Source organism: Paenibacillus sp. YAE3, assembly GCF_057546105.1.
The window spans coordinates 1-113,889 of the sequence record NZ_BAAIYF010000018.1; the positions used below are offsets into that span (position 1 = coordinate 1).

Genomic DNA, 113,889 nt, shown 5'->3' on the forward strand with positions numbered 1-113,889 from the left:
ATAAAGGAGAAGTCGATATACTTGTCCACTTTCCGCAGCAAATGATCCTGCGGAACCAACTCTTCAATCGAAACGAATTCATAGCTTTGTTGTTTTTCCCGGTTAGATCTAAGCATCCAAAACACCGCCCGTTCATAAGTAGTTATTTATATTATACAACATTAACGCGGTGTCGTTATAAATTAAATGAACATAAAGAAGGCTGTCGAGACTTTCTCGACAGCCTGGCCTTGGCTTTAGGCCAAGGCTTTTCTCCTGCTCCTTACGCATGATCGATAGCTGTATCCGCACCCGTCTTTGCCTCCAGTTACCCAGACTGAGCGAGAGCGTACTATCAGTGACACGGTTACTGCGTTTCAGGATAATATATCGTCATGCTTGCCCGTACCAAGGAATCCCCGGTATTACGGTAAGAATGGGATCGGTTCGCTTTGAATCTGATCGAATCGCCGCGTTTGATCGTAAACTTCGATTGGTTGACTTCGATGGTCATTTCGCCGTCAAAAACGGTGACGTATTCTTCCGTGCCTTCAATATGCGGATCGGCGTGATGGTATCCGTCTGGTTCGATTTCGATAAAATAAAGCTCAAACCGCTGATCCTCATGATAAGGAAAGCAGGGGTACACTCTATATTTTCCGTCGTCTTCCGACAATACGTTGATTTCATCCCGGAGGACGATTTTGGTTTCAGGCTGAGGCTCATGGATCAATGAAGTAAAAGATACCTTCAAACCCGTCGCTATTTTCCAAATGGTCGTGATGGTCGGGCTCGATTCCCCTCTTTCGATTTGTCCGATCATCGTTTTGCTGACTCCCGTTAATTCGGATACTTTATCCAGGCTTAGTTTTTTGCGATCACGGATGTCCTTTAAGTTCTTGGCGATGACGAGATGAATTTCTTCGGCCATAGAAATACGCTCCTCGAGGGTTGTTTTAAGAAAAGTATAACATACGATCCAAAAACAAATGGAGGAGAAAGGGGAGCATCCTGTTCCAAGCTACATTTCCAATATAGCGTTCATCTTGCCTACACGATTCTTAAATATTAAAAAAACACAGAAATAGGACGGTTCCTCTGCGGCGAAACGCTGCAAGAACCGTCCTTTAACCGCTCATGCCAATTTAGCTTTCAGGCACGAATCCAGCCTATTCGAGATACATTTTTTTCAGCTTGGCCTGCTCGGCTGCGCTCAGACCGATTCCCTTTTCCAAGAAGCCTTGGATGGAGCCGTATTTTTTGGCCATTTCGTCGAAAGCGGCGTTCATGTATTCCGGGCGAACGTCCATCAGCGCCTGGATGATCCCGATGGCGTTGTCGTCCTTCAGTTGGAACTGTTTCACCATGGCATCGACGGCTGCTTTGTTGTACGCTGCGCGGTATTGGTTGCTGAGCAGAAAATCCTGCATGACCGTTTCCTTCGGAACGCCAAGCGCGAGGAGCATAAGCGCCGAGCCGAGTCCGGTGCGGTCTTTGCCGGCGGTGCAATGCTGAACGAAAGCGGTCGTGGCAGGGTCCAGCATCATGTCAAAAAGCTTCGCGTAAGCTTCAGGGTGGTCCACCATGTCCCGGTTTGCCGCGATCAGCACGTCGCCTGGTTTGCCCATTTTGTCAAATTCGCCTGCGGCCATATAAGCGAAAATATCGGTTCCGCTGCCGGATTGCCCAAAAACCGGATTCCGGACATATGTAGCGCCTTGGATGGCGGGATCCGGTTTTTGTTTCACTTCATCGTCGGTACGGTAATCGATGATTGTTTTCAGCCCGCTTTTCCGAAGAAAAGAAATGTCGGCCTTGGTCAAGCCGGCCAGCTCGTCCGAACGGAACAGCTTGCCCCATTTGACGGTTTTGCCGTCCGTCGTTCGGTAACCGCCAAGATCGCGGAAATTGGTCGCGCCTTGAAGGGGGAGCAGACGTTCAGCGGTTTTGATCTCGGAGCCGTTGCCGCCTTTGATTTTAAAATATACCCGGCTTCCCGGATTCGGGTCGGGCGTATGCAGTCCGCCATAGGAAGAATAGGTGCGCGCGAGTTCTTTCCAGCCTCCGTCGGGTTTGGTGCTCCAATACACTTTGACCGGGCCAAGGTCGGCCGACGTCTTCCAATGAATCGTAAGGGCTCCGTTTTTTGCTCTCTCGACGGTCGCTCCCGTAAAAGCACCCTGCTTCGCTGGATGCTGGACAGCCGCCGTATTTTTATGGGGAACCGCGCCCTCGGCCATGGCAGCGCCCAGCGGCGATACGGTCAAAAAGAATGCAGCGCCCAGAAGCGCCGTTTTTTTCATCATTGCCATCATGTCTCCCTTTATTTAAATGAACTCCAAGATGTCCTTTCTATCATGAGGGATGCGTGTTTGTCCTTCGTCAAGCCTGCGTAAACCGAACGTAAAAGTTTGCTTGATTCCATGCTGATTAGGCGGGAAGCAAGACTTTCATCACATGGTTAAACCTTGATACTATTATTTTTCCTATTTGTCCAAGAGTTGCCATATGACTTCCGATTTGGATATGATTTTATAAATTCGGAAAAAGGGGAGGAAAAAACCAATGGATCTGCAATTAGCCGAACAACGGGTTAGGGAATGGGCAAGGGAATATTCGCATCGGCTTGGGCTGAAAGGGTCGACCATCGAGGCGAAATATATTTGGAACCCCGGAGGATTCGTCAACCAGTCCTACCGGTTATCCGATGGGGAAACATGGAGGCATGTCAAATTCGCCCGGGAGGATCGCACCTCGCATCTTCAACAATGGGCAAAAATCAGCGAACACCTGACGGAACATTACAATGCGCCCCGGCTTGTCCAAGAGGTGACGGAACCGGTTTTGCCCGGATTCAGCTATGGTTTGGCATTCGAATACATTGCTGGAAAACCGCTGAGCTCCGCTTCCGATCCTTTGCCTGTCGTCGGAAAGGTGCTGCGGGCATTAAAGGAATTGCACCAGGATGAGCAGCTCCAAACGATGCTCGCGGATGGGCAGGCCGCCCTTACATATGCCGAAGCATTTGCAGAGGAATACATTACAAGGTTCGAGGAAGATTTGGAAGGGATTGTCGCGGAGAGGCATCTGCTGGATTTTGTCGAAGATCGCACGTTGGATTGGTTTCGCGCTGAGATTGAGACATTAAGGGAAATGGCGCTTCAGATGCCTTGTTTCCAACGCCAGGCGGCGGATGTCGTGCATAATGACCTGAATTGGCAAAATATTTTGTCAAACGATCAGCATCGCTTCTGGATGATTGACTGGGATGACCTGACGGTAACAGGGGATGCAGCTATGGACTATTCGGTATTTTTATGGCCGTTGTATCGACAGGAAAAAGAGAAGCCGATCTGGAAGGAGCGCATCATTCGCGAAGCGGGGGCGGATATGTTTGAGCGGATGGAGCTTTATTTTAGGGCAAAGCTTTTTGATGATGTCATTGACGTCCTTGCCGATTACGTCGAAGCGGAAGGCATGCCGGAGGTGAAGGAAGAAACCCGGCGACGAGCCAGGGACATCCATCTTCGGGCATACCCGGAATATGTAAGGCTTTATGGTTGAAAGGGCCGGTCCAAACACATTTGTTCTGAAATTGGGCTGAACCTATTCACTGAATAAGAGGCGATGTATGCAGTGCATCCCTTGGAATTGACATCGGAACGTTTTAACCGATCCGTTCCAGGGGGGCACTTAATAATTACGTAATTTCAGCCGTCATATTGACTTCTATTACTCAACTAAGTTATTGTAATTTTGTATAAATATTGAAAATATAATGTAATAAATTACATAATGTTCCAGGGACGTATTTGCAGCACCCAAGAAAGGGGGGGGATTTGGAGCACGCATATATAAAGAGAATGCTCATTACAGCAACGATTAGCTTCAATGATTACTGAGCTGAATTTCCTGTTCTTCGTCATTTTTTTATTTGAATAGCATAACCTCACTTCCGACGATGATTCCAAGGTAAGACCACTTCATAAAAGGAGTGAAACGATGCCGCACATTCTGGAAATTAAAAACATAAGAAAATCATTTGGTCATAAAGTTGTTTTAAAAGATGTCACGTTCAATGTGCCGTCCGGATCAATTGTTGCCTTCATTGGGGATAATGGGGCAGGTAAATCGACAACATTCAAGGCGATACTAGGATTAATTGCTAAAGATAGCGGTACGGTTAAAATATTCGGCGAAGAAAATATAGATAAGCATGCCAAGTTAAAGGAAAAAATCGGAGTCGTATTTGATGCTATGAATCTACCGGCTCATCTTACAATAAAGCAACTGAACAAAGTTTTTGAAAAACTGTTTAAATCTTGGGATCAAGCCCATTTTTATCGGCTGGTTCATGCATTCTCTTTACCGACAGATCTGAAAGTAAATAAACTCTCGCGCGGGATGTCAATGAAGCTGTCCGTAGCTGTGGCGTTGTCGCATCATGCACAATTATTAATTCTAGATGAAGCGACGGGAGGGCTTGATCCCTCATCAAGGGAAGAATTATTGGATGAATTAAAGAATTTTGTGAGTACAAGTAATGGGGGGATATTGCTTTCTTCTCATATTATGAGCGATGTCGAGAAAATAGCCAGTCATGTTGTCTTCATAAAAGATGGCGAAATTTTATTAAACGAAGAGAAGGATAAAATTTTTGAAAGTTACGCTATTGTAGATATTGACGAGCAAAAACTAACCTTGCTCAACAAAGATATAGTTGTAGCGAAAAAGAACAGTGGTTCTTATTTCAGTGTACTGATATCGGATAAACAGGCCTTGCCAAAAGAAATTCCAGCTAAAACCATCTCAATGGAGGAAATGAGTGTTTTATTAACAAGGAGTGAAAAATAATTGACAGGTCTATTACTGACAAATTATTACCTTGTTTATCGAAGTTTTTTTGCTTACGCAGGAATAGCGGTATTGGTGTCTGGACTCATGTTTTATTTTGGAGATGCTTCGATGCACCGTTTTGTTGCTATGTTAATTATCTTGCTTACGGCGATGCCTGCACTTGAAATTATAAAATATGAAAGCAAGTCTGGTTATGATAAGTACGTGCTTACTCTACCGGTTACTAGAAACAATATTGTACAAAGCCACTACCTTTTCTATTTTTTTGTGGCAATGGTCGGAGCTTTGTTATCGTATGGCATCTTTTATATATATGATCTGATCTCAGATACGCCAATGGATAATATATTCAAAATAGTTTCTTTGGGGACTTTTATCGTTCTCTTTGCCGGTGCGATAGCTTATCCGCTCCTCTATATGATTGGCCCGGAAAAATCGGATGCTATTGTCATTGGAGGTGCAATTGGGGGGCTTTTTGCTGCAATTGGATTACAAGGAGTGGTTGGATATCTGATAGAACAATGGCCACTGCCATATTTTCGTATTGATCCATCTTTATCTGCTCCGGTTATATACATCATATTTGGTGTTATCATGTACATCCTTTCCTTTTTCATTTCTGTTTTTATATACCTCAGAAAAGAATTTTAGTAGACACACAATCACTCCTAACGTTGAGTTTTTAAATAAAACTGCACTCCTAATATGTTAGATATTGTAGGGGCGCAATTCACCTTCGGTGTGTTTTGCTTAGTAGATTAACTTTGCCCGCCGTGGGTTTCTACTGCCTTTTTGTCCTTGGAGTCTTTGCCGTTGCCGCGGCAAAGGCTCTTTTCAGTGTATGTCGAAAAGGTGTTTCTCTATCACTTGTAATAATGGGCATTTTGTATGATTTTATACAAAAAGCTAGAAATAACCAATATTTAGGTGTTATAATTAAATAAATGAAATTAAAGAAATAAAAAGTATATTTATGCTAATTTATTATCGGATTGCATGACATTAGAGCATAGTACATAGTGAGTTCATTCAGATGATGATAAGCTGGCCAGCTGTCATATATAAATTCCTAAAATATTGAACCATGTAAAATATTTCAGGGAGGATGAATACGATGGTAAAACATTCAAAAAAAGTTTATTGCAGCCACTTCTTTTTGTGCTCTCCTCTTGGGAGGAGTAGCGCATGCCGCTTCTAATCAGTTTGCAGATGCAACGTTACAAACCGGTGCGTCCACAGCTTCAAGTAGTTATATTAATGGGAATGACCAAGGGGAATATGGAGGCTACCTTACTGTACAGAGAGGAAGAATGAAAATTGCGGCAAAAAGAGTTGTAGCCTATTGGCCGGACCCTTCCATATCTTATTTTACAACGAATACAACATCACTCCAAAGCGCCAGTATTGGTATGACTCCCGACACCGATTTATACTATGTCGAACTGAGCCCGGAATTAAATGCACCAACGGGTTGGGGATATATACAAAATTATTAATTTTTATAGTGAAGAGGCTGTCAACATCCCATTGGCAGCCTCTTCACTAAAATTTTCGGTCAGATCGATTTGATTACATAACGACATACCAAGTGGTGATTCATAATGCGGACTTTATTTGCGATGATGAACATGGAATTTAAACAATACCGAAGAGGGTTATTGATATGGATTGCAATAGCTTTATTAACGGTTTATTTGCCTATCGGATATTATCACTTTCTAAGCGATTTGATGCAGGCAGGGCAATTTCTGCAATCCTCAGGGTATATTGGCATGGCCTCCGCGCTGTTCGGTCTTTTCTTTGGCATACTCATCTCCAGACGAGAACAAGAGGCCGGCATGGCCGAGTGTTTAGCATCGGCACCGGGCAGCGCACTTAGAAATCTATCGAAATTGCTGGCCTGGGGCGCGATCTGTTTTATTCTGATGGCCATAGCGTCGATTGAAGTCATGCTTATGATCTGGTTCAGCGGTAGCGAATACTTGAATTTTGCTTATAAAGTGATCCTATACATCTTTCTGTACTGGGGGCTGACCCTATTTTCATGTGGAGTCTTGGGATTTGCCATAGGGGAACTGCTGGGTCAATCCTGGTGGAAGCTCCCGCTTGTTCTTCTCATCTGGTTTGCCATTAGCCCGTTTAATATGCTAATCAGCCAATATATTCCGGTAAATGTATTGTCATGGTTAAATCAAGGGGAACAGGATCTTGGAAGCGCCTATAACGGGGTTGAAGGACTATATTTAGCCTATTCGTTTATAGCGAAAAAAACCGCATTTCTAGCGGTTTGTCTTACTCTGGCATTCGCCTCGGTTTTTATTAGGCAAGAACGAGAGCCTTCACTAAAAGAAAAAAGAACGTTGGCTGCAGCCATTGCAGGGTGTCTTATTATCTTTGCTATATTCGTTTCTGAGCCGAAAAGTCCGCTGAGTGCATACAAAGCGCCATTAAACAACTATATGGACTTGTATTTGAGCCAAGATGGGGAATATTATTCGGCCAATGAACGCAGCAAAACAGAATTCAGTCCTCCTGCTTTCGAAGTCGACCGCTACGATTTAGATCTAAAGCATACGCTCAACCTCATTAATTATAACGCCCAAATGCGGGTAAGTCATGTCGCCCCAAGCCTTACAAGCCTAAGTTTTACTTTATATCATAACTTAGAGGTTAAACAGGCCGAAGTTGATGGGAAGCCTGCCCACTGGAAAAGAGATGGCGACTGGTTGTACGTGGATTGGCCTGAAGGGAAGGTAGAAGGAGAGGTATCTTTCCACATCAAGGGATCGGCAGGAGCCAACAATCCCATCAGCGAAACTTCCTTTTTCATGAGTTCCACCTTTCCTTGGTACCCGGTGCCTGGAACATGGATCGTTGCTGAAAAATTCAATTTATTTTATGAACCGCAATATAATCATATTGCGCTGTCCAAACCAGCCTCTTTCCATATATCCATACATGCTAACGAGCGTACCTATAGCAATTTGCCCAAACAAGCGGACGGAACATTTGCCGGGCAATCATCCGGAGCGACGGTTTTGTCGGGGATGCTAATGGACAAAAACGTCGGCGGCTATCAGATTGTTGGCCCGCCTGATCGTATAGATGAAGTGGGTTCAGCCATTGAGAAAGTAGAGCAGACCAAAAATCATCTTTCAAGCCTGCTTGGGATCAAGGCGCCGGATATGCCGAAACAAATCATGGTCGTGCCTTCATTTTCCTTTTTCCCGAATTACTATATGCAACTTGGCGAGGATGAACTGTTTGTGAATGAATTAATAACGAGAAATCCCTATATGGTTGAAAATATAGCAAGGATGGAGTCGGTGTTTCAGGCATTTTTCTGGTCTAATCGTTATCGGATCAACGACGAGCAGAATTCGTATATTTTCCGCATGATTCTTGAATATATGGAGAGTCCGAATAAAAAAGGCACGACGCTGTCACATCAGGTCCGGGAAATCGAGCGGCAAGGCGATCGAGCGCCGGCCACGGCTTATTTGGCTCGTGATATCCTTCAATTTTATAATCATCAAGGCGAGAAAGGACTGAAAGGATTGGTAAGAGCTGCTTACCAACTGTCGGATGCCCGAACATTAGACTTCAGCGACTGGAAAACATTAATGGATCGTTCGTATTAGGAGGGGCAACATGGACCGATTAGTGATAGATCATGTATCCAAGCATTTTGGCAAGACGGCAGCGCTGCAATCGGTATCCTTGCAAATAGGTCATGGGTTATTTGGATTGCTGGGTCCTAACGGTGCAGGAAAGACGACTTTCATGAGAGTGCTGGCGACTCTGCTCGCACCTGATTCCGGCAGCATGAGGTATAAAGATATCCAATGGGGGAAGCAACCGGAACGGGTTAGAAATATACTTGGCTATCTCCCGCAAAATTTTAATGTGTTTAAAAATATTTCAGGATATGAATGTTTAGATTATATAGGTGTCCTGAAAGGGCTTCGCGACAAAAAACAGCGCCGTGCCCAGATCGAAACGTTGCTGGAAAGGGTTAATCTTACAGCGGAAGCCCATAAAAAGACAGGCCATTATTCAGGGGGCATGAAGCGGAGACTGGGCATTGCCCAAGCGCTGTTGGGTAACCCGGAAATCATCATTGTGGACGAGCCTACAGCGGGGCTGGATCCGGAAGAAAGGATCCGATTCCGCAATGTATTAAGGGAGGTTGCTGCTGGACGTATTATCGTCTTGTCTACTCACATCGTGGAAGATATCGAAGCTACATGCTCTTCTGTCGCCGTAATCAAAAAAGGCATAGCAACGCAGTTCGACTCTTTGAGCAAGCTGGCTCAAGAGGCAGCGGGTCATGTATGGCTTTGGAAAGTCCGTCCTGAACAGGCTATCGACCTGCAGTCCAAGGTTAATGTCATCAGCTCGACGACGACGGAGGACCATGTGGAATTAAGGGTATTAGCGAAGGAGTCCCCCAGCAGAGAAGCAATTCCTGTAAGCCCCACATTAGAGGAAGGATATTTGATATGGAATCAAAGGTAAAAATGCCGTCCTTACGTCTGGATATCCGCAATATGGGCGGGTTATTTTATTTACCATTCATCATGATGCTCATATCAGCTGCATACGTAACAATCCATTACTCTGGATATAGTGATAACCAAAACATGCTGAAGTACATCCGTCATGATTATGGCGTACTGTCGATTCCATTGGTAAGCGTCTGGATCATCGGTCTGTTTCAAGACTTTGTGGAGACGAAAGGGAAGGAAGCGATTCTGGCACTTCCCTATAGCTCCACTCATAGCGGAATCATGAGAGTTTTACGAATGAGCTTGTTGTATGTAGTTATTTTCTTCATATTGTTTGTATTTCTTGTGATTCGGTTGCTTCCCGGTCATCAGCTAATTTTACTTAGCGATATATGTTTGCCGGTTCTGTCGGTGCTATACTTCGCAGCACTTTCTTTTTTGCTCATGATGATCGTCAAAAACTCGATTGTTTGTTATATCATCATCGGAGTATATTCCATTTTCCTTTATATGACGCGCGGGGCTTTTACTTTCGGACTGTATCCGTTTCAGTGGTGTTTTCCCCAACCCAACTTTGACGAATTGCGCTGTACCGTGATCCTATTGATTGCTTCGGTTATCGGTTTGTATATTTCCCAAAGGATTTTTCAGAATAAGGAGTTTCTATTGAAGTAATCCTTCGTATGTACTTGCCATGCACGGGTTCAGCTAATAGAGATCCATCTTTTCTGCTTGTCCTGCTCGGGTGCATTCAGGCCAAATCTAAAAAAACCTCCAGGCAAAAAGCCTGGAGGTTTTTCGTGCATAAGCATTCAGTTTTTGCACCAAGTCTGGGATTACATAATGATCAGGGTTACCTTGCCGTTCAGGAAGGAAACGAAATCGTAGCTTGCATAACCCCAGGTTTCAATGGTGCTGCCTTGTACCTTTTGGATATCTTTGGCGATCGGCGCTCCCCACGAAAGGAGAACTTGCTCCTTGGTCATGCCCAGCGCCACGTTTCCTGCTTTGATCTGCTTCCAGACGGAGGCGGACCATTTGTATTTTTTGTATGGATCGTAATTCAAAAAGTAACTGGAATCGGTCATCGTCTTGATGACTTCGGAAGAACTCATGGAATCGCTTTTGAGCGTTTTTCCCGCAGGCGTTTTGAAGACGATGACGAAGCTTCCGGTATCGGTAGGAAGAACGTCGGCGACGGTCACCTTCGAGAATCGCTCCCAGCCTTCGAAGTCGTTCACCCAGTAGGATTTTCCGATGAATTTGGCCAAGCTGCCCTGCATCGCTTTTTTGATCAGGCCCGCGGTTTCCGTTGAAACGACGGTCATCTTGGCGCTGCCGAAGCTGATGTCCGCCTGTTTCCATTTCGAGTCCCAGCCTACCTTCGCTCCCAGCGTATCGGCCAACAAGGAAGCGGGGATGTACGTTTCTCCTTTTTCGGTAAACGGAGCGGCTTTAAGCTGGACGTCCTTGCCTCCGAATTCCGCTGCTAAACTGCCGACTTTGAATGACAGGGAAGCATCCCCGAACGCCACGTTCCATCCGTCGCCCGAAGGAGTTGCGGTTCCGCCCAAGGCTTTGGATACGGTCTTTACCGGAAGGAAGACGGTGCCGTTCACCTGCTTGGCGAATTTCAACGAATCGCGGAGACTGGCGGATACGGTCACGCTCGCGGACACGCCGCCCGATGTCACCGTCAGTTTCGTTTGGCCCACGCCCGCCGTTTTGAGCTTGCCGTCGGCCTGCTGCTTGAGCAGGTACGGCTTGTCCATCTCGAGCTTGGCTTCGCTCACCGGGACTTTGATTTTGGCCCCGTTCGTATACGTTTCCTGGATATGAACTTCGACGGCATCGCCGACGAAAGGCTCCCGGTCGGAAAGCGAGACGGAGACCGCCTTGACCGTCGGTACATCGATCGGTTTGATTTCGTCATCCTTGCTGAACACCCATGTTCCGTCGCTGCGTTGGGCGTAAATGCCCTCGGAAAGCTTGTCCGCATAGGCGTCCACCGCGGTTTTTACGACATTGCTCAAGCCTTGAACCTGATGCGTAAGTTTCCAGCGGTTGGAATATTCCCCCGTTAACCAAACGGATCCGTCTTTCCGGGTGACGATAAGCACGTCGGTGGGATCGGCAGATACATACGTGATGTGGACCGCATCCTGCGCGACGGTGACCGGAATGATTTTTCCGTTGTCGTCAAAATTCGAGCCTTCGTACAGGACGACTTCGCCGCTGTTGAACAGCAGGGCGACGCGGTCGTCGTGCACCGCCATGGACTTGACCGAGGAAGGATCGGCGACGGTACCGAATTTTTTGTAAGTATCCTGCTTGCGCGAATCTTCGAATAATAGGTCCCCGTTTTGGGCCAGCGCCGCGAAATCTTTTTCCCCATAAGCGATTTGCACGATGCGGCTGAGGTTTTTCAGCTTCGTTTTGCCGATCCAAACCGTTCCGTCCGACTTCAGCCAGTAGGAGCCGGATACCTGCTTGACTCCCGCCGCGCCTTCCACCGGATGGGGGGCCAGCCCCATGTCCCATTCCACCAGGCGCCCGTCCTTCGTGATTCCCAGTCCGTCGTATAGATCCCCGGAAATGGTCTCAATGTTTCCTTTGGTATGAAGGACACGCGTTCCTTCAATCTGCGTGACGGTCGTCCACATGGAACCGTCGCTCATCAAATACGTGTTTTTGCCCGCGATGTCTTTGATTTGAAGCTGTTCTTCGCCGGCGGCAGAGGCTTCATGGGCCCCGAAGGCCGGGCTTAAGCCGAGCGCGAAGGCGCCTAAAGCCATGACCAATAATGACTTTTTCCAGTTCAAGTTCATAACCCCTCTTTTGCATTCGATTTTGTTTTACAAATCCTTATTCCATTCGACATGATGGGGAAATTATCCTCCAAAGGAGACGTAAAAAAATACGCCGTTTAACGGCGTGTTTTGGCATAACCTCGAGTCTGGTTTGTTCATGACGGCCGGCAGCAACGGCCCGGCTGTTTTCGAACCCGTCCCGAAACGACGGGCTGAGGGAGGATGACGCGATAGTCGATGATATTGCCGTAACGGTCGGTTTGGATCTCGCAGCAGCTGTTCATCAATTCCCGGACCATGTCCCTGCCGCGTTGGACTCTGGATTTGGCGCCCGAATAAGAAAGGCCGAGGCGCTCGCTGAGCTCCTTTTGGGACATTCCCTTCAGTTCGGATAACTCCACGGCTTCCCGGTATTTATCGGGCAAATAACAAAATACGCCCTTCATGCCGGCAATGGCTTCTTCCGAATAATCCTCGGGAGCTGCCAACTCTGAACCGGGCATATGTTCAGGCAATTCGTCGGTCGGCTTTTCCTTGCGGAAATGGTCCGCGATCGCGTTGCGCGCAATTTGGAACAGCCAAGCCCGGAGTTTGGTTTCGTCCTGAAGCTGCGGCAAATGGCGATAGGCTTTCATAAACACCGTTTGCACAATATCTTCAGCATCCGGATGTCGATTCGTTTTTTGTTTGACGTAGCCGGAAATCGGGCCGTGATATTGTTCCCACAGCAGTTCCGGCGTGATTGATTCTGCCGTGCCGGCCGGGCTTTTGGTTTCCATGCGATGGGTCATATGTTCACCCCTTTATCCATCGGAAAATTTTTTTTGTATGAATCGCTTATTTTTTTGCGTCTTTTGATTTTGGCCTCCGTCTCCATCAATATAAAACAAATTTTGGAGGGAATAAAGATGAAATACAACTTGCTTGGCAATACGGGCGTTCTGGTTTCGGAGATCGGGCTGGGGGCCATGACATTCGGCGGCGGGGAGCAATGGGGCGTCTTCGGCTCGCTCGGCGAAAAGGAGGCTTCCGTGCTCGTCGGGCAGGCGCTGGAAGCGGGCGTCAATTTTTTTGATACGTCGAATATTTATGCCGGCGGACGATCCGAAGAGATCCTCGGCAAAGCGCTCGGCAAAAAACGCCAGGACGTGATTATCGCCACCAAGGTGAGGGGACGTACGGGAAGCGGCCCGAACGATATCGGCCTATCCCGCCTTCATATCATGCGCCAAGTGGAGGAGAGCCTGAAACGCCTCGGGACCGATTATATCGACCTGTATCAAATCCACAATCCGGACCAGTTGACCGATTGGGAGGATACGCTGCGGGCCTTGGACGATTTGGTGCGCAGCGGCAAAGTGCGCTACATCGGCGCTTCCAATATGACGGGGTGGGAGACGATGAAAACGCGCGGCATTTCCCGGCAGCTTGGCCTTCATGAATTCAAGAGCAGCCAATTGTACTACTCGCTGGCCGGCCGGGAAATCGAAAGGGAAATCATTCCCGTCCTGAAGGATCAGAACATGGGGCTATTGGTCTGGAGTCCGCTCGCGGGCGGATTCCTGTCGGGCAAATACTCCCGCAGCCGCCAGGGGAGCGGAGACGATCGGCATACCAAAATGATGTTTCCGCCGGTTGACCTGGACAAATCCTATCGCATCATCGACGTGCTGGAGGAAATGGCGAAAGAGCGGGAATCTACCGTTGCCCGGATCGCTTTGGCCTGGGTGCTCCATCAGCCTGCGGTGACCAGCGTCATCGTCGGCGCGAAGCGGCCGGATCAGCTTCAAGACAATCTTGCGGCCAGCGACATCGAGTTGACGCCGGACGAATTGGCCCGCCTCGACGAGGTCAGCAAGCTGCCTGCCGAATATTTGACTTGGCCGTTTATGGAAGAGGATGAATCGATTATTCGGAAGCATCCATGAAGAATAAGGCTGATCGGAAGCAGGCCATGCCATTTTTGATTTGCGATACGAATTATGACGCGATAAGGTTTTTCCAATGTGATCGTTCCCGTAACTTTTGTTTGAAAATACAGCGCCCGCACCACCCGACTTTATAAATTCTTTAGAAGCGCCCGTTACGATGATGGAGTGAACGAAAACATTGTAAGGGAGGAAAAACAATGAAAACATTCAAGCGATTGACGGGCATGGTCGCAGCGGGGCTGGCCATTGCCGTGGCGCTTTCGCCGGTTGGCACGTCCGCGGCCGCTGGTCATGGTGCGGGAACGAAGGCGAACATTCGGGAGATCAAATCCCTGACCTCGGAGGACTATAAAGATTTGGCTTTTCTAAAGCCGATATTAAAGGATAAAACCGTCGTCAGCCTGGGCGAGAACTTTCACCGGGTCGCGGAATACAGCAGCATGAAAACGAGGCTGATCAAATATTTGCACGAAGAGCTCGGTTTTGACGTCATTGCCTTTGAGTCGGGGCTTGGCGATTCTTTTATGACCTATGAAAACGCAGGGACGCTTTCGTCCAAAGAAATGATGGAGCGCTCGATTTTTCCGGTCTGGCATTCCAAAGAAACGCTGGCGTTGTTCGATTACATCAAACAGCAGCGCAGCAAGGGCAAACCGCTGTACCTTGCCGGTTACGACATGCAGTTCACGTCCGCCTATTTGACGCAGTGGATCGCGGAATGGATTGCCGAGGTGGATCCGCAGCGGGGCCGGGATTATTTCCAATTCGAGCTGCAGGCGATGACCGATTATTATAAAGTCATAAACGAATATAACCTCGATAACGGCAACAACCCGAAAGCCAAGCAGGAAATTCAAAAGGTAAAGGATCAGTACGAACCCCAATACAAGGCATTGATCCAGTTCATCAAAGAGAACAAAACACAGCTTGCGGCCGCCTATCCGAAAAATCCGCGAATCGTCGACGTCGCCGTCAAAACGCTGGAAGACCGCATCAAGTTCATCGAAATGGGATTGTACGACACGAAAGAAAGCTACGAATTCAGGGACCGGATCATGGCTGACAACGTCGAGTGGTTAACGAAAGTGATGTACCCCGGGAAAAAAGTGATTTTGTGGGCGCATAACGACCATCTTGCGAAAAACACGTCGAAAATGAGCGTCAAAGAGCAGGGGGAATGGATCAACAGCTTTACGAGCATGGGAGAGCTGCTTCACAAAAAGCTGAAGGACAAGGAATACGTCATCGGCCTGTACATGAACAGCGGCAGGGCCAGCACGATTACGACGCAGAAGATTTTCCAGATCAAGCCGATGCCGAAGGGAAGCTTGGAGCAGCTGATGATGGGAAGCGGGTATAAGATCGCCTTCGCCGATCTATCCAAGCACCAAACGCCGAACAAAAACAATGCCTGGATGTTCAAGCCCATCTATGCCGCGGAGGACGGCATGACGTCCGAAATCATCGAACCGATGGCGATGAGGTTTGTGCCGAAGGAGCAATACGACGGCATTATCGTCTTCGATAAAGTCAAGGAACCGACGACGAAGTATTAAGCCGATCGATGCCCGAATCAAGGTGCGAAAAAAATGCTGCGCATCAAAAAACGCAAAGCGGCAGCAGGATGCTTCGCCGAGAGGAACAGCAAAAACCAGTCTCCATCCCGAACGGATGGGGGACTGGTTTTTCGTGTATCGTTTGCCGCGCGGTTCCTTATTCGGTTGGTGCCGCGCCTTGCCTTCCCGCGTAATGCGGCTCGCCCGGATTCAGGTCAATGACGACGCGGTGCGGGGCGGCCAGCGCGTATTGGTGCTCGCAGCGCCAGCGCATGTCCTCGGTGAACCCGATTGTTTCCCCGTCGCTGATGACGTCTCCCTGGTTAAACAGGTAATAGCCGATGTTCATCAAAATCCCGGCGACTTCATCGGGGTTCAGGTCGTAAAAATGGCACTGCACGTCCGGTATGCCGAGCGCCGCCAGCCCGACGGTATCCATCAAGGCTTCATGCCGCCCGCTTCCCGAACCTTCCACGTTGTAAAAACGGACGTTCATCGCACCGTACAAGCCTTCCCCCTCTTCAATGGAGGCCAGATACGCACGGGGTTCGACCAGCTTATCGCTTGCCCGGAAATAGACCGCGTCGCATGGAGCGGTTTCGAGCACCGCCCGCAGCGCTCCGGTAAACAGCTCAAGCCGGGATTTCGGCTCCAAGCCGGATGCCATCATGTCGACGAGCAGCAGCGAGTGCTTGCATTCCTGCACCGTTGGTTCCGCTTCATGCCAATGCCAGGCCTGCTGGACCGCCGCGGCGTAATCGGCAGCCGGACGGCTTTCGATCTCCATCAGGCTCGTTTGGGCGGGCATTTCTCCTTCCGCATAGGGAACCATGTAGTTCAAATGGAAAAAGTGAAGGTGTTCCTTCTCGGCTGTTTCATTGGCCTCCCATACGGCCAGCCCCGCCTGTTTTTCCGATTCCGGGCGGTCCAATTTCCCGGTATGCCGTTCCATGTTGGCATAAAGCAGGTCCCGATCGAGCTTCGGCTGCTCCTTATACATGAGTTCAACCGAATACACCCGCGCAAACCCGAAGTCTTGCTCTTGTTGAAGCATTTCTTTAGTGTCCAGTGTTCTCTCCCCCATTCCTGCGTTAAACGTCAGCTTGAAAGATTCCGATCATTCAAATGCATCATCTTTCCCCAACCCATGACGTTTAAGCTTCGCCCATTAAACCTGAATATCCGGTATATCCAATTCCGTGTTAGCTGACATCAGGCGACAAGCAATAAGCTTATCATACTATGTATCCTTAAGACGGTTCCATAGTACCATGTGCCCATAGCGAAACGATGTTCGGCCATGAAACGCATAAACCGCCTCCCGTGACGGGAAGCGGTTGTTCTTGTTCACCCAAGCATGCCCACCAGCAAAATGCCGCAAAAAACGACGATCGACGTGGCAATCCGTTTTAGTCCTTGCTGCTCCTTCAAAATCAGGATGCCGAGGAAGGTCGCGAAGACGGTGCCGATCTCCCGCAGCGGACTGATATGCGCCATCGGCGCCTGCTGCATCGCAAATAGGAAAAGCAGGTACGAGCCGGGGTTCAGAATAGCGCCGAGCAAAATCGTGGAACGGTTCTTGCGCCATTCCTGCCGGAGCTGGCGGGAGGCCAGGACGAGCGGCGTGAGCCCCAGGACGAAGCCGATATTGGTCGCTTCGGACAAAGCCAGCGGGGACAGGTTCTCCAGGTTCAATTTATCCACGAACACGTAGCTGGTCGTACACAAGCCGACGCACAGCGCGAGGGCAAAAGGTTTTAAGCCGTGCGGCCGGGCTTCGGCGCGTTTGCCGCCGAGTCCGCTGAGCAGGAAAAAGCCGCCGAGCATGCAGACGATACCGATCCAACCGTACACCGAAAGCGATTCATGGAGAAAAAGGACGCCGATGATCGGAATCAGCAGCGTGCTTGTGCCCCGCATAATCGGATAGATTTGGGACAAATCGCCAAGCTCGTAGGTTTTGGATAACAGCCAGGAATACAGGGCTTGCAGTGCAACGGATAGCAGCAGCAGGCCGTAACCGCCCCAAGTCAGCGGATTCCGCCACAGCTCGGCGACCAAAACCGGGAGCAAAATGACGGAGGGGATCATCATGATCGACCAAAGGAAAACGCCTTTGTTCAGGCTCCGTTTCGTAAACATGCTCCACACGGCATGGGCCATGCCGGAAGCGAGAACGAGCAAAATCGAAAATACCATGGATGATAAGACCCCTTATGCTTTAATTTGTTCCTGATCCGGATGGTGGACCGGCTGCTCGGCGACGACCGATCCGTCGTCGAGGCGGAGCCACGTGGCAAAATCCGATTCTCCGGCCGTCAGGCGGATCACGCGCGCGCCGCGCGGGAAACCTTCCCTGCCGTAGGTGTTGTATCCGCTCGCCCGTCCGTAACAAAGGCGAATGCCATGCAGCGTGCCGTTATAATCGTTGACGTGGTCATGGCCGCAAAACGTTCCGATGACGTCGCCCATTTCAAGAAAAGCCGTAAACAATCCCGAATTGACGGGAGCGCAGCAGACCGGCTCGTATTTATGCCCGTAACACGTCTGCGTGTCCCACACTTCCTGGTATTCCGGAACCGGGATGTGGAAGAAGGCGAGCGCGGGCACTTTGCCTGCCTTTGCCTCAGGATTCAGCCGCCGGGATTCCTGTACCAGCCAGTTGATCTGGTCCCGTCTCACCCAATTGTAGTAAGGAACGTGCGGCAGGGGGGAAACATCGCCGGAATCGAGGAAATAAAGGTTAGCCGCCGGTTTTCCGTGCGCATCCAGCAGTTCGACGGTATAGTTGCCTTCGCCGGCAATCTCTTTCGGACCGGCCTCCGCGACGGAATGCTTATGCTGCATGGCAAGCCGAATCAGCTCTTCCCGGGTAATGCGTTGTTCGGTGTCATGATTGCCGAAAACGACGGCCCACGGGATGCCCCGCTCTTCCACGGCGCTGACGGCTTCCCGGAAAGCCTGCTCCGGGTTTTCGCATTCGGTATATCCGGGAGAAACGGGGCCGGTATAGATGACATCGCCGGTAAAGACGACGAGATCCGGCTTTTCAGCGTCCAACGTCAGCTCCATGAGGGCACGGGTGCGGTGATCCTCGGGTTCCCCGTTTTTCCAATGAAGATCCGTGAATTGAACGATCGTAAAGGTTCCGTCCGGCCGGAAGGATAATTGGCGGCTCATCGATTTGTTTCCTCCTTGTAAAAAATACGCATTGTATTGTTGTTGTTTTATGCGTAAATCTGTTGTTTTCGTGTTGATTGTATGCCTCGCGTAAAATGTTGTCAATTCTTTTTTTCATTGTACGGCATTTTCCATAAAAATAGGGGAGTTCGTGGTTCGGAAAACCGTGGAACTTTTCCCCGCTCTTGCAGACCAAGGTTCTTTTGTCGTTTGACAACGTTCGAGCGGACCGAATAAACTGAGGAAAACAACATCAAAACACATAAAAGCAATTGGGATTGCTCTGGTAAGGAGGAACGGATATGTCCCTAACCTATGAGGAGCGGCGCGAAACCATTCTTGCCGAGCTTGGCGCAAAAGGCAAAGTTCAGGTGCATGCGCTTGCCGGCATATTCAACGTTTCCACCGAAACGATCCGGCGCGACCTGGACCGGCTGGAAAAGGAAGGACGGCTGCGGAAAGTGTACGGGGGAGCGGTTCAAACCCGTTCGGAACGGATCGAACCGACGTATCTTAAAAGATCCCAGATGCACAGCAGCGAAAAACGCGCGATCGGAAAGCTTGCGGCTTCTTTGGTGGGAGAAGGGGAGACCGTTCTGCTCGACAACGGAACGACGACGATCGAAATCATGCGGGAGCTGAAGGACCGGGCCGACGTCACCGTCATTACGAGCTCGGTCACGATATTGACCTGTGCGCTGGACGGGTTCCAAGGGAAAGTCATTTTTGCCGGCGGCGAGGTGAACATGGGCTGCCAAGCGTCGACGGGGGCCATTGCCCACCAGCTGCTGGATCAATTTAAAGTGAATAAAGCCTTCATATCGGCCGGCGGCATTTCGCTGGCGGACGGCATCACCGAATACAACTTGGAAGAAGCGTTGTTGTCGCGCAAAATGATGCAGCGGACCGAAGAGGCCATTTTGGTGGCGGATCATTCCAAATTCGGGGTGACGACCTTTGCGCAAATTGCCCCGATCGAGCAATTTTCGATGATCGTTACGGACCCCGGCTGCTCCCGGGAATGGATCGATGCGCTGAACAAGCTCGATATCGAAGTGTTGATCAGCGGCAACGGCAGCTAGGGAAACGGATTTTCAGGAAATGATTGTATTTCATCCACGATTATGTTAGGATAAAGGCAATTCAAACGAACGGAGGGATACGTGTGTTGATTTTTTTTCCGGTTTCACTTTAAGCGAATAAGTATCTGCTTGAAGTCTGTGCTTTTTGGCGCAGTCATCGGAAAAGGATCAACATGCGAAAGGCCGGGTCTTGGACGACCGGATCTATTTCGACGGGCAAGGATGGGTTATAACGAATATCCTGTTTATTATGGGTATAAGGAATGAGGAACCGAGCGTTTAACGTCCTCTATACCGAGCGTGCTTCTTGCGCATGAACAGGCAATGTTTGTTTATGCCTTTGGAAGTGCCCGGATCCCGTGTTTCATTCCGTTTTCCGATGACTGCAAACCGACACAGGCGAAAGCCTGTGTTTTTTATTTCGTTCAAATACGGAAACGGAGGAATATGAAATGACGGAACGATTAATACAGACGCGCGGCGTCGACATTTGCACGGAAAGCTTCGGAAACCCGAAAGACCCTGCCGTGCTGTTGATTATGGGAGCTACCGTATCGATGATTTGGTGGGAGGATGCGTTTTGCCGAAACATCGCGGATCAAGGGAGGTTCGTCATCCGCTACGACAACCGGGACACGGGCCGCTCGGTGACCTATGAGCCGGGAAATCCCGGGTATACGTTCGAGGATCTGGCAGACGATGCGATGGGAGTCCTGGATGCGTACGGCATCGAAAAAGCCCACATCGTCGGCATGTCGATGGGCGGCCTGCTGACGCAAATCATTGCGCTGCGGCATCGGGAGCGGGTGCTTAGCGTGACGCTGCTGGCGACATCCAATTTCGCGCCGGGGCTGCCTCCGATGGAGGAGAAGGTGGAGCGGTTTTTCGCCGAGCAAGGAAACGTCGATTGGTCCGACGCGCAAGCGGCCGCCGCTTTTTCCCTGGCAAGATGGAGGGTGCTCAGCGGTCCCGGCCGAGTGCTCGACGAACAAAAAATAGCGTTTTTATCGGAATTGGAAGTGAAACGCGCCGTCAACCCGGCAAGCATGTCGAACCATGCATTTGTGACCGGCGGGGAAACGTACCTGCAAAGAACGCAGGAAATCGATGCGCCTGCGCTCGTCATCCATGGCACGGACGATCCGATCATTCCGTATGCCCACGGGGTGCATTTATCCGAAACGATCCCGAATGCGAAGCTGCTGACGCTTACCGGTGCCGGGCATGAGCTTCACCCCGACGATTGGGACGCCATGATTCAGGCGATCGTTCACCATACGTCCGGTTAACGGACCATCTGCAGACGGCCTTACCTTAGACGAACCCTCTCGGAATGAAAATCCCCTTGCGAGCGAACAATGTAGCAGGGGGATTTTTGCGTGATGAATTTGACAAGACCGGCCAATCATAGGATAATTGATTAGTCAACTGTTGCTATATCAACTAATGAGGTGATTCGGTGGGTTCCCACGTGTTCGACAACATCGGGGTTTTGATTCATACCGTGGATTTGGAAATCTCCCAATATTTAAAAAAACAGCTGGCACCTTACCGGCTGGCGCCGGAACAGTATCTGGTCCTTGCGCTTCTTCGGGAGGAGGAAGGGCTGTCCCAGAACCAAATCGCCGAACAGCTTGGGAAGGACAAATCCGGGATCGCCCGGATGATTGCCAGTCTTGAAAACAAAGGATTTATTCGCAGGAGCGGCGGTTCCCAGGACCGGAGATCGGTTGAAGTCTACCTGACGGACCAAGGCAGGGAGCTTGGCCAAACGCTCGAATCCATCCATATCGCGGCGCGGGAGATATTAAGCAAAGGGTTGACGGAAGAGGAAACCTCGGAGCTCAGGCGGCTGCTCGGAATTGTGCGCAACAACGTGCGGCGGGTATAGCGGCCCGGGCTTGTGAAGCATACTAACGACACACAAATTGGAGGAATGAAGCATGAAAGTGATCGCGCTCGTAGGCAGCATCCGCAAGGACTCGTACAACCGTAAGCTTGCAGAGTATGTAAAAAACACATTCAAGGAACAAATGGACGTTGAAATTTTGAACCTCCGCGACATTCCTTTTTATGACCAGGATATCGAAAACGATCCGCCTGCTCCCGTTCAAGAACTGAGACAAAAAGTGGCCGCTGCCGACGCGGTTCTGTGGGTAACCCCGGAATACAACTACTCCATCCCGGGCGTGCTGAAAAACGTCATCGACTGGCTTTCCCGCGGCGACCGCGCTCTGAACGGCAAACCATCCTTCATCATGGGCGCTTCGATGGGGCTGCTCGGCACGGTTCGCGCGCAGCAGCATTTGCGTGATATTTTGTTTTCGCCGGGCGTCAACTCGCCTTTGCTCCCGGGCAACGAAGTGTATGTGGGCGTCGTGCACGAGAAAATGGACGATAACGGAAACCTCAAAGACGAAGCGACCGTTATTTTCATCGAATCCGTCATCAACAATTTCGTGAAGTGGTTTGAGCGGCAGGCTGCGGCCGCAGCTTCGAAATAATCGTTTTGCGATTCAAAAAAATAAGGAAAAAGACCCTCTGCGGCAAAACCGCCGGGGGTCTTTTTGACGTTTCCGCAAATTTTGGGGCATAAAAGCGGCGCCTGCAAATATGGTATTAAAGGTTAGGCAGAAAAAGACATCAGTCCCGGGAAGTATTTTTATGTCGAAATTGAGGATTTTTTAGAAGGATTTTCAAAATGAATCGCGAATTAGGAGAGGTGCATTTTTAACTAAGGATTTCGGCAAATCCTGAACTTGGAAATTTTATATATTTATTTAGGGGGTATTTTTAGTACATGGCAGCTTTTATGGTCTTGATTTATTTGGTAATTTATTTTGCCGTTTGCGGTGCATTCTTTCAGCTCGCGAAAAAGGCCGGAAGGGACGACATCGCCTGGTTTGCGTTCATTCCGATTTTAAACAGCATCTTGCAATTGAAGCTGATCAAGCAAAGCGCTTGGTGGGTTTTGATCCTGCTGGTGCCGATTGCGAACGTCGTGTTTGCGATCATCTGGCAGGTCAAGCTGCTTAACGCCTTCGGCAAAAACGGGGCTTATGTGCTGTTCGCCATTTTCCTGGCGCCGGTATACTTGATCCTGTGGATGGTTTGGGGCTACTCCAGCAGCACCGTTTATTATCTGAATAACACGCCTCCGGCGCACAACGGACCAACGGCTTCTTTCTAAGGGGATAACAACTAAAACGAAGTAAGAACAGGGCCGCGGGAGGCCGAACATGAATCCCTGCACATGCATGCGCTGCAGCGGAAGCGCGGACGGATTCATTCCGCCAGAGCCTTGGTTCTGAGCGGATTTCTCCCGAATGAACAAGAGTTAAGAATGCACCGTATTCACGGCCGCTTCCAGCGATGGAGGCGGTTTTTTCTGTTCTGCGGCATCTGCTTGGCGGTTTGAAAAACTGGCTCCCTTTCGAATCATGTAGTATATTGAAATCAAATCGGGAAACCGGAGGGAAACAGCATGGCATTTGCGAACAGTTTCAGGGAAGGCTCCGCGCAAAGTTCGTATGGCAGGATACGGCGGCGGTGATTTGCAGCGGAGCGTCATCGGTTCAAAACCGCCCATTTTTTTGCATTAGGCTTAGAAGCCGTAGGTCATAGGGACTTTGCTGCTTATATCGAATTTGGATATAAAAGGAGCAGAGGCAACGTGAAATATATCAATGCCGAATCGGTTTTTCCCCGACGGTTGCTGGAAGAACTGCAGCAATATGTCCAAGGCGGCTGGGTGTACGTCCCGACCTTGAAACATTCGCGCACCGCGTGGGGAGAACGGAGCGGAAGCAGGGAAGCCTTGCGGAGGAGAAACGCCGAAATGAAGTCCCGGTTCTCCGGAGGGGAATCCATTGAACGGCTGTCATCCGAATACGGATTGGCCTACGACACGGTGAAAAAAATCGTATATTCCAAAATGTAACGTCACGGCCCGCCGACTTGTCCGCGGGTCTTTTTGTGCCGAAAACGAATTGCAGTGTTCTCGGTCTATTTTTTTTCGTCCTTCGCCCGTAAAATGGGCTTCATAAAGGAGGGGCCGCGATGAACGTGACCGTGGAGTTATGCGCTCCGGAAAACAAAGGAATCATTTATAATCTATATCCGCTATACTTGCATGATTTGGCCGAAATCCGGCAGGAGCTGCCGAATGCGTTCGGCGTTTTTGAAGATACCGATGAATACCGAACGCTGCAGTCGCAGCAGCCGCTTTTTGATATTTGGTGGCAAAAGGAGCACGTCCTGTTTCCGTTTCTGATCCGTGCGGACGGCTTGCCGGCCGGGTTCGGGCTCGTCGCCACGCCTCCCTATCTGGTGGACGACAGCGAATTCATGCTCAATGAATTTTTTATCCTGAGGCCGTTTCGCAATCAGGGAGTGGGAGAACGGGCGGCGGCAGCCATGTTCGACCGTTTTGCCGGTCAATGGATGCTGTTTACGACGGAGGGGGAATGCAATCTTCATACCCAGCATTTTTGGAGAAAGGCGCTGGGAAAGTACACTTCTGGCAATTTTGTCGAAACGGACGAGATTTTGCCGCATTACGGCAGCGTTAAGACCTTCCGTTTTCGCAGCAGAGGAAAATAAATAAAAAAAATTAGATCTTTTTGCCCATTTGGGAAAAATTGCCCTTCATATATGCCCACCAAAATGACGATATAACAATCATCACAGTGCTGGTTGCTCAGACGACGCAATTTTGTGTAGAGACGATCGAGAACAGAATGGCGCGCCCTGAAAGACGGCAATGAAACTTCAAACATTAGGTGGGGTTGTGTACATGAAAAGAAGAAGCAGTCTCGTGTTCAAATCGATCATTGTCCTGTCGGTACTATTTTTTCTTATGGAAAGCATTCTTTCGACATTAAACAATTTTCGACTCCGCGACGAGCAAATGACCGGCCTGAACAATATTCAGTGGACGTTGAAAAACGTGATCGCCGAGGAAATTCCGTACATTGAAAAAGCCAAAACGCTTCTCGGTTCCGACGAGTTGATGAAGGACGAGCACATCCTGCTGATGCAGAAGCAGCTGGACAGCATGAAAAACAACGAAAAAGTGACGAACAGCTACATTTATATGCCGGACGTGGAAGCAGCGGGAGACACCGGCAAAATGACGCTTATTCTGGGCAACAGCGAAATGTATCAAAAGGGACTCCGGCCCGGTAGCGTCTATGAAGCCAAAGGGGAATTCAAAGAGACCCTGGATGAAATGAACAAAAAAGGCTTTGCGATTTCGGACGTTTATACGGACGAGTTGGGCGAATGGGTCAGCATCATCAGCGAAATTAAAGATGCCAGCGGGAAGAGAGTCGCCGTCTTCGGCGTCGACTTCGATTATGACGTGATTGCGAAAATGGAGCGCGACCGGACGATCCAAACGACGGTAATCGGTACGGCGCTTGCCGCTGTGTTCATCGTAATCGTGATCTTTATGGTTAGGGCAATACTGCGCCCGATCTCCCAGCTGTCCAAGCTCAGCATTCAGGCGGCGGAAGGCGACTTAACCGTCGTGGCCAACGTTAAGAGCAAAGACGAAGTCGGCGTGCTGGCGGCCAATTTCAATACGATGATCGGCAATATCCGCCATTTGATCGAAAACGTGCAGCAGACGTCCGAAAAGGTCACGCAGTCGTCCAAAGCGCTGTCCGCAAGCGCGGAACAGACCTCCAAAGCGACGGAGGAAATCACCCGCGCGATTCAAGAGGTTGCCCAGGGCTCCGAAACGCAAATGCAGTCCGCGCTCGAAAGCCAGATTGCGATGGAAGAGATGGCGGTCGGCATTCAGCGCATTGCGGAATACTCCTCGCGCCTGTCCGAGCATGCCCAGGAGGTCGCGCAAAACGCCGAGGCAGGCAACCATGTCGTGCGGCAGTCGGTTGACGAGATGCAAAGCATTAAAACGTCCGTGGCGGACACGATGACCATTCTGAAGGAATTGGAACAGCGCTCCCTTGAAATCGAAGAGATCGTCTCCATCATTTCGAACATTGCCGGCCAGACGAATCTGCTTGCGCTGAACGCCTCGATCGAGGCAGCCAGAGTCGGCGAACACGGCAAGGGCTTTGCGGTCGTCGCCCAGGAAGTCCGGAAGCTCGCCGAGCTGTCGGGATCGTCTTCCGAGCAGATTTCCGGCATGTTGAGCGAGATTAGCGCGTATATCAGCCGGGCTTCCGCGGCCATGAATGCGAGCATCGGTCAGGTCGAGCAGGGCTCGCAGTCGGTGCAAAAAGCAGGAGAGGCGTTTGGCGGGATCGTCGTTTCCCTGCAGAACGTCACCGAGCAGGTGCACGAGGTGTCCGCTTCCGCCCAGGAAATGTCCGCGGGCAGCGAGCAGGTGGCCGCATCGCTTGAAGAGCTGGCCCGGATCGGGAAAAACGCCTCGGGTCATTCGCAAAGCGTGGCCGCTTCGTCCGAGGAGCAGATGGCCTCGATGCAGGAAATCGCAGGTTCGGCCGCGATGCTGCAGGGCATGGCGGACGATCTGGAAAAAGAGGTTCGCGTATTTAAATTGAAATAACGATGGGAAAAGGGTCCTCTTTCGGGAGGGTCCTTTTTGCTGTTCGAGTTCAGCGGCGGCTGCGGCCGAAGCGTAACATTTGACGTTTCCGCCATAAGACGGTAAAAGCAGGAGATCGGCCGGAGATTGGCGTATCATTATTTAGAAGAGACAGATTTGAGTTTGCCCGGACCCGACAAGGGGTCCGAATTTTGGCATTGAAAGCGGGGAACCAAAGTGAGCCAACAAGCCTGCAACATGGAAAAAGAAATCACAAAGAAGGTCACCTTGAACTATTTGCTGCATGTACCGCAAGAGTATGATCCGAACGCGGACCGAAAGTGGCCCGTCATCCTGTTTCTTCATGGCGCCGGAGAACGCGGCAGCGACATCGAGAAGGTCAAAGTCCACGGCATTCCTCACATTGCGGAACAGGATCCGTCCTTTCCGTTTATCGCCATCTCCCCCCAATGCCCGGAAAATTCCGATTGGGCGCGGGAAAAGGATGCCGTCATCGCCGCGCTGGACGAAGTGATGGCTGCTTACAACACGGATGCCTCCCGCGTATATTTAACGGGGTTAAGCATGGGCGGTTACGGCACTTGGCTGCTGTCCGCGGATCTTCCGGAACGGTTTGCGGCAGCCGCTCCGATTTGCGGCGGCGGCAGCTGGATGGATGCGTTCCGGCTGACGGACATGCCGATTTGGGCTTTCCACGGGGCGAAAGACGACGTGGTGCCGTTATCGGAATCGGAGAACATGGTCCAGGCGGTTCAAAATGCCGGCGGCAGCCCGAAACTGACCGTGTATCCGGAAGCCAACCATGATTCATGGACAAAAACCTACGACAATCCCGAACTTTATGAATGGTTTTTGAAGCATTCGCGGTAATATAAGGAACGGGCCCTGATTCTGGCCTCTCGGCACGTTTGGGCTCGTTCGAAGATTCGCAAGCCATCCGTGAGGCGCTTGGAATTTCGAAGCAAGAAAGGCCGCGGCACTTTTGAATTTGCATTTCCGTATGAGAACCCTGCCGTCCACAAGGCGTGCAAAGGGTTCTCTTTTTTATGAGAGCGGCATGCGAAGGCTTACGGTTTTAAGGCGGAATCGGATATGATAGAGTAGATGCACATCTATTAAAACTCCGCTAGGAGACGATAGTCCAAATGAATACGAATCATATGATCAACGATATGGAATGGCAGAAGCTCATTGCGGACGTCGGCGAGCAGTTCAGCGACGTTACGATCAAACGGGGCTTTCAATATTATAAGCAGGGTTTTGTCCGCGAGACCCGTCCCGAAGGGGCCGGGGGAATCGCAGCCGTTGTCGGGGGCAGCGAACCTTTGGAGGTTGTTGTCCAAACGGAGGCTTTATCCGCCAGCCGCTGTTCTTGTCCGGAGGGGAGCGGGTGCAAGCATATCATCGCCGTGCTTCTGGATTACGCAAGCCGGCAAGGGCGTTCCGTCCATGCGATCGTCAATGCCCATGCTACGCTTAGGCTGCAGAAGCCTTACGTGGCGCTGCCGGAAGAGGGCGAAGCTCCGGCGCGGACGGGAACGCGCGGAGGTAGCGCGTCGCTCAAGGAAAGGGCGCTGCGAATTCCCGAAATCAGCATCGCCGAGTGGCATGTTTTGTTCAAACAATGCATTACACCGCTGGAATTCGGGAGCCCGAATGCCGGGTACGCCCGAAGCGCGATAGCCGCCATCGAGTCGATGAAACCGCCGCTTTCGCCCGGGATGGAGCAGCTGTACGATCTTCATGCGCATTTGTTTATGCTCATCAAACTGGTGAAGCCAGCACATTCATCGCTGCCGGCCGCCGGCCACTTGGGCTACCACGTGCAGGTGGCTGCGGATGATTTGCTGAAGGCGATGCGGGAGATTTTTGAATGGGGCATCCCGCTTGCGACGGAACCGGAGCTGTGGCCGCGGGTGACGAAAACGCTGACGTATATGCGCAGACAGATGCTGACGGAAGCCAAAAGCCATCAGTATTTATTCGAGGCCTACGACCGGCTGTGGCTGAAGTGGCTTCGGCCGCATCTCGGGGACGACCGGATGTACCGGGAAGAGCTCGAAAAGCTGAAAATCGCCGAAGAGGATTTGGGAGACGGTTTGTCCCGTCTTTCCTGGATGCTGGCGCACAGCCGGGTGTATTTTCTTATGGGAGAGGACCGGCAAGCATGGACGTGGCTGCATGGCGCAAGCAAAGCTTTTATCGTCCCGCACGGATTTTTATTTTCGTTTTTGGGAGAAATCGCCGAAGCAGGGGAATGGACGCGGCTGTCGGATTGGCTTGTAGTGATCGGACCGCTGCTTAGCGGCCACCGGAAAGAGCAGGCTTCCGATTACATGCGCTATTGGGGCATGGCCGTTCGGCATGCTCCGGAATCGGAGGAACGAATGTGGCAGACATTGGCCGGAATGCTTCCCCAATCCAAAGAGATGTACGAGGAAGCGCTGCTGGATTACGGCAAGTGGCAGCCGTGGATGGACATGCAGCTGAGCGCGGGAACCGAACCGCTGGAGCTCCGCGTCAGCGTCCTGCAACCGCTGGAGAAGGAGGCGCCCGAACTGCTGCTTCCTTTTTACCATCAGGCGGTCGAACGTTATATTTTGCTGAAAAACCGGTCGGGCTACAAGGACGCGGTCAAGCTGCTCAAGCGTCTCGGCAAGCTGTACAAAAAAATGAAGCGGGAAGAGCGGTGGGAACAGTTCCTGGATGCCTTCGTCGACCGCCATGGGCGGCTGCGGGCCTTGCAGGAGGAGCTTCGGAAAGGAAACCTGATATCATGAGTTCTTATTTGACGTACGCGGAAACCATCACGGTGCACCTTCGCTTGAGCGCGCACGGGGATGCGCTGATTTTCGGGACGAACCCAGCCCGCCGGTACGTGCCCGGGCTTCAATTGAAACAGCGTTTGTTTGCCTGGCATGAAGCGTCTTTCTATGGCACGGATTTAGAACTCCGCAACGTGAAGGACGCAGAGCTGGTGGTTTTGCCCGCCGAGCAGGTCATCCCTTTTTTCGGGGAATTGAAGCTGCTGGAGCATGTCGCATGGGAATGGGATGAGCAAGCGGAGCTTTTGCTCCGGCTTGCACCGCCGCTCTATAAGCTTCTGCGGGAGCGGCGCTTCCACCCGAGCCTGGCCGCTGTTTTGGCGGGAAGGCTCGGGTGGACGTGGGACGAGGCTTATTTGAGCGCCTCGGCCCGCCAGGACATCGGCCGCAGCAGCGGGGAATTTGCCGAGGGACTGCGGGCTGCGTTTTCGGCCGCGGCGTTTCAGCAGCATTTCGGGACGGAGACCGCCGCCGCCGATTTGCGGCGGGAGTACCCGATGCTGTTTGCGCGGAGCGGCGCGATGGAGGGGCTCGACGAGGAAACGTGGCTCGTTTCCATCGGGTGGAAGGCCGATACGTCGCCGTTTCGGCCGCTGCTGCAATTGCTGGAGCCCGATGAGCAGCATCTCGCATGGCGCCTTCGGCTGGTGCTGCAGGACAAGCAGGACCTGTCCATGCTTGTTCCGGTTCGCCTTCGTACCGACGGCGGCATAACCGGCGAATGGCCGGCGGCATGGGCGGGCCATGTCCGGGACCGTGCCGCAGGTTGGGCGCAGAACTTGCGGGCCGTTCTGCCCGGATTGGCGCAAGGCGCGCAGGGCGACCTGTTCGCTAGCCCGCTCAACGATGCGGCGGCCTGGCGGTTTTTGACGGTCGACAGCCGTCGCCTCCTCGAAGCCGGATGGCAGGTGCTGCTGCCCGCCTGGTGGGAGGCCGCCAGCCGCCGCAAACCGAAGCTCCGCGCCAAAGTCCGTTCGGGCGAAGGAGAGGAGGCTGCCCAAGGAGGCAGCTCGTTGTTTGGCCTGGGTTCGATCATTCAATTCGACTGGCGGATCGCGATCGGCGAAACCCAGCTGACGGAAGGCGAGTTTCAGGAGCTGGTCGAACGCAACGAACGGCTCGTCCGGTTCCGGGGAGAATGGATCATGCTGGATCCTGTCTTGGTCAAGCAGATCGGTCAAATGATGCAGGGGATCGATCGCAGGCAAGGCATGTCTTTGCAGGACGTGCTTCAGCTGCATCTGCAAAGAAGGGACGAGAATCGGAAAACCGACGGGGAGACAGGCGAACCGGAAGAGGAAGCTTTGTCCCGCGTGGAGCTGGAGGTCGAGCTGAACGACCATCTCGAGCGGCTGTTCGGCCAGCTCGGGCAGCAGTCCGGATGGCCGAAGCCCCCTATTCCCGAGGGGCTGAAAGCCGAGCTGCGTTCCTATCAGTACGACGGGTATTCCTGGCTCGCGTTTTTGCGGAAATTCGGTCTGGGCGCTTGCCTTGCGGATGACATGGGTCTCGGAAAAACGGTGCAGTTCATTACGTATTTGCTCCATTTGCAGGAGACCGCCGCGGATCCGGGCGGCAGAAATCCGTCGCTGCTGATCTGTCCGACGTCGGTCTTGGGGAATTGGCAAAAGGAAATCGGCCGATTTGCCCCTTCCTTGAAGGTGATGCTGCATTATGGAAGCCGGCGTGCCGACGAGCGGGGCTTTCGCGAGGCCGTCCGGCAGGCGGACGTCGTTCTGACCTCTTATGCGACGGCGACGCTCGATCAGGAGCTGCTCCAGGAAATGACGTGGGAGTCGCTTTGCCTCGACGAGGCCCAGAACATCAAAAACGCCCAGACCAAACAATCCGCCGCCGTCCGCAGTTTTCCTGCCCGGCATCGGATCGCGCTTACGGGGACGCCGATCGAAAACCGCCTATCCGAGCTTTGGTCGCTTTACGATTTCATGAATCCGGGATATTTGGGCAGCCTGAAGGCTTTTAACGTCCGGTTCATCCAGCCGATCGAAAAGGAGCGGGACGAGCAGCGGACGGCCCAATTGCAGAAGCTGGTCAAGCCGTTTATGCTGCGGCGCAAAAAGAAGGACCCGGCCATCCAGCTTGCCCTGCCGGACAAAAACGAGATGAAAACCTATATTCATCTGACCGCCGAGCAGGGGGCCCTGTACGACCAGACCGTCAACGACCTGATGAACCGGGTGCAGAAGCTTGAAGGCATGGCCCGGAAAGGAGCGATTCTTTCGGCGCTTACCCAACTGAAACAGATATGCGATCATCCGGTGCTGCTGACGGGGGAATCCTGGAAAAATGCCGACGAGGACGGCGACGAAATCGATACGCCAACGCTGATCGGCCGTTCGGCGAAACTCGAACGGCTGCTGGAAATGGTGAAGGAACTGCGCGAAGACGGGGAACGCTGCCTGATCTTCACCCAATATATCGGCATGGGCGAGATGCTGCAGCGCGTTCTGGGCCAAGAGCTGCAGGAGCCGGTGCTGTATTTGCACGGCGGCACCTCGAAAACCGCCCGCGACCGGATGATCGAGCAATTCCAGTCCCGCACGCTGCCGTCCGAAGCGCAGCCGAACGTGTTCATATTGTCCATCAAGGCAGGGGGCGTCGGTCTGAACCTGACCGCGGCCAATCATGTGTTTCACTTCGACCGCTGGTGGAATCCCGCCGTGGAGAATCAGGCCACCGACCGCGCCTACCGGATGGGGCAAACGAAAGACGTGCAGGTGCACAAGTTTATCTCCATCGGGACGCTCGAGGAACGCATCGACGAAATGCTCGAAAGCAAGCAGCAGCTTAGCGACAACGTCATCTCCAGCACGGAAAGCTGGATCACCGAGCTGTCGACCGAAGCGCTTAAGGAGCTGTTTACGCTGCGGAGCGATTGGAGCGGCAATTGACAGGAAAAAACACCCCCATAGTCAGGGCCGGGCAGTTTTGCGACTGCAGAGGCCCCGACATGGGGGTGTTGTTATATGAGACGTATTTCTTAATCGATCAGGTTGGTCTTAATCAACAGCTGATGCAGTGCGGCAGCAACTGTTTCGCGCGTCGTGGCGGCCTTCGGATTGAAGTTGCCCGCTTCGCCGCTAACGATTCCTGCAGCGGTAAGCGACTTCACGGCATCTTTGGCATAAGGGGCTACTTTTGCATCATCTCCATACGCGTTAAAGGATGGGTTCGATGCTTTCGCTTCCACGCCGGTCAGCTTCAAGGCTCTGTCCAAGATGACGGCCATTTCTTGGCGGGTAACGTTGGCGCCCGGAGCAAACTTGTTATTGCCGATCCCTTGAATCAATCCGGCTTGATAAGCTGCAGCAACATCGCTTGCATACCAGTCGGATGATTTGACGTCCGAGAACCCGGAGGCGGCATTGGACCGAAGACCGAGCGAGCGTACGAGCAGGGCCGTAAACTCGGCGCGGGTCAGATTGCTTTTCGGCGCAAAAATGCCTTCGGATTTGCCATCAATGATCAATTTATTCGCAAGCGCGGTAATATCGGATGCCGCAAACGAAGCCGCGATATCGTTGAATTTCACTGTACGGCTTAATGCCGCATAGGTCGAAAATCCGGGGCGGCTGACGGTAACGATCGTCGAGCCGTCTTTTTGGGCTTTGAAGACGGATGCTACCGGAGTAATCTTTCCGTCTTCCTCGAACAATACGCCGGCCGTGTTCGGTTCTATGCTGCCCGGAACGGTAAACGCCCTTTTAATAAATGTTTGGTCGGGCACTTGCACCGGAACGCGAACGGTTCCCGCCACCCAGAAAGCATCGAATGAAACAGGAGAGCCGATCACTTTGGCACCCGGGATCGTCGCTTCGAATTTGGACTTTTGATCATCCGTTGGTTTGATGGACAAATCGAATCCGGAACCTGCTGGAGCTTTGCTCAGTACGGATACCGGGATCGAGACGGCCGATCCGGATGCATTCACGACAACGGTGCTGTCGGAAGAAAGAGCGCTTAGTTGCTTCACTTGGTCCGCGGTGAAAGCAACCACGGCATTGGAGCCGGACACGTTAAGGATAATCGCGGATGCGCTGTTCGCTGCGGAAGCAATGGCGGATTTCAGGTCGTTGTCGGTTACCGTAGCCGTTGTCACGCCGTTTTCCGATTTGGTTATAGGAGCCACGTTCACTTGCTTTTGGCCTTGTTCAACGACGGCATTCACCGAACCGCTGACGGTCGGCTGAGATGTCGAAGGTGCGGAAGGCGCAGATGGCGAACTTGACGATCCGCCGCCGGATCCGCCGCCAGATCCGCCGCCATTATTGTTCTCAACGGAGCTGTCCACGCGGAAGGACGTGACGCCGGAATAAATGACATTCGAACCGTCAGGTCTAGTGGCGACTCCGCCGGAAGCGGTCAATTTTGCTGCAATGACATTGATTTTATAAATTCCGTCTTTCAGGTATGCCGTGACAGGTTCATTGTTTTTGTCAAGCACGGGACTGCCGTTTGCATCGTAAGGATGGTAGGCGTTCGTAATATTTTTTAACGTGTAGGTTTGCGGTTTGAAAAATGCATTGGCGTCATCGGTGGATTGAATATCCAGGAACCCGATGGTTTCGTCATCCAGATTGACGATGTCGATTTCATAATAGTTTGCGTCCTCGGCGGTCAAACGGAAGGACAAATCCGTTGAAGCTTGCGACGGACGGTTCGGATAAATGATCGAGTTCGTCACATTCAGCTCTTGCACCCCGAAGGTATTCGCCGGTTGCTCGGAGCCGACATAAACCACGAACGGTAAATGCAGCTCGGGTTGCCCCGGACTGGAAAGCACGATCCGTCCTTCATAATAATGGTTTGGCGCCGTAGACGAACCGACGTTCAAGGTTAACTGGAACGGCGTGGTGCTGTTCGCGGCAGCACTTACCTCGTTGCGGTCAAGGGTAGCCGTGATGCCGGCATTCTTGTCATTCAGCTCTACGGAAGCTGCATAAGTCAATGCCTGACCGCCCGTGTTTTTCAGCTGCAGGCTTTTCACCTGATCCGGCGAACCCGGAGCGACGACGCCAAAGCTCGCCGAAGAGTTGTAGTTAATAATGTTTTTAGGATTATAGTTTTTGTCGAGAATCGTGATCGGCTCTACCGCTTGAAGCAGGGCGTTCGTATGAATCGCGTTGATGACGTTCACCCGTCCTGCGCCTTGCTGATATACGTCATAATCAGGCAAAATATCGGCGGTGTTCGCCAATGCGGCGCGAATATCGAACGGATTCCAGGATGGATGGGCTTCCTTGATCAGCAGGGCCAAACCCGCTACATGCGGCGTCGCCATGCTGGTGCCGCTGATACGGTTATAGGCTTTGTCGTAGGAAACATCCGGTTTTCCTTTGCCGTAAGCCGGCCAGGTGGACAGGATATTCACCCCGGGTGCTGTAACGTCCGGTTTAATGCTCAGCTTGCTGTCCGCATTCGGGCCCCAGGAGGTGAAGTCGGCTAGCTCGTCGCCCGGAATGGTTTCGACCGGGAAGTCCGGATCGAACTCAAATTGAAGCTTGAAGCCCGGATTCTCTTGCAAAGCTCTTGCCAGGGCACGGCCTTCGGATCCTTTCATGTCGAACGCCGGGATAAAGTCAAAGCTGTCCCCGACGGATACGTCGGCAAAGCCGTCCCGTCCCGGAATGCTTTCACTTAAATCGGCGGCAGTTCCTTTGTTAATGCCGTTAAATATAACGATGGCTTTTGCGCCGTGTTTTTTGGCGTTCGTGATTTTATCAACGAAGGCGAGACTCCCTCTTGAAGCGAGGACGACTTTGTTCGTGACATCGAGTCCGACATAATCGTTTTCATCGCCGAGACCAACGTAGACGACATCCTGGGCGTCCGGGCCAATAATATCGGCGAAGTTTTCATGAGCGGTTTCCCAGCCCATCATCTGAAGATCGCCGTAGGTTGAATAGGTAACGCTTGTTACGGAATCGGCAAGGCTCGGCGTCGCTTTTCCTTCGTAATGCTTACTTTCGCTCGTGACGGCGCCAACGGCGATGCCAAGCTGCGAAGTGGCGGGCGAGCCCATCGTGAAGTAGCCTGGGCCGGCGTTGCCGTTGGCGATAACCGCAACGACGCCGGACAGAACGGCATTGTTGATGGCGATGGCGTCCGGCGAGTTGACGTCTTTCTCGGAATCGGAACCGAGCGACAGGTTGATGACGTCCATGCCGTCTTTTACGGCGCGTTCAATGCCGTCGATGACCTGAGCGGAGCTTCCTGAAGATTTGCTTGGATCGTCGAGGTTTCGTCCGAGCACCTTATAGGCGTACAGCTCTGCACCGTATGCGACCCCTTTTTGGGCGACGTCGCTTGTTTGGTTTGCGTATTGCCCGATAATGGTTCCGGCTACGTGCGTCCCGTGATAGGTTCCCGCATAACCGGTATGGTACTGAACGTCTTCGTCGACGGTAAGCGGAACCTCTTCGTAAGGGTCGTCATCCTGATAGAAGGAGTCGTATCCGCCTTTGTACACCGGCGCAATATCAGGGTGGGTATAGTCCACGCCGGTATCGATCACGCCGATCTTCAGCCCTTTGCCGGTATAGCCTTCCGCCCACGCTTCCGTGGCGCCGATTTGTTTCAACGGGTTGATGTCGTAGCGGACGTCGCTATTGGCCGACGATTCTTCAATCGGAATCGGATACCAGATGCTGTTTTCCTGAATGGATTTTACGCCGGGAATTTTCGCCAGCTCGGGAATTTCGTTGGCCGGCACGCTGACCTCGAATCCGTTCAGGACCGTATCGTATTGATAATTGATTTCCATGTCGATGCCTTGATCGGAGACTTCGTCCAAAAATTGGTCCTGCTGGCTCTGTACGGCCGCTTCGGATGCGGATTTTGCGAGAGAACTGATGCCTTGTCTGGTCGCATATTTGCCGACGGCAGCCGGTTGACCGTTAAGCTGCACGATAACCCGGACTTTTTTGGAAGAATGGGTATTGATTTGCGGCGAGACGTAGGCAGGTTGCGACGACTCAAGGACGGATTGTAGCTCTTGATTCGAAATCTTGAAGCTTGAAGAGGATGAGGCAAGGGAGACTCCGGGAACGGCGCCAACGGTCATTCCGAGAACCAGGGTGATGATCGGAAGCTTTCGGGAAAATAAGCCTTTCTTCAAACAAATCCCTCCATGGATATAAAATCAAGCATGCTATTCTCTCGCTACTTAAGGGGGATGGTTGTCCAAATCTCTTAAATGATCCTCCTTTCTATCAATACAAAAATAAAACCCCCTTGAAATAGTCGGAAAAATATTAAGAAGATTCTACCACCGGTTTAATAGAATATCTATACAAAATTTAGATATTTTTTCCTATGATTTTACATTGGTTTTACACAACATGATCTTGATGCTGCAGATTCGGAATTGACATTCAATCTTGGCGTAAGATCATGGGGGATAGGGGGGAGAATCGTAGGTTATATACGTTTTGTCGCAAAAAAAGGGCCCGGGTCTGTCGACCAGGGCCAAAGCGGTTTTCAGCATGCCTCCGCATGCTCTTTCATTTTGCCATTCGTGCGCTTTCTTTTTTTCGCCAGATTGACGCCCGTCACCCCGGCGACGATCATGGCCGCTCCTACCCAGTGGTACCAGCCGAGCTGCTCGTTCAGCAGCAGCACCCCGCCGGCGATGGTGACGACGGTCGACAAGCCCGCAAACACGCTGACGGTGGAGGCTTCGAGAACCGACAGCGCGTAGTTGGACAGAAAGGACGTGACAAGGAAGGACAACACGCCCAAATAAACCATGTCGACGATAAACCCGGTTTCCTTTAGCGGCACGAAATAGGACGAGACCGTTCCTTCGACGCCATGTTTGATCATGGCGATCGCGTTAAACACGACAAAACCGAAAAGGATCATCATGTAGGTCAGGTCTTTCGGGCGCATCGTCCGCGTCAGTTTGCGCGCCAGCGTCGTATATCCGGCCTGGGACAACGCCGACAGCAGGATGAGCGTGACGCCGAGCAGGCTGGCGGAAGAAGAGCCGACGCCGGGCACCGCAAAAACGAGAATGACGCCGGCTACCGACAGCAGCGTGCAGAGCCGCTCAACCGATCCGGTGCGTTCCTTGAGGAAAATCGCGGCCAGGATCATCGTGAATATCGGAACCGTCGCCTGCACGATGCCGGCCACCGCCGACGAAGCATGCTGCAACCCGAAAGCCTGCAGGGCGAAAAACAGCGACGGATTAAGCAGCGCCAGCGGAACGACGGTAAGGAACGTTTTTTTCATCGCCTTCAATCGGGCCCAGCCAGGAAAGGCCAACAAGGAGGCGGCGACGAACGAAATCGTGAAGCGATGGGCCAGCCCGTCGAGCGGATCGGCAAAACCAAGCGAATGTTTGACGAATATGGGCGAAAAACCAACGATGACGGCGTTGATGATCACCGCCAAAACGGCTTTTTGTTGTTGAGTCATGTTCATGTAAGCAACCCCCTGAGTATAACGCGCGGCGGTAGGAATATCCGCAAGAAAAGCGGGCGTCTTATTCCTCCGGACGTCGACGTTTTTTATTCTAAGCGTTCGGCCCCTCTGCTACAATACAATTAATTCGGATCTGTACCGGTACAGATCGGCGGCGGAAGGCAAAAACATGGCGCGGATAACCGGCCGCTTTCTCCGCATTCCATTTTGGAGTTCTGATTGCATTGCCCTAACCGTATATTTATCAGGGAATGGCCGGCCGGCTGTCTCCCGCTAGGATGACGTTCAAAAGTTAAAGCGATTTAATTTTTGAGGTGGATAGGGAAAGGGGATGCGCATGGGTACGTTATTTTCGTGGAAAAGGTGTCAAAAGGTTTTATCACTGCTGTTAGCCGTGTTCGTGCTGGCATTGCCGATACAGGGAACATCGCATGCCGACGGCAAAGCGGCTCCGGTTCCGCTGGCGGAATGGAAATTCGCCTCCAATCCGACGGATTTGGGCGTGTTCCCGGCAACGGGCGGGGTGCACCAACAAGCCTCGAATCTTCAGCCTGTCCCGCCAAGGCTGTATTACGATTGGGACAATGATCTCAAAGCCATCCGTTATCAGGGATGGCATCCGGAAGCAGGGAAGGAAAAATATTGGCTTGCTTCCCTGTCGACCAAGGGTTATCACAATATTGCGATTTCTTCCGTGCAGCAAGGGAGAGGGACGACCGGCCCGCGCGATTTCAGGGTGCAGTTCAGCACGGACCGGGAAAACTGGACGAATATAACGGGAAGCGGAACGAATGTGCCCGATCTGGTCCTGAGTCCGGATACGCCTTCCGTATTGAACGAGATCCCGCTGCCGCCGGCGGCCTATGACCAGGCGCAGCTGTATATCCGCTGGGTCGTCGTCACGGATACCAGCACGAGCGGCTCGACCATCGGGGACCGGGGTTCGAGCCAGTTGATCTCGATTACGGTGACAGGAGAACCGAAAGAAACGACTCCCGGTTCCGACCAGGAAGCTCCCGGCGTTCCGGGAAGCTTGGCGGCCGGCGAAGTGACGTCCGGCAGCGTGAAACTGACCTGGTCCGCATCGACGGACAACGTCGCCGTCACGGGCTACAACGTTTATCGGGACGGCACCAAAGCAGGCAGCACGAACGGCGTATCCTATACCGATTCCGGGCTTGCGGCAAACACGGCATACAAGTACACCGTGACGGCCTTCGATGCGGCAGGGAACGAATCGGGCCCGAGCGCTGCGGTAAACGTGAAAACGTTGGGCGCAACTCCGCCGCAGGAGCAGGCCGTGCTGGCCGAGTGGACGTTTGCGAATTCCGGGACCGGAGGCGTGTTCCCGGCAACGGGCGGCGTAAATCAGGGCTCTTCGAGCTTCCGCAACGTCGGCGGTTATTTCGAGGATTACGACGCCGGCCAGCATTCGATCAGCTATCAGGGGTGGGATAACGGCAGCGGCAAAAAATACTGGCTCGCCACCCTTTCCACCAAAGGCTACGAGCAAATCGCGGTGTCCTCGCAGCAAACCTCGTCGGGGACGGGGCCGCGCGATTTTAAGGTGCAGATCAGCAGCGACAACCAGAACTGGACGGATGTGCCCGGCACGGCGCTGAAAATGTCGCTGTCCAGCTTCAACTGCGCCAATGACGCTTGCAAGCTGAAGGAGGCCGCCCTGCCGGCAGCAGCCAATGACCGGGACCTGCTGTATATCCGCTGGGTCGTCAGCTCGAATACGAACACCAAAGGCAGCCAAGGCATCGGCAGCACGGGCTCCAGCCTGATCAAGGACATTCGCGTGACGGGAAAAACGCAAGGAAACGGACCGGGAGAAACGCCGACGACCGTCCTGAGCCAATCGCCGAAACCGGGCGAAAGCAGCGTGCTTCCATCCGCTCCGGTAACGGTCACGTTCAACAAGGCGATTTCCTTGAACGCGGGTTCTGGCGTCAGCATCACGGACAAAAACAATAACCCGCTCGGATCCGTAACCGCGGAGGTCGTCAACGGCAATACGTTGAACATTAAACACCCGGCCTTTGCTTACGGTCAAACCTATACGGTCAAAGTGCCGAAGGAATTGGTAAGGGGCAGGGATGACCAGGTTCCGTTGTCCCAGGATCTGTCGTGGAGCTTTACGATCCAAAATACGCAAGGCACGGCGGTCGTGCCGAAGCTGATCAACATGACTTTGACCGGGGACGCCAAAACCAGCCGTTCCTTTGCCTGGTATACCGATGTGACGACGCCGTCCGTCGTGCAGGTTGTCGAGGCTTCAAAGGCTGCGGGAGGCGCCTTCCCGGAACAGGAGGCGTTGACGTTCCAAGGGACGACCGAGGAAGTTCAAACCTATGTCACCAAAGCGGACCGGACCGCGAACAAGAAAAAGAAATTTTACAGCCATAAAGCGACGGCGGCCGGGCTGGTGCCGGGAACGGCGTACAAATACCGCGTCGGCAGCGGCGCAGCGGACAGCTGGAGCGCGGTGGGCAGCTTTACGACGGACGCGGCGGGAGCCCAGCCGTTCCACTTCATCGTCGGTTCCGATTCGCAGGCTTCCAGCAAAACGGATTTCGAGCCGTGGGCGGATACGTTCAAGAAAGCCGTGCAAACGATCGGCAACCCGAAATTCCTCATCAATGCGGGAGATTTGGTCGATAACGGCGACCTCGAGGAGCAGTGGCAGTGGATGCTGGGGGTTGCGCAGGACCAGCTGCTGAACGTGCCGATCGTTCCGGTGCTTGGCGGCCACGAGGTGCAGGATTACGACGGCGACGAGACGACGCCGAACTCGAACTTCTATCATCACTTCAATCTGCCGAAGCAGGTGGTCGCAAATACGCATGACGGTTCGGTGTACTCCTTTGAGTACGGCGACGCGCTGTTCCTGGTGTTCAACTCCCAATATGCCGGGGAGCTTGCGAGCAACGGCAAAGACATCAAGGAGCAGGATCCGCAGTTTGCCGATCAGGTCGAATGGATGAAATACGTCGTCGCCAAAAGCGACGCCAAATGGAAATTCGTCGCCTTCCACAAAGGGCCGTATTCTGCGGGCGACAATGCCGGGGAGTGGGAGGACGACCGGGTCCAGTTTTATAAAAAGGTGCTTGTTCCCGCCTTTGACGAAATGGGCATCGACATGGTGTTCGAAGCGCATGACCATATGTACATGAGATCGTACCAAATGCTTGATGACAAGGTGGTCCCGACCAGCCAAATCACGTACGATGCAGAGGGCAATGCCGTCAACCCGAAAGGGACGGTGTACCTGATGTCCAACGCGCTCGGGGATAAGTTCTATTCGAAATATCCGGGGTATAACGATTATTTCGCGGCGATCGACGCCCAGCCGAACAAAAAGATGTTCACGGACGTGTCCGTTTCCGGCGACGTGCTGAAAATGAAAGCTTACACCGCGGCCAAAAAAGACGAAAAGCCGGGCGACAACGGCGTGAAGCTGTACGATCAATACGGCATCAAGCGGACGGATACGAAGCCGGCCAAGGTACAAAACGCGGCGGTGCAATACAGCGGCGGCAAAGCCGTCCTATCATGGAAAGCGCCGTCTTCGAGCAGCGAGCCCGTTCGAGGTTTCCGCATTTACGAGAAAAACGGCAAAATCAAACCGTATTGGAACGCGTACGTGAAAGCCGAAGCGGGCAAAACCGACTACAGCTTTTCGGTCGGAAACATCAAGGCATCGGAAACCTACGAGTTCGTGATCCGGGCGGTCGGCAGCCGAATCAATTCCGATCCGGTCGAAGTGCGGTTGAATTAGGGGAAGAAGAGATCGGGCCAAATTATACGAACATGCCGAAAACCCGGGGCTTGCGCCCCGGGTTTTTCCGTGCAAGTGCATCGGTCGACGTTATTTACGGCTGCGTGCCGACGGCGGAGGAGGCCGCGCTCCGTGCCAGCCCCTCTTTCAGCCAGCCGTACAGCTTGCCCGCAGCGAGGCGCGGCGGGTACTCGGCCGCCTTGCATATGATGCCGCAGGTCAGATCGATCCGGTCTTCCTGCAGCGGCCGGACCGCCGTTCCGTCAGGCTGGGGACATAATACGGACCAGGGGACGAGGGCGCATCCGATGCCGCTTTTGACGTAATATTTCAAGGCCGACATGCTGCCGATCTCGACCGTATCCGGGGGATGCCCGCCCGACTCCTGCATGAGCGTTTCGAGCTTGCGGCGGTACGGGCAGTCGGCCGAGGTGATGAGCAGACGGTGTTTCCGCAAATCGGAAATGGCGATCTCGCGTTTGTTCGTCAGCGGATGATCTTCCGGGAGCAGGACGACGAACCGCTCCGTGAGTACCGGCTCAAAATGCAGATCCGTCCCGAACGGCGGCGGGGAGGATAAGGCCAGATCCAATTCGCCGCGGTGAAGCTGCCGGCATAACGTCTGAGAATTGGCGATCGTCACGGACACGCAAATTTTGGGGTAGTCCCGCAGAAACCCGGCCAGAATGTCCGGCAGCCGGTAGCTGGCGATCGGTTCGACCACGCCGAGCCGTACGTTGCCGGTTTCCCCGAGGGCGAGCCCCGTTATCGTGTCTTGGAGCTGGTCGATGTCCCGAACGATGGGCGCGCTTTGTTCGAGAAAGAGGCGGCCCGCTTCGGTCAGCTCAAACGTTTTGCCCCGTTCGATCAGCCGCGCGCCGAGCTCGGCTTCAAGCTTTTGGATCTGCATCGTCACGGTGGACTGGGCATAATTGAGTTCCTCCGCCGCACGGTTGAAGCCTCCGAGCGCTACGATCCGATGAAAGGTTTTGACGGCTTTAAGATCCATGGTTCCTCCATTTTTATTCAATATTTTTGAATTATGAGTTCATATAATTCAATTATACAGATAGAACGGGATCGGATACAATGATTTTGCCGGCAATACATCATCAAGGAGGCGTTAGAGCATGCCGTTTGTACGCATAGATTTGCATCACGGGAAATCCAAGGAAGAACTGTCCGTGATCAGCCGCTCGATCCACCAGGCCATGGTCGAAACGATCGACGTGCCGGAGGACGATTATTTTCAGGTCATTACCCCGCACCCGCCGGGCGAATTGCTATACGATACGGGATACATGAACATCTCCAGATCGGAGCAGCAAATGTTCGTTCAAATCACGATGAAGGAAGGGCGCCCGCTGCGCAAAAAACAAGCGCTGTATGCCCGCATGACAGAGCTGCTGGAGACGAATGCGGGGGTTCGCCCGCAGGATGTGATGATCATTGTGACGGAAAACACGCAGGAAAACTGGTCGTTTGGCAACGGAGTGGCCCAGCTTGCTCCGGAAGCATGACGTTATAGAGGTCGCGATTGCGGAAGCGTGGAAGCCCCATGCGCTCAAAGGCGCAAACCAATGAAATGAAAGGAGAGGGTTGCAAATGGACTTACGAGGTAAGAAAGCTTTGGTTACCGGCGGCGGCACGGGCATCGGGAGGGCGGTGTCCCTTTTGTTGGCTGAACGAGGGGCGTCCGTGGCCGTCAATTATTCGCGGTCGGCACAAGAAGCGGAGGAGACGGTGCGCATCATTCAGAGCCGGGGAGGGCAGGCTTTTGCCATTCGGGCGGATGTCTCCCGCGAGCCGGAGGTGAAGGCGATGGCAGAAACCGTTGCGCAGCGGTGGGGAACCATCGACCTGCTCGTCAACAACGCCAGCGTGACCCGCCATATTGCGATGGACGACCTGGAAAGCGTCAGCGATGAGGCGTGGGACGAACTGTTCGGGATCAACGTGAAGGGCATGTTTTACTGCGCGCGGGCAGCCGCTCCTTACATGAAAAAGCAGGGGAAAGGGGCCATCGTCAACGTCGGCAGCATCGCGGGCATTACGGGGACGGGGTCGTCGCTTCCCTATGCAGTTTCCAAAGCGGCCGTGCACGGTTTGACCCGTTCCCTCGCCAAGGCGCTTGCGCCGCACATCCGCGTGAACGCCGTCGCTCCCGGCGCCGTGCTGACGAGATGGTGGGAAGGCCGCGAGCGGCAAATGGAGCAGCTGGCGGGCGGCCTGCTGCTGGGGGAAACCGCATCTCCCGAGGACATCGCCCATATGATCTGCGCCGCGCTGGAGCAGGAAGCGCTGACGGGGCAAATCATTACGGTGGACGCGGGGCAATCGATGTAAGGCGGACATGCCGCCTGCCGGTTGCAAACCTTAAATAAGCCTATTCCGCTTGGCATGATCCGGGAGTAGGCTTATTTTTTCATGTGAATAATTTTTTACCTCATGAATCCTATTGAAAGCATTATCCGGCATCCGATGGCGGCTTATCTGACCTTCGCCACGACGCCGTTACGGACTTTGATGCAGCCATGGCGGCGGATGTCAAAACCGTTTTACGACAGGGCTTGTAAATGCGTTTACAAAAAGCATATGACAAAATTCGGAACATGATTATGATCCTTTTTCCGGTTCAATCGGCCGCAGAGCGGTTACAAGTAAGTATCGCACCAAACTTTGATAGAAAAGGGTGATTGATATGTTAGGATGGGCATTTCTATTTTTGATCATAGCCATTGTCGCCGGGATTTTCGGTTTCTTCGGCATCGTGTCGGCGGCCGTCGGCGTCGCGAAGGTTTTGTTCTTCATTTTCCTCATTTTGTTTATCGTTTCGCTGTTTTTCGGACGCGTCAGAAGAAGCTGACGCACGCCTGAAAAGCAAGGCTGGCATGAACAGTATGCATGAAGAAAAAACGGGCGTTCTCCTGGGAAGGAGAGCGCCCGTTTTTTTGCTGCCCCCGCATGCGGTTCGATGGTAACATGGAGCCATGCAGCGCGATTTCTAACCTTTTTCTAATCCCTAATGAGCGGAGGCATGAACCATGCAGGAATTCATCGGCAACTGCCGCGGCTGCGGCAAAGCGATTTATTGCGAGAACGGCTTTTTGAACGGAACGGTGCAGGAGGACCAAACGCTGGAATGCTTTGAATGCCAGGAGCAGCGCCAGGAGTCCGAAGACTGAACGTTCCGCGCCGATTGCCCGTTTATGCCGCTGCACGCTTCGATCTACCTCGTCTCAAGCAGCGGCCATTTCTCTCTCTGTACGTGCTTTTAGGCTTCCACGGCCATCGTTTTGGCCTTTTTGCGCTTGGCTTTTCCGTCCAACGAAAAATACGTCCACATTCTCAGCACCCGCTCCACCGGCCCGGATTTGAACCGTGTCAGGTACCATCCGCTGGCGAACAGCTGCACGCCGTAAATGATGAGCCCCAGCCCGCAGCCGGCGATGACGCCGACCTTGCCGAACCAGCCGAGCCCGTAGCCGTAAAACAGCGTCGTGCAGATGACCGTTTGCATCAGGTAGTTGGTCAAGGAAAGCCTGCCGACGGCTTCAAACCGCTCCATTAAAGGGGAGGGGGCCGACTTCGCGTACCATAAGGAAAAGCCCATGATATATCCGATCGAGAGCGCGAACCCGCCTAGCATTTCCCCGGTGCCCGAACCGATCATTTCCGGGAATAATAGATGGAAGGATTTCATCGCGAGTCCGAGCGGTATAAAAATCAGCATCCCTCTCCGGTACATGCCTTTGTTTTCGTCAGGGTCGGCAAACCATCCCTTTTTGGCGGAATACATCCCCATCAGGAACATCGGCGCTGTCATCAGCGGGGAAAACAGGACCATAACCAGGGCAAACGCGCGGTCGTTGCCGAGCGGATTGGCCGTATTCCGGTCATGTTTGATTTCCGCATAGGAACCTTCGGCGTACAGCGTAACCGTCGATTGAACGTAATTTTCGATCCGGTGGTTCATCGCCTGCATTTCTTTGTCGGCTTTATCTTCGGGCGCCAGTCCGATCAGCCCCGTCACCGTCAGGAATATGATGCTCCACACCATCAGCGTCTTCGGTTTTCGGTTCATAAAGACCAGCAGCAGGAGGCCGATCGCGCCGTAAAACAGCAGGATGTCCCCGTCCCACAAAAACGTGCTGTGGAGAAGGCCCAAGGCGATCAGCATCGCAAAACGCCGCGCCAACGGCCAGCCTGCCTTGCGGTTTTTGGCGTTTAAGCTTTCCTTCATCTTGATCATGCCGAACCCGAACACAAAGGCGAAGATCGGCATAAAGCTGCCTTCGACCAGCACCAGGAGAATGTTGTGCGCGGCCGCGTCGGCGGCCGGAACGTGGAATAGATGCAAGATGTCTTTTCCGAACATTCCGTATTGAAAAATAAGCATGTTGGCAAGCAGGATGCCCAGCAGGCTGAATCCCCGCAAGCCGTCGATCAGACGAACCCTTTTGCGTGTCGTCAACGTTATCACCTCACGACCACAATACCAACCCCCATTAAAGCGAAGCTAAAGGAAACCTTAACGCTGGCTAAAGCCTTCGTTTTTTTTGTTTAGCTGGAATTAAGAACGGTCTGATACAATGCTGTTTGAGGTGGTTTTTTCGATGTATAACGCCAAAATTTTGCTCGTTGACGATGAAAAATCGATCGTTCAGCTCATCGAGATGGTGCTGCGGAAAGAAGGCTTCCGCCACATTTATGCGGCCTATAACGGACAGGAAGCACTGGAGCTGGCTGCCCGCCATTCCTTCGATATTATCCTGCTGGACGTCATGCTGCCGGATCAGACCGGGTTCGAGCTGTGTCCGCAAATCCGGCGGCTGTCCGACGCGCATATCATTTATTTGACGGCCCGGACCTCGGATTTGGACGTGCTTACCGGTTTTGCCACCGGCGGGGACGATTACGTCACCAAGCCTTTTAATCCGCTGGAAATCGCCGCCCGCGTTAAGGCAAGGCTCCGCAGAACGGTGGCCGCCGCCCCCGCGAAAGCCGTGCCGGAGGAATCCCGCGGCAGGTACGATTTCGGGCGGTTCGTTCTGGACGAATATGCAGGAACGCTGATCGTCGGCGGCAAGGAAATGCCGTGCCCGGCTCAGGCGTATCAGCTGCTGCTGTTTTTATGCAAGCATCCCGGCATCGTTTTTTCCAAATCGCAGCTGTATGAGGAAGTATGGGGCATTGACGGGCTGGGGGACGACAACACCGTCATGGTACATATCCGCAAAATCCGCGAGCGGATCGAGGAAGATCCCGGCGATCCCAAGCTTTTGGTCACGGTTCGCGGCCTCGGCTACAAGCTGATGAAGGTGGACGCATGAAGCGGATCCGGACCCGTTTGACGCTGCATTTTACGTACCAGGTTTTGCTGCTGTGGGTGATGATTCTCCTCACCTTGGCGGTTTTGCTTTTGACCTTGATCAGCTACCTCGTGAACCAGGATTTGAAGCGGACGTTTTCGACCAGCGCGCTCGACGGCATCACGACCGAAACCTTTATTGAAAATGACCATGTCAGCATGAATAAGCGCTGGCAAGGTTTGCTGAAGGAACGCGGCTACTGGCTGCAGGTCGTGAATGAATCGGGAAACGTGATTTATGACGTGAATGCAGGTGAGGATTTAAAAACCTCCTACGGAGCGGCGGAGCTGCTGCACATCCAGGAAACGCGGCGTCTCGGTCCCTACCGGGTGGAGACGTTGCTCGAGAGCGAGGCTGACGGGATGCATTCCGTCCTGTATCTGATGGGCTCGAAGGATGCAGGCGCGCAGCGTTTGGAGCAGTGGTTCCGGCAGTTCGGCAGCGGCGGGCGCATCCGTCCGGAAGCGGAGAGCCAGGTCAAGGCGGAGCTGACGGGGGATAAGGATTATTTGCAGGTCGTGAGCCCTTCCGGGCAAATTCTGCAATCGGTCGGACAGGCCGAGGCGAAGAAAAGCAAATACGGCGCGCTGGAGCTTGTGTCCATGCGGGTGGAACCGGGCAAATATCCGGTGGATTTATCGGTATATTTCGACGAAAACTCCGGTTATACCTGGTTGCTCCATCAAGGCAAGCCCGAGAAGGAATTCGTGAAGCAGACGTTTTTCCATGACGTGATCCTCGTGCTCGTGGCGATCGGGGCGGCGGTGCTTGTGCTGACGTTCGGCATTTCCATTTGGCACGGCTACCGCTACGGACAGCCGCTGATGCTGTTTGCGGGCTGGTTCGAGCGCATGAGCCAAGGGCGCTACAGCGAAGCGCTGACCGAAAAGGAGCGCAAAAAAGTATTCCGCAAAAACGGCAAAATCCGCATGCGGTACAGGCTCTACAAAGAGGTGATCGCCGGGTTTTACGACATGGCCACCAAACTCGACGCTTCCCAGCGGGAACGGAAAATGCTCGAGCAGACGCGGGAAGAATGGATGACCGGCATATCCCATGACCTGCGGACGCCGCTGTCGACCATCCAAGGGTACGGCCATTTGCTCGAAAGCGGGCAGTTCGCCTGGAATGAAGCCGAGCTGAAAGAGATGGGCCGCATGATCCGGGAAAAAGGGGATTTTATGCTGGAGCTGCTTCAGGACTTTTCCCTGACGTTCCAGCTGAAAAACAAAGCGATCCAAATTCCGCTGCAGCCGATCGAGCTCAACGAATTCGTCCGCCGTTCGGTGCTCCGTTACGTCAATGACGCCACGGTGGATACCGCTACGTTTTCCTTCGAGGAATGGGACGGCGCTTTGGCGATCCTGGCGAATCCGAAATGGTTCCGGCGGATGCTGGACAATATCCTCACCAATGCCGTCAAGCATAACCCGGAGGGAACGGAGATTACGGTCAGGACCGGAAAGGACGGCGGGCAGGCATGGATCACGGTGGAGGATAACGGCAAAGGGATGGACGAGGAAACGAAGCGCAACCTGTTCGAACGCTATTACCGGGGGACGAGCACGGATGAGACGACCGACGGCGCCGGACTGGGCATGAGCATCGCCCATGCGATCGTGATTGCGCACAAGGGGCAGATTCAGGTGGAGTCCGAGCCTGGGCGGGGAACGACCGTGCGGATGGCATTTCCGTTCATTGAATCCAATTGATGGGAAATGCTAGAATGGACTCACCCGAACATGACAAGGAGGACGACCCATGCATGACAAACGATTCGACCCGACGCTGATCGCAAGACTGGACAATCCCGAACGGCGCAAAAAGCTGCCGCCCGAAGAGCTTCTTGCCCTGCTTGAACTGAAAGGCGGCGAGGATATTTTGGACGTCGGCGCCGGCGCAGGTTACTTTACGTTCCCGGCGGCGGAAAAAACGAGCGGCACCGTGTATGCGCTGGACGCGCAATCCGAGATGCTGGACTATCTGCTGAGCCGATTGGAGGAAAGCGAATTCGATGGCAACATCGAAATCATCCAGGGCGAAGCCGAACAAATCCCGCTCGATGACGAGCAGGTTGACGCCGTCATCTGTTCGATGGTGCTGCATGAAGTGGAGCCGCTTGCGCAAGGGCTGAGCGAGATCCGGCGCGTGCTGAAGCCCGGAGGCAAAGCGCTGTGCATCGAGTGGGAGGTCGCCGATACCGGGAGCGGGCCGCCGCAAGCCCATCGCGTTTCCTCGGCCGATATGGCCCGCATCTTGAAGGAGACCGGTTTTCAGGTATTAAGCACGCGGCCATGGACCGAAGCCTTTTACAGCATCGTATTTCAGAAGTGAAAACGCGTCTACGCAGAAAGGAGCATCCTGATGGCTCAATCCGGAGGACAAGCGGAATGGCCGCTGCTGCTGTGCGCAAACCAGCAGGAATGGGAAGCTTGGCTTGATGCGAATCATCTTGAGTCGCGCGGAGTCAGGCTGCAAATCGCCAAAAAAAACGCGGGGCTAGCCACCGTCAGCTACGCCGAGGCGTTGGAAAGCGCGCTCTGCTACGGATGGATCGACAGCCGCAAGGAGGCGCTCGACGAGCGCAGCTGGGTTCAGCGCTTCGGGCCGAGAGGAAAGGACAGCCTCTGGTCCGAGATCAACCGGGAGAAGGCGGAGCGGCTGATCGCGGAGGGCCGGATGAAGCCGGCCGGACTTCAGGCGATCGAAGCGGCCAAAGCCAGCGGACGCTGGGATTCGGCCTACAAGCCGCAAAGCCGCGGCGGGCTGCCGGCGGAGCTGGAGGCCGCCTTCGCCGAACATCCGCAGGCCAAGGCGTTTTACGACACGTTAAACAGCCAAAACAAGTACGCGATTGCGTTTCGCATCCATAACGCGAAGAAACCCGAAACCCGCGCAAGAAAAGTAGAGGAATTCATCCGCATGCTGGAAAACGGGGAGAAGATTTACCCTTGATTCATGAAGGAGAGGAGCTGCGGCGCGTCCGGGGCTCCTTTTTTTTTCGTGCGGCCCAAGAGCCGTTCGGAGGATTCATGCCATCATTCGCCGCTTTTGGCCAATAGCTGTTTTCTTAAAACAGACTATTGACGCCATCTTTAGGCGCGGATAAAATTTTACCTATCGGTAGGTAAAAAAGGAGGTTCATCATGAAAAAAAGGGAAGTGACCTCGCAGCAGCTGATCGAGGCGGCGACCCTGCTGTTTGCGAAGCACGGCATCGAAAAAACAAGCCTCGCCATGATCGCGGCCGAGGTCGGCATGACGAAACCGTCGATCTACTACCACTTCGCATCGAAAGAAGAACTGGTCGAAAAAGTGTTCGAATTTATGTTCAGCGACTACCGTTTTGAGGCGTATTTTTCCGTGTCCGATTTCAATGAACGGAATTTTGCGGAGAAGCTCTACCAGGGAGGTCTTCGCATGTTTCCGGAGGATGACGGGAATTTGCATGCAGCGATGCGGCTGCTTCACGAGTTCATGCTCACGGCCGGCCGCGGCACTCCTTACGGCGAGCGCGTCGCCCGGATGCAGCAGGCGTTTTTGGACGGCTTTCGCGGGCTGCTGCAGCATGGGGCCGATCTCGGGGCGATTCCGCAGGAAAACGTGGAAGCCAAAGCCTATTTGCTGGCGCTTGCCATCGATAATATGACGAGCTACATGATGATGGGAATCGAGCTGGACTATGAAACCATATGGAAGGAAGCGGTGAACAGCGTGTTCCGAAAAGGGGGAAATGTCATTGCATAACGTGATGGAATTTACGGAATTAGGGCTGACCCGGACCGATAAAACGGTTATTTGGACGTTTTTCCCGGTGGCGGGTGCGGCAGTCGGGTGGTTTCTTCCGAAGCTTGCCCATTGGGCGTTAAAATTGCCGTGGGTCCCTTTCGAGGGCCCGCTCAAATTGGTATCTTCCCTTCAAGGGGGCTGGGTGTCGTTTGCCACGGCTGCGCTCGGAGCCCTGGTCGGAGGATGGATCTCGGTTGTAGCCATGAGGGAAACGCTGCAGATTCGCCTTTCCGATCAAGAGGTCAACCTGCGCATCCGCGGCAAGGAGCGGTCTTTTAAGCACGGGGAAGTGGCCGCCGTATTTGTGGACAACAAGCAGCTCGTTCTGCTGGGGACGGACGGCCAAGTGCTGTACCGGGAAAAACCGGAGACGAAGCGGAAGAAGCTGGCCGAGGCGTTTACCCGGCATGGCTACGATTGGCGGGAGCAAGACCCTTTCGAAGGCGAATATTCGAGATGGGTGCCCGGTTGCCCCGACCTTTCGCCAAGCGCGAACGCGCTTTTTGCGGCGCGGGAGAAAGCGATCGGCAAAGACGAAAAAGAGGACGCGGAGGACTTGCGCCGGGAGCTTTCGAAATTGGGCGTGACGGTTCGCGACGAAGGAAAGCGCCAGTATTGGCGCATGCACGGGCGGAAGCCTTAAACCATGGCATCCAGGTGTCCGGGGGACGAAAAAGGCATTGCGCAGAAGGCCCGTTTTCAGTGGGCCTGTTCCCTTTGGCCGCTAACGCGGGTTATCAGCATAAAGATAACGGCGGCTGAATAAGCTTCTTACGAGCGGAAGGAGCGGCGGATGGGAGCATGCGCCCATACGGGGCGCTGTCTGCGGCTTCCGCTGCTGCATCAGGGCGAAAGGAGCCATGCGTATGCTGTTGAACATGAGTATGCTGATTGTCTTCATTTATACGGTGTTATGCATCATGTACGTCCAGATGAACCGCCATTTGCTCGGAAATATGACCGGCACCGTCGTCGCGATGACGACCGGACTGATGTCCAACTTGACGATCGGCGTCATTCTCGGCATGGTGTTTGCCCCGAATCTGGTGCTGTCGACGGGAATTTCGATCGTCTTTTGCTTTGCGATCGGGTTCATGATCGGCAGGCCGCTCGGACTGCTTGCCGTCGTGGAAGGCATCGGCGGGGGCATCATGGGCGGCGTTCACGGGGCGATGCTGGGGGAAATGATCCCGGTGCGCCAGTGGGACGCCATGCTGTTCATTACGGATGCGATGTACATCGCCGTCACGGCTCTGGTCATTTACCTGATTCAGGACCGCAAGCATCGCGAGGGACAACCCGCGGCGGCCGCCGTCAAGCCGGTCCATACGTCTGCCATAAGTCCCGCTCCCGGAACGCCTGTGCGCTACTCGTTCTGGATGATCTATATCGTCATCCCGGTCGTCGTGTTATGCGTCGCCGCCTGGCTCGGGCACAGCCCCTCCGGATGGGAGACGCCGTCCCCCGGGCACGACATGCATGCGATGTAGCCCTTTTGCAAACCCGGCCATAAAAGGCTAAAATAAGAGAACGGTTCGGGCTGTGACGAAACTCATGGACAGCTCCCGAACGGAAGCTTCTCGGATGAAGCCGCAAAAGACGCTGGGTAAAGGGGATTACAGAACATGGAACGAATTCAAACGCAGCAGCAATACGAAGAATTGATCAACCGCGACAAACTGACCGTCATCAAATACGATGCGACCTGGTGTCCGGATTGCAAGACGCTTGACAAATTCCTGCCTGACATCATGGCGAAACACGCGGACAAAGAGTTTTACGCCATGGACGTGGAGCAGTTCGAGGAGATTACGAGCCAAAACGAAGTGCGCGGCATTCCGAGCCTTCTCGTATATAAAAACGGCGAAAAGCTGGCCCATTTGCACAGCAAATACGCCAAAACGCCGGCCGAGATTTCCGAATATTTGGAGACGCTCGAATCCAAAAAATAACGTTCCGCCCTATGGCGGACGGGCATGACCGAAAAAGCACCGGTCTTCTACCTGCAAGCAAGCGGGGGAAGGCGGTGCTTTTTTTGCTGTTCCCCATCATCTTTCCACCTTGTCCCACCCTGTTCCATCGCTATATGTAAAACTCCTCCCGCCAAAGACGGCGAAGCCGTTTACGCTTGCGTTCTGAAATTCACGAATCATGAAACCGGCTTTCCGCCAATAAGATAGGAACGTAAGCAAGGCGAAAAGATCACATGATGGGATGTGCAGCTATGGCAACAACGGAGCAGGTACTGCAAATGATGGATAGTCACAGCGCAAGCAACTATCTTCCGCTGCCGATCGTGATAACCAAGGCGGAAGGAGTATGGGTAGAGGACGCGGCCGGCCGCCGTTATCTGGATCTGCTGAGCGCGTATTCCGCGCTGAACCATGGACACCGCCACCCTAAAATCATACAGGCGCTTAAGGAGCAGGCGGATAAAGTCACGCTGACTTCAAGGGCGTTTCATAGCGACGCGCTGGCGGCATTCGTGCGGAGGCTGGCGGAAGTCACCCGAAAAGAAAAAATCCTCGCGATGAACACCGGCGCGGAAGCGGTGGAAACCGCCCTCAAGCTGGCGAGGCGCTGGGCGTACAGGGTAAAGGGCGTTCCGGAGAACCGCGCGGAAATCATCGTCTGCGACGGCAATTTTCACGGCCGGACGATCACCGTCACCTCCTTTTCGACGGAAGCGGCGTACAAACGCGATTTCGGCCCCTTCACGCCCGGGTTCAAAAGCATCCCTTACGGCGATTTGGAAGCGCTCCGGGCCGCGATTACGCCGGATACGGCCGCGTTTTTGGTCGAGCCGATACAGGGCGAGGGGGGGATCATCCTTCCTCCGGAAGGCTTTTTGTCCGAGGCGTATGAACTTTGCCGTAAACGGAACGTCCTTTTTATCGCCGACGAGATCCAGACGGGACTCGGCCGGACGGGCAAAACCTTTGCCTGCGATTGGGAGGACGTGGTTCCCGACGTCTATATTCTGGGCAAAGCGCTTGGAGGGGGTATCCTGCCGGTTTCCGCGGTCGCGGCCGACGGGGAGATCATGAACGTGTTCGAGCCCGGCTCGCACGGTTCGACCTTCGGGGGAAATCCGCTTGCGTGCGCGGTCGCGCTTGCGGCGCTGGACGTATTGGAGGAGGAAAAGCTGGCGGAGCGCTCGGAGGCGCTTGGGCGCATGTTTATGAAAAAGCTTACATCGATCTCGCATCCCGATATCGTTTCGGTCCGCGGGCGAGGCCTGCTGATCGGCATGCAGCTGTCGGTGCCTGCCAGACCGTATTGCGAAGCTTTGGCCCGGATCGGCGTGCTGTGCAAGGAAACGCATGAGACGACCATCCGGCTGGCGCCGCCTCTGGTCATTGCCGAGGAAGAACTCGACTTCGCGTTGAGCCGGATCGGGGAGGTATTTGCCAATCAAGGGAGGGCTTGAACCCATATGCCTGAGCAATCCATTTCCATCATCCGGGTGCCGTTCGGGCTCGGCGCAGGCCGGCCCGGCAGCGAACACGGCCCGGACAGCATCATGAAATTCGGACTCGCCAAAAAACTGGCGGGTCTCGGTTACGATGTCGAGGCGGATCGGTCCATCCGCCTGCCGGAGGGCATCCGCTCGCCTGCCGGGACCAAAATGAAACATGTTCAGGAGGTTTTGGCCGTATGCACCCGGCTTGGCGAAGCGGTCTCCGAAGCGGTGGCAGACGGCCGCATTCCGCTTGTTCTGGGCGGCGACCACAGCATTGCCATCGGCTCTTTGGCGGGATTAACCCGGCATTACGGCAACATGGGCGTCATTTGGGTCGATGCGCATTCCGATCTGAATACCGAATCGACGAGCCCGTCGGGGAACATGCACGGCATCTCGCTAGCGGCAGGATTGGGGCTTACGCATTTGAAACTGAAGCAAATCGCCGAAGGCGCCGCCTCCTTAAAAGCGGAGCATTGCGTCATCATCGGCGCGCGCGATTTGGACCGGGACGAGAAGGCGCTTATCCGTTCCTGCGGCCTGACCTGTTTCACGATGCATGAAATCGACCGGCTCGGCATCGAGCAGGTGGTTCGGGAAGCGCTCCGGATTGCGGGCCAGGGGACCGACGGCGTGCATCTCAGCTTCGACATCGACAGCGTCGACCCGATCGAAGCGCCGGGAACGGGGACGCCCGTCCGCGGCGGACTCAGCTACCGCGAGGCTCATTTGCTGCTCGAGCTGCTCAGCGAGTCGGGGGCGGTCACTTCGGCCGACTTCGTGGAGGTGAATCCGCTGCTGGATCGGAACAACCAGACCTCGAAGCTGGCCGTGGAACTGATCGGCTCCTTATTCGGCAGCCGGATCCTGTAAAACCCAAAAACACCATTGGCCGGGGCAGCTTGCCCTCATCGATCCAATGGTGTTTCTTTTTTACATCTGTTTGCGTGCACCCGGCTGCCCGTTGGAACGCCTTATTCGTTTCCCCTGGCAGCTTTCACGGCGTCTCCCCGCTGGTATTCGATCAGTTCGCCCAGCTGGCGGATCGCGACAAGCAGTTCGTGGGTCTCTTCGTTCGTAAAGCGTTCCACCGTTTCAACGATTCGCTCGGCGCTTAAGTCCGTAAGCTGCTTCAGCACCTGCATTCCTTTTTCCGTTATCGTAATGTTGACATAGCGCCGGTCAGTTTCGGAGCGGTTCCGTTCGATCAGCCCTTCATGCACAAGCTTGTCGCAAATCTGCGTGATTGCGCTGGTCGTCAGGCCCGTCACTTTCACGATATCCGTACCGCGCTGGCTGCCGTTATTGTGCAGATATTGCAGAATAAACGCTTCGGTGGTGCTCAACTTCATCTGCCGGACAATCCCCGTGTAATCGATGAGACGAGGTAACCTGTCCATAAGTTCACAATATCGGTCTGCCAATTCTTTAGATGAAGAATGCAAGCTCATCACCCTCCTGCATATAACGGAATAATGGTTTTATAGGTTTTCGGACCGGCTTGTATAGTTGTCATCATGGTAGCCTTTTCATGACCGGACGTCAATATATCAGTAATACGGGAATCGGGCCGATTCGTTGCGCTCGCAGGGAAATATTGCTTTTTTGCCGATATTCGCGGGGCGGGACTTGACAAAGTCAGGGCAAAAGCGCTATTATTTTTTTGCACTATTGAAAGGTAAGCTTATTTAAAATAAGCCCTTACTAATCAAACGATAGAATTATGCATAAAGCTTCATATGGCATGATTCGATATCGGCAACTCTCTCTAATATTCTCAGGGTTCTTTTTTAGAACAGCCGCCTAAGCGGCTGTTTTTTTTTGCATGCAGCCCATGAAACCGATCGCGAAAATCCCGGTCTTTTGGCCGTTTTGGGCCATAAATGAAATAATTCTCATTAATTTAATAGGAATTATCATTTTTTACCTTTTCAAACGCTGGGGAGTATGAGAAAATATAACAAAAAATTGACGCTAATGGCGATTGATTGATGCGAGAAAAGGGAGGATTTTACCATGTCCAACGAACGTCCATTATCTTTTGAAACCTTAGCCGTACATGCAGGGCAAGAGATCGATCCAACGACGCTTTCCCGGGCCGTGCCCCTGTACCAAACGACGTCCTACGGATTCCGCGACAGCGAGCATGCGGCGAATCTGTTCGCGCTCAAGGAATTCGGAAACATTTACACGCGTCTGATGAACCCGACGACCGACGTGTTCGAGCAGCGGGTGGCTGCGCTGGAAGGCGGAGTGGGGGCGCTTGCGACCTCTTCGGGACAGGCGGCCATTACCTTTTCCGTATTGAACATCGCAGGAGCGGGAGACGAAATCGTGTCTTCCTCCACGCTGTACGGCGGGACGTACAACCTGTTTTCGACCACGCTGGCGAAGCTCGGCATCAAGGTGCATTTCGTCGACGCAAGCAATCCGGAAAACTTCCGCGCCGCGATCACGGATAAGACCAAAGCGCTGTACGCGGAGTCGATCGGCAATCCGAAAGGGGATGTGCTGGACATCGAAGCCGTGGCCCAAATCGCCCATGAAAACGGCATTCCGCTCATTATCGACAATACCTTCCCAAGCCCGTATTTGCTTCGTCCGATCGAACACGGCGCGGATGTGGTCGTCCACTCGGCGACGAAATTCATCGGCGGCCACGGCACGTCCATCGGCGGCGTCATCGTCGACGGCGGCAAATTCGACTGGGCGCAAAGCGGCAAATTCCCGGGCCTGACCGAACCGGATCCAAGCTACCACGGCGTCGTTTATACGCAAGCCGTCGGACCGCTGGCATACATCATCAAAGCGCGCGTGCAGCTGCTTCGCGACATGGGCGCGACGATTTCGCCGTTCAACTCCTGGATGCTGCTGCAAGGGCTTGAAACGCTGCATTTGCGTATGGAGCGACACAGCCAAAATGCCCTGAAGGTGGCGCAGTTCCTGGAAAACCACGACGCGGTGGAGTGGGTAAGCTACGCTGGTCTTCCAAGCCATCCTTCGTACGAACTCGCGAAAAAATACCTGCCGAAAGGCCAAGGCGCGATTTTGACGTTTGGCATCAAAGGCGGCAAAGAGGCCGGACGCAAAGTGATCGAAAACGTCAAACTGTTCTCCCACCTCGCCAACGTGGGCGATTCCAAGTCGCTGATCATCCATCCGGCAAGCACGACGCATCAGCAGTTGTCCGAAGAGGAGCAGATTGCGGCCGGCGTCAATCCGGAAATGCTGCGCCTGTCCATCGGCACCGAAGCGATCGACGATATTTTATACGATCTGGAGCAGGCTATCGCCGCCAGTCAGCAATCATAATATAGAGGTTCATAAGGAGGCAACCGCTCGATTTTTCGAGCGGTTTTTTATTGGGCCATTTTGGGCCGGTTGGTGTCGGAACCCTGTCATCCGTTGCGGTTGGCATGGTACACGCTGGAAAAAATATACACGACATTATGCAGGACAAAGACGCCGGTCATCAAAAAAAAGGGTGTTGAAATGCCGTCAAAAACGATAATCAGCGCCCAGGCGACAATCAATAAGAAGGTGGTGACGTTCCAGCCCGCCGCTTTGGCTTGATTCGTAATCCATTGTTGACGTTCGTCAAACAATCGCTTTCTCATTCCGTGCCGCCGATATATCAGCTGCAGAATCAGAGATGCCGCCACCCCCGCCAGAAGTCCGGCGCATCCGATCATCGCGTTTTGAAGCTGATCAGTCAATATTTTCATCTCCTTCGAAAATGAATAAATCCTCCATCCTGCATCCGAAAATTTGAGCCAGCTTATGAGCCAGCACCAGAGAAGGCTTATACTTGTTGTTCTCTAACGAAATGACCGTTTGCCTGGATACGTTCAGGCGGGCGGCGAGTTCCTCCTGTGTCATGTTCCGTGCTGTCCTATTTTCCCGAATTCGCGTTTTCAATCGATTCCCGCCCATCTGAATGTAAAGTTTACTTTACGTAAAGCATACTTAACATTCACTCCTGATGTCAAGTGAAAAAACGACAGAACGCCTGCCCAAATGCCGTATATTTCGCGCCCCCCGCTAATATGGTGTAAGGTAGGGCTCACTGCAAACGGGCTCATTTATCCGGGAAAAGAGGGTGGACTGCCAAACATGAGGAATGGTCGGTGTCAGAATAACTGCTGCCAAAACGGCTCCTGCTCGATGTCTTCTTTTATGGAAGCGATTTATCCTGTTGACAGGCAAAATGACGGCATGTCCCTTCAGGATGAAGGGCAGGCGCGGGCATGCTCCTTGCCGGAGATTGCGTCGCTTGTAGAATTGGTCCGAATCGAGTCCATGACGAAAGAGGAGGCGATCCGCGCCGCCGACCCGTATTCGATCGGGAGCCTTTTGCGCGAAGCCGAGCCTTTTTCAGGAGATCAGGGCGATCTGGGGGCGCCGGAGCTTTTGCTCGGATGGTGCGACGATGCGCGCGGCATGGGCATTTTTGCCGAAGATTGGACGTATCCGCCGGAACAGGCCGAAGCGTTGTCCGGGACCGCTGGTTTGACGCTGCTGCGGGAGGATGATTGGCTTGCGCGCGGCCATTTGAAGGAGATTTACGAAGAGTGGATCATGCAATATGCCGGTCTCAGCGGGCGGCCGCACCCGAGCATCGCCTGGAGGGAACGTCTGCTGTACCGGTGGAAAGGGCATATGGAAACGGTGCTGCATCACTTGGACGAGAGGGTTTTATGCGTCGCGTTGATTTCCGGGCTCGATATTATGAAGGGACATCCGAGAGAAAAGGAAGCCCTTTCCGATTTGAGGGACATCCAGCTGGAAGCGTTATTCAGAGCCGCGCTGGCTTGCCACCGGCAGGGAATGGAGCATCGGATCGAAATTCTCGTTCCCCATACATCCGACCCGGAGGCATGGAACCAAACCCATGAATTGATCGAGCGGGTGGCCGAAGAGACGTTGTGCCATCAACGCCGTGCCGTCTCTTTCAGCATCGGTGCCTTAATGAAGGCGGATACGTCCTGCAGCGCGGCGGCCGACCTTGCTAGAAGCGCGAACCTGCTAGTATTGGATTGCGGCGGGATCGGCGATCCGGAAACGCCATGGCCTGATGATGTCGTCGAACACATCGCCGCGCTTTCGGGAACGATTCGAAAAATAAAGCCGCGCCTCCTGCTGCGCGCGACAGGGCTGCGAAACACGGCCGATTTGCCGGCGGTTTACCGCGCCGGGTTCGCGGAGATCGGCGTTCCGGCGGAGCAGGTTCCCGCTTTCCGTCTGGCTGCGGCGCAGTGGGAAATACAGCAGAGGGCGGGAAGATCCCCAAGCTCCCAGAAGCACCATTCGGGTTAAGGGATGATGAATTCGATACTGCATAAGGTGATTGCCTAAAACGGCATTCCCGTATGCAGTTTTTTTGTCTTTTCGTGAACAATGGGCCAGAATATGGGTTTACTTTTTTGCCGGTCCGGCATATAATGCAAGTATAAAGTTGTATGCAGGAAAAACAATTGTATTAGTGCAAAAATGATTATCATTCTCAATGGGACGGTCCCCGTCCTTCATGAAAACATGCTGCTCCGGCTGGTCTGGAGCAGCATGTGCTGTTTTAAGGGCAGTAATAATGTTTTTCATTCTCAAACAGGAAGGTGATTACGATGGAAAATGTACAAAAAATCGCGGCCAAAGCCATAAAAGAGCTTCCTTCATCCGGCAGCGCCAATGCGCCGAACCCGCACCGCAGAAGACGCATCGATCTTCGGAGCATGCTGCTGAACAAGGAAATGCAGGCGGCCATACTCAGCGGATTGCTTATGATTGGCGGATGGGCGTTCGGCCATGTTTCCGCCGGAATTTCGGTGCTCTTATATATCCTGTCCTATGCGGCCGGGGGGTGGCTGAAAGCGAAGGAAGGCGTCGAAACGCTGATCAAGGAGCGGGAGCTTGACGTGAACCTGCTGATGGTCGCGGCGGCGATGGGTGCCGCAAGCATCGGCTACTGGAACGAAGGCGCGATGCTGATCTTTATATTCGCCTTAAGCGGCGCGCTGGAAAGTTACACGATGGAACGGAGCCGGAAGGATATCTCTTCCTTGATGGCGCTCAAACCCGAGATGGCGCTTCGGATCGAAGACGGCAGGATGGCCCTGGTTTCGATCGATGAGCTGAAGGTGAGCGACCTGATTTTGGTGAAACCCGGCGAGCTCATTCCTGCGGATGGCATCATTCAGAAAGGGAGCTCGGCCGTCAACCAGGCCTCCATCACCGGCGAATCGGTGCCCGTCGACAAAGCCGAAGGCGACGAGGTGTTTGCCGGAACGCTGAACGGGGAGGGCGTGCTGTATATTGAAGTGACGCAAACCTCGGATGCGACCGTCTTCGCAAAAATCATCCGTCTGGTGGAAGAAGCAGAAAACGAGGTTCCGCAATCGGAACGGTTCATGCAGCGTTTTGAAGGCATTTACGCACGGATCGTCGTGGCGGCCACGCTTGTCATCATTTTTGGGGCGCCGTTCGTCCTTGGCTGGAGTTTCGGGATGTCTTTCTATAAAGCCATGGTTTTCCTGGTCGTCGCCTCGCCTTGCGCGCTTGTCGCTTCGATTATGCCGGCCCTGCTGTCGGCGATCTCCAACCGGGCCCGCCGCGGCATCCTGTTCAAAGGCGGAGCGCACATGGAAAACATGGCGCTGACCTCCGTCGTTGCCTTCGATAAAACCGGCACGCTGACGGCCGGAGAGCCTCAGGTCACGGACTTGATTGCAGCGGAAGGGTATGACCGCCTGGACCTGCTGGCCGCCATCGCATCGGTGGAACAGCTGTCCGAGCATCCGCTCGCCAAAGCGATCGTTCGCCAAGCCGAAATCGAGGGCGTCGAGACGCTCCCGGCCGAGTCGGTCACTTCGGTGACGGGCTGGGGGATGGAGGGCATCGTGGCGGGCAAAACCTGGCGGATCGGCAAAACCGACGTGCTGGATCGTTTGGACGACCGCGCGGAAGCGGAGCGTTGGAAACGGCAGCGGAGCATCCTGGGCGGCGAAGGCAAAACCGTGTCGGTCGTTATGGACGGAGAGCGGGTAGCCGGACTTGTCGCTTTGCAGGACGTGGTGCGTCCTCAGGCCATCGCCGCGGTCCGCAAGCTTCAGGCGATCGGCGTGAAGGTCGCGATGCTGACCGGCGACCGCGGCGAAACGGCGCAGGTGATCGGCCGGCAAATCGGCGTCGACCTGATTTATTCCGACCTGCTTCCGGAAGAAAAGGTGAAATACGTGAAACAGCTGCGCGAGGAACACGGCCATGTCGTGATGGTCGGCGACGGCGTCAACGATGCGCCGGCGCTGGCCACAGCGACCGTCGGCATGGGGATGGGCATGAGCGGCAGCGGCACGGCGCTGGAGGTGGCCGACGTCGTCCTCATGAACGACAACATCGAGGAAATTGCCGGGACGATCAAGCTTGCCCGCCGCGCGCGCCGGATCGTCAAGCAAAACATGGTATTTGCCATCTCCGTCATCGTGCTGCTGATGGCCGGAAATTTCGTGACGGGCATTGCGCTTCCGCTCGGCGTGGTCGGGCATGAAGGGAGCACGATTCTGGTCATTTTGAACGCGCTGCGTTTGTTGAGATAAATGTCGGAAATTCCCGCATAATGAGCTCCCGGGCCGTCTGGCCGGGAGTTTTCCCTTTAAATAAAGGTTAACAATCGGTTTGAACCCATGTATACTAGTTCTATTGACATTCGTGTCCATTTATATGATAATAATTATCAAATAATAATCATTTTAATTAGTACACTACAAGTGATCCTGGTAACGTCCCGCTGTGAAGCGGACTACTTTCCGGGCACTGCAAGCTTGGAGGGAATCTTTATGTATAAATCCGTAATTATCGGTACAGGACCTGCAGGTTTGACCGCAGCCATCTATTTGGCGCGCGCCAACCTGAACCCGCTCATCATCGAAGGACCGCAGCCTGGCGGCCAGCTCACGACGACGACCGAAGTCGAGAACTTCCCGGGTTTTCCCGACGGCATCATGGGACCCGAATTGATGGATAACATGCGCAAGCAAGCCGAACGTTTCGGCGCGGAATTCCGCACGGGATGGGTCAACGGCGTGGAGCTGGGCGGACGCCCGTTCAAACTTGACGTGGAAGGCATCGGCCAAATCGAAACCGAAACGCTGATCATTTCGACCGGCGCGACGGCCAAATATTTGGGCATTCCGGGCGAGCAGGAAAACGTCGGACGCGGCGTCAGCACTTGCGCAACCTGCGACGGCTTCTTCTTCCGCGGCAAAGAAATCGTGGTTGTCGGCGGCGGCGATTCGGCGCTGGAGGAAGCAGGTTTCTTGACGCGTTTCGCATCGAAAGTGACGCTGGTTCACCGTCGCAACGAGCTGCGCGGCTCGAAAATCATGCAGGACCGCGTGCGCAGCAACGAGAAAGTGGAATGGGCGCTCAACCGCACCCCGATCGAGGTTGTCGCCGACGAGCGCGGCGTGCAAGGCTTGAAAGTGCGCAATAACGACACCGGCGAAGAAGAATTGATCGAAGCAAGCGGCGTATTCGTCGCGATCGGCCACCATCCGAACACGGGCTTCCTTGGCGGACAAATCACGACCGATGCCAACGGATATATCGTGGTGCAGCCGGGTACTTCCGAAACGAACATTCCGGGCGTATTCGCCTGCGGCGACGTGCAGGATACCCGCTACAGACAAGCGATCACGGCAGCCGGCAGCGGCTGCATGGCAGCGATGGATTGCGAAAAATACATCGAAAGCCTGGAGCATCATACCGCCGTTCTTTAATGGCTTGAAATATTCAGTACGTGATGGATTTTTATATTCAGATTTGACGACGAGGTGACATTTCCATGGAAAAAGCAATCGTATATACCAGCACTAACTGCCCGCACTGCCGTCAGGTGAAAAGCTATTTGGCGGAAAAAGGCGTGGAATACGAAGAACGCAACATCGAGCAAAGCGATGAATTCGCCCAGCAGGTATGGGACATGGGCATGCGTGCCGTTCCGGTTACCGTCATCGGCGAGCACCGCATTCTCGGCATGAACAAACTGCAGTTCGAAAAGGCTTTGAACGGGCAGGCGTAACGTTCGGCAACATCAGACCTTTCATCCGTAGAGCAGTCTATGGGTGAAAGGTCTTTTTAGATGAACGGCACAAAGGATCCCGCAATAAAAAAAAGGGAGTCGCGTTTGGTTCGAAAACCAGCGCGAGTCCCTTTTTCTTAAAGCCATATTTCGTTCGACCGGACCGGAATAACGTCCGCGGCCAAACGTTCAAAAAGCGAGCGCATTCAAAATAAAAATTTCATGACGATCTGAAAAACAAGGTAAACCGCCACGCCGGCCGCGATCAGCAGCAGCCCGGCTTTTTTCTTCCCCTGGAAAAACCGGAGGATCGCCAAGCTGAAAAGAGGCGCAATGATGATCAGAAACAGCAACACGGTCACGAACACTTCGGCCGATATATTGGAAGTATCCACGTAAGTCACGGACATTCGCTCCATTCATCGATATGGATCAAGCTGAACAACATACAACCCGGATTTTTGCAAAATCCTCAACATTTCTATTATACCGGAATTTGCCGGAGATTTCCGCTACAAACGGCCGATAAATGTTGCGATTTTCCGACCGTTGACGTCTTTTGGATTTTCTCGCCTACAGAAGGGAAACCGCCTCAAGCCTGCGAATTATGTTTAATAGAGAAGAGGATAGGGGGCAAGCACGACATGAAATTACTTAACGAGCTTTTATCTTCCCGGCTGGTGGCCATCGTCAGGGGAATTACGCGGGACGAGGCAAGGGCGGCGGGGGCCGGCCTCGCCGCCGGCGGGGTAAAGCTGATGGAAGTGACGATGAATACGGAAGGGGCGCTGGATATCATCCACGATTGGCGCTCGTTATATAACGGCCAAGCTCGCATTGGGGCGGGGACGGTGCTGAACGTGAAGATGGCCAAGGAAGCGGTATCGGCCGGAGCGGAATTTTTGATCTCTCCCAACGTGGATTTGAACGTCATCCGGTATGCGCTCGAGCAGGGGATCGACATTTGGCCGGGAGCGATGACCCCGACCGAAATCGTTACCGCCTTTTACGCGGGGGCCGAGGCCGTAAAGCTATTTCCGATGGCCAGCCTGGGTCTCGGATATTTGCGCGAAATCCGCGCTCCGTTGAACCATATTCCGTTGATCGTGACCGGCGGGGTGTCGCTCCAAAATATCGCGGAATATTATGAGGCAGGCGCCAGCGCGGTCGGCATCGGAAGCTCGCTGCTGCCGAAAGACGCCTTGGCGGCGGGAGACGCGAACCGGATCGCCGAAAGCGCAAGGGCCTTCGTGCAGGCAGCGTTTAAGCCGAATCCGTGAATGACGGATAACCTGATGCGGGCAAAAGATCAGCCCAATACGCAGTCATATATGTTCCATCATAGGAATAGAGTCAATTCGGAGGGCTAAAAAGCGGCTCGTTGTTACCCGGACAAATATGCCTATTGTAGAGAAGGGAGGGGACTGTATGAGATGGAAGCGGGGATCGGCGGCCAAAATGCTGCTGACCGGCACGCTCATCGCAGCGGTAATACCCCTTTGTATCGATTGGGAGATGGTTTATGCATCCTCGACGACATCAGGCGCCAGCGTGGTCAAAACCGACCAGGAGCTGCAAAACACGCTGCTGCGCGCGATGAATCAACGGCTCGGGCAAATTCAATTTGTTTACCAAGGGAAAACGAATCAGCTCAAGGGGCAGCTGAAACAGGCGCTCGAAGAGGCGCTTGAAAGCGATCCGTATATGAACTATACCATCGAAAGTTACGGTTATTCTTACAGCGGCAGCTCGAAGTCGGCGAACGTGAGCGTTCAATTGAGCTACCGGGAAACGGCGGCCCAAACGGCATATGTCTCCCGGCAGGTCCGGAGCATTTTGGGCGATATTATCAAGCCGGGGATGAACGACCACGAGAAAATCAAGGCGATCCATGACTGGATCGTGCTTCATTTGAAATACGACGAAACGCTGCAGAAATATACGGCTTACGACGGACTGAGCTCTGGCAGCACGGTTTGCCAGGGATACTCCCTGCTAGCTTATAAGATGCTGAAGGATGCGGGCATCACGAACCGGATCGTAGAGGGGACGGCCACGCCGCGGAATACGGGGATGAGCCAGCTTCATGCGTGGAACCTCGTCTTGCTGGACGGGAAATGGTACCATCTCGACACGACTTGGGACGACCCGGCGCCGGACAGGAAGGGAGAGATCGGATTCGGATATTATCTTCGCACCGACGCGCAGATGAAAAAGGACCACGCCTGGACGAAAAGTTATCCGGCCGCGAATACGCCGTACCGGGATACGCTCAAGCAGCTGATCAGGCAGAACGACAGCCGCAAAGGCTTCTACAAGAAGCTGGAGCGGGACCTGGAATACCAGCTTTACGATCCGTCGCAGATCGTCAGCTCCAGCGCCCAACTGAGGTCCAAAGCGCAGGCCGTGATCAAGCAGGGGGGACGCTCGCTGTTGTTCCGTTATCACGGAAGCAAGGAGGCTTTGGTGGATGATCTGCAGGATCTGTACCGGCTTGGCGTCAATTCCATCTCATACGTGGAAAGCGAGCTGGACGAAACGGAGGACTTGCGGGTATACGTGACCTGGAAATAGCATACGTTAAAAAAAGATCCCTCCCGGACTGCATGCAGCAGAAGCGGAAGGGATCTTTCTTGTTTCATTATCGGTTCGCCCGTTCGTGCATCGTCAAATCGCATTCCTTCAGCGGAATCAATTTGCTGCCTTTGACCCATTTGTATCCGAGCCAAATAACGATAAACAAAGGGACGCTGACGTAGGATACCAACAAACCGTACCAGTCGATTTTCGAACCGGTGAAGGCGCCCGTATTTTGGCCGGCAATGGCGACGATGCACAGGAAAAAGGCAAATATCGGGCCGAACGGGAACCATTTGGCGCGGTAAGGCAGCTCGTCGAGAGAATGCCCCTGCGCGATGAAGGCGCGGCGGAACCGGTAATGGCATACGGCGATGCCGAGCCAGTTAATGAATCCGCACATGCCTGAGGCGTTCAGCAGCCAGTTGTACACGACGCCGTCCCCGAACAGGGAGGCCAGGAAAGCCAGCATGCCGATCAGTCCGGTCATGATCAGCGCATTGATCGGAACGCCGCGGCTGCTCAGCTTGCCGAATATTTTCGGCGCGAGCCCGTCTTTGGCCATCGCGTACAACACGCGGGTCGAAGAGTACATGCCGGAGTTGCCTGCGGAAAGCACGGAGCTCAGGATGACCGCGTTCATGACGGAAGCGGCGAAGGCGAGCCCGGCTTTTTCGAATACCAGCGTGAACGGACTGACGCCGATGTTGTTCAAGTCGGTTTTCAGCAGGTTCGGGTTCGTGTAAGGGATCAAAAATCCGATGACCACAATCGCCAAAATATAAAACAGCAGAATGCGCCAAAAGACTTGGCGGATGGCCCGCGGCACGTTGCGCCGCGGGTCTTCGCTTTCTCCCGCCGCGACCCCGATCAGTTCGGTGCCCTGGAACGAGAAGCCTGCGGCCATGAACACGCCGATAAAGGCGAAAAATCCGCCATGGAACGGGCTGCCGCCCAGATTGAAATTGCTGAAGCCGACGGGTTTGCCGCCGAAAATGCCGAAGATCATCATGACGCCGAGCACCAGAAACAGGATGACCGTGGCAACCTTGATAATCGCAAACCAATATTCCGATTCGCCGTAACCCTTCGCGGATAACGCGTTGAGGGCGAACATAAGCGCCAGGAACAAAAAGCTCCAAAGAAGCGACGGGGAATTCGGGAACCAGTATTTAATAATGACGGTGGCTGCGGAAAGTTCGGCCGCAATCGTGACCGCCCAGTTATACCAAAAGTTCCAGCCGACCGCAAAACCGAAAGCGGGACTGACGAAACGGCTGCCGTACGTGCTGAACGAGCCGGAGTCGGGCATGTAGGTCGCCAGTTCCCCAAGGCTTGTCATCAAAAAATAAACCATAAGTCCGATCGCGGCATAAGCCAGGATGGCTCCGCCGGGACCGGCCGAAGATATCGCGCTCCCGCTGGCAAGAAAAAGTCCGGTGCCGATCGAACCGCCGAGGGCGATCATCGTCATGTGGCGGGCTTTCAAGCTTTGCCTTAGGGAATTCGCAGGTTGTTTGCTGCTCATGAGTGTAAAACTTCCCTTCTGTATGATTTCGTTATGATCATGGAAGGGGATAAACCAGCCCAAAAAGCCCGCAGGGCATGGAATGACCTGCGGGCTGTATGCTTGTCCTCTGGCTTCCGCATCCGTGCATCCATGAAAGATAGCTCAACACGGCCAAACGGCATTCTTAAGCGATGCCGATTCAGCCGCGACAGTTCTGTCCCTTTCGGGTACAGCCCCAGCATGGCCGTCGATCGGAACGGACCGCCACACTTCGGCGAAAGCGCCCTTCACGGCAGATCGTCGGCGGTTCCTTGCGCCTCCCTGCAGCTACTCATCGCTTTCGCAACCTCTACCTCACCTTTGCAGGATGAGGTTATCTTTACGTCTTCAATTGCTTTTCTATAGTAAAGCAATGCGAAGCGTATGACAATAGATATATATGGTAATGCAGCAATAAATCGGCGGACCCGGTCAGGAACGGTTGCGTTTGGCCATTTGCTGCCACACGGTGCCGGCGGCCTGTTCGCCGGATTCGATCCGCTCCAGCGCCATCCGCGCCTGCAGGCTGACCTCGAACTCGGGATCGTCGACGGCTTCCTTCAGCGCGTCTCTGGCGTCCTCCGTTCCGACCTCGTACAGGAATCGGGCGGCCCGCCAGCGGACGATTTTGCTCGTGTCCTTAAGCAGAGCCTGCATGGCGGGCGTCGCAGCCGGATCGCCGATATCGGAGAGCGTATCCCCGGCCGTGCGGCGCACGGTAGGCGAGCTGTCCTTCAGCGCTTCGTACAGCAGCTCCATCGCTTCGGGCGTGCGGATGTCGCCAAGATAAACGACCGCAAGGCGCCGCGTCTGCATTTTCTCGTCGTGGAGAGCCTGACGGAGCAACGGAAGATGCTTTTCCGTCGGCGTCATGCCGTCCAGCGCCGCATAACGGACGCGCCAGTCCGAGCTGTTCATCGCTTCCTTGAGCTCTTCGTCGGTCAATTCGCGCCGCTGCTCTTCGAATTCCTCGCTGCTGGCCCCATGGGCGATCGCTTGGGCGACGACCTGCTTCAGGCGCTCTTCGGGGAATGCCGCTTCCAGTTCCTGCTCAACCTCTTTGGCGATGTCCTTCAGCTCCCCGTAACGGACGCCGTAATCCTTCAGCTTGCGTTCCTTGATCATGGTCGTCGCGGCGACCTCCATCACCGCATCGGTGAATCGCTGGGAAAGCGCCAGACGTTCTTCCTCCATGCCGGATTTGACGCGAATCTGCATCGGAATGCCGCGGAAGAACTGGACCAGCACCTCGGCTTCGCCAAAATGCTCGCCGGCTCCCGCTTCGTCCTCGAGCGCGGCGTTTTGCACGCCTTCCTGCCCGAAGCGTTCCTGCACCTCCCCGAGAATGGCAGACCAGTCGGCATTGCCTTTGCGTTCGAGCGCCACGAAATCCAAGGTGTGGAACACGCTTTTTACGCCTTCGATATGCAGCATTTCCCGGATCCAAGCCGGGGCCGATCTTTCGTTTTCGAGCGTATATGTTTTGCGGATTCCGGGCTCCAGGCTTTCATCCAGGTGAAGTTTCATGGAGTTCGGACTCGGCGTCGGTTCGATGAATTTTATTTTCATGGGATACAAACCTCCTTCAAGGTAACGGCCATATCAAATATTTCGCCTCATGAATAAGTGTACCTTACTTCGCGATAAACAAAAACCTTTTGCCGCAGGTTACGACCCAAAATTTTCAGGAGAGCGGCAGCTTCGGTCAACCGCCTTGGCTGGAAAATGGCGCCATGTTCAGGGTAAAATGGAAGGGATGAGCCTGGAGGAGAAGGAGGGAGAACATTTGCCAAAAATTCGCTATAAAAATATGGATGATGTCCGTACGGACCATTCCGTGCAGGAGTTCAGACAGTGGCGAAAGGAACGGAGAGGGAAGAAAAAGGATCTCGCCTTCCGGGTACCCAGCGTGCCTCCCGACATCGAGTATCTTCAGGGAAACCGCCGCGAACCTACGATCACTTGGATCGGGCATTCGACGTTCCTCATTCAATACGAGGGCTTGAATCTGCTGACGGATCCGGTCTGGGCCAACCGGATGGGACTGGACCGCAGGACCCTGGATCCGGGAATCGCCATCGGCGACATGCCTCCGGTGGACGTTATCCTGATCTCGCATTCCCATTATGACCATTTGCACCTGGCTTCCATACGGAAGCTGTATCGTGAGGGTACGACCTTGATCGTTCCGGCCGGGCTGCGCGCCAAAATGGTCCGCAAAGGCTTCCGGAACGCCATGGAGCTGGACTGGTGGGAGCAGACGGCCGTCGGCGGCGCGAAGATCACATTCGTGCCCGCCCAGCACTGGACGCGGCGGACGCCTTTCGACACGAATACCTCGCATTGGGGCGGATACGTGCTCGAGCCTGCCGCGGAAGCACGGTCTGCAGCGGACCGCGATCCGGACCCGCCGAAGCGGACCCTGTACTTTGCCGGCGACAGCGGATATTTTCCCGGATTCCGAGAGATCGGAAGCCGCTTCAAGATCGATGCGGCGATGATCCCGATCGGGGCGTATGAACCCGAGTGGTTCATGGCGACGCAGCACGTCAATCCGGAGCAGGCGGTGCAAGCTTTTCTAGATGTCGGGGCGAAAACGATGATCCCGATGCATTACGGCACGTTCCGGCTTGCGGACGATACGGCGCAGGAGGCGCTGGAGCGGATGGAGGCCGAGCGGAAACGGCTAGGCATCGCCGAGGAACGCATCCGGGTGCTGAAATGCGGGGAGACGATGCGGGTCGAGTAAAGCCTAAGCAGCAAAAACTCCCCTTTGCGGGGGCATTTTATGCTATAATGTGCTGAAGCCTATTAGTGAAAGGGATGGTAATGCTTAATGATCAGTACAAGCGGCGTGACGCTCCGTTACGGAAAGCGCGCACTTTTTGAAGATGTGAATATAAAATTTACAGCGGGCAACTGCTACGGCTTGATCGGCGCAAACGGCGCCGGCAAATCGACCTTCCTCAAAATTTTGTCCGGCGAGATCGAGCCGAATTCCGGCGAAGTTCATATGACACCGGGCGAACGGTTGGCCGTGCTGAAGCAGAACCACTTTGAATATGACGAATATCCGGTTCTTGAAACGGTCATTATGGGCCATAGCCGCCTCTATGAGATCATGAAGGAAAAGGATGCCTTGTACGCCAAGCCGGACTTCTCCGAAGAAGACGGCCTGCGCGCGGGCGAGCTTGAAGGCGAATTCGCCGAACTGAACGGTTGGGATGCGGAAGCCGACGCGGCCGCGTTGCTGATCGGTCTCGGCATTACGCGCGAGCTGCACGACAAAAAAATGGAAGAGCTGAGCGGCAACGAGAAGGTGCGCGTGCTCTTGGCCCAGGCTTTGTTCGGCCGCCCGAACAACCTGCTGCTGGACGAACCTACGAACCACTTGGACCTCGAATCCATCCAGTGGCTTGAGAACTTCCTGATGGATTATGAAGGCACCGTCATCGTCGTATCCCACGACCGTCACTTCCTGAACAAGGTATGTACGCATATTGCGGATATCGATTTCGGCAAAATCCAGCTGTATGTCGGCAACTACGACTTCTGGTACGAATCCAGCCAGCTGGCGCTCCAAATGCAGCGCGAATCCAACAAGAAAAAGGAAGAAAAGATCAAGGAACTGCAGGCGTTCATCCAACGCTTCTCCGCCAACGCCTCCAAGTCGAAGCAGGCGACTTCCCGGAAGAAGCAGCTGGAGAAAATTACGCTGGACGACATTCGTCCGTCCAACCGCAAATATCCTTTCATCAACTTCAAACCGGAGCGCGAAGCCGGCAAGCAGCTGCTGACGGTCGACCGCCTGACCAAAACGGTGGAAGGCGAGAAGGTGCTGGACGATCTGAGCTTCGTCGTCAACAAAGGCGACAAGATCGCGTTCGTCGGTCCGAACGGGCTGCCGAAATCGATGCTGTTTGAGGTGTTGATGGGCCGCACGGAACCGGATTCCGGCGAATTCTCTTGGGGGGTTACGACTTCCCAGGCGTATTTCCCGAAAGACAACTCCGAATATTTCGACGGGGTCGATCTGAACCTGGTCGAATGGCTGCGCCAGTATTCCAAAGACCAGGACGAAACCTTCCTGCGCGGCTTCCTTGGCCGGATGCTGTTCTCCGGGGAAGAAGCCCTGAAGAAAGCGAGCGTGCTTTCCGGGGGCGAGAAGGTGCGCTGCATGCTTGCCAAAATGATGCTGAACGGCGCCAACGTCCTGCTGCTGGATGAACCGACCAACCACTTGGATCTCGAATCGATCACTGCGCTGAATAACGGGCTGATCGATTTCGACGGAACGATCCTGTTCACGTCGCATGACCATCAGTTCATTCAGACGATCGCCAACCGGATTATCGAGATTACGCCGAACGGCATCATCGATAAGGTCATGACCTATGACGAATATCTGGAAAGCGAAGAGATCAAGGCGCTCCGCGAAAAAATGTATCCGAACGGCCTGTAGGCCGGCGGCGATGACATATCGAAAAAAGCTGCTAACCCGCCCGGGCGGTCCTCTGTTTTCAAACAGGGGCTGTCCGGCGGGGAGCAGCTTTTTTTTCGTTCATAGAAATTCTATACTTCGGGGTCCCCGCAAAGCCCTTCGAAAAAAAACAATTGCAACGGGTTCGCTTTGTGGGGGAGTTTTCCGCCATGGCTCAAGAGCCTCCGGTGCGGCGGCGTTGGTTGTTCGGCTTTTTATTGTTTTGGCTTTTCATCGCCTGCGGGGAATTTCCTTGAAATCCGCCGGGCTTAAACGATTGGTTCTGCTGTTTTTTCTGTTCCAGCTTGGCGCGGATGGCGTCAGCCAGGCTGACCTTCTTCTGCTCTTTGCTTTCGGACATGGGCAGGCCCTCCCTAAGGTTTATCGTACCTAATTCTATCCGTTTTTGCGGATCCCCACAAGAGATGTAGCGCATAAAACCTCTTTACCGGCTGCAACTATGTTTCTCTAGACCCACTCGGGTGGTATTTGATAGGATAGGAAAAGACTTTTTGGACCCCATGTAAAGGTGGCTTCGAAATTGGTGAATATCTATGACGATATACGGAAAGGGGAGCGGGGAGCCTGGATCAGCATCGCGGCTTACTTGCTCCTGTCCTCCTTCAAACTCGCGAGCGGTTATTGGTTTGCGTCCAGCGCGCTGCTTGCCGACGGTTTTAACAACGTGACGGATATCGTGGCCTCCCTGGCCGTGCTGATCGGACTGCGGATATCCCGGAAGCCGCCCGATTCCGACCATGCTTACGGGCATTTTCGGGCCGAAACGGTCGCGGCGCTGATCGCTTCCTTTATTATGGCGACGGTCGGGATCCAGGTGTTGGTCGATGCCGTACGATCCTTGTTTGCCGGCAAGGGGACGCAGCCCGATCTATGGGCCGCCGGAATTGCCGTGGTGTGCGCGGTATGCATGTACGGCGTGTATCTGTACAACCGGAGATTGGCGAGGCAAATTAACAACCAGGCGCTTATGGCAGCGGCCAAGGACAATTTGTCGGATGCCCTCGTCAGCATCGGAGCGGCGGTCGGCATCGTCGGGGCCCAATTCGGGCTGCCTTGGCTCGACATGGTTGCGGCGATCGCGGTCGGCTTGTTGATCTGCAAAACCGCTTGGGATATTTTCAGGGACTCAACCTACCGGTTGACCGACGGCTTCGACCAGGCGGAGCTGAAGGATCTGCGCAGCGCCATCAGCCGCACGCCGGGCGTGGAAGGCATCAAGGACGTCAAAGCCAGGGTACACGGCAACCATGTGCTGGTGGATGTGGTGATCGAAGTGGACCCTCATTTGAGCATCATCGAAGGGCACCGGATCAGCGACGAAATCGAGGACCGGCTGACGGATATGCATAATATCATGAACGTCCATGTCCACGTGGAGCCGAAGGATTTGGATGTGTTGGAACCGGGGCGGCATGGTGCCGTCAAAAAATAGAAGGTTATGCGGGCGCCGGGTTGCCGGCGTTTTGTTATTCAACGGGAATAGGATTTTGGGTCTTTAGTCCTGTGAATGTCTAAAACACGAATGGAAAATTTGTGAGAAAAGAAGCATGTAGCACATCCTTCCGCATGACTATAATGGGGACAAGAACGCCCATTTTCAGTCAGCATAAGGAGGATTGACATGTTCAACATCAAGAAATGCCTGATCGGCTGCCTGCTGGTTTCCGCGGTGATTCCCGGTACGGCGCTGCTGCCGGGCTCCAAAGCCGATGCCGCTTCGGTTTCGGCGCAAAAGAGCGCGGTCACGCAAACCGGCGTCATTCAGGCGAGCGTCCGGTTGCGGGACAAACCTTCCTCGTCGGGCCAGGTCATCGGATATTTGAAAAACGGGGATAAGGTCACCATTCTCGAAAGCAGCACCGCTTATTTCTATAAAGTAAAAACACTGTCAGGCAAAGTGGGCTATACCAGCTCTGACGAACGATACATAACGGTACCTGGCAAAGCCTCCCCGGGTTCGGGTTCGGGATCAGCGGCCCCTTCCGGCAGTGGATCCGGCGCTCCGCAGGCAACGCCGCCGATCGCCTCGGAGGCCGGCGAGGCCATTGAACGGGTGATCCAAACGGGAATGAAATATTTGGGGACCCCTTACGAATTCGGATCGGACCGCAACCAAACGAATACCTTCGACTGTTCGGCGTTTACCCGCCAAATTTTCAAGGAAGGCGCCGGCATCGTCCTGCCGGTGGACTCCCGCCAGCAGGGAGCCTGGGTGAAACAAAACAGCCAAGCGGTATACGATATTGACGGTCTCAAACGCGGGGACCTGGTCTTTTTTGTGAATGATATCGGGTCTGCGGCTTTGGAGGGCGTCGGCGCCGACAAAGACCATGAGCGGATTACGCACGTGGCGGTGTATCTGGGGGAGGGCAAGCTTCTGCACACCTATTCCCAAAAAGCGGGCGGCGTCGTCGTAACGGATTTCAGCAATTCATGGAAGCAGCGCTTCCTTTACGGAGGCAGCATCATCAGATAACTTCTTTGGCGTCATGTCAATCATCATGGCCATGCAAAAAGACCGGAGGTTCGCCTCCGGTCTTTTTGCGCTGCATGTTCCTATTATGTATCAGAAATTATACCGCTTCGGGAATATGCAGCCAGGCTGTGCCGAGCCAGGTATAAATTTCGACCCACTGGCCGTCGCCGTTGACGTCGGTGACATGCTTTCCGGTGCTGTACACGACCTGAGGAGACAGGAAATTCAAAATGCGGCCGTTAGGATCTGCAAAAAAAGGAGTGATTTTGGAAATGACGATCGGTTCGTTGTTTTCCTTCGAAAGATCGCCCGGCTGGATCAGCGGCTCATCGAACAGCTTGGTAGGCTGAACGACCGTCGTCGACGTGCCGGTAACCGGGGACGCCGCCTGTTCCGCCGCGGAGTTGTCCGCATCGGCAAACGCCGCCGTGCCCATGGAGGCCATCAGGCCGAAAGCTGCCGCAAACGCAATCATTTTTTTCATCTTTGTTTTCCTCCTTCAATAATGTGGATTCGCATCCTATCGTAGAAATAACCCGCCTTTGGCAAATTGAACCAACAAAATTGGCGGTCATCTATCAAAAATACCAAAAGTTCAGGTATATTATTTTATAGCAATCTTGAAAAAAATCAATCAGGAAAGCGTGGAATGGTGCCAATGATTTCGAAGGAAAACGCGGTTATTTTATTCCAAGGGGATTCGATTACGGACGCAAACCGGGACAGAGGGCTTTATCAAAAGTACTTTATCGGGCAAAGCTACGTTTTTCTGATCGCCTCCAGACTGGCAAACGACCATGCGGATAAAAATCCGGTATTCGTCAACCGGGGCATCAGCGGCAACCGGGTCTCCGATCTGTATGCGCGCTGGAACGAAGATGCCTTCAGCCTGAATCCCGACGTGATCAGCATTTTGATCGGGGTTAACGATGCATGGCGGACGATGTCGGAGGAGCCGAGCGGCGTGACGGACCGTTTTGAAAGGGCATACAGGCATCTGCTGGAAGAAACGAAGGAAGTGCTGCCGGATACCCGTCTCATTTTGTGCGAGCCGTTTGTTCTTAAGGGAGTCGCAACGGAAGCCAAATGGGAGGAGTGGCAGAAGCTCGTCGGCAAATACCAAACGGTCGTCCGTGAGCTCGCGGAGGAATTCGGAGCGGTTTTTGTGCCGCTGCAGGACGCTTTCGACGAAGCCGCGAAAAGGGCCGAACCGGCATACTGGCTGTATGACGGCGTCCACCCGTCGGCGGCAGGCCATGATCTCATCGCCAGACGCTGGCTTGAAGTGGCCGGCCGGACAGGTCTGGCCTGATCGCAGGGACGGCGGCGCTTCAGCCCTCCGATTCGAGATTGATAGGCGAATCCAGTATAATGGGAGAATAGAGAGGCGGGAAGGACCGCCTTGAACCGGAAAGGAGTCGGAATATGAAAGTACTGCTTCGGATGATCGTTACGTTGCTTTTGCTTGCCGTCATCGCGTGCGGCCTCATCATCTGGTATATTTCTCCCGATCAGAAACTGGACCTGAGCTATCAAGACATAGACGTCAAAGCCAAGGCCGTGGAAATGCTGAAAACGCGCAAGCCCGAAATAACGCTTAACGGCAGCGAGCTGAACGAGCTGGCCAAAAAAGAGCTGCTGAAACATTTGGGGGATATCCCGCAGCAGATCACCGTTACCGGTGCGGAGTTTCATTTCAGCGGCCAGGAAGTGACGGCGGATATTAACGGCAAATACGAGAATCTGATTCCGTTCGGGGCTGAGCTGAAATTCCATATGGAAGCCAGCGGCAGCAGCCTGGATCTGCAGCATGAATCCACGAGCGTCAAATCCTTGCGGATTCCCGCTTCATGGCTTAATCTGGGGACGATCACGGTCCATTTGAAGGACCATTTGCCGGACATGCTGACGGTGGACCACATCGAATTCCTGCAGGACGGCGCCAAGCTGACGTTTAAGCTGGACTGGCTTTCTTTGCCGTCGCTCCTGCTCAAATAACATGATGCGAATATAGAAGAAACGCCGGGCGTCCGAAAACGATGCTTGGCGTTTTTTTGTGCAGCAAAAGGCTTTGTTTCGGGCATCCTCCGGCAGGGTAACTAACGCATATCAGCACATTCGGCCGCGTGGTGAGCCGCCTTAGCGCATGTTGTCTCGTTGGCGGTTTATGCCGGAGCTAACGGGATAGCGGTGCAATCTACTGGGAAAGCGAGGTTTTGCTATGCTCGTCGGAGTAAGCGTTGCCGTCATTGCCGCCGCGTTTGTGGCGCTGGTCGTTTATTTGATCAAAACCCTTCTCGCCGCCAAGGAATCGTTGGAGAAAACGACGCAAACGCTGCAGGAAATCCAAAAAACGGTGGACGAACTGGGGTACGAAGTGAAACAGGTCGTAAGGGAAGCCAACGATATTACGAGGGACGTTCGGCACAAAATGCAGCAGATCGACCCCGTCATGGAATCGGTCAAGCATTTGGGCGAGGCGCTCAGCGAAATTACGCTTGCCGCCAAACAGGCGTCGGCCGCCTTCATGCACAAATTCAAGCTCGGAACCGAAAGAGTCCGCATCAAACGGCCTTCTCCCCTGAGAGCCGCTCCGGCCGACTCGGAGGAACGCATGATCGAGGCCTATGCGTCGGCTTATGGAACCCGCGGGAAAAAGAAAAAGGATGCGGGCTGGATGAAATGGGGAGATCTTGCCGTTTCCGTCTGGCAGAAATTCCGCCATGAATGACCAATGGAAGGACTGCGACACCGGCCAACCCAATTTTCGAAAAATAAAAGGTTTCACCGCCGCCCTTCATGGTTAATAGGAACATGAGCGGACGAAAAAAACGCTTAAGGAGAGTGAGGAACATGAATTCATCAACCCATGCAAGATCGTATGCAAAAGTCGTGGAAAACGGCGTTCAAGCCGTGGAGGAAGTGCGCCGCCTTCGAAACAGCGGCTACATGAGCGACGACATCTTCGTTTTGGCCCATGACGGCGACCGGACGGAACGGATTGCCGATGCGGCAAATGCGAACGAGATCGGCATTAAGGAAGAAGGCATGTTTGATGCTCTTGCCAATCTGTTCCGGCTCAGGGGCGACGAGCTCCGCGCCAAGATCACGTCGCTTGGTTTCACGGAGGCGGAGGCCCAGTTTTACGAGAAGGAGCTGGACCTCGGAAAGGTCTTGGTCATTGCCAAAACCGTATAACGTTTGACACAAGTTTCGGATAGGGTATCCAGAATATAGATAAGGAATGGGGTCTTTTGTCCCATTCCTTATCTGTGTTTTTGGAGCCTGGCCCGCTATATGGAAAATTTTGAATTTTCCGGGCGTTGGCCAAAAAGTTATCTTTTAGATTATGTTAGTATGGTAGCAGGAGACTTCATAACCCAAACCTATTCGGGCGTGTTAAGGAGAATGTTATGAGAATATTAATCGTTGACGATAATCCGACAAATATCATTATTATCCGTGAAATTTTGAAAAAAGAGAACTACCGCGAAACGGCATCGGCCTCCTCGGCCCACGGCATGTTCGAGATGCTGGGCATCGAGGGCCGCGGAGAAAGCGGCTCCGGCAGGCAGGCAGCGGGCCATCAGGCCAACATCGACCTCATCCTGCTGGACATGATGATGCCGGAAATCGACGGGATCGAAGCCTGCCGGATCATTCAGCGGCACGATCATCTTAAGGACATTCCGATCATTATGGTCACGGCCGTGGGCGACTCGAAAAAATTGGCTGAAGCGCTGGATGCCGGAGCGGTGGACTATGTGACGAAGCCGATCAACAAGGTGGAGCTGATGGCCAGAATCCGGCTGGCCTTGCGGCTTAAAAAGGAAAACGATTGGCATAAGGAGCGGGATCAGCGGATCAAGGACGAATTGCGGTTGGCCGCGCTGGTGCAAAATGCCGTGCTGAGCCCCCCGATCGAGGACAGCGCCTTCGAGGTGCACGCGATCTACCAGCCTTCCGCCGAGCTTGCCGGGGATTTGTACGCTTGGTATCCGCTTGGCGGGGGACGGTACGGCGTCCTTCTGCTGGACATGATGGGCCACGGCATCTCCTCGTCGCTGTTTACGATGTTTATCGCGTCGGTGCTGAAGGATACCGTAACGACATATGTGGAGCCGGAAAAGGTCATCCAGGAGCTGAACCGCCGGTTCAACCAGCTCCATATCGAAAATCAGCTCGTGCAGTACTATTTTACGGCGATCTATCTCGTCGTGGACACGGTCGTGAAAAGGATCGATTACGTCAACGCGGGGCATCCGCCGGCGCTGTTTTTCCCGAATGAAGGGGGAGTCGTTCAGCTTGACAAGGCATGCTGTCCGGTAGGGCTGTTCGAGAAGATGGAGATTGAACCGCAAACGCTTCATTACGAAGGCGACGGGCATATCGCCTTGTATACCGACGGTCTGCTGGAGGTGGTGGACGGGGAACATGAAGAGAAGATGGATTTCCTGATCGACCGCCTGAGCCATTCGCATCGGTGGGACGAGTCCCGGATGTTCGAGGCTTTTTTTGAAGACCACGGCACGCAGGAGCGGGAAGACGACAAGTGCCTCGTGTGGATATCGTTAAAAGAGGGGGAAAACGCGGAATGAAGCTGAAAGCCAAGCTGATTATCGGTTTCGGCGTCATGATGGTCCTTATGGCCGTGATGACGACGATTGGCTACAACCGTTTAAACGATATGAACAAGCAGCTGGACGAGATCTATGAGCAGCGGTATTTGAAGGTCAGATATTCCAGCAGCGTGCGGAGCGAAGTGAACAATATTTCGCGGGTGCTCGTCAACGTGATGTTGAACCGGACCGCCTCGCTCGAAGAAACCAAAAACGAGATCAACGCCATGATAGACAGCGGCAACGAAAGTTTGCAAAAGCTTATCGCGAGCAGCGAGTCCCCGGAAGAGCAGCAAATGCTGACCCGGGTGAGAAGCGCTTGGGAAGGCTTCAAGCGATACGAGGAGAAGCAAATGTCTCTTGTTTCGCAAGGAATGTGGGAGGCAGCCAACGCGTACCGCAACACAAGCGGTCTTGCCTTGCAGGAAGAAGCGCTGAAAAGCGCCAACGAGCTTGCGGCGTTCCAGGACATGCAGGTGGATCGCGACATAACGGAAGCGAAAACGAATTACGGCCGATCGATTCAAATCACGGCCGTTTTGATGACGGCCGGTTTGCTGATTGGATTTGCCGTCATTTTATGGGTAATTCCGAGCATTACCAGGGGACTGAACGTGGTCTCCATGATGATCGACAGCTTCGGCAAGGGACGGATCCGGACCATCCGCCGGATCAAAGTGACCTCCAAGGATGAAATCGGGGAGGTAGCCCGCGTGTTCAAAGAGATGGCGGAGGATCTCGAGGAAAAACAACAGCTGGAAAAGAGCTACCTGCAGGCCCAAAAAGATTTGAACTGGCTGAATTCCAACGTGAGCCGGATTACGGAGCTCTTGCGGGGCATCAATTCCAGGGAGCAGGTGTCCCAGGCCTTTATCAGCGAATTTACGCCCGTCCTGGGAGCGATGTACGGGGCCATCTATATCCATGATGAAGAAAGAGAGCCGGACTGGCTTGTTCTGAACGGCACGTATGCCCGCGAAGGCGAATTGGCCACGAAGGGGAAGGTCGGGGTAGGCGAGGGGCTGATCGGACAAAGCGCGCTGGACCGCAAGCCGATCGCGACCACGGTTCCGGACAACTATTTATCCGTGACGTCGGCCTTGGGCCAGGGCAAGCCGGCACATTTGATGATCCAGCCGATCCTGTTCGAGGACGAGCTGCTGGGAGCGATCGAAGTGGCTTCGTTCGAGCCGTTTTCGGAGCTGCAAAGCAAGCTTTTTTCCCAGCTCGCCGACCATTTGGGCATCGTGATCAACAATATCAACCGGAGATTGCGCGTCGAGGAGCTGCTGCGGGAATCGCAGGCGCTTACCGAGGAGCTGCAGTGCCAATCGGAAGAGCTGCAAACGCAGCAGGAAGAGCTGAGACGCACGAACGAGAACCTGGAAGAGCAAACCGAAGCGCTCAAAAAATCCGAGGATCTGCTGCAGCGGCAGCAGGAGGAACTGGAGCACTTCAATACGGAGCTCATCGCCAAGACGCGGGCGCTCGAAGAGCAGATGCAGCAGCTTGAGGAAAAAAACATCGAGGTCGAGGAAGCGAAGGCGAAGCTGGAACGGCAGGCGATGCAGCTGGCGGTCACGAGCAAGTACAAATCGGAGTTTTTGGCCAATATGTCGCATGAGCTGCGGACGCCGCTGAACAGCCTTCTGATCTTGTCCCAGCTCCTGGCCGAAAACAAGGAAGGCAACTTGAGCGACAAGCAGACGGAATACGCCCGCACGATTTATATGTCGGGGGCCGATCTCCTGAAGATGATCGACGAGATTTTGGATCTGTCCAAAGTGGATGCAGGCAAGATGGAGATCAATCGGGAAAAAGTGGCGGTTCAGGAATGGAAAGGTTTCGTGCATCAGAACTTCATGCCGGTCGCGACGCAAAAGCAGGTGGCGCTCCGATTCGACGTGGACCCGGATTTGCCAGTATCGATCGTGACGGATGGTTACCGGGTCAAGCAAATCATCCGCAACCTGATGTCCAATGCGTTTAAATTCACGAACCGCGGTTCCGTCACCTTCAGCGTTCAGCGGGCGGAAGAGGCTGAACTGCCCTCCTATCTGGACGGGAGCCGCAGCTACATCGCTTTGTCGGTCAAGGATACGGGCATCGGCATTCCTAAAGACAAAACGGAGCTTATCTTTGAAGCGTTCCAGCAAGTGGACGGTACGACAAGCCGCAAATACGGGGGAACGGGCCTCGGGCTTTCGATCAGCCGCGAACTGGCCAAGCTGCTCGGAGGCGGCATAGAGGTGCAGTCCACGGAAGGCAAGGGAAGCTGCTTTACTTTGTTTCTGCCGATCGAAGCGGACGAAGCGGCGCTCCAGTCGGCCCGCAGCGAGGCTGCGGCTGCCGGCGAGCTGCTGGTCTCCGGGGAAACCGCGCCGGCCGGAGAGCCGGACCGCAAAGCCAAGGACCAAATTCCGGCTTTGGCGGCGATTGCCGACGACCGGGACCGGATCGAGGACAACGACAAGGTGCTGCTGATCATCGAGGACGATCCGAAATTTGCCGGCATCTTGCTGGAAATGGCCCGGGGCCGCGGCTTTAAGGGCCTTGTCGCGGAGCAGGGCGATATCGGCCTGCAGATGGCCCAGTCTTATTTGCCGGATGCCATCATCCTCGATATCCAGCTCCCGGTCATGGACGGCTGGTCCATTCTCGGCGAGCTGAAGAGCCATTCGGCTACGCGGCACATCCCGGTGCATATCGTTTCGGTCGTGGACGAAGTGAAGCAGGGACTGAAAATGGGGGCCATCGCCTATCTGAAGAAGCCGTCTTCCAAGGCGGCGCTCGAAAGGGCATTTTCGCATATCGAATCGTATACCGAAAATTCGGTCAAACATTTGCTGATCGTAGAGGACGACGAAACGCAGCGGAATTCGATCATCGAGCTGATCGACCACGACGATGTCGTCATTACGGCGGTGTCGACGGGCGAAGAGGCGCTGAGGGAGCTGCGGAACAAACGGTACGACAGCATGGTGCTGGATTTGATGTTAAGCGATATGACGGGCTTCGAGCTGCTGGATCAAATTCAGCAGGACGAAGAGCTGGAGGACCTGCCGATCATCATTTACACGGGCAAGGACCTGGACAGCAAGGAGGAAATGAGGCTCCGGAAATACGCCGAGTCCATCATTATCAAGGACGTGAAATCGCCCGAGCGGCTGCTGGACGAAACGACGTTGTTCCTGCACCGGGTCGAAGCGAATTTGCCGGAAGACAAACGCAAAATTTTGCAAAGGCTGCACAATAAGGAGGTTTTGTTCGAAGGCAAGCGGATTCTGCTCGTCGACGACGACATCCGGAACGTGTTTGCGCTGTCCAGCGTGCTGGAAAGCTATGATATGGACGTCACCTTTGCCGAAAACGGGCGGGATGCGATCGAAATATTAAACAGCGGCGAGCATTTCGATTTGGTGCTGATGGACATGATGATGCCGGAAATGGACGGCTACGAGGCGATGCGCCGAATCCGCCAGCAGCCGGAGTTCCAAAAGCTGCCGATCATCGCTTTGACGGCGAAAGCCATGAAGGAGGACCGCTCGAAATGCATCGAAGCCGGAGCCTCGGATTACGTCAAAAAACCGATCCAAACCGAACAGCTTCTTTCGCTCATGCGGGTATGGCTGTATTCGTAGGCCGGATATGCGGGTAATGGAAAGTGTTATACGGGAAATCAGGAGGAACTTGAATGGATATTTGCATTTCGGAAGATTTTGAAGAACGTTTGACGGCAGGCGGCAACAGGGAGCGCGAGGATATCGAACTTGAGCTTCTGCTTGAAGGGGTTCACCGGCTTTACGGTTATGACTTCCGCAACTACGCGCTGCCATCCCTGCGACGGCGAATATGGCATTTTATCCATTCGGAAGGCCTGAAAAGCATTTCCGCGCTTCAGGAACGGGTGCTTCATGAGCGTACGTGTTTTGAGCGGATGGTCCAGACGTTGTCGATCCCGGTGACGGAGATGTTCAGGGACCCGGAGGTGTTTAGGCTTTTCCGCGAGAAAATCGTGCCGCTGCTCCGCACCTATCCGTATATCCGTATCTGGCACGCGGGCTGCTCGACGGGCGAGGAAGTTTACTCCATGGCGATTTTGCTGCATGAGGAAGGGCTGTACGACAAATCGAGGATTTATGCGACGGACATGAACGACCGCTCGCTGGCGATTGCCAAGCAGGGGATATTCGGGATCGAAAAAATGAAACAGTACACGAAAAACTACATCGAGGCCGGGGGAACCCGCTCGTTTTCGGAATATTACACGGCGAAATACAACTCGGTCATTTTTAAGCCGTTTTTGCAAAAAAACATCATTTTCGCCGAACATAACCTGGCCACGGACCGTTCCTTCAACGAATTTAACGTCATTTTTTGCCGGAATGTCATGATTTATTTTAACGATACGCTCCGGGACCGGGTACATGGGCTGTTTTACGAAAGTCTGAGCCGCTCCGGCATTTTGGTCCTCGGCTCGAAGGAGTCGATCCAATTTACGGAATACAGCCAGTATTACGAACCGATGGACCGCGTGGAGAAAATATACCGGAAGATGAAATAGGTTATTGGGGAGGATTCTATGGGGGTTCAAGAACCGATTCATATATTGCTCGTGGACGACCATCCCGAAAATTTGCTGGCCCTGGAGGCCGTGCTGGAGAGCGAACGGTACAACCTCGTCAAGGCGACGTCCGGAGAAGAGGCGCTGCGCTGCCTGCTGAAGGACGAGTTTGCCGTCATCGTGCTCGATGTGCAAATGCCGGGGCTGGACGGGATCGAAACGGCGAAGCTGATCAAAAAAAGGGATAAGACGAAAGACATTCCCATCATCTTCATTTCGGCGAACAGCAAGGAAGCGGAGCATTTATTCGCGGGGTATTCCGCCGGAGCCATCGATTATATGGTCAAACCTTTCATTCCGCAGATCCTGAAATCGAAAATCGAAGGTTTCGTCGAAATGTATTTAACGGGAAAAAAACATAAAACCCAGTCGATGCTGCTGCAGCAGAAAACCCAGGAGCTGGAGAAAATCAACCAGGAACTGGTGAAGGCCAAAGAAGCCGCGGAAATCGCGGCCAAGGCGAAAACCGAATTTTTGGCGATGATGAGCCATGAAATCCGCACTCCGATGAACGGGGTGATCGGCATGGTCGATCTGCTGATGGAAACCGAACTGAACGAAGAGCAGCAGGAATATGCCGAGATTATCCGCAGCAGCGCGGATGCCCTCGTGACGGTCATCAACGACATCCTGGATTTCACGAAGATGGAGTCCGGCAAAATGGAGCTTGAAGAGCATCCCTTTGACCTGGGCGTCTGCATTCAAGAGGTTTTCAGCCTGTTTTCCGTCGAAGCGGGCAAAAAGGGGCTCGAGCTCGTCTATTTTCTTGACGACCGGATTCCCCCGGCGATTTACGGCGACATGGCCCGGTTGCGCCAGGTGCTCATCAATTTGATCGCCAATGCGGTGAAATTCACTCACGAGGGCGGCGTGTATTTAATCGTGTCTTTGAAGGAGCGGACGGCCGGGAGCCTCGATATCGAATTTGCCGTCAGGGATACGGGCATCGGCATCTCGGAGGACAAAATCGACCGGTTGTTTAAGCCGTTTTCCCAGCTCGATTCCTCCATGACGCGCAAATACGGCGGCACCGGCCTTGGGCTGGCCATCTGCAAATCGCTCGTCGAGATGATGGGCGGCGACATCCGGGTCGAGCCGTCCGAGGTTCAGGGAACGACCTTTATTTTCAACATCGTCGTCAAGGAGCCGGAGTATGACGAATGCTTGGACGGATGCTGCGACGAACTTCGGCTGCAGGTGAAACGGGACGGCAGCGCGCCGCCGGACATTCTGGTCGTGGACGATCATCCGGTCAACCGGAAGCTGATGGTCAGCATGCTCGGCAAATTCGGGCTGAAAGCCGAAGTAGCCGAGGACGGGCGGCAGGCCGTGGAGAAGTCGCTGGCAAGCCCCGGTTACCATTACATTTTCATGGATCTGCAAATGCCGGTGATGGACGGGCTCGAGGCGGCCAAACGAATCCGCCTGCGGCAGAAACCTGCAAACCGGACGCCGGTGATCGTCGCGATGACGGCCAACGTGATGGAGGGCATCCGCGAGCGCTGCCTGGAAGCGGGAATGGACGACTACATCAGCAAACCTGTGCAGATGAGCAGGCTGAAGGAAATATTAAATCGTTACCCGCTTTCGCTGCCTTCATGAACCGGAAGTGATTCAAGCAGGCGGGTTCGGGTTATTTGTAAATATCGGGTCGTATGGACCTGGGATGCACATGCGATGGATATGACGAAATGAAATCAATTTTCGGGAGAGAATGTCTATGAATGCAAATAAAAACGATAAATTCAAAGCAACGACAGAAAAAAACGGAAATTCTTGCACCGTATATTTGGCCGGAGAGCTGGATTTGTCGGTAGCCCCTGATTTCAGGCTCGTCATGGAGCCGTTGGTATCGGACGCGGGGATCGATCTGATCGTCAACCTGAAGGATTTGAAGTATATCGACAGCACCGGGATCGGAATTCTGCTCTCCATTTTGAAAGCCAGACACGGCATGGAAGCCCGCTTCCAGGTAGAGCAGGTTCCTCCGCAAATCCAGAAGCTGTTCGACATGACGGGCATCGCCAAGTTTTTCGCCCCTAATGAGAATTCCCAATAGGAAAGGATCGAAGAAAAGAATGAATGCTGAAGTTCAAAGAGTCGTGATCAGTCTGCCGGCCAGAGCGGAATACGTCGATATCGTCAGACTGAATTTATACGGGATCGCCTCGAAGATGGGTTTCACTTACGAGGATATCGAGGACATGAAGGTAGCGGTGTCGGAGGCGTGCAACAACTCGGTGCTTTATGCCTACGGCAAGCAGGACGGCATCGTGGAAGTGGCGTTTGAGGTTTTTGAGGACATGTTGTCCATTACGGTACGGGACGAAGGGGAAAGCTTTGAACGGACTTCTACGAGCGGCAGTGCGACGCTTCACGACAAGGAGCTGCTGGACGTAGAAATCGGCGGGCTTGGTTTCTACCTGATGGAAGCGCTCATGGACGAGGTCAGCATCGAAAATGCGGCCGGGCGCGGAACCAAGGTCGTGATGACCAAACGTCTGACGAGAAGCGAGGAAAAGGTATGAACGATAAAGTGACTCCCCCTGAGTCCATGAGCGAGGCCGTCGGTTTGATTTGGCAGTACCAGCAGACCAAAGACAACGAAATCGCTACCGTTCTAATCCAAAAATACGAGCCTATGGTAAAAATCGCAGCAGGCAAAATTGCCCGAAACCGCCCCGATTTGTATGAAGATTTGTACCAAGTCGGCCAAATGTCGCTCATTCGCCTGCTGCAGCAATACGACATCGAACTTGGAGTTCCGTTTGAGCCGTACGCGATGAAAAGCATGATCGGCCACATGAAAAATTTCCTTCGCGACAAATCTTGGTACATACAGGTGCCGCGGCGGATCAAGGAGAAGGGCGCGCTGGTCCAGCAGGCCATCGATGAGCTGACGGTAAAACTCGAACGTTCGCCAAGCGTGGATGAAATCGCGGAGTTCCTGGATCTGTCGGTGGAAGAAACCGTCGAAGTCCTAGCCGGACGGGAATGCTATCATTATGTGTCCTTGGATTCCCCTTTGTCCCAGGAAGAAACGGGGGCGACGCTCGGGGAACTGATCAGCTCCGAAGCGGACGACTACGATACGGTCGAAAAGCGGATGGATTTGCAGCAAGCGTTGAGCCAGCTGAAGGAACAAGAGCAGCGGGTACTGCTGATGGCTTTCCAGGACGGAGAATCCCAGCGCTCGATCGCCCAGAAGCTGGGCGTTTCGCAGATGAGCGTTTCGCGCATCCAGAAGCGGGCCACCGAAAAACTGAAAGAAATCATGTCGAATTCTTCGTTATGACGGACAAGCTTTTTTGCGGTTGCGCTCATGGCGGGAAGGTTATAGATAGGACACGCAATGGATTTCTCCATCGAGAACTTGCGTGTCCTTTTGCATATCCGAAAGGCGGATGACGCCTTGCTATTCGCAGTTTAACGAAAGGGGCGCTTAGCCTATGAAGAACAACGGTTCCAATGCGGCACAGCACCGCTTGCTCCATTTTGCCGGCGGATGGCGATGGTACGATGTGGCCATGGAAGACTCGTCCCATGAATGGCTTCAGAGGCTTCGGGAGGAATCCCCGGCGATCGACGAGTGGCTGCGCGTCATTCCGAAGGTCAGCGAAAATTATATTTCGGTCCGGTTTCCCGATGGCGCGGAAGCCGTCATTTTCGGTACGCTGCCATACTCCATCAAAAGCGAGGTCACGGGCGCCGGCCCGGTGGACAGGCTTCATTTTTTCGTGAACGATCAGATGCTGGTCACGATCAATCTGGATCCGAACACCAGGGAGATGATGGCGGCCAAAGAAAGAACGTCGATGCTGCAGCAGTGCCCGAACGCCGTCGACGGCATGTTCGTGTTGGCGAGGACGCTGCTTCATTATTTCCATCAAGGGCTCGACCGCTTCGAGATGAATTTGCGCGCCATCGAACGCGCGATGGAGATGGACAATCAGCGCCATCTGATGGATAAAATTTTGAACTCCCGGTTCGAGCTGTTGTTCTGGAGCAATTTGTTCACCCCCTTTGACGAGTTGATCGCGGCTGCCAGGGAGGGGTATCTGGATAGGCTGGAGTCAAGCAAACCCTTCCTGCGGCTGCTCCATCGGATGGAACGGATGGGTAGGGCCTTCCGGCATTACGAGGACGAAATCGATACCCTCATTGCCATCGACGACGCCGTGTCCGCGTTTCGCGGCAACGAGATCATGAAGACCCTCACGATCGTCACCTCGATCTTCACGCCGGCGACCGTGGTCGGGGCGATATGGGGCATGAACTTCGATAACCTGCCGGCGATCAAAACCCCCTGGGGGTTTGTGTCCGTCATGTTCGGCACGCTTCTGTTTACGCTGGGCATGTACTGGTGGATGCACAGCAAAGGCTGGACCGGGGATTTGCTGAGGGTCAAAGGGCGAAAATCCAAAATATGACGGCATCCGACACGGAACTTCGGACACCGGCCGCGTCACGAAAAAGCGGCCCCGGAAGGAATTCCGGGCGCCGCTTTCCGGTTAAAAAACGCTGAACCTGCGCCGGTTCAACGTTTATATTGGTTGATATAGTGCAGCAGGTTGGCGATATATTCGCCGATGACGGGCATTTTGACGAACAGGCTGAGAATGTACCCGAGAACCCCCAAAATGACGAACGTGCCGATGGAGAGCCCGAGCCCGCGGGCGATGCCCGAAGTGAAATTGGTGATGATTCTTTTTTTCGGATTCGTATAATTTTCAAGAATGTCCTTGATTTCGGCCTTTTCGAGCGAATCGGCGATTTGGTCCAGCCGCCGGTTGAGCCTTTTGACCTCATGCCTCAGCTCGAAAGGATGTTCATCGACGCGATACGGGCTTGTTTTGTTCATGTTCATCCCTGCTTTCTTCCGGCGCGCGGGCGCCTTCAATGTCGCTTGGGTCGCGGAAAAAGCCAGCCGCTTCGGCTGGCTTGCGGACGAATCGTTCATTCGGCAGCAGGAGGCTGTTATTCCATTTTGCCCGCGGCTGTTTGGGAGGCATCCTCCGCCGCCGCTTTGACTTTATCGGAAGCGTTTTTGGCGTCCTCCGCCAGATCGGCCGAAGCCTGTTTCACGCTTTCCATGATGCTGTTTTTGCCTTCGTTCACCGATTTGGCCAGCTCCGTCGTTTTGGAAGAGACCGATTTGGCGACATCGGACGCTTTTTCGCCCAAGGTGGACGCGAGTTCCTTCGATTTATCCGTCATGGTGCTGATCGTTCCGGACAAATCGCCCCGCAGCTCGCGGCCCGATTTAGGGGCGAACAGCAATGCCGCGGCCGCGCCGAGCAACCCGCCGACCAGCGCCCCTTTGAGGAAGGTAGAGGTGCCGCCGCTTTGTACTTGGCAATCCGTTTCCGTCTTATTCATCGAAATCACTCCTTGTTTTATGATGATGGCTTGAGATCGGCCATGATAGGGTTTGTCCTTGCTTATTTCGTATTTAAACGGTCTTATGGGGCCTGAAACAAAAATCATGAAATGCGCAGCGAAAGAAAATAATGAACTATATTGCGGCAGTCTTCAAACTCTTCGGAATAAGTTGTATGATGGATAAGCGATTAGCTAAAGGAGAGATGGTTTGATGGAACCGGTATTGATCAAGGAATATCGCGCGGGCATCATGGAATGCTCGCATCATGGACATATATGCGTCGTCGACGATCGCGGGAAAACCTCGGCTTACGCGGGAGATCCGGATTTCGTAACCTTCACGCGTTCGGCCGCGAAGCCCCTTCAGGCGATCGTTGCGATCCGCGGAGGCATTGCAGCCCATTACGGGCTGGACGACAAGGAGATCGCCATCATGACCGCATCGCACATGGCGCAGCCTGAGCATGTGGACGTGCTCGAAAGCATCATGAAGAAAACGGGACTGACGGAGTCGGAGCTCGTTTGCGCGGCAAGTTATCCCTGGAACGAAGAAAGCAAGGAAGAGGTGCTGCGCCGGCAGGGCGGCAAACGCCGCTTGTACCATAATTGTTCCGGCAAACATCTCGGCGTGCTTGCCTACTGCAAAATGAAAGGATACCCGCTGGAAGGGTATGCGGACCCGGGGCATCCCGTACAGCAGGAAATCATCGGGACCGTGGCGATGATGTGCGGCATTCCCGCGGATCGCATCGAACTCGGTACGGACGGCTGCGGTTTTCCCGTTTTTGCTCTGCCGCTTTCGGCGATGGCCGCGGCCTACGTGAAGCTTGCTTGCCCGGACCTCATTGCGGATGAAGCCGTCAGGGAAGCGGTGAAAACCATTGTCCGGGCGATGAACCAACATCCGGAGATGGTGGGCGGCCGCGGCCGCGTCGATTCCCTCGTCTTGCAGGACGGAAATATCGTCGCCAAGGGCGGCTTCAAGGGCGTGTACTGCTTCGGCCTGAAGAAGGAACGCCTCGGCATCGCCTTTAAGGTATTGGACGGGTCGGAAGAAGAATGGGGCTGGATCGTCGAGTCCATCCTGGAACAAATCGGCTACGGCAACCACTCGCTCATCCGGGAATTGCGCGAGTCTTTTACGCATGACATCTATAATGACGAAGGCAAAAAGGTCGGGCATGCCGATGCCGTATTCCGGCTGCAATCGGTATAACGCCTAAGGAAGCCTGCGCAAGGTGCCACCCGGCACTGGATTCGTTTTTTTCGCGCCTGGCATCCCAAAGAGAATAGGAATCCGCATGAAATCCCTTCCGGATTGCAGGAGGGATTTTTTTGTTTTTGAATGTGATTGAGCGGTGAAGGTTAGGGGTAAGAATTACGTAATCAAGACCAACCTTTTTTGAGAAAGACATTCATGGAGGTGGATGTAAAATGATTAAAGTAGTGACTTCGGCGGAGCGTCATACTTCGGAGAAAGGGTGGATCCACAGCGAATTCAGCTTTTCTTTTGCCGACTACGATGATCCGAGCAATTCGCATTTCGGCTGCCTGCTGGCGCATAACGATAATTGTTTAAGTCCGTTGCAAGGCTTTAAGAAACATCCTCATCATGATTTGGAAATCGTCAGTTACGTCATCTCCGGCACGCTTGAACATAACGACAGCCTAGGCAACGCTCAGCGCCTTCCGGCCGGCACGGTCCAGGTGATGAGCGCAGGCACCGGAATCGAACATGCGGAGATGAATCCGTCCGAAGACGAACCTGTCAGGTTTATGCAAATGTGGTTTTTGCCGTCGGAACCGGGGCACAGGCCGTCATGGATGTCCCTCCCGCTCACCAGGGAGGAACGTTTGAACAAGCTGGCGCCCGCGGTAACCGGAAGGACGGAAGGGCAAGAGGGGATCCGGATACATTCGGATATTTCCCTTTACATTCCGATCTTGGAAACGGGCCAAGAAATCGTGTTCGATCAGCAGGAGGAAAGACGGACTTATTTGTTCCTCATTTCCGGCCACCTGGAAATCGGCTGCAATGACGGCACTTTCCAGCTTGAACCCGGGGATGCCGCCCGGATCCGCAACAACTGCGACCTTCACATCAAAGGGACGAGCAGCGACGGGGACGCGGAATTCGTGCTCGTGGATCTTCCCTGAAATGAGCCGGCTCGTAGAAAAGCCCCCTGCGGCCTTCCTTCGTACACGTTGGAACGATAAGGATCGACAGGGGGCTTTCGTATTCCGGGGAAAACTTATTTGCTGCGTAAGCGGCCAAGCTCCGACACCAAGGCTTCCACTTCGGAAATGCTGAGGTTCGATTTGGTCATGACAAGCTCGTAGACATCGCGGATGTCTTCGTATTGATCCACCGAAAAGGCGGTGGAGCTCATGGCGGCGCCGCTGGCCATTCGAAGCTTGGTTTTGATCTGTTCGATCATGTACTCGATATTTTCAGCCGTTTTTTGCGATAAATCCATGGGGGAGGTTCATCCTTTCCAGTTTCTTTTCTTCAGTTGCAGCCGTTTATCATTTCCCTTGCCTCTTCGAAGTGCGAGAACGGGCTGCGAAGCTAAGTCCCTGCCTTCGGGGAATCGCGGGTTGTACCCATTGTAGCATGTCTTGCCGCCCGACACAGGAAAATGATTTTTCTTGCCGGCTATTTTGCAGTAAAATCAAAAGGAATATGTTGATCAACCTGCAAGGGAGGCACTAGGCCTTGTCGAATCAAGACTTCCGCTCCGGCCGGGATAAGGGCGGGAACAGCCAAAAAACGGATGCCAACGGGCTTCGCGCTTTTTTGGCGGACATCCGCAGCCGCCATGAGCCCTCCGCCGTGACCTTTTTGTGCATCGGCACGGACCGGTCCACCGGCGATGCGCTCGGCCCGCTGACGGGAAGCGCGCTTTCCGCCTGCGGTTTCCCCCATGTCATCGGAACGTTGGCGTCCCCGTGCGATGCCTCCAGCCTGGTAGCCCGCTTGGCGGAAATCCCGGAAAGCCATGTCGTGGTCGCGATCGATGCATGCTTGGGACAGCCGCAGTCCGTCGGAAGCTTCGTGGTTGCGGACGAGCCGCTGTTACCCGCAAGATCGGTGGGACTCTCGCTTCCGCCCGTCGGAAATTACAGCGTCGCCGCGGTCGTGAATGCGATCGGTCCCAAGCCTTATGCCACGCTGCAGATGACCTCGCTGCATCATGTGATGGCGATGGCCGGCCAGATTGCCTCCGCCGCGGCGGAAGCGTTCGGACTGGCGGCCGATGCGGGCGCCAACCGGGCCTATGGTTGGCCATTCATTTAAATCTATGGGAGTCCGGTCCGGAATATGGCTGCATGATGGGATTGGAACCGAAAAAGCGGATGCAAAAAATCCTCACGAAAGAAGGGTTTCACGATGGATAAAGTAGTTTGCGACGGATATACGCTTTGTTATGCCGATCAGGGAGAGGGAGAGGCTGTCGTGCTGCTCCACGGCTTCTGCGGCAGCTCCGCATACTGGGAGCCGCTCGTGCCGCTCTTATCCGGCAGCCTTCGCTGCATCGTGCCCGATTTGCGCGGACACGGCTCGTCGGATGCCCCGCTGGGAGCGTATTCGATCGAGCAAATGGCGGACGACGTCCTGAAGCTTCTCGACGAGCTGAACGTGGAGAAGGCGACGATGCTGGGGCATTCCATGGGCGGATACGTTACGCTTTCCTTCGCCCAGCGGTACGCCTCGCGGTTAAACGGCTTCGGCCTCATCCATTCCACGGGATACGCGGATGACGAAGCGGGCAAGGAAAAGCGGCTGAAAGCCGTAAGCACCATCCAGACGGAAGGAATGACCGCGTTTATCGACGGCCTGATTCCGGGATTGTTTGCGCCAGGCACGGCGAAGTCCCGGCCCGAGCTGATCCAAAAAGCGAAGGAAATCGGCTATCTCACGCCGCCGCAAGGCGCCGCAGGCGCGGCATTGGCCATGCGCGAGCGGCCGGACCGCCGCGACGTCATTTCCGCTTCGGCGCTGCCGGTCCTGCTGGTGGCGGGAGAACATGACGGCATTGCCCCTCCGGAAAAAGTGTTCTCCTCGGACCGCCCGAACATCACGAAAGCAACGATCAAGGGCGCAGGCCATATGAGCATGATGGAAACGCCGGAGGAGCTGGCCGGCATCGTCCGGAGCTTCTTGAAGGAAAGCTGAGTGCCCGAGGCCCTCGTTCATGCGCTGAAAATTTCATCCCATTACAGCTTCATGCCATAAATCAAAGCCGGAGCCCTAAGAACAAAGGGCTCCGGCTTTTTGCGCCATGAAGGCAGCGGCTTGAATCCGGTTTATCCGGGCGTTTTTCGGGCGGGCCGCTGGCTTTGGCATGCCGAATAGCATACAATCATTAAAAAGAAAGATCCTCGTGGCAAAAAACGCGGTCTTCCCGGGCATCAAGGTTCAACTTGCACCAGAAGGCAAGAAAAGGGAGGCTTCGTGATCTTGCCTATCGCTTAATCATTTTGGAAAGGGTTGAGGAGCGTCATGTTCAGGAAAGACTATTTGCTGCAAATGGTAGAGGATATGGTTGAAATGGTCGGCAAAGTATTCGGGCTCAAACAACAGAAAAAATACACCGAGGCTCTATGGGAAATCGACGACCTGCTGAGCAAAAATTTCCGCCTGAACTCGAAGCTTTTGAATTCCCTGTCCGTTGAGGATATCATAGAGATGTTTCGACTGGGGGGCGGGATCGAAGCCGACAAGCTGCAAACGATCGCCAGGCTGCTTCAGGAAGAAGGCGGGGTATACTTGGATATGGAGCAAAAGGACGAGGGGCTGATCCGCCTTATGAAATCGCTGCATCTGTATCTCTATGCCGACCTGCACGGAGCAGACCATACGATGCTGAAGCTGCCAGAGCGCGTGGCCGAGCTGAAGGAAGGGATCAAAGGCTACAGGATTCCGGCCAAAACGGATCGGCTGCTGCTCCGCTATGAAGAGGAGCGGGGGCGGTACGACGAGGCGGAGAACACCCTTTACAGGCTGCTCGATCAGCAGGAAATCACCGAAGAGGAAGGCCTTGCCTTCTATCAAAGACTGTTAACGAAAAGCGACGAAGAACTTGAAGCGGGCGGGCTTCCGCGGGAGGAAGTGCAGGAAGGCTCGGAAGAACTGCAGCGCAAAGCAAACAAGCCGCGTTTGGAAAATACGAGAAAGTGAGATGTACCCTCTTGGAATCTTTACGCAAACTCATCCATGACATCACGGAAGAAACGACATTGATCACGGCAACGCTGAGCCAGCTGCGCAAGCGGGAAGGCGCAACCTTTACCAAGGTGCAGATCAAGCCGGTGGAGCTGAAGAAAAAAATACATTATCAATTCGCTTACGTGCATCCGAACAAGGTCGTTCACCAGAACGTCCCCGCGGAAGAAGCGGAGGAGGCGATCATGCGCCTGTTCGAGCAGACGTTCCGGCAAGGAATGATCTGCACGCCGGATGCGGACTACCAGATCTTGATCAGCAAAAAATACAAAGTATCGATCCTTACCAAATCCCCGACCAAAACCTCCGCCGATTTGGCGCATAACCGCAAGAAAAAATACGTGCTGGAGGAAGGGCATCCGATTTCGTTCCTGGTCGAACTGGGTATAATGAATGAACAAGGGAAGGTTTTGGCCCGAAAATACGATAAGTTCAAACAGATCAACCGTTTCCTGGAGATGGTGGAGGACGTGCTCCCGGCGCTGCCCGAGGGACGCCCGCTGACGATCGTCGACTTTGGCTGCGGCAAGTCCTACTTGACCTTTGCGCTCTACCATTACCTGTCCATCCAGGAACGGCGGCCGCTGAACGTCGTCGGGCTGGATCTCAAAGCCGACGTCATCGAACATTGCAACCGACTGGCGGACAGGCTGAATTACAGCAATCTGCGGTTTTTGGTCGGGGACATCGCCGACTACGACGAGCTGGAACAGGTCGACATGGTGGTGACACTGCATGCCTGCGATACCGCAACCGATGCGGCATTGGAGAAGGCGGTCCGCTGGAACGCTTCGGTGATCCTTTCGGTTCCGTGCTGCCAGCACGAGCTGTTCAATCAGATCGAAAGCCCGGTCATGGAGCCGCTGCTTTCGCACGGCATCCTGAAGGAACGTTTTTCCGCGCTGGCAACGGACGGGATCCGGGCCAAGCTGCTTGATATTCTCGGCTACAAAACGCAGCTGCTCGAATTCATCGATTTGGAGCATACGCCGAAAAACATTTTGATCCGGGCGGTAAAAAGCCAAGGCGGCAACCGGGAGCAGCTTTGGCGCGAGTACACGGCTTTCCGCGATTTCCTTCACGCCGAACCTTATTTGGAAAAAGCGTGCGCGGATTTGCTGCCGGGAAAACCCGACGGGAAGTAAGGTTTTGAACGTTTCGGGCAGGAAGAAAAGGCGATGGGGGGCGGGAGCGTGAGACGCTCTGTGCTGGGAATCATGGGGGCCGCGCTGATCGCGGTGCTGCTCATGTCTTGTCTGAAATCCGGCTTTTATTTTACGTCCGATCTGTATCCGGCCTGGATGCTGTACGGCCTGCTGCCGTTTTTTGGCAGCGTTGCGGCTTTATTGCGCCGTTTGGCGGTATCCGAAAACGAAAAGCGGATCGCGCCCGCAGCCGTTTCCGCTGCGGAAAGGCTGCTGATCCTGAGTCCGTTTATATTGATGACCGTATATGCCCTTCACTGGCTGCTGGGGCCCTTGTCCGTTCACGGAACGGCAAACCAGCTGCTGCGATGGGGGTTTTACGGTCTTTTTGCCGTTTCGGCGGTTCGGATCGCCCGCTCCGAGGGAGGGGAAAGGGTGCTCGCGTCGGCCTGGCACGCGGCTGGGGCGCTGCTGTGCGGTTCGGCGCTGCTGGCGGTTTACGGCATCCTTCCGCTGCCGCATGCGGTCGTGTTCACCTCGAACGCCGGGATCAGCGCCAGCGGGGCCAGGCTTGCCGGCCTGGTCGAATACCCGAACACGTTCGGCCTGTTGATGGCCGCTTTCCTGCTGGAGCGGCTCTTTGCGATCGCCGCCCTGCTCCGGCGGGAACCCGGAGCAGGGGAGATCCGGCTGCTGCGGGCTGCGCTCCCGCTGCTGCCGTACGCCGCCGCGCTGCTCCTCAGCGAGTCGCGCGGCGCGTGGCTCACGGCCGGCGTTGCCGCAGCCGCCGGCCTCGCCCTGCAGCGGCGGCGCAGCTTCGCGCCGCTGCTGCTTGCGGCCGCGCCCTTCGCCGGCGCGGCCCTGCTGTACCGCCAGCTGGCAGCCTGCTTGCCGGCCTGGGGCTTTGCCGCCTCGCGCGCAGAGGGGCGGCTTCCCGGCGCCGCCTGGCCTGGGCGGCAGGCGGCCTTGTCGCGGCCGCGGGGATGGCCGCGGTGTTTCTGACGGCGCAGGAGCGCATCGTCCGAAACTTCGGGACGGCTACGGCACGCGGCGCGATCTACCGCGATGCGTGGGGGCTGTTCATGCAAGCCCCCTGGTTCGGGCAGGGCGGGGAGACGTGGCGGCTGTCGTACCGCGCCGTCCAGTCCAATCCGTACGTCGGCAGCCAGGTGCACAGCGGTTACCTCGACATGCTGCTGAACACCGGCGTTCTCGGCACGTCCGTCTTATTATTGCTGCTCGGCGCCATAGGCCTGCTGCTTATCCGCCGCCGCCGCGAGCTGCTGCCGGTTTACGGCGTGTTTGTCCTGCACGGGGCCGTCGACCTCGATTTCAGCTTCGGCCTCGTTTGGCTGCTGATATTTCTGCTTGCGGCATGGGGGCTTTCCTGTAAAGCGGAGGAAATCCAAGCTGGCGCTAAGCTCGGGGAGGATCAGGGTCATGCGGTTTTGGTCAGGCCTGTAGCGGCGGCAGGCCGTTTGGTGCGCCGGGCCGATCCGATCGCATCCGGTTATAGGCACCGGGCATACGGATCGGCGGTGCTCCTGCTGCTTTGGCTTGGCGTCACCGGCGCCGGCATATGGCTTGCTTTCCGCGGAGAAATGGCCCACCGGCTGCATCGGCAGGCGCTGGCGGCAGCGGCTCCGGCCAAGTCCGCCGCGCTATTGCGCTCCTCGCTGCAGTGGAATCCGGCCGATGCCGGGACGGCGATCGAGCTGGCGCGCAGGCTGCCGCCCCGGGAAGCCGAGGCGGTGCTCAAGCGGAGCCTGTCCTATTCCCCGGGGCATCCCGGCCTGCTGTTTGCGCTGGCGGACAACGCCGTCCAGCGGGGAGATGCCTACGCCGCCGCCTCGTGGGCTGAGGCGGGGTTCCGCCGCGACAAATACAATGCGGCGGAGCAGACGAAAAGTCTTGAGGGGCTGTTCAAGCTGGCGCAGCGCAAATGGATGTCCGGCAGCGTGGCGGAAGCCCGGCGGGTCCTGGACGCCGGGCTCGAGCTTTACGGCGATTACGCGCGCCGCGCCGCGGACCCGGACCAGGTTCGGGTCCGGAACGACCGGGAGTTCCGCCTCACCCGCGAAGCCGAGCAGTGGGGCCGCGAGCTGGCGAGCCTGGGGCATTCCCTTCCTGCGCCGGAATGAACCCGTCCGCGGGAAGAGGCCCTCGGGCTACCGAACTTACGCCCCCAGTGCCCTTTTCTAGGACGACGTACACCATTTCCTTCAGCCGCCAAAAGCTTCGCGGAAAGCTTTTCCGAGATGCTCTTCGTTTACCTTCCATAGGGCGGCAAGCTCGGCGCGGACCGCTTCGTCCCACCAATCGCACAGCAGCTTCCGGTTGCTGCGGTTTTCGTGAATCCAGATCAGGTTGCCGATGACCTTGCGGTAATAAAGCGTTTCGCCTTCGCGGAGGGCGTCATCCGGGACGTACACCTTCAGCCGCTTGACCGTGCGGTACAGCTCCTTGCTGCAGGCTCTGCGGATGCCGCGGGCCGAAGGCAGCGGAGCGTCTTTTTTCTGGGAAATCGGCGGCATTTGACCTACCTCCTTTATTCCCCACCATATGCCGCGGACGGCTGGGAAGACACCTTCCTGCCGCAAATGGGCTCATGTAGAAGTCATGTCCGCTCCTATGCTAGAATAGATTTGGGATAGGGACTTAAAAGTACATATAGAAAGAGGGGCCAGGGTGCATTTTATATCGGATATCGTCAGTCAATTGTTTCATTGGATTCAAAGTCTGGGTTATTTCGGCATCATGCTGGGCTTAATGATTGAAGTCATTCCAAGCGAGATCGTGCTTGCTTACGGCGGCTTTTTGGTATCCTCGGGCCACATCAGCTTTATCGGAGCCGTGCTGTTCGGCATCGTCGGCGGCGTCATCGCGCAGCTGTTCGTGTACTGGATCGGACGTTACGGCGGCAGGCCCGTGCTCGAGAAATACGGGAAATATATTTTTATTCATAAAAAGCATATCGATGCTGCGGAGCAGTGGTTCAACAAATACGGAACGGGCGTCATTTTTACGGCGCGCTTCATTCCGGTGGTCCGTCATGCCATCTCCATCCCGGCGGGGATTTCCAAGATGAACGTATGGCGTTTCATTTTGCTGACGACGCTTGCGATCATTCCGTGGTCGGTGCTGTTCGTTTACCTCGGGTATATCCTCGGGGATCAGTGGGAGCACGTGGACGAGAAGGCGGGCCCGTACGTGACGCCGATCTTGCTCGTTGCGCTGGCGCTGCTGATCGTGTATTTTGTTATCAAAATGGTCAAATCCAAATCCAGAAAGGGGACGAAATAAATGGCAGTCCATTTGGCGGACAAGCTGAATACGGGGCTCTCCCCGCAGCAGTTTATCGACGGCATGCAGAAAAACCAGGAGGAATTTAAACGGGGGTACGACGCGTTTGCCTGGGACAACGACGGCGACCGCGAGTTTTTTGAAAACCTGAAATCGCGCGACGACCTTCGCGTCCTTATTTTGGCGGCGGACTGGTGCGGAGACGTGGTGCGCAACGTGCCTGTCGTGTTCCGTGCCCTTGAAACGGCCGGCATTCCGACCGAAGTGCTTATTCTCGAAGAAAACTTCGACGTGATGGACCAGTTTCTTACGATGGGCGGACGGAGCGTTCCGGTCGTCATCTTTACGAATGCGGAAGGGCATGTCCTTGGCAAATGGGGACCGCGCCCCGCGCACGTGCAGCAAATCATGGTTCGGTTCAAGCAGCAGAACCCGGACCGGGAAGCGCCGGATTACCAGGAAAAAATGGCCGAGTGCCGGAAAGAGCTCATTGCAGCTTACGGGGAAGGAACCGATCATCATGCGTCCGTCATCAAAGAACTGCGTGAACTGATTTCGGGGTTCTAAAGACGGATATGCTGAACATTCAAACCTTTTGCCTCGGCCCGCTGCAAACCAATGCCTATTTGCTGACCGGCGAAGATCCCGGGCGCGCGGTCATCATTGATCCGGGGATGAATCCCGGCGCCCTCATCAAAAAAATCGAGCCGCTTACGATCGAAGCGATTTTGCTGACCCACGCGCATTTCGACCACATGGGAGGCGTGGATGAAATCCGGAAATTAAAAAACTGTCCGGTATACCTGCATGATCTGGAGGCGGATTGGCTTGAAAATCCGAAGCTGAACGGATCGCTGAACTGGCCGCAGGTGTCGCCGCCGCTTTCGACCGGCCCTGCCGAGTATGGCTTGGACGAAGGGCAGAAGCTGGAGTTGATCGGCCACACTTTCACGGTGTACCATACGCCTGGGCATTCGCCGGGAAGCGTCAGCTTTTTGTGCGGGGACGACCTGTTTTCGGGGGACGTGCTTTTCAAGCTTGGCGTCGGAAGAACGGATCTGTACGGGGGACGCGAACGCGATCTGCTCGACTCCATCCAAAACAAGCTTTTTTCTTTTAAGGATGAAGTGAAGGTTTATCCGGGCCACGGTCCCAAAACGACGATCGGATATGAACGCGCCCACAATCCTTACGTGTCCTGAATGGATCCGAAAGGCGTTTTCTCGACAGAAATCGGGAAAAAATGGCTGGACAAACGGTAACGCCCCTGATACAATGATGTTAATTTAATGTTACCTTTACATTCGCGAAGCACGCAAGCTGTGGAATATATCCCGGTTTGCGTTCTTTTTTTGCATTCTATATAATCTATTCTATCGGAGGTTCATATTTTCATGCGCTTGTTCAAGAGGGGGACTTCCGGTAACCCGGGCTTAAGAAGCATGAAGCATGGCCGCGTTGTCTTTTTTGGGGTTGCGAAGCGTCCCGCCATGGTTATTTTCGGACGGATTCGCATTCACGGACCTGCTTTTTTCAAAATTAAGCCTTTTGCCTCGTTTTCCGACAGGCTTACGTGTAGACAGACCTACTTTTTTTTAGTAGACTATACAAACAATGATAGACATCTAGGAGGTAGACGATGCTGCAACTTGGGGAAAAGATTGTGATCGTCGCGGACGCCTTTGAGCAGAACCTTCCTATTGGGGAATACGGTTATCTGATCGCTTATGACCGGAATCCGGACAATGCGTTTGATTACGTCATCCGGGTACCTAAGATTAACCGGAACTTTTTCGTGCCATCGGGTGATGTGCAGCCGGAAGAGCTGCTCATTCAGCATGAAGTGGAGATGACCACGCGGGAAGCGCTGATCGATTACGCCCTTGCGACATATAACGAGAAGCTGTTCCATCAAATCATGAACGGCGAACTCGAACAGGAAGAAGAAGAGGAATCGGCGCCAGAGGTGCTTTCGCAGGCGGAATTCATCAAGCAAGTGAATTTGCGGGCCTGGATTTAGAAGAGTCGGCTACATGCCGGCTCTTTTTTGTGTATATGGGGAGCGTAGAAGCCGCCGCCAAGCTTTTTTGAAGCATTGATCCTGGCGGTCCGGCGGGCACCCGACTAAATGTCCGGATAGCGGTTACGAATAACATATCGATCATGGAAATAACGTTTCGCTATTGAAATAACGTTGCCGATCTTTGTTTTTTATTGCTAAACGCGGTATACTTTTTTTGGTACTAAAAATAATAAAATAGTTTTATCGTTACCGAAAATGAATGCGGGAGGATGTTCATGAAAGAGAAATTGCAGCAGGCCGCGCTTACGCTGCTGAATCGCAAAGGCTTCAAATTTACGATGGGGGATCTCGCATCCGAGCTTGGCATCAGCAAACGAACCATTTATGAGCATTTCGCATCCAAGGAAGAACTGATCGGCGCGATTGTGGACGAAGCGATCCACGAAGTGCTGCAAACCCAGCGCGACATCTACGGGCGTCCGGATTGGAGCGCCGCGCGGAAATTAAAAGCCATATTGTCGATCATGCCCAGCGGACTGCGGCTTGCGGATGCGCGGGTGCTTGAAGAGATGCGCCGCCACGCCCCGCAGGAATGGGTCAAGGTCGATCGCTTGTTGGGAGAGGAATGGGGCACCGTGGAAACGCTGCTTCAGGAAGGCATCGCGTCGGGGGAACTGCGTCCCGTGGACATTCCGTCGGTCGTTCAGTGCATGCGCGGCGCGTCGTTTGCCGTTTTTGACCCGGATTTCCTCGTAAACGCGAAGGTGTCCCTCGTCGGCGCCGTTGATGCGATGGTCGATATGCTGTTATTCGGCATTGTTTCGCAAGGGGACGGAAAAAGCGATATAGCTCAATCTTCGGAAGGGATGTGATCAAGGCATGTCATGGGTTTATTTGATTTTTGCGATTGCGCTGGAGGTCGGGGGAACCGTCTCGATGAAGATGTCCAACGGTTTTACCAAAATCGTGCCGTCCATACTGATGATCGTGCTGTACATATTAGCCTTTTCCAGCTTGAACCTGGCCCTAAAGCAGGTACCTGTCAGCGTCGCCTATGCCATATGGTCCGGAGTCGGCACCGCAGCGATTGCCGTTATCGGGTACATGTATTTCCAAGAATCGATGACGCTGGTCAAAGCCGTTTCGATTGCCTTAATCATCCTGGGCGTCATCGGGTTGAATTTGGGAGATCGAGCCCATGGGGCCCGCTCGTCGGGAGAGCCTGCGGACATTTCGGAGAAAAAAATCCAAACGGAGCTTGCCGCGGGCATTTCCGGGCTGGCGGACGAACGGGGAAAGGGGATCTGATCCATTGAACGTTTTCCATCAAAAAGAGCCCTCCATGCGCGTTTTGAAATGGTTTTTTCTGTTGACGGATATTTCGTTCATTCTATATTTCGGCGCGACGGCACTGGGCCTCATCCCTCCCGAATGGGCATATTCCGATTACAGGAACCCGATTTTGATCGCTTGGAACTGGTCGTTTTTCCCGCTCGACATGCTGGTATCGGCAACCGGATTGACGGCGCTGTATTTGTACCCCAAGCCGTCGCCGGCCTGGAAATCGGCGGCCTTGATTTCGCTCGTATTGACGTTTTGCTCCGGGATGATGGCCATTTCCTATTGGGCGATCCGCTGCGAATTCGATCCCGCATGGTGGATTCCGAATCTGTTCCTTATGATATACCCCATGTTTTTTATCCCTAAGTATTGGAAAAGCACGTTTGCTGTACGGGTTTGAAGAGCTTGGCAGAGAGCCTGCAAAGGCTGAGCGGACCGGAGCGGAGGCCTGCCGGGGAATCCGGCGGGAGCGCCCGGTTTTTCCGGAAGGGCCAAGCTCCGCATTGAATTGTCGCAGGTTCTACAATATAATTAGAAACGTTATCCCGAGGCTTTAATCCTTTAATATAAGAAGGAATAAGGAGGAATCCGATTTATGAGCATCACCAATCAGGACGTTCAGCACGTGGCCAAGCTTGCCCGCCTCAATTTGAGCGCGGACGAAGAGCAAAAGTTCACGGAACAGCTGAACGCTATTTTACAATATGCCGAAAAATTGAACGAGCTGGATACGGACGGCGTCGAACCGACGACCCACGTACTGCCTGTCAGCAACGTGATGCGCGAGGACGTGAGACGCGAAAGCCTGCCGATCGAAAAGGTCATGCTGAACGCGCCGGAAGAGGAAGACGGACAGTTCAAAGTTCCGGCCGTGCTTGAATAGAACGTTTCATTACGAAAGGAGGAAGAGGCAACTTGAGCCTGTTAAATCAAAATTTGAAGGATATACATAGCAAGCTTCACAACAAGGAGCTTTCTGTGCTGGAACTGGTGGAAGAGACGTTTCGTGCCATTTCCGAACGCGATGAACGGATCGGAGCGTATTTGACCCTAAATGAAGAGGGCGCGAAAAATACGGCCCGCCGCCTCGACGACAAATTGGCGTCCGGAGAGGAACGCGGACTTCTGTTCGGCCTGCCGGCCGGCATCAAGGACAACATCGTGACGGAAGGCATCCGCACCACCTGCGCAAGCCAATTCCTGTCGAACTTCAATCCGGTGTACGACGCGACGGTCGTGCGCAAGCTGAAGGACGCCGATGCGGTTACGATCGGGAAATTGAACATGGACGAGTTCGCGATGGGCGGCTCCAACGAAAACTCGAGTTTCCATCCGGTGCGCAACCCGTGGGACCTCGAGCGCGTTCCGGGCGGTTCCAGCGGCGGCTCCGCGGCATCGGTCGCGGCGGGCGAGGCGTATTTTACGCTTGGTTCGGATACGGGCGGCTCGATCCGCCAGCCGGCGTCCTATTGCGGCGTCGTCGGCCTGAAGCCGACATACGGGCTCGTGTCCCGTTTCGGCCTGGTCGCTTTTGCTTCTTCGCTCGATCAGATCGGCCCGGTCACGAAAAACGTCGAAGATGCGGCCTACGTCCTGCAGGCGATTGCCGGCTACGACAACATGGATTCGACTTCGGCCAACGTCGACATTCCGGATTACTTGAGCGCCCTGACGGGGGACGTGAAAGGTTTGCGCGTTGCCGTTCCGAAGGAATATATGGGCGAAGGCATCGACACCGGCGTGAAGGAACGCGTCGAAGCCGCCTTGAAAGTGCTTGAAGGCATGGGCGCGGTCATCGAGGAGGTTTCCCTTCCGCATACCGAATATGCGGTCGCCGCTTATTATTTGCTTGCATCTTCCGAAGCTTCTTCCAACCTGGCCCGCTTCGACGGCGTTCGTTACGGCGTCCGTGCCGGACAATCCGGCAACCTGCTGGATTTGTACCTCGAATCCCGCAGCCAAGGTTTCGGTCCCGAAGTCAAACGCCGGATCATGCTGGGCACCTACGCGCTGAGCTCCGGTTATTACGATGCGTTTTACCTGAAGGCGCAAAAGGCGCGCACGCTGATCAAACGCGATTTCGATCAGGTGTTCGAACAATATGACGTCATCATCGGGCCGACGGCTCCGACGCCGGCGTTTAAGCTCGGCGCTCAGGTGGGCGATCCGCTGACGATGTATTTGAACGATATTTTGACCATTCCGGTGAGCCTTGCCGGCGTGCCGGCGATCAGCGTTCCTTGCGGTTTCTCCGAAGGGCTGCCGGTCGGCCTGCAAATCATCGGCAAACCGTTTGACGAAAGCACGGTGCTGCGCGTGGCGGGAGCCTTCGAGCAAAACACCGAACATCATAAACAGCGGCCTAACCTGTAGAAATCGGCTCAAAAGGAGGGAATCTAAACCATGTCATCTTCGAAATACGAAACCGTCATCGGCCTTGAGGTCCACGTGGAGCTGAAGACCGAATCCAAAATCTTTTGCGGCTGTTCGACCGAATTCGGCGCACCGCCCAACACGCACACATGCCCGATCTGCCTGGGCCATCCCGGCGTGCTGCCGGTGCTCAACAAACAGGCCGTGGAATACGCGATGAAAGCGGCGATGGCGCTCAACTGCGAAATTGCCGATGTCAGCAAATTCGACCGGAAAAACTATTTTTACCCGGATTCGCCGAAGGCCTACCAAATTTCCCAATACGATCAGCCGATCGGGCAAAACGGCTGGATCGACATCGAAGTGAACGGACAAACGAAGCGGATCGGCATCACCCGCCTTCATTTGGAGGAAGACGCGGGCAAGCTGACGCATATCGACGGAGGGTATGCATCGCTGGTGGACTTTAACCGCGTCGGCACGCCGCTCGTGGAAATCGTGTCGGAACCGGAAATTTCTTCGCCGGAAGAAGCCCGCGCTTATTTGGAAAAACTGCGCGCCATCATGCAGTACTGCGAAGTGTCCGACGTCAAAATGGAAGAGGGCTCGATGCGCTGCGACGCCAACATCAGTATCCGCCCCCATGGGCAGAAGGAATTCGGCACCCGTGCCGAGCTGAAAAACATGAACTCCTTCCGCGGCGTGCAAAGAGGGCTGGAGTACGAGGAATACCGCCAGGCCGAAATTTTGGACGAAGGCGGAACCGTCGTGCAGGAAACCCGCCGCTGGGACGAAGCGCAGGGCAAAACCTTCACGATGCGCGGCAAGGAAGAAGCGCATGATTACCGTTATTTCCCGGACCCTGATCTGGTGAAGGTATACATCGACGAGGAATGGAAAAAGCGCATCCGCGCGTCGATTCCGGAGCTGCCGGACGCCCGCAAAGCGCGTTACACCTCCGAATACGGTCTGCCTAGCTACGATGCCGAGGTCATCACCTCCTCGAAGCCGATCGCGGATCTGTTCGAAGACAGCTTGAAATATACGAAAGATGCCAAATCGGTTTCCAACTGGATTATGGGCGAATTGCTCGGCTATCTCAACAGCAACAACCTGGAATTCTCCGAGGTGAAAATCACGGGCCAAGGGTTGGGCGAGATGATCGGCTTAATCGAAAAAGGGACGATCAGCACGAAAATCGCCAAAACTGTCTTCAAGGAAATGCTCGAAAGCGGCAAGCTTCCGCAGCAAATCGTCGAGGAAAAAGGGCTCGTGCAGATCAGCGACGAAGGCGCGATCAAGTCCATCGTCGAGCAGGTCGTGGCCGCGAACCCGCAATCCGTCGAGGATTACAAGGCGGGCAAGCAAAAAGCGATCGGCTTCCTCGTCGGCCAAGTCATGAAGGAGAGCCGCGGCAAAGCCAATCCGGCGATCGTCAACAAGTTGCTGGAAGAAGTGCTTAATCAGTAAGAGGAACGGGTCTTGGGGCTTGTCCGCCGGACAGGCCCTTTTTTATTAGGCGGATGTTTTTGCCTGATAAGTTGGTCTTTTTTTGACTTGCGGCGTATAGCCTGAAAAAAGGGGGATTCCCGTGATAACGAAGCTTTCCTTGCAGGATGCCGACATGCTGGACCAAATTTGGAGGCTGCAGCATATTGCCTACCGGCTGGAGGCCGAAAAAATCGGCTTCTACGACATTCCTCCGCTGCTCGACACGCATGAAACGCTGCGTACCTGCGGCGAAACGTTTTACGGTTGCTTGGACGAGGACGGGGAGCTGCTCGGGGCGGTGGCGACGAAACAGGAAACCCCGGGGTCGCTGACCTTGATGCGGATGATGGTTCATCCCGCTCATTTCCGCAAAGGCATCGCGGGCAGACTGATCCGGCATGTTTTCGACCTTCATCCGGACGTTCCGCTGTTTATCGTCTCCACCGGCGCCAAAAATGAACCCGCGGTGGCGTTATACCTCAAATACGGCTTTATTCCTTTCGAGACGTTCGAGGTAGCCCCGGGCGTGGAACTGACGACCTTTCACAAGCGGGCAGACGTATCGGTTTAATTCAAGGCCTTATGGCCGCGGATTTGCATTATTAGAGTAGATAGGGAGAGATAGACTCTTGGCGGATCCATGGTATATAGATAACGTGCATATATTGCTGCGGTTGCTTCTGTCTATGCTGTTAGGCGGGCTTGTCGGCTTGGAGAGGGAACGCTCCAACCATGCGGCAGGCCTCCGGACCCACATCCTCGTATGTATGGGTTCGACGCTGATCATAATGCTGTCCATTTATGGTTTTTCCGAATTCGTGCATGAGGTCAACATCCGGATCGACCCCGCGAGATTGGCTTCGGCCGTCATTACGGGGATCGGGTTTTTGGGCGCCGGGACCATTTTGTTTACCGGCAAATCGATTACGGGCCTAACCACAGCCGCGTCGGTATGGGTGATCGCCGCCGTCGGGCTCGCCGTGGGCGCAGGTTTTTATTTTGCCTCCATTGCGGCTACGCTACTCATTTTGCTGACGTTGGTGGTTTTCAACAAATTGGAGCAGCGTTACATCCGCAGCAGCAAACTTCATTTGATCTCGGTGTGCGCGATTTCGGCGCCGGGGCTGCTCGAAGCGATATCCGGCCTGCTGGAGGAAGAGGAAATCACCGTCAAAAAAGCGGTCGTCAACGAGCGGAGCACCGTGCCGTACGGCGAGCTTCAGCCGCCTTCGACCACGGTGGAAATCGCTTTGAACGTGCTCAGCAAAAGGGTATTCGATCCTTTGGAGCTCGCTTCCCGCATTCGCAGGCTTGAAGGGGTATCCATGGTTTCCATCGATTGAACTGCACCGAAAAACTCCCTTAACCAGGGAGTTTTTTTGGTTTTTCAGGGACTTCATCCAATTATTTACCTGTTATTGTCCCGGTTATATAGGGTAGTATCATCTATATAGTATAGAGGGTGGGCTTTTTTTGGCCTGAAACGGCGTGTATGCGATGAATTTTACGGTGAAAGGAGCGGGAGGATGCACAGCGTCGAACATTCCGGCGGATCGAAGGAAGAAACGGCAAAAAGAAACCGCATGCGCGGCGAAAAGAAGGCTGCAGTCCGGACCCGCCGCCTGTTTTCCCGAAAACGCAAGTTTACGGCAGGATTCCTCGCGGCCGTTTGTCCGGGGCTCGGCCATATTTACCTTGGATTGTACCGCAAAGGCATCGCCTTTATTTTTACGCTCCTGTTGGACGCTTCGGCGTTGTTATATTTTTCGTCCATCGGCATGCAGATCAACGTCCCGCTGCTCATTTTGCTGGCGCTCGTGATCCCGGTGACTTATTTTTACAATGTGTACGACGTCCTGCAATCGGCCGATTACGTCATCTATTACAGGGTGGGGACGCATGGGCAGGAAGAACGCCAGGTTTCGCCTTACCGGAATCCGTTCGCCGTGGAGCGAAGCTCGCTTTTCGGCATCATGCTCGTCGCGGGCGGCGCGCTGATGTTTCTTTTTTATCAAAAACCGCGGTGGCTCCGGTATTACATGGAGGATTACGGCAAAATCACGGTGGCGGCGGTGCTGATCATCGCTGGCTTGTGGGCAGGAGGCCGGGAAATTTGGCTTTTGCGGAAACAACGCGGCTCAAAAAGCCGGGAGAGGGAAAAGGGCGATGTTTAGGCGCCAGCGAACGGGGGAAGAAAACATGAACCGGATACGGCGAATGCGCGTGGGAAGATTCACGGCCGTCCTGCTGCTGATCGCAACCGGCGTGCTGCTTCTTGGCGATGCGCTCCAAGGCACCGAGCGTTTGCTGCTGCTTTTGAAATGGTGGCCGCTCACGCTGGTGCTGTGGGGGCTGGAATATATCGCATTGCTGCTGATTTCGCGCCGTTCCCAAGGAACGGGCCGGCGGTTTCAGCTGGACCTGCGCGGGGTGCTGATCGCCGTCGTGCTGTCAGCCTCGGTGTTTATCGTGACGGAACAAAAACACTATTTGCACCTCTGGAACAAGGTGAGCCTGAATCTGGCCGCGGCCGGCGTGGATTACAGCGAACAGGAGGGGAGCAGCGTCGGAAAAGACCTGCTTGCCGTTCCCGTGACGTTAACGACGCAAAACATCAAGGTGGAAAACATCAACGGCGATATCGTCGTGCAGCGCGGACCGGTGACGGACATCGGGGTGCAGGCGGAGATTTGGGTCGACCAGATTACGGGACCGGAGGCCGAAGCCATCGCTAGGGAATCGGCGCTTGAGGTCGGCGGCGGCAACACCATTACCATCCAGACCAAAGGGAAAGGCTACGGCCAGTCCGGGAAAAGACAGCCGCGGATGAATCTGACGATTACGCTGCCGCAGGACCGGCGTTTTGATCTGTCGCTCCGGACGATGAACGGCAGCATCCTTGTGCAGCACGTGGATGCGATCAAGCAAATATCGATGGAGACGGCAAACGGAGATCTCCGGTTGAACCGCGTCACCGGGAACGTCAAGGGAAGCACGCTGAACGGAAAAGGCATCGCGTATCACGTCATGGGTTCCGTCGACTTGAGCACGAATCAGGGCAGCATGCAGGCGGTGGACGTTTCCGATGCCGTAACGCTTTCGACCCAGGTAGGCAATTTGTCCGTCCGAAAATCGCTGGGCCCGATCGACGTTCAGACGAAAAACGGGAACATCGACGTGGACGAAGTCCGCTCCGATCTGAAGGCGGAGTCGCTTAACGGTGGCATTAAGGCCCGTTCCAGCGTCGTCGAAGGCGACTGGGACATTTACAGCGCGGTAGGGGAACTTACCGTCACCCTGCCCGAATCGGGAAGCTACGAAATCGACGGGAGCATCAGTTATGGCGATATCTACAATCAGTTTCCGGCGTTTACGGTGGATAAAAAGAACATTACGGGCACAATAGGTCTGGGGGAACATCGGGTTCGCATCGAAGGCAACAGCGATTTGAACGTGAATAAATATTGAGCCGGAGCATACATTTATTCCAAGTTCTTTCAGGGCGGGCCCTTTCGTTGACAAAGTTGAAACGATGAACGTACAATAATGTTATAGGGCATATTTTAGAATGTTGGGTGAACAACCTTTTTCATTGCATTCGAGAATATCAGAATTTTGTTTAATCTTAAGGCGGTGGGTAAGAATGTCAACGCGAGTCGAGCATGCATTGGAACAATTGAAAACGAATGGTGTTCGGATTACGCCCCAGCGTCATGCGATATTGGCTTACCTCATGGAGTCCATGAGCCATCCAACGGCGGATGAAATTTATCGTGCCCTGGAGCCTAAATTTCCGAGCATGAGCGTAGCTACTGTTTATAATAATTTGAAGATGCTGATCGAAGCCGGTATGGTTCATGAGCTGACTTATGGAGATAATTCAAGCCGTTTTGATGCGAACGTTTCGGATCACTTTCACGTGATTTGCCAGAAATGCGGGAAAATCGAAGACTTCAGCTACCCGTCCCTCGAGGACGTGGAGCAGACTGCTGAGAAAAGCACAGGCTTCCAGATTCAAGGGTTGCGCATGGAGCTGTACGGTATTTGCAGCAGCTGCAAAAATAAGTAAAGCATCCGTTTCAAGCTTTCTGCTTTCGACAAAACGTGCGGATTCCTGCCATGGGTCCCCACGTTTTTTTAGCTTTCAAGCCTTTTTGGCATAACGATACTTATACGATGATGGAGGATCAGCCTTTGAGTAGAAGTAGACGCAAACGCCGTCCCACGGCTAAGAGGCGGCTTGCTGTTTTTCTCGGACTGTGCCTGATTGCGGCAGGAGCCTATTTGACGGTGACGGAGGTTCTCCCGAATCCGCTGCATGAAAAGCCGGACTGGAGAGGGATGGACAAGCCCATATTCGTTGAAGGCAAGCTGCTCGATCAGCCTGCCGAAGGTGCCGGGGAGCAGCTGAAGCTGCCGCTTTCGGTGCTGCAGGAGAGCATAGACCCTAACATTCGTTACGAAAAAGGAACGCAGTCGCTGATTTTGACGACCCCGGCCAAGGTGATGCATTTGCAGGCAGGGGAGAAGGAAGCGCGGCTGAATAACAAGCAGGTCCAGCTCCGGTTCGCGCCGGAGGAAGAGAATGGCCTGTTGTATGCGCCGATCCATCCGCTGAAAGAGCTGTACGGGATTACCGTTCACGAGGATCCGAATACGGGCGCCGTGCTGCTGATGCGAGCCGGGGATACGGTGCAAATGGGCAAAGTCGCCGGCGATGCCGGTTCCAAAACGGCGCTTCGGAAGGGGGCGTCCAAACATGAGCCGATCTTGGCGGACATGGCGGGGGGAACGTCTCTGCGGGTTTGGGGGAGCGAGGAATCGTGGTATTTCGTGCAGATGGATAACGGGTATGCCGGTTACGTGCCGAAATCCAAGGTGACGCTCGGCGAAAAGAAAACGGTGGAAGCCGTTCAGGAGCAGCCTACCCAAGCCGAACGCAACTGGGCGGGCAAAAAGGTCAATCTGGCCTGGGAGGCCGTTTATCAGAAAAAGCCGGACCCGGCCGTCATCGATCAGATGACCGGCGTCAACGTCGTCAGCCCGACGTGGTTCAGCATCATCGATGGGGAAGGGAACGTCCGCAGCAACGCGGACATTGCCTACGTACAAAAAGCCCATGCCCGCGGGATGGAAGTGTGGGGGCTTCTGAGCAACAGCTTCGATCCCGAGATCACTGCGAGCGCGATGGCAACCTATGAAACAAGGTTGAACGCTATCAGTCAAATCCTCGAGTTTGCCAAGACGTATCATTTGGACGGGATCAATTTGGACTTCGAAAACGTCAAAACCGAAGACGGGGAAAACGTATCCCAGTTCGTCCGCGAGCTGAAGCCTTTGGCTCGTGCGGAGGGATTGATTTTATCGGTGGACGTTACCCCGAAATCGGGAAGCGAAATGTGGTCCCGCTTTTTGGACAGGCGTTCCCTGGGGGAAGCCGCGGATTTTATCATTTTGATGGCCTATGACGAACATTGGGCTTCAAGCCCGAAAGCGGGTTCGGTGTCGTCCTTGCCGTGGACCGAATCGGCCGTGCGCAAAATCCTTGAGGAGGATGAGGTGCCGCCCGAAAAATTGGTTTTGGCCGTGCCGCTGTATACCCGGATCTGGTCGGAAGAAGCCAAAGACGGCAAAACCAAAGTCTCGTCGAAGGCGGTAGGCATGAAAACCGTAAAGGAAATCCTTGCGGAAAAGAAGCTGAAACCCAAATACCTTGAGGACGTGCAGCAGAACTATGTTGAATATACGGAAGACGGCGTTTTGAAAAAGATATGGATTGAAGATAAAACGTCGCTCGGCGCAAGAGTGAAGCTGGCCAAGGAACTGAAGCTTGCCGGAGTCGCCGCGTGGACCCGAAGCTTCGGCACCGAAGAAGCATGGAATACATTGAAGGATATTTCATCCTAATGCGAATCGCACTCATATTTGTTGTAGATATCGACTGATGGTTTAACGCAGGCATCTTATGAATGATTACTTTTTTAAAATACGAAATGGCGTAGTCCGGACGTAAAAAACCGGTCATCCTTGGAGGATGGCCGGTTTTTTGTTTGCCGCTCATAAATTTTGCCCAAAGACGGCGTCTAGTGGTGATGAACGGCCGAAGAGGGGCCGGCTTGCGTTTCCTGGCGTTTTTGCATTTCTTCCAGCTCGTCGTCCGTAATGTCTGCCAGATTGATGTCGGTCGTCATGATGGTTCGGCAGAACATGCAGCGGTCCGTTTTTCCGAGCATTTTCGTCGGTTTGTGACATTCCGGGCATTCGATCGTCTTTACGCTCGTGGAGAGCATGCCGGCCCAAAAATAAATCCCCAGGCTGCCCATCATGGCGATCAGGCCGATGACGAGACCAATCGCCGCCACGATTTTTCCGGCTTGCCCCCAGAAGACGATCCCTGCCGTGCCCAGCACCATCAGCATCATGCCGATGATCGTCAGCAGCAGTCCCCAGGTACGGAAAGCAACGATTTTTGCTGTTTTGAAGATCATGGATCATTGGCTCCTATCATCATTTTAGTTGTATGCAAAAAAGAAGGAACTGACGTGGATCATGTAGAAGTATATTATAACTGAATTGGCTGGTTTTCGCCAAGGAATGCATGGAGGGAGACATGGATTTGTCCAATTTGTCTTTTTTTTATGGAGAGTCTTTTGATGCCGATGCCATCGGTACTATCATATATCGTCAGGAAGCGCAAAAATTCGACGGGTCTTTGCTTCATGACTTCGACTATATCGTCCTCGTCGTCCATGAAGGACAGGAGGCGGAATTGGCCGTCGAGCATACGCTTGTAGGGGAACTGCCGTGCCAGACGCTGCATGTTTCCTCCGAGTCCCTTCAGCGCTGGCTTATTGCGGGCGAAAAAGGGGACTTGATCCGCTGCTTTATGGAAGGGGAGCTGGTGAGGGACGTGGACGGGAAACTGGCCCGGCTCCGCAGGGAATATACGGAGTTTGAACAGCCGCTGCGGGATCGCAAAATGCTGTATGAATTCTCCCGCTTCCTAAGCATATACGTTGAAGCCAAGCGGTATTTGCAAGCCGGATACGAGGTCGACGCCTATCAATCCGTGCTGGATTCGTTAAGGCATTGGGCAAGGATCGAACTGATCGAACGCGGAGTGCTGCCTGATCGGGCCGTTTGGGAGCAAGTGAAGGAACTGAATACGGCGATCCACAAGCTGTACGAGGAATTGACCCAGAGCAAGGAAACGATCCGGCAACGCGTGGAGCTGGTGCTGCTTGCCTGCGAGTTTTCCGTCATGTCGAAAATGGCGGAGTGCACCGTGCTTCTGCTGCAGATTTTGAAAAGCCGGTCCAAGCCCTGGAGCATCGAGGAACTGATTCATCACCCGGATTTGGACATCGTCAAAAACGAACTGCCGCTTGTCATGCGCAAGCTGGTCAACCGTTCGCTGGCGAAGGAATCGGTCGTATGGTCCGACGCCTCGGGATACAGCAGCCCGGCAATCCGCTATTCCGCGGAATAGCGTCATCTCTATTGCGCAAGGTTCGAGGGGGTAAATGCTCCCTCTTTATTTATGCATGGAGCGTTCGTTTTGGGGGGACTTATAAAGGGAAACTTATAAAGGGAACTTAGCTGCTTAGCTTTTTTTATATTTAGAGGTTGACTCCTCAATGTTTTATGTGTTAAATTATAACTCGCCCCATGAAACCTCGGGTTTACAACAAACGAGGATTCGACAAGCTCAAAAACGAGCTGAAAAAAAGATCGAAAAAAAGTGCTTGACGAAATGATGGGCAACATGATATATTATAAAAGTCGCCGCTGAGATGCGGTGGTTAACGAAAACGAAATGTTTGATCTTTGAAAACTGAACAACGAGTGAGATACAGGCTTTGCTTGCAAAGCCGATCGCGAAGCAAATCGGTCCAAGCCTATGGCTGGATGGTTTGCGGAGCAAACAATGAGAATTAAATTCTCGTCAGATTCAAAATGAGTCACAAACTTTCTTGGAGAGTTTGATCCTGGCTCAGGACGAACGCTGGCGGCGTGCCTAATACATGCAAGTCGAGCGGACTTGATGAGGAGCTTGCTCCTCTG

106 protein-coding genes, 1 rRNA gene and 1 riboswitch are annotated in these 113,889 nt (G+C 54.1%); of the genes, 83 read left to right on the top strand and 24 right to left on the bottom strand.

What is annotated here, in order from left to right:
- Nucleotides 1-346 precede the first annotated feature (346 nt).
- Complete coding sequence (locus AC27KL_RS25320; protein WP_487171526.1) at nucleotides 347-910, bottom strand: helix-turn-helix domain-containing protein; 564 nt, start codon at nucleotides 908-910, stop codon at nucleotides 347-349.
- A 238-nt stretch (nucleotides 911-1,148) separates the two neighbouring features.
- Entirely contained in the window at nucleotides 1,149-2,285 is a 1,137-nt protein-coding gene (locus tag AC27KL_RS25325) for a tyrosine-protein phosphatase (RefSeq protein WP_487171527.1), read from the bottom strand.
- Nucleotides 2,286-2,544: 259 nt separating this feature from the next.
- Here AC27KL_RS25325 and AC27KL_RS25330 point away from each other — a divergent pair, with 259 nt between their 5' ends.
- From AC27KL_RS25330 to AC27KL_RS25355, 6 genes are all read left to right on the top strand, one after another.
- Nucleotides 2,545-3,543: an aminoglycoside phosphotransferase family protein gene (locus AC27KL_RS25330; protein ID WP_487171528.1), complete on the top strand. Its 999-nt coding sequence runs from the start codon at nucleotides 2,545-2,547 to the stop codon at nucleotides 3,541-3,543.
- Between the two features lie 438 nt (nucleotides 3,544-3,981).
- Nucleotides 3,982-4,833: an ABC transporter ATP-binding protein gene (locus AC27KL_RS25335; protein ID WP_487171529.1), complete on the top strand. Its 852-nt coding sequence runs from the start codon at nucleotides 3,982-3,984 to the stop codon at nucleotides 4,831-4,833.
- Nucleotides 4,834-5,487 (top strand): ABC-2 transporter permease, encoded by a 654-nt coding sequence (locus AC27KL_RS25340; RefSeq protein ID WP_487171530.1) that lies wholly within the window; start codon nucleotides 4,834-4,836, stop codon nucleotides 5,485-5,487.
- Nucleotides 5,488-6,464: 977 nt separating this feature from the next.
- Nucleotides 6,465-8,477: an ABC transporter permease gene (locus AC27KL_RS25345; RefSeq protein WP_487171531.1), complete on the top strand. Its 2,013-nt coding sequence runs from the start codon at nucleotides 6,465-6,467 to the stop codon at nucleotides 8,475-8,477.
- Between the two features lie 10 nt (nucleotides 8,478-8,487).
- Nucleotides 8,488-9,354, top strand: coding sequence for an ABC transporter ATP-binding protein (locus AC27KL_RS25350; RefSeq protein WP_487171532.1), 867 nt, complete (start codon nucleotides 8,488-8,490; stop codon nucleotides 9,352-9,354).
- Nucleotides 9,339-10,019, top strand: a complete 681-nt coding sequence (locus AC27KL_RS25355; RefSeq protein ID WP_487171533.1) for a hypothetical protein — start codon at nucleotides 9,339-9,341, stop codon at nucleotides 10,017-10,019. The genes AC27KL_RS25350 and AC27KL_RS25355 overlap by 16 nt, the downstream gene beginning before the upstream one ends.
- 161 nt (nucleotides 10,020-10,180) lie before the next feature.
- On the opposite strand, the gene AC27KL_RS25360 is transcribed toward AC27KL_RS25355, so the two are convergent.
- Together AC27KL_RS25360 and sigZ are read right to left on the bottom strand one after the other, a co-directional pair.
- Complete coding sequence (locus tag AC27KL_RS25360; protein ID WP_487171534.1) at nucleotides 10,181-12,166, bottom strand: copper amine oxidase N-terminal domain-containing protein; 1,986 nt, start codon at nucleotides 12,164-12,166, stop codon at nucleotides 10,181-10,183.
- A 143-nt stretch (nucleotides 12,167-12,309) separates the two neighbouring features.
- Nucleotides 12,310-12,945 carry an RNA polymerase sigma factor SigZ gene (sigZ, locus tag AC27KL_RS25365; protein ID WP_487171535.1) on the bottom strand — a complete coding sequence of 212 codons (636 nt, stop codon included), beginning with the start codon at nucleotides 12,943-12,945 and terminating at the stop codon, nucleotides 12,310-12,312.
- Between the two features lie 117 nt (nucleotides 12,946-13,062).
- On the opposite strand from sigZ, the gene AC27KL_RS25370 reads away from it, so the two are divergent.
- Together AC27KL_RS25370 and AC27KL_RS25375 are read left to right on the top strand one after the other, a co-directional pair.
- Nucleotides 13,063-14,082, top strand: a complete 1,020-nt coding sequence (locus AC27KL_RS25370) for an aldo/keto reductase (protein WP_487171536.1) — start codon at nucleotides 13,063-13,065, stop codon at nucleotides 14,080-14,082.
- A gap of 200 nt (nucleotides 14,083-14,282) precedes the next feature.
- Complete coding sequence (locus AC27KL_RS25375; protein WP_487171537.1) at nucleotides 14,283-15,641, top strand: erythromycin esterase family protein; 1,359 nt, start codon at nucleotides 14,283-14,285, stop codon at nucleotides 15,639-15,641.
- Nucleotides 15,642-15,798: 157 nt separating this feature from the next.
- Here the strand turns inward: AC27KL_RS25375 and AC27KL_RS25380 are convergent, their stop codons facing one another.
- The 3 genes from AC27KL_RS25380 to AC27KL_RS25390 all read right to left on the bottom strand — a co-directional run bounded on the left by AC27KL_RS25380 (nucleotide 15,799) and on the right by AC27KL_RS25390 (nucleotide 18,821).
- A complete protein-coding gene (locus tag AC27KL_RS25380; RefSeq protein ID WP_487171538.1) occupies nucleotides 15,799-16,695 on the bottom strand; it encodes a DUF4261 domain-containing protein in 897 nt (298 codons plus the stop codon).
- A 293-nt stretch (nucleotides 16,696-16,988) separates the two neighbouring features.
- Nucleotides 16,989-17,840, bottom strand: a complete 852-nt coding sequence (locus AC27KL_RS25385) for a GRP family sugar transporter (RefSeq protein WP_036715711.1) — start codon at nucleotides 17,838-17,840, stop codon at nucleotides 16,989-16,991.
- A 15-nt stretch (nucleotides 17,841-17,855) separates the two neighbouring features.
- Nucleotides 17,856-18,821 carry a metallophosphoesterase family protein gene (locus tag AC27KL_RS25390; protein WP_487171539.1) on the bottom strand — a complete coding sequence of 322 codons (966 nt, stop codon included), beginning with the start codon at nucleotides 18,819-18,821 and terminating at the stop codon, nucleotides 17,856-17,858.
- Nucleotides 18,822-19,123: 302 nt separating this feature from the next.
- Here AC27KL_RS25390 and AC27KL_RS25395 point away from each other — a divergent pair, with 302 nt between their 5' ends.
- The 11 genes from AC27KL_RS25395 (at nucleotide 19,124) to AC27KL_RS25445 (ending at nucleotide 32,178) form a co-directional block, all read left to right on the top strand.
- A complete protein-coding gene (locus tag AC27KL_RS25395) occupies nucleotides 19,124-19,903 on the top strand; it encodes a DeoR/GlpR family DNA-binding transcription regulator (RefSeq protein ID WP_036715709.1) in 780 nt (259 codons plus the stop codon).
- Nucleotides 19,904-20,355: 452 nt separating this feature from the next.
- The gene (mle, locus tag AC27KL_RS25400; RefSeq protein ID WP_487171540.1) at nucleotides 20,356-21,192 is read left to right on the top strand and encodes an alpha/beta fold macrolide esterase; all 837 of its coding nucleotides are present in this window, start codon (nucleotides 20,356-20,358) and stop codon (nucleotides 21,190-21,192) included.
- 170 nt (nucleotides 21,193-21,362) lie between these two features.
- Nucleotides 21,363-21,794 (top strand): MarR family winged helix-turn-helix transcriptional regulator, encoded by a 432-nt coding sequence (locus AC27KL_RS25405; RefSeq protein ID WP_036715011.1) that lies wholly within the window; start codon nucleotides 21,363-21,365, stop codon nucleotides 21,792-21,794.
- A gap of 52 nt (nucleotides 21,795-21,846) precedes the next feature.
- The gene (locus tag AC27KL_RS25410; protein ID WP_487171541.1) at nucleotides 21,847-22,407 is read left to right on the top strand and encodes an NADPH-dependent FMN reductase; all 561 of its coding nucleotides are present in this window, start codon (nucleotides 21,847-21,849) and stop codon (nucleotides 22,405-22,407) included.
- A 296-nt stretch (nucleotides 22,408-22,703) separates the two neighbouring features.
- The gene (locus AC27KL_RS25415) at nucleotides 22,704-23,093 is read left to right on the top strand and encodes a DUF5684 domain-containing protein (protein ID WP_487171542.1); all 390 of its coding nucleotides are present in this window, start codon (nucleotides 22,704-22,706) and stop codon (nucleotides 23,091-23,093) included.
- Between the two features lie 483 nt (nucleotides 23,094-23,576).
- The gene (locus AC27KL_RS25420; RefSeq protein ID WP_339322419.1) at nucleotides 23,577-23,843 is read left to right on the top strand and encodes a CD3324 family protein; all 267 of its coding nucleotides are present in this window, start codon (nucleotides 23,577-23,579) and stop codon (nucleotides 23,841-23,843) included.
- Nucleotides 23,844-23,962: 119 nt separating this feature from the next.
- Nucleotides 23,963-24,505 carry a GNAT family N-acetyltransferase gene (locus AC27KL_RS25425; protein WP_487171543.1) on the top strand — a complete coding sequence of 181 codons (543 nt, stop codon included), beginning with the start codon at nucleotides 23,963-23,965 and terminating at the stop codon, nucleotides 24,503-24,505.
- Between the two features lie 193 nt (nucleotides 24,506-24,698).
- Nucleotides 24,699-26,441, top strand: coding sequence for a methyl-accepting chemotaxis protein (locus tag AC27KL_RS25430; protein WP_487171544.1), 1,743 nt, complete (start codon nucleotides 24,699-24,701; stop codon nucleotides 26,439-26,441).
- A 216-nt stretch (nucleotides 26,442-26,657) separates the two neighbouring features.
- Entirely contained in the window at nucleotides 26,658-27,311 is a 654-nt protein-coding gene (locus AC27KL_RS25435; RefSeq protein ID WP_487171545.1) for a carboxylesterase family protein, read from the top strand.
- Nucleotides 27,312-27,586: 275 nt separating this feature from the next.
- A complete protein-coding gene (locus tag AC27KL_RS25440; protein ID WP_487171546.1) occupies nucleotides 27,587-29,221 on the top strand; it encodes an SWIM zinc finger family protein in 1,635 nt (544 codons plus the stop codon).
- Nucleotides 29,218-32,178, top strand: a complete 2,961-nt coding sequence (locus AC27KL_RS25445; protein ID WP_487171547.1) for a DEAD/DEAH box helicase — start codon at nucleotides 29,218-29,220, stop codon at nucleotides 32,176-32,178. Before AC27KL_RS25440 ends, AC27KL_RS25445 begins: the two co-directional genes overlap by 4 nt.
- Before the next feature lie 89 nt (nucleotides 32,179-32,267).
- Here the strand turns inward: AC27KL_RS25445 and AC27KL_RS25450 are convergent, their stop codons facing one another.
- Both AC27KL_RS25450 and AC27KL_RS25455 read right to left on the bottom strand, forming a co-directional pair.
- The gene (locus AC27KL_RS25450; protein ID WP_487171548.1) at nucleotides 32,268-36,404 is read right to left on the bottom strand and encodes a S8 family serine peptidase; all 4,137 of its coding nucleotides are present in this window, start codon (nucleotides 36,402-36,404) and stop codon (nucleotides 32,268-32,270) included.
- 362 nt (nucleotides 36,405-36,766) lie between these two features.
- Nucleotides 36,767-37,708 carry a DMT family transporter gene (locus AC27KL_RS25455; protein ID WP_487171589.1) on the bottom strand — a complete coding sequence of 314 codons (942 nt, stop codon included), beginning with the start codon at nucleotides 37,706-37,708 and terminating at the stop codon, nucleotides 36,767-36,769.
- Nucleotides 37,709-38,051: 343 nt separating this feature from the next.
- On the opposite strand from AC27KL_RS25455, the gene AC27KL_RS25460 reads away from it, so the two are divergent.
- Nucleotides 38,052-41,498 carry a fibronectin type III domain-containing protein gene (locus tag AC27KL_RS25460; protein ID WP_487171549.1) on the top strand — a complete coding sequence of 1,149 codons (3,447 nt, stop codon included), beginning with the start codon at nucleotides 38,052-38,054 and terminating at the stop codon, nucleotides 41,496-41,498.
- A gap of 94 nt (nucleotides 41,499-41,592) precedes the next feature.
- Here the strand turns inward: AC27KL_RS25460 and AC27KL_RS25465 are convergent, their stop codons facing one another.
- A complete protein-coding gene (locus tag AC27KL_RS25465; protein WP_487171550.1) occupies nucleotides 41,593-42,507 on the bottom strand; it encodes a LysR family transcriptional regulator in 915 nt (304 codons plus the stop codon).
- 121 nt (nucleotides 42,508-42,628) lie between these two features.
- Here AC27KL_RS25465 and AC27KL_RS25470 point away from each other — a divergent pair, with 121 nt between their 5' ends.
- The 4 genes from AC27KL_RS25470 (at nucleotide 42,629) to AC27KL_RS25485 (ending at nucleotide 44,683) form a co-directional block, all read left to right on the top strand.
- Complete coding sequence (locus tag AC27KL_RS25470) at nucleotides 42,629-43,018, top strand: tautomerase family protein (RefSeq protein ID WP_339322410.1); 390 nt, start codon at nucleotides 42,629-42,631, stop codon at nucleotides 43,016-43,018.
- Between the two features lie 85 nt (nucleotides 43,019-43,103).
- Nucleotides 43,104-43,844, top strand: coding sequence for an SDR family NAD(P)-dependent oxidoreductase (locus tag AC27KL_RS25475; protein WP_487171551.1), 741 nt, complete (start codon nucleotides 43,104-43,106; stop codon nucleotides 43,842-43,844).
- 355 nt (nucleotides 43,845-44,199) lie between these two features.
- Complete coding sequence (locus AC27KL_RS25480) at nucleotides 44,200-44,364, top strand: DUF1328 domain-containing protein (protein ID WP_036715957.1); 165 nt, start codon at nucleotides 44,200-44,202, stop codon at nucleotides 44,362-44,364.
- Nucleotides 44,365-44,542: 178 nt separating this feature from the next.
- Nucleotides 44,543-44,683, top strand: a complete 141-nt coding sequence (locus tag AC27KL_RS25485) for a hypothetical protein (protein WP_487171552.1) — start codon at nucleotides 44,543-44,545, stop codon at nucleotides 44,681-44,683.
- Between the two features lie 89 nt (nucleotides 44,684-44,772).
- On the opposite strand, the gene AC27KL_RS25490 is transcribed toward AC27KL_RS25485, so the two are convergent.
- On the bottom strand, nucleotides 44,773-45,972 hold the full coding sequence (locus AC27KL_RS25490; RefSeq protein ID WP_487171553.1) for a DUF418 domain-containing protein: 1,200 nt from the start codon (nucleotides 45,970-45,972) through the stop codon (nucleotides 44,773-44,775).
- Between the two features lie 142 nt (nucleotides 45,973-46,114).
- On the opposite strand from AC27KL_RS25490, the gene AC27KL_RS25495 reads away from it, so the two are divergent.
- The 10 genes from AC27KL_RS25495 (at nucleotide 46,115) to rocF (ending at nucleotide 54,994) form a co-directional block, all read left to right on the top strand.
- Nucleotides 46,115-46,831, top strand: coding sequence for a response regulator transcription factor (locus AC27KL_RS25495; RefSeq protein WP_036715670.1), 717 nt, complete (start codon nucleotides 46,115-46,117; stop codon nucleotides 46,829-46,831).
- Complete coding sequence (locus AC27KL_RS25500; RefSeq protein WP_487171554.1) at nucleotides 46,828-48,582, top strand: sensor histidine kinase; 1,755 nt, start codon at nucleotides 46,828-46,830, stop codon at nucleotides 48,580-48,582. The genes AC27KL_RS25495 and AC27KL_RS25500 overlap by 4 nt, the downstream gene beginning before the upstream one ends.
- A gap of 49 nt (nucleotides 48,583-48,631) precedes the next feature.
- A complete protein-coding gene (locus AC27KL_RS25505; RefSeq protein ID WP_339322406.1) occupies nucleotides 48,632-49,204 on the top strand; it encodes a class I SAM-dependent methyltransferase in 573 nt (190 codons plus the stop codon).
- Between the two features lie 30 nt (nucleotides 49,205-49,234).
- Entirely contained in the window at nucleotides 49,235-49,825 is a 591-nt protein-coding gene (locus AC27KL_RS25510) for a YdeI/OmpD-associated family protein (RefSeq protein WP_339322405.1), read from the top strand.
- Between the two features lie 191 nt (nucleotides 49,826-50,016).
- Nucleotides 50,017-50,616: a TetR/AcrR family transcriptional regulator gene (locus AC27KL_RS25515; RefSeq protein WP_487171555.1), complete on the top strand. Its 600-nt coding sequence runs from the start codon at nucleotides 50,017-50,019 to the stop codon at nucleotides 50,614-50,616.
- Nucleotides 50,603-51,301, top strand: coding sequence for a YqeB family protein (locus AC27KL_RS25520; protein ID WP_487171556.1), 699 nt, complete (start codon nucleotides 50,603-50,605; stop codon nucleotides 51,299-51,301). Before AC27KL_RS25515 ends, AC27KL_RS25520 begins: the two co-directional genes overlap by 14 nt.
- Before the next feature lie 223 nt (nucleotides 51,302-51,524).
- Nucleotides 51,525-52,148 carry a hypothetical protein gene (locus tag AC27KL_RS25525; RefSeq protein ID WP_487171557.1) on the top strand — a complete coding sequence of 208 codons (624 nt, stop codon included), beginning with the start codon at nucleotides 51,525-51,527 and terminating at the stop codon, nucleotides 52,146-52,148.
- 135 nt (nucleotides 52,149-52,283) lie between these two features.
- Nucleotides 52,284-52,610 (top strand): thioredoxin family protein, encoded by a 327-nt coding sequence (locus tag AC27KL_RS25530; protein WP_339322402.1) that lies wholly within the window; start codon nucleotides 52,284-52,286, stop codon nucleotides 52,608-52,610.
- A 272-nt stretch (nucleotides 52,611-52,882) separates the two neighbouring features.
- Complete coding sequence (locus tag AC27KL_RS25535; protein ID WP_487171558.1) at nucleotides 52,883-54,088, top strand: ornithine--oxo-acid transaminase; 1,206 nt, start codon at nucleotides 52,883-52,885, stop codon at nucleotides 54,086-54,088.
- Between the two features lie 6 nt (nucleotides 54,089-54,094).
- Nucleotides 54,095-54,994 (top strand): arginase, encoded by a 900-nt coding sequence (rocF, locus tag AC27KL_RS25540; RefSeq protein ID WP_487171559.1) that lies wholly within the window; start codon nucleotides 54,095-54,097, stop codon nucleotides 54,992-54,994.
- Between the two features lie 101 nt (nucleotides 54,995-55,095).
- Here the strand turns inward: rocF and AC27KL_RS25545 are convergent, their stop codons facing one another.
- On the bottom strand, nucleotides 55,096-55,473 hold the full coding sequence (locus AC27KL_RS25545; protein WP_487171560.1) for a MarR family winged helix-turn-helix transcriptional regulator: 378 nt from the start codon (nucleotides 55,471-55,473) through the stop codon (nucleotides 55,096-55,098).
- 664 nt (nucleotides 55,474-56,137) lie between these two features.
- Between AC27KL_RS25545 and AC27KL_RS25550 the strand changes: the two genes are divergently transcribed.
- Nucleotides 56,138-57,433 carry a homocysteine synthase gene (locus AC27KL_RS25550; protein WP_212951884.1) on the top strand — a complete coding sequence of 432 codons (1,296 nt, stop codon included), beginning with the start codon at nucleotides 56,138-56,140 and terminating at the stop codon, nucleotides 57,431-57,433.
- Between the two features lie 86 nt (nucleotides 57,434-57,519).
- Here the strand turns inward: AC27KL_RS25550 and AC27KL_RS25555 are convergent, their stop codons facing one another.
- Together AC27KL_RS25555 and AC27KL_RS25560 are read right to left on the bottom strand one after the other, a co-directional pair.
- Nucleotides 57,520-57,837 (bottom strand): DUF2178 domain-containing protein, encoded by a 318-nt coding sequence (locus tag AC27KL_RS25555; protein ID WP_487171561.1) that lies wholly within the window; start codon nucleotides 57,835-57,837, stop codon nucleotides 57,520-57,522.
- Nucleotides 57,830-58,039 carry a helix-turn-helix transcriptional regulator gene (locus AC27KL_RS25560; RefSeq protein WP_487171562.1) on the bottom strand — a complete coding sequence of 70 codons (210 nt, stop codon included), beginning with the start codon at nucleotides 58,037-58,039 and terminating at the stop codon, nucleotides 57,830-57,832. The genes AC27KL_RS25555 and AC27KL_RS25560 overlap by 8 nt, the downstream gene beginning before the upstream one ends.
- 195 nt (nucleotides 58,040-58,234) lie before the next feature.
- Between AC27KL_RS25560 and AC27KL_RS25565 the strand changes: the two genes are divergently transcribed.
- From AC27KL_RS25565 to AC27KL_RS25580, 4 genes are all read left to right on the top strand, one after another.
- Complete coding sequence (locus tag AC27KL_RS25565; RefSeq protein WP_487171563.1) at nucleotides 58,235-59,437, top strand: hypothetical protein; 1,203 nt, start codon at nucleotides 58,235-58,237, stop codon at nucleotides 59,435-59,437.
- Between the two features lie 305 nt (nucleotides 59,438-59,742).
- Nucleotides 59,743-61,710, top strand: a complete 1,968-nt coding sequence (locus AC27KL_RS25570) for a heavy metal translocating P-type ATPase (RefSeq protein ID WP_487171564.1) — start codon at nucleotides 59,743-59,745, stop codon at nucleotides 61,708-61,710.
- A gap of 240 nt (nucleotides 61,711-61,950) precedes the next feature.
- A complete protein-coding gene (gene trxB / locus AC27KL_RS25575; protein ID WP_212951883.1) occupies nucleotides 61,951-62,892 on the top strand; it encodes a thioredoxin-disulfide reductase in 942 nt (313 codons plus the stop codon).
- A 65-nt stretch (nucleotides 62,893-62,957) separates the two neighbouring features.
- A complete protein-coding gene (locus AC27KL_RS25580; RefSeq protein ID WP_036712815.1) occupies nucleotides 62,958-63,194 on the top strand; it encodes a glutaredoxin family protein in 237 nt (78 codons plus the stop codon).
- 206 nt (nucleotides 63,195-63,400) lie between these two features.
- On the opposite strand, the gene AC27KL_RS25585 is transcribed toward AC27KL_RS25580, so the two are convergent.
- Complete coding sequence (locus AC27KL_RS25585) at nucleotides 63,401-63,604, bottom strand: hypothetical protein (RefSeq protein WP_373316247.1); 204 nt, start codon at nucleotides 63,602-63,604, stop codon at nucleotides 63,401-63,403.
- A 234-nt stretch (nucleotides 63,605-63,838) separates the two neighbouring features.
- On the opposite strand from AC27KL_RS25585, the gene AC27KL_RS25590 reads away from it, so the two are divergent.
- Complete coding sequence (locus tag AC27KL_RS25590; RefSeq protein WP_487171565.1) at nucleotides 63,839-64,474, top strand: bifunctional 4-hydroxy-2-oxoglutarate aldolase/2-dehydro-3-deoxy-phosphogluconate aldolase; 636 nt, start codon at nucleotides 63,839-63,841, stop codon at nucleotides 64,472-64,474.
- Nucleotides 64,475-64,622: 148 nt separating this feature from the next.
- Entirely contained in the window at nucleotides 64,623-65,768 is a 1,146-nt protein-coding gene (locus AC27KL_RS25595; RefSeq protein WP_339322391.1) for a transglutaminase domain-containing protein, read from the top strand.
- 67 nt (nucleotides 65,769-65,835) lie between these two features.
- On the opposite strand, the gene AC27KL_RS25600 is transcribed toward AC27KL_RS25595, so the two are convergent.
- Nucleotides 65,836-67,299 (bottom strand): amino acid permease, encoded by a 1,464-nt coding sequence (locus tag AC27KL_RS25600; RefSeq protein WP_339322390.1) that lies wholly within the window; start codon nucleotides 67,297-67,299, stop codon nucleotides 65,836-65,838.
- 132 nt (nucleotides 67,300-67,431) lie between these two features.
- Nucleotides 67,432-67,641: riboswitch (Lysine riboswitch) on the bottom strand.
- 111 nt (nucleotides 67,642-67,752) lie between these two features.
- Entirely contained in the window at nucleotides 67,753-68,889 is a 1,137-nt protein-coding gene (locus tag AC27KL_RS25605; RefSeq protein ID WP_487171566.1) for a virulence factor, read from the bottom strand.
- A gap of 217 nt (nucleotides 68,890-69,106) precedes the next feature.
- Here AC27KL_RS25605 and AC27KL_RS25610 point away from each other — a divergent pair, with 217 nt between their 5' ends.
- Complete coding sequence (locus tag AC27KL_RS25610) at nucleotides 69,107-70,069, top strand: MBL fold metallo-hydrolase (protein ID WP_487171567.1); 963 nt, start codon at nucleotides 69,107-69,109, stop codon at nucleotides 70,067-70,069.
- Nucleotides 70,070-70,156: 87 nt separating this feature from the next.
- The gene (locus tag AC27KL_RS25615) at nucleotides 70,157-71,782 is read left to right on the top strand and encodes an ABC-F family ATP-binding cassette domain-containing protein (RefSeq protein ID WP_487171568.1); all 1,626 of its coding nucleotides are present in this window, start codon (nucleotides 70,157-70,159) and stop codon (nucleotides 71,780-71,782) included.
- A gap of 193 nt (nucleotides 71,783-71,975) precedes the next feature.
- On the opposite strand, the gene AC27KL_RS25620 is transcribed toward AC27KL_RS25615, so the two are convergent.
- On the bottom strand, nucleotides 71,976-72,161 hold the full coding sequence (locus AC27KL_RS25620) for a hypothetical protein (RefSeq protein WP_036712824.1): 186 nt from the start codon (nucleotides 72,159-72,161) through the stop codon (nucleotides 71,976-71,978).
- A 180-nt stretch (nucleotides 72,162-72,341) separates the two neighbouring features.
- On the opposite strand from AC27KL_RS25620, the gene AC27KL_RS25625 reads away from it, so the two are divergent.
- Entirely contained in the window at nucleotides 72,342-73,253 is a 912-nt protein-coding gene (locus AC27KL_RS25625; protein WP_339322386.1) for a cation diffusion facilitator family transporter, read from the top strand.
- Between the two features lie 189 nt (nucleotides 73,254-73,442).
- A complete protein-coding gene (locus AC27KL_RS25630) occupies nucleotides 73,443-74,297 on the top strand; it encodes a C40 family peptidase (protein ID WP_487171569.1) in 855 nt (284 codons plus the stop codon).
- Nucleotides 74,298-74,394: 97 nt separating this feature from the next.
- Here AC27KL_RS25630 and AC27KL_RS25635 read toward each other — a convergent pair whose 3' ends face one another.
- A complete protein-coding gene (locus AC27KL_RS25635; protein WP_212951871.1) occupies nucleotides 74,395-74,781 on the bottom strand; it encodes a hypothetical protein in 387 nt (128 codons plus the stop codon).
- Nucleotides 74,782-74,955: 174 nt separating this feature from the next.
- Between AC27KL_RS25635 and AC27KL_RS25640 the strand changes: the two genes are divergently transcribed.
- The 12 genes from AC27KL_RS25640 (at nucleotide 74,956) to AC27KL_RS25695 (ending at nucleotide 87,970) form a co-directional block, all read left to right on the top strand.
- Nucleotides 74,956-75,609, top strand: coding sequence for an SGNH/GDSL hydrolase family protein (locus AC27KL_RS25640; RefSeq protein ID WP_487171590.1), 654 nt, complete (start codon nucleotides 74,956-74,958; stop codon nucleotides 75,607-75,609).
- A gap of 113 nt (nucleotides 75,610-75,722) precedes the next feature.
- Nucleotides 75,723-76,295, top strand: coding sequence for a hypothetical protein (locus AC27KL_RS25645; RefSeq protein WP_487171570.1), 573 nt, complete (start codon nucleotides 75,723-75,725; stop codon nucleotides 76,293-76,295).
- A 223-nt stretch (nucleotides 76,296-76,518) separates the two neighbouring features.
- Nucleotides 76,519-77,028 (top strand): DUF948 domain-containing protein, encoded by a 510-nt coding sequence (locus tag AC27KL_RS25650; RefSeq protein WP_339322382.1) that lies wholly within the window; start codon nucleotides 76,519-76,521, stop codon nucleotides 77,026-77,028.
- 122 nt (nucleotides 77,029-77,150) lie between these two features.
- Nucleotides 77,151-77,495, top strand: coding sequence for a YflT domain-containing protein (locus AC27KL_RS25655; protein WP_339322381.1), 345 nt, complete (start codon nucleotides 77,151-77,153; stop codon nucleotides 77,493-77,495).
- A 215-nt stretch (nucleotides 77,496-77,710) separates the two neighbouring features.
- Nucleotides 77,711-78,895, top strand: coding sequence for a SpoIIE family protein phosphatase (locus AC27KL_RS25660; RefSeq protein ID WP_487171571.1), 1,185 nt, complete (start codon nucleotides 77,711-77,713; stop codon nucleotides 78,893-78,895).
- Complete coding sequence (locus AC27KL_RS25665) at nucleotides 78,892-82,557, top strand: response regulator (RefSeq protein ID WP_487171572.1); 3,666 nt, start codon at nucleotides 78,892-78,894, stop codon at nucleotides 82,555-82,557. Before AC27KL_RS25660 ends, AC27KL_RS25665 begins: the two co-directional genes overlap by 4 nt.
- 53 nt (nucleotides 82,558-82,610) lie before the next feature.
- The gene (locus tag AC27KL_RS25670) at nucleotides 82,611-83,480 is read left to right on the top strand and encodes a CheR family methyltransferase (protein ID WP_052147145.1); all 870 of its coding nucleotides are present in this window, start codon (nucleotides 82,611-82,613) and stop codon (nucleotides 83,478-83,480) included.
- Between the two features lie 18 nt (nucleotides 83,481-83,498).
- Nucleotides 83,499-85,142 (top strand): response regulator, encoded by a 1,644-nt coding sequence (locus AC27KL_RS25675; RefSeq protein WP_487171573.1) that lies wholly within the window; start codon nucleotides 83,499-83,501, stop codon nucleotides 85,140-85,142.
- 118 nt (nucleotides 85,143-85,260) lie between these two features.
- Nucleotides 85,261-85,599 carry an STAS domain-containing protein gene (locus AC27KL_RS25680; protein ID WP_339322376.1) on the top strand — a complete coding sequence of 113 codons (339 nt, stop codon included), beginning with the start codon at nucleotides 85,261-85,263 and terminating at the stop codon, nucleotides 85,597-85,599.
- A gap of 19 nt (nucleotides 85,600-85,618) precedes the next feature.
- Nucleotides 85,619-86,068, top strand: a complete 450-nt coding sequence (gene rsbW, locus AC27KL_RS25685; protein WP_036712833.1) for an anti-sigma B factor RsbW — start codon at nucleotides 85,619-85,621, stop codon at nucleotides 86,066-86,068.
- A complete protein-coding gene (locus AC27KL_RS25690; protein ID WP_212951859.1) occupies nucleotides 86,065-86,835 on the top strand; it encodes a sigma-70 family RNA polymerase sigma factor in 771 nt (256 codons plus the stop codon). The genes rsbW and AC27KL_RS25690 overlap by 4 nt, the downstream gene beginning before the upstream one ends.
- A 154-nt stretch (nucleotides 86,836-86,989) precedes the next feature.
- A complete protein-coding gene (locus AC27KL_RS25695; protein WP_487171574.1) occupies nucleotides 86,990-87,970 on the top strand; it encodes a magnesium transporter CorA family protein in 981 nt (326 codons plus the stop codon).
- 107 nt (nucleotides 87,971-88,077) lie between these two features.
- Here AC27KL_RS25695 and AC27KL_RS25700 read toward each other — a convergent pair whose 3' ends face one another.
- Together AC27KL_RS25700 and AC27KL_RS25705 are read right to left on the bottom strand one after the other, a co-directional pair.
- Nucleotides 88,078-88,407, bottom strand: coding sequence for a DUF5665 domain-containing protein (locus AC27KL_RS25700; RefSeq protein ID WP_487171591.1), 330 nt, complete (start codon nucleotides 88,405-88,407; stop codon nucleotides 88,078-88,080).
- Nucleotides 88,408-88,517: 110 nt separating this feature from the next.
- Nucleotides 88,518-88,919: a YtxH domain-containing protein gene (locus tag AC27KL_RS25705; RefSeq protein WP_212951856.1), complete on the bottom strand. Its 402-nt coding sequence runs from the start codon at nucleotides 88,917-88,919 to the stop codon at nucleotides 88,518-88,520.
- Between the two features lie 214 nt (nucleotides 88,920-89,133).
- Between AC27KL_RS25705 and AC27KL_RS25710 the strand changes: the two genes are divergently transcribed.
- Nucleotides 89,134-90,138: an asparaginase gene (locus AC27KL_RS25710; protein WP_339322372.1), complete on the top strand. Its 1,005-nt coding sequence runs from the start codon at nucleotides 89,134-89,136 to the stop codon at nucleotides 90,136-90,138.
- Between the two features lie 218 nt (nucleotides 90,139-90,356).
- Complete coding sequence (locus tag AC27KL_RS25715) at nucleotides 90,357-91,079, top strand: pirin family protein (RefSeq protein ID WP_487171575.1); 723 nt, start codon at nucleotides 90,357-90,359, stop codon at nucleotides 91,077-91,079.
- 95 nt (nucleotides 91,080-91,174) lie between these two features.
- Here the strand turns inward: AC27KL_RS25715 and AC27KL_RS25720 are convergent, their stop codons facing one another.
- Nucleotides 91,175-91,399, bottom strand: a complete 225-nt coding sequence (locus tag AC27KL_RS25720) for a DUF1128 domain-containing protein (RefSeq protein ID WP_036712844.1) — start codon at nucleotides 91,397-91,399, stop codon at nucleotides 91,175-91,177.
- Between the two features lie 239 nt (nucleotides 91,400-91,638).
- Here AC27KL_RS25720 and yyaC point away from each other — a divergent pair, with 239 nt between their 5' ends.
- The 6 genes from yyaC (at nucleotide 91,639) to AC27KL_RS25750 (ending at nucleotide 97,435) form a co-directional block, all read left to right on the top strand.
- Nucleotides 91,639-92,220, top strand: coding sequence for a spore protease YyaC (gene yyaC / locus AC27KL_RS25725; RefSeq protein WP_487171576.1), 582 nt, complete (start codon nucleotides 91,639-91,641; stop codon nucleotides 92,218-92,220).
- Nucleotides 92,221-92,313: 93 nt separating this feature from the next.
- Nucleotides 92,314-93,099, top strand: a complete 786-nt coding sequence (locus AC27KL_RS25730) for an alpha/beta fold hydrolase (RefSeq protein ID WP_212951849.1) — start codon at nucleotides 92,314-92,316, stop codon at nucleotides 93,097-93,099.
- Between the two features lie 327 nt (nucleotides 93,100-93,426).
- Nucleotides 93,427-94,104 carry a DUF6483 family protein gene (locus AC27KL_RS25735; protein ID WP_339322367.1) on the top strand — a complete coding sequence of 226 codons (678 nt, stop codon included), beginning with the start codon at nucleotides 93,427-93,429 and terminating at the stop codon, nucleotides 94,102-94,104.
- Nucleotides 94,105-94,115: 11 nt separating this feature from the next.
- Nucleotides 94,116-95,294: a class I SAM-dependent methyltransferase gene (locus AC27KL_RS25740; RefSeq protein WP_487171577.1), complete on the top strand. Its 1,179-nt coding sequence runs from the start codon at nucleotides 94,116-94,118 to the stop codon at nucleotides 95,292-95,294.
- Nucleotides 95,295-95,342: 48 nt separating this feature from the next.
- Nucleotides 95,343-96,296: a hypothetical protein gene (locus AC27KL_RS25745; RefSeq protein WP_487171578.1), complete on the top strand. Its 954-nt coding sequence runs from the start codon at nucleotides 95,343-95,345 to the stop codon at nucleotides 96,294-96,296.
- Nucleotides 96,239-97,435 (top strand): O-antigen ligase family protein, encoded by a 1,197-nt coding sequence (locus tag AC27KL_RS25750; RefSeq protein WP_487171592.1) that lies wholly within the window; start codon nucleotides 96,239-96,241, stop codon nucleotides 97,433-97,435. Before AC27KL_RS25745 ends, AC27KL_RS25750 begins: the two co-directional genes overlap by 58 nt.
- An 81-nt stretch (nucleotides 97,436-97,516) precedes the next feature.
- Here the strand turns inward: AC27KL_RS25750 and AC27KL_RS25755 are convergent, their stop codons facing one another.
- Nucleotides 97,517-97,828, bottom strand: coding sequence for a dehydrogenase (locus AC27KL_RS25755; protein ID WP_487171579.1), 312 nt, complete (start codon nucleotides 97,826-97,828; stop codon nucleotides 97,517-97,519).
- 154 nt (nucleotides 97,829-97,982) lie between these two features.
- Here AC27KL_RS25755 and uptA point away from each other — a divergent pair, with 154 nt between their 5' ends.
- From uptA to AC27KL_RS25835, 16 genes are all read left to right on the top strand, one after another.
- The gene (uptA, locus tag AC27KL_RS25760; protein ID WP_339322364.1) at nucleotides 97,983-98,597 is read left to right on the top strand and encodes an undecaprenyl phosphate transporter UptA; all 615 of its coding nucleotides are present in this window, start codon (nucleotides 97,983-97,985) and stop codon (nucleotides 98,595-98,597) included.
- The gene (locus tag AC27KL_RS25765) at nucleotides 98,598-99,164 is read left to right on the top strand and encodes a thioredoxin family protein (RefSeq protein ID WP_339322363.1); all 567 of its coding nucleotides are present in this window, start codon (nucleotides 98,598-98,600) and stop codon (nucleotides 99,162-99,164) included. It begins immediately after the preceding gene.
- Nucleotides 99,165-99,172: 8 nt separating this feature from the next.
- Nucleotides 99,173-99,799: an MBL fold metallo-hydrolase gene (locus AC27KL_RS25770; protein ID WP_487171580.1), complete on the top strand. Its 627-nt coding sequence runs from the start codon at nucleotides 99,173-99,175 to the stop codon at nucleotides 99,797-99,799.
- Nucleotides 99,800-100,236: 437 nt separating this feature from the next.
- Nucleotides 100,237-100,617, top strand: a complete 381-nt coding sequence (locus AC27KL_RS25775) for a hypothetical protein (protein ID WP_036712867.1) — start codon at nucleotides 100,237-100,239, stop codon at nucleotides 100,615-100,617.
- A 278-nt stretch (nucleotides 100,618-100,895) separates the two neighbouring features.
- Entirely contained in the window at nucleotides 100,896-101,492 is a 597-nt protein-coding gene (locus AC27KL_RS25780; protein WP_487171581.1) for a TetR/AcrR family transcriptional regulator, read from the top strand.
- Between the two features lie 7 nt (nucleotides 101,493-101,499).
- Nucleotides 101,500-101,928: a DMT family transporter gene (locus tag AC27KL_RS25785; protein WP_339322361.1), complete on the top strand. Its 429-nt coding sequence runs from the start codon at nucleotides 101,500-101,502 to the stop codon at nucleotides 101,926-101,928.
- Between the two features lie 34 nt (nucleotides 101,929-101,962).
- Nucleotides 101,963-102,361 (top strand): DUF5360 family protein, encoded by a 399-nt coding sequence (locus tag AC27KL_RS25790; protein WP_487171593.1) that lies wholly within the window; start codon nucleotides 101,963-101,965, stop codon nucleotides 102,359-102,361.
- A 195-nt stretch (nucleotides 102,362-102,556) separates the two neighbouring features.
- Nucleotides 102,557-102,844 (top strand): Asp-tRNA(Asn)/Glu-tRNA(Gln) amidotransferase subunit GatC, encoded by a 288-nt coding sequence (gene gatC / locus AC27KL_RS25795; protein WP_487171582.1) that lies wholly within the window; start codon nucleotides 102,557-102,559, stop codon nucleotides 102,842-102,844.
- Between the two features lie 32 nt (nucleotides 102,845-102,876).
- Nucleotides 102,877-104,334: an Asp-tRNA(Asn)/Glu-tRNA(Gln) amidotransferase subunit GatA gene (gatA, locus tag AC27KL_RS25800; protein ID WP_487171583.1), complete on the top strand. Its 1,458-nt coding sequence runs from the start codon at nucleotides 102,877-102,879 to the stop codon at nucleotides 104,332-104,334.
- 30 nt (nucleotides 104,335-104,364) lie between these two features.
- Complete coding sequence (gatB, locus tag AC27KL_RS25805) at nucleotides 104,365-105,804, top strand: Asp-tRNA(Asn)/Glu-tRNA(Gln) amidotransferase subunit GatB (RefSeq protein WP_487171584.1); 1,440 nt, start codon at nucleotides 104,365-104,367, stop codon at nucleotides 105,802-105,804.
- 121 nt (nucleotides 105,805-105,925) lie between these two features.
- The gene (locus tag AC27KL_RS25810) at nucleotides 105,926-106,396 is read left to right on the top strand and encodes a GNAT family N-acetyltransferase (RefSeq protein ID WP_487171585.1); all 471 of its coding nucleotides are present in this window, start codon (nucleotides 105,926-105,928) and stop codon (nucleotides 106,394-106,396) included.
- A gap of 58 nt (nucleotides 106,397-106,454) precedes the next feature.
- Complete coding sequence (locus AC27KL_RS25815) at nucleotides 106,455-107,168, top strand: MgtC/SapB family protein (protein WP_339322357.1); 714 nt, start codon at nucleotides 106,455-106,457, stop codon at nucleotides 107,166-107,168.
- Nucleotides 107,169-107,351: 183 nt separating this feature from the next.
- A complete protein-coding gene (locus AC27KL_RS25820; protein ID WP_339322356.1) occupies nucleotides 107,352-107,999 on the top strand; it encodes a hypothetical protein in 648 nt (215 codons plus the stop codon).
- Nucleotides 108,000-108,024: 25 nt separating this feature from the next.
- Entirely contained in the window at nucleotides 108,025-109,293 is a 1,269-nt protein-coding gene (locus AC27KL_RS25825) for a DUF4097 family beta strand repeat-containing protein (RefSeq protein ID WP_487171586.1), read from the top strand.
- Between the two features lie 175 nt (nucleotides 109,294-109,468).
- On the top strand, nucleotides 109,469-109,894 hold the full coding sequence (locus tag AC27KL_RS25830; RefSeq protein WP_036712873.1) for a Fur family transcriptional regulator: 426 nt from the start codon (nucleotides 109,469-109,471) through the stop codon (nucleotides 109,892-109,894).
- Between the two features lie 125 nt (nucleotides 109,895-110,019).
- Nucleotides 110,020-111,732 (top strand): glycosyl hydrolase family 18 protein, encoded by a 1,713-nt coding sequence (locus AC27KL_RS25835; protein WP_487171587.1) that lies wholly within the window; start codon nucleotides 110,020-110,022, stop codon nucleotides 111,730-111,732.
- A gap of 176 nt (nucleotides 111,733-111,908) precedes the next feature.
- On the opposite strand, the gene AC27KL_RS25840 is transcribed toward AC27KL_RS25835, so the two are convergent.
- Nucleotides 111,909-112,313, bottom strand: coding sequence for a DUF2614 family zinc ribbon-containing protein (locus AC27KL_RS25840; RefSeq protein WP_212951820.1), 405 nt, complete (start codon nucleotides 112,311-112,313; stop codon nucleotides 111,909-111,911).
- Nucleotides 112,314-112,435: 122 nt separating this feature from the next.
- Between AC27KL_RS25840 and AC27KL_RS25845 the strand changes: the two genes are divergently transcribed.
- The gene (locus AC27KL_RS25845) at nucleotides 112,436-113,314 is read left to right on the top strand and encodes a nucleotidyltransferase-like protein (RefSeq protein ID WP_487171588.1); all 879 of its coding nucleotides are present in this window, start codon (nucleotides 112,436-112,438) and stop codon (nucleotides 113,312-113,314) included.
- 481 nt (nucleotides 113,315-113,795) lie between these two features.
- Nucleotides 113,796-113,889 (top strand): 16S ribosomal RNA (locus AC27KL_RS25850); the annotation flags it as partial.

What these genes read in the sequence shown, in the direction of transcription:
- AC27KL_RS25320 (WP_487171526.1), bottom strand. Translation starts at nt 910, where the DNA reads ATGGCCGAAGAAATTCATCTCGTCATCGCCAAGAACTTAAAGGACATC.
- AC27KL_RS25325 (WP_487171527.1), bottom strand. Translation starts at nt 2,285, where the DNA reads ATGATGAAAAAAACGGCGCTTCTGGGCGCTGCATTCTTTTTGACCGTA.
- AC27KL_RS25330 (WP_487171528.1), top strand. Translation starts at nt 2,545, where the DNA reads ATGGATCTGCAATTAGCCGAACAACGGGTTAGGGAATGGGCAAGGGAA.
- AC27KL_RS25335 (WP_487171529.1), top strand. Translation starts at nt 3,982, where the DNA reads ATGCCGCACATTCTGGAAATTAAAAACATAAGAAAATCATTTGGTCAT.
- AC27KL_RS25345 (WP_487171531.1), top strand. Translation starts at nt 6,465, where the DNA reads ATGGAATTTAAACAATACCGAAGAGGGTTATTGATATGGATTGCAATA.
- AC27KL_RS25350 (WP_487171532.1), top strand. Translation starts at nt 8,488, where the DNA reads ATGGACCGATTAGTGATAGATCATGTATCCAAGCATTTTGGCAAGACG.
- AC27KL_RS25355 (WP_487171533.1), top strand. Translation starts at nt 9,339, where the DNA reads ATGGAATCAAAGGTAAAAATGCCGTCCTTACGTCTGGATATCCGCAAT.
- sigZ (WP_487171535.1), bottom strand. Translation starts at nt 12,945, where the DNA reads ATGACCCATCGCATGGAAACCAAAAGCCCGGCCGGCACGGCAGAATCA.
- AC27KL_RS25370 (WP_487171536.1), top strand. Translation starts at nt 13,063, where the DNA reads ATGAAATACAACTTGCTTGGCAATACGGGCGTTCTGGTTTCGGAGATC.
- AC27KL_RS25375 (WP_487171537.1), top strand. Translation starts at nt 14,283, where the DNA reads ATGAAAACATTCAAGCGATTGACGGGCATGGTCGCAGCGGGGCTGGCC.
- AC27KL_RS25380 (WP_487171538.1), bottom strand. Translation starts at nt 16,695, where the DNA reads ATGCTTCAACAAGAGCAAGACTTCGGGTTTGCGCGGGTGTATTCGGTT.
- AC27KL_RS25385 (WP_036715711.1), bottom strand. Translation starts at nt 17,840, where the DNA reads ATGGTATTTTCGATTTTGCTCGTTCTCGCTTCCGGCATGGCCCATGCC.
- AC27KL_RS25390 (WP_487171539.1), bottom strand. Translation starts at nt 18,821, where the DNA reads ATGAGCCGCCAATTATCCTTCCGGCCGGACGGAACCTTTACGATCGTT.
- AC27KL_RS25395 (WP_036715709.1), top strand. Translation starts at nt 19,124, where the DNA reads ATGTCCCTAACCTATGAGGAGCGGCGCGAAACCATTCTTGCCGAGCTT.
- mle (WP_487171540.1), top strand. Translation starts at nt 20,356, where the DNA reads ATGACGGAACGATTAATACAGACGCGCGGCGTCGACATTTGCACGGAA.
- AC27KL_RS25410 (WP_487171541.1), top strand. Translation starts at nt 21,847, where the DNA reads ATGAAAGTGATCGCGCTCGTAGGCAGCATCCGCAAGGACTCGTACAAC.
- AC27KL_RS25415 (WP_487171542.1), top strand. Translation starts at nt 22,704, where the DNA reads ATGGCAGCTTTTATGGTCTTGATTTATTTGGTAATTTATTTTGCCGTT.
- AC27KL_RS25425 (WP_487171543.1), top strand. Translation starts at nt 23,963, where the DNA reads ATGAACGTGACCGTGGAGTTATGCGCTCCGGAAAACAAAGGAATCATT.
- AC27KL_RS25430 (WP_487171544.1), top strand. Translation starts at nt 24,699, where the DNA reads ATGAAAAGAAGAAGCAGTCTCGTGTTCAAATCGATCATTGTCCTGTCG.
- AC27KL_RS25440 (WP_487171546.1), top strand. Translation starts at nt 27,587, where the DNA reads ATGAATACGAATCATATGATCAACGATATGGAATGGCAGAAGCTCATT.
- AC27KL_RS25445 (WP_487171547.1), top strand. Translation starts at nt 29,218, where the DNA reads ATGAGTTCTTATTTGACGTACGCGGAAACCATCACGGTGCACCTTCGC.
- AC27KL_RS25455 (WP_487171589.1), bottom strand. Translation starts at nt 37,708, where the DNA reads ATGACTCAACAACAAAAAGCCGTTTTGGCGGTGATCATCAACGCCGTC.
- AC27KL_RS25460 (WP_487171549.1), top strand. Translation starts at nt 38,052, where the DNA reads ATGGGTACGTTATTTTCGTGGAAAAGGTGTCAAAAGGTTTTATCACTG.
- AC27KL_RS25465 (WP_487171550.1), bottom strand. Translation starts at nt 42,507, where the DNA reads ATGGATCTTAAAGCCGTCAAAACCTTTCATCGGATCGTAGCGCTCGGA.
- AC27KL_RS25470 (WP_339322410.1), top strand. Translation starts at nt 42,629, where the DNA reads ATGCCGTTTGTACGCATAGATTTGCATCACGGGAAATCCAAGGAAGAA.
- AC27KL_RS25475 (WP_487171551.1), top strand. Translation starts at nt 43,104, where the DNA reads ATGGACTTACGAGGTAAGAAAGCTTTGGTTACCGGCGGCGGCACGGGC.
- AC27KL_RS25480 (WP_036715957.1), top strand. Translation starts at nt 44,200, where the DNA reads ATGTTAGGATGGGCATTTCTATTTTTGATCATAGCCATTGTCGCCGGG.
- AC27KL_RS25485 (WP_487171552.1), top strand. Translation starts at nt 44,543, where the DNA reads ATGCAGGAATTCATCGGCAACTGCCGCGGCTGCGGCAAAGCGATTTAT.
- AC27KL_RS25495 (WP_036715670.1), top strand. Translation starts at nt 46,115, where the DNA reads ATGTATAACGCCAAAATTTTGCTCGTTGACGATGAAAAATCGATCGTT.
- AC27KL_RS25500 (WP_487171554.1), top strand. Translation starts at nt 46,828, where the DNA reads ATGAAGCGGATCCGGACCCGTTTGACGCTGCATTTTACGTACCAGGTT.
- AC27KL_RS25505 (WP_339322406.1), top strand. Translation starts at nt 48,632, where the DNA reads ATGCATGACAAACGATTCGACCCGACGCTGATCGCAAGACTGGACAAT.
- AC27KL_RS25510 (WP_339322405.1), top strand. Translation starts at nt 49,235, where the DNA reads ATGGCTCAATCCGGAGGACAAGCGGAATGGCCGCTGCTGCTGTGCGCA.
- AC27KL_RS25515 (WP_487171555.1), top strand. Translation starts at nt 50,017, where the DNA reads ATGAAAAAAAGGGAAGTGACCTCGCAGCAGCTGATCGAGGCGGCGACC.
- AC27KL_RS25520 (WP_487171556.1), top strand. Translation starts at nt 50,603, where the DNA reads ATGTCATTGCATAACGTGATGGAATTTACGGAATTAGGGCTGACCCGG.
- AC27KL_RS25525 (WP_487171557.1), top strand. Translation starts at nt 51,525, where the DNA reads ATGCTGTTGAACATGAGTATGCTGATTGTCTTCATTTATACGGTGTTA.
- AC27KL_RS25530 (WP_339322402.1), top strand. Translation starts at nt 52,284, where the DNA reads ATGGAACGAATTCAAACGCAGCAGCAATACGAAGAATTGATCAACCGC.
- AC27KL_RS25535 (WP_487171558.1), top strand. Translation starts at nt 52,883, where the DNA reads ATGGCAACAACGGAGCAGGTACTGCAAATGATGGATAGTCACAGCGCA.
- rocF (WP_487171559.1), top strand. Translation starts at nt 54,095, where the DNA reads ATGCCTGAGCAATCCATTTCCATCATCCGGGTGCCGTTCGGGCTCGGC.
- AC27KL_RS25545 (WP_487171560.1), bottom strand. Translation starts at nt 55,473, where the DNA reads ATGAAGTTGAGCACCACCGAAGCGTTTATTCTGCAATATCTGCACAAT.
- AC27KL_RS25550 (WP_212951884.1), top strand. Translation starts at nt 56,138, where the DNA reads ATGTCCAACGAACGTCCATTATCTTTTGAAACCTTAGCCGTACATGCA.
- AC27KL_RS25565 (WP_487171563.1), top strand. Translation starts at nt 58,235, where the DNA reads ATGAGGAATGGTCGGTGTCAGAATAACTGCTGCCAAAACGGCTCCTGC.
- AC27KL_RS25570 (WP_487171564.1), top strand. Translation starts at nt 59,743, where the DNA reads ATGGAAAATGTACAAAAAATCGCGGCCAAAGCCATAAAAGAGCTTCCT.
- trxB (WP_212951883.1), top strand. Translation starts at nt 61,951, where the DNA reads ATGTATAAATCCGTAATTATCGGTACAGGACCTGCAGGTTTGACCGCA.
- AC27KL_RS25580 (WP_036712815.1), top strand. Translation starts at nt 62,958, where the DNA reads ATGGAAAAAGCAATCGTATATACCAGCACTAACTGCCCGCACTGCCGT.
- AC27KL_RS25585 (WP_373316247.1), bottom strand. Translation starts at nt 63,604, where the DNA reads ATGTCCGTGACTTACGTGGATACTTCCAATATATCGGCCGAAGTGTTC.
- AC27KL_RS25590 (WP_487171565.1), top strand. Translation starts at nt 63,839, where the DNA reads ATGAAATTACTTAACGAGCTTTTATCTTCCCGGCTGGTGGCCATCGTC.
- AC27KL_RS25595 (WP_339322391.1), top strand. Translation starts at nt 64,623, where the DNA reads ATGAGATGGAAGCGGGGATCGGCGGCCAAAATGCTGCTGACCGGCACG.
- AC27KL_RS25600 (WP_339322390.1), bottom strand. Translation starts at nt 67,299, where the DNA reads ATGAGCAGCAAACAACCTGCGAATTCCCTAAGGCAAAGCTTGAAAGCC.
- AC27KL_RS25605 (WP_487171566.1), bottom strand. Translation starts at nt 68,889, where the DNA reads ATGAAAATAAAATTCATCGAACCGACGCCGAGTCCGAACTCCATGAAA.
- AC27KL_RS25615 (WP_487171568.1), top strand. Translation starts at nt 70,157, where the DNA reads ATGATCAGTACAAGCGGCGTGACGCTCCGTTACGGAAAGCGCGCACTT.
- AC27KL_RS25620 (WP_036712824.1), bottom strand. Translation starts at nt 72,161, where the DNA reads ATGTCCGAAAGCAAAGAGCAGAAGAAGGTCAGCCTGGCTGACGCCATC.
- AC27KL_RS25630 (WP_487171569.1), top strand. Translation starts at nt 73,443, where the DNA reads ATGTTCAACATCAAGAAATGCCTGATCGGCTGCCTGCTGGTTTCCGCG.
- AC27KL_RS25635 (WP_212951871.1), bottom strand. Translation starts at nt 74,781, where the DNA reads ATGAAAAAAATGATTGCGTTTGCGGCAGCTTTCGGCCTGATGGCCTCC.
- AC27KL_RS25640 (WP_487171590.1), top strand. Translation starts at nt 74,956, where the DNA reads ATGATTTCGAAGGAAAACGCGGTTATTTTATTCCAAGGGGATTCGATT.
- AC27KL_RS25645 (WP_487171570.1), top strand. Translation starts at nt 75,723, where the DNA reads ATGAAAGTACTGCTTCGGATGATCGTTACGTTGCTTTTGCTTGCCGTC.
- AC27KL_RS25650 (WP_339322382.1), top strand. Translation starts at nt 76,519, where the DNA reads ATGCTCGTCGGAGTAAGCGTTGCCGTCATTGCCGCCGCGTTTGTGGCG.
- AC27KL_RS25655 (WP_339322381.1), top strand. Translation starts at nt 77,151, where the DNA reads ATGAATTCATCAACCCATGCAAGATCGTATGCAAAAGTCGTGGAAAAC.
- AC27KL_RS25660 (WP_487171571.1), top strand. Translation starts at nt 77,711, where the DNA reads ATGAGAATATTAATCGTTGACGATAATCCGACAAATATCATTATTATC.
- AC27KL_RS25665 (WP_487171572.1), top strand. Translation starts at nt 78,892, where the DNA reads ATGAAGCTGAAAGCCAAGCTGATTATCGGTTTCGGCGTCATGATGGTC.
- AC27KL_RS25670 (WP_052147145.1), top strand. Translation starts at nt 82,611, where the DNA reads ATGGATATTTGCATTTCGGAAGATTTTGAAGAACGTTTGACGGCAGGC.
- AC27KL_RS25675 (WP_487171573.1), top strand. Translation starts at nt 83,499, where the DNA reads ATGGGGGTTCAAGAACCGATTCATATATTGCTCGTGGACGACCATCCC.
- AC27KL_RS25680 (WP_339322376.1), top strand. Translation starts at nt 85,261, where the DNA reads ATGAATGCAAATAAAAACGATAAATTCAAAGCAACGACAGAAAAAAAC.
- rsbW (WP_036712833.1), top strand. Translation starts at nt 85,619, where the DNA reads ATGAATGCTGAAGTTCAAAGAGTCGTGATCAGTCTGCCGGCCAGAGCG.
- AC27KL_RS25690 (WP_212951859.1), top strand. Translation starts at nt 86,065, where the DNA reads ATGAACGATAAAGTGACTCCCCCTGAGTCCATGAGCGAGGCCGTCGGT.
- AC27KL_RS25695 (WP_487171574.1), top strand. Translation starts at nt 86,990, where the DNA reads ATGAAGAACAACGGTTCCAATGCGGCACAGCACCGCTTGCTCCATTTT.
- AC27KL_RS25700 (WP_487171591.1), bottom strand. Translation starts at nt 88,407, where the DNA reads ATGAACATGAACAAAACAAGCCCGTATCGCGTCGATGAACATCCTTTC.
- AC27KL_RS25705 (WP_212951856.1), bottom strand. Translation starts at nt 88,919, where the DNA reads ATGAATAAGACGGAAACGGATTGCCAAGTACAAAGCGGCGGCACCTCT.
- AC27KL_RS25710 (WP_339322372.1), top strand. Translation starts at nt 89,134, where the DNA reads ATGGAACCGGTATTGATCAAGGAATATCGCGCGGGCATCATGGAATGC.
- AC27KL_RS25715 (WP_487171575.1), top strand. Translation starts at nt 90,357, where the DNA reads ATGATTAAAGTAGTGACTTCGGCGGAGCGTCATACTTCGGAGAAAGGG.
- AC27KL_RS25720 (WP_036712844.1), bottom strand. Translation starts at nt 91,399, where the DNA reads ATGGATTTATCGCAAAAAACGGCTGAAAATATCGAGTACATGATCGAA.
- AC27KL_RS25730 (WP_212951849.1), top strand. Translation starts at nt 92,314, where the DNA reads ATGGATAAAGTAGTTTGCGACGGATATACGCTTTGTTATGCCGATCAG.
- AC27KL_RS25735 (WP_339322367.1), top strand. Translation starts at nt 93,427, where the DNA reads ATGTTCAGGAAAGACTATTTGCTGCAAATGGTAGAGGATATGGTTGAA.
- AC27KL_RS25755 (WP_487171579.1), bottom strand. Translation starts at nt 97,828, where the DNA reads ATGCCGCCGATTTCCCAGAAAAAAGACGCTCCGCTGCCTTCGGCCCGC.
- AC27KL_RS25765 (WP_339322363.1), top strand. Translation starts at nt 98,598, where the DNA reads ATGGCAGTCCATTTGGCGGACAAGCTGAATACGGGGCTCTCCCCGCAG.
- AC27KL_RS25770 (WP_487171580.1), top strand. Translation starts at nt 99,173, where the DNA reads ATGCTGAACATTCAAACCTTTTGCCTCGGCCCGCTGCAAACCAATGCC.
- AC27KL_RS25775 (WP_036712867.1), top strand. Translation starts at nt 100,237, where the DNA reads ATGCTGCAACTTGGGGAAAAGATTGTGATCGTCGCGGACGCCTTTGAG.
- AC27KL_RS25780 (WP_487171581.1), top strand. Translation starts at nt 100,896, where the DNA reads ATGAAAGAGAAATTGCAGCAGGCCGCGCTTACGCTGCTGAATCGCAAA.
- AC27KL_RS25785 (WP_339322361.1), top strand. Translation starts at nt 101,500, where the DNA reads ATGTCATGGGTTTATTTGATTTTTGCGATTGCGCTGGAGGTCGGGGGA.
- AC27KL_RS25790 (WP_487171593.1), top strand. Translation starts at nt 101,963, where the DNA reads ATGCGCGTTTTGAAATGGTTTTTTCTGTTGACGGATATTTCGTTCATT.
- gatC (WP_487171582.1), top strand. Translation starts at nt 102,557, where the DNA reads ATGAGCATCACCAATCAGGACGTTCAGCACGTGGCCAAGCTTGCCCGC.
- gatB (WP_487171584.1), top strand. Translation starts at nt 104,365, where the DNA reads ATGTCATCTTCGAAATACGAAACCGTCATCGGCCTTGAGGTCCACGTG.
- AC27KL_RS25820 (WP_339322356.1), top strand. Translation starts at nt 107,352, where the DNA reads ATGCACAGCGTCGAACATTCCGGCGGATCGAAGGAAGAAACGGCAAAA.
- AC27KL_RS25825 (WP_487171586.1), top strand. Translation starts at nt 108,025, where the DNA reads ATGAACCGGATACGGCGAATGCGCGTGGGAAGATTCACGGCCGTCCTG.
- AC27KL_RS25830 (WP_036712873.1), top strand. Translation starts at nt 109,469, where the DNA reads ATGTCAACGCGAGTCGAGCATGCATTGGAACAATTGAAAACGAATGGT.
- AC27KL_RS25840 (WP_212951820.1), bottom strand. Translation starts at nt 112,313, where the DNA reads ATGATCTTCAAAACAGCAAAAATCGTTGCTTTCCGTACCTGGGGACTG.
- AC27KL_RS25845 (WP_487171588.1), top strand. Translation starts at nt 112,436, where the DNA reads ATGGATTTGTCCAATTTGTCTTTTTTTTATGGAGAGTCTTTTGATGCC.